This window comes from Spirillospora sp. NPDC047279 (assembly GCF_040643285.1).
Taxonomy (GTDB): Bacteria; Actinomycetota; Actinomycetes; order Streptosporangiales; family Streptosporangiaceae; genus Spirillospora.
In genome coordinates this window covers 243697-355004 of sequence record NZ_JBEYUA010000010.1, presented here as the reverse complement: position 1 = coordinate 355004, position 111308 = coordinate 243697, and the positions used below count along the sequence as shown (strand labels likewise).

Annotated in this window: 113 protein-coding genes, 2 tRNA genes and 1 riboswitch (2 of these 116 only partly in view); of the genes, 43 read left to right on the top strand and 72 right to left on the bottom strand. The window is 71.3% G+C overall.

Annotated elements, in window-relative coordinates:
* From ABZ810_RS26890 to ABZ810_RS26870, 5 genes are all read right to left on the bottom strand, one after another.
* A protein-coding gene (locus ABZ810_RS26890; RefSeq protein ID WP_358407764.1) for an oxygenase MpaB family protein crosses the window boundary here: on the bottom strand, nucleotides 1-622 show its 5' portion. 641 nt of this gene lie to the left of the window's left edge; 622 of the gene's 1263 nt are visible here — the first part of the coding sequence; its start codon is at nucleotides 620-622; its stop codon lies off the left edge, out of view.
* Complete coding sequence (locus ABZ810_RS26885; protein ID WP_358407762.1) at nucleotides 612-746, bottom strand: hypothetical protein; 135 nt, start codon at nucleotides 744-746, stop codon at nucleotides 612-614. The genes ABZ810_RS26890 and ABZ810_RS26885 overlap by 11 nt, the downstream gene beginning before the upstream one ends.
* 19 nt (nucleotides 747-765) lie before the next feature.
* Nucleotides 766-1761 carry a hypothetical protein gene (locus ABZ810_RS26880; RefSeq protein ID WP_358407760.1) on the bottom strand — a complete coding sequence of 332 codons (996 nt, stop codon included), beginning with the start codon at nucleotides 1759-1761 and terminating at the stop codon, nucleotides 766-768.
* Between the two features lie 146 nt (nucleotides 1762-1907).
* The gene (locus ABZ810_RS26875; protein WP_358407758.1) at nucleotides 1908-3785 is read right to left on the bottom strand and encodes an FAD-dependent oxidoreductase; all 1878 of its coding nucleotides are present in this window, start codon (nucleotides 3783-3785) and stop codon (nucleotides 1908-1910) included.
* A gap of 158 nt (nucleotides 3786-3943) precedes the next feature.
* Nucleotides 3944-4528: a TetR/AcrR family transcriptional regulator gene (locus ABZ810_RS26870; protein ID WP_358407757.1), complete on the bottom strand. Its 585-nt coding sequence runs from the start codon at nucleotides 4526-4528 to the stop codon at nucleotides 3944-3946.
* A 240-nt stretch (nucleotides 4529-4768) separates the two neighbouring features.
* On the opposite strand from ABZ810_RS26870, the gene ABZ810_RS26865 reads away from it, so the two are divergent.
* The gene (locus tag ABZ810_RS26865; RefSeq protein ID WP_358407755.1) at nucleotides 4769-6259 is read left to right on the top strand and encodes an NAD(P)/FAD-dependent oxidoreductase; all 1491 of its coding nucleotides are present in this window, start codon (nucleotides 4769-4771) and stop codon (nucleotides 6257-6259) included.
* Between the two features lie 38 nt (nucleotides 6260-6297).
* Here the strand turns inward: ABZ810_RS26865 and ABZ810_RS26860 are convergent, their stop codons facing one another.
* Nucleotides 6298-7398 carry an SGNH/GDSL hydrolase family protein gene (locus ABZ810_RS26860; protein ID WP_358407754.1) on the bottom strand — a complete coding sequence of 367 codons (1101 nt, stop codon included), beginning with the start codon at nucleotides 7396-7398 and terminating at the stop codon, nucleotides 6298-6300.
* A 336-nt stretch (nucleotides 7399-7734) separates the two neighbouring features.
* Between ABZ810_RS26860 and ABZ810_RS26855 the strand changes: the two genes are divergently transcribed.
* Nucleotides 7735-8061 (top strand): STAS domain-containing protein, encoded by a 327-nt coding sequence (locus ABZ810_RS26855; RefSeq protein ID WP_358407751.1) that lies wholly within the window; start codon nucleotides 7735-7737, stop codon nucleotides 8059-8061.
* A gap of 106 nt (nucleotides 8062-8167) precedes the next feature.
* On the opposite strand, the gene ABZ810_RS26850 is transcribed toward ABZ810_RS26855, so the two are convergent.
* Nucleotides 8168-9163: a sensor histidine kinase gene (locus ABZ810_RS26850; RefSeq protein ID WP_358407748.1), complete on the bottom strand. Its 996-nt coding sequence runs from the start codon at nucleotides 9161-9163 to the stop codon at nucleotides 8168-8170.
* 114 nt (nucleotides 9164-9277) lie between these two features.
* The gene (locus ABZ810_RS26845) at nucleotides 9278-10198 is read right to left on the bottom strand and encodes a LysR family transcriptional regulator (RefSeq protein ID WP_358407746.1); all 921 of its coding nucleotides are present in this window, start codon (nucleotides 10196-10198) and stop codon (nucleotides 9278-9280) included.
* 93 nt (nucleotides 10199-10291) lie between these two features.
* Between ABZ810_RS26845 and ABZ810_RS26840 the strand changes: the two genes are divergently transcribed.
* Nucleotides 10292-11416, top strand: a complete 1125-nt coding sequence (locus ABZ810_RS26840) for a TDT family transporter (RefSeq protein ID WP_358407744.1) — start codon at nucleotides 10292-10294, stop codon at nucleotides 11414-11416.
* A gap of 72 nt (nucleotides 11417-11488) precedes the next feature.
* Here the strand turns inward: ABZ810_RS26840 and ABZ810_RS26835 are convergent, their stop codons facing one another.
* Nucleotides 11489-12544, bottom strand: coding sequence for an adenylate/guanylate cyclase domain-containing protein (locus ABZ810_RS26835; RefSeq protein ID WP_358407742.1), 1056 nt, complete (start codon nucleotides 12542-12544; stop codon nucleotides 11489-11491).
* Between the two features lie 126 nt (nucleotides 12545-12670).
* Between ABZ810_RS26835 and ABZ810_RS26830 the strand changes: the two genes are divergently transcribed.
* Nucleotides 12671-13447 carry a MerR family transcriptional regulator gene (locus tag ABZ810_RS26830; protein ID WP_358407741.1) on the top strand — a complete coding sequence of 259 codons (777 nt, stop codon included), beginning with the start codon at nucleotides 12671-12673 and terminating at the stop codon, nucleotides 13445-13447.
* A 46-nt stretch (nucleotides 13448-13493) separates the two neighbouring features.
* On the opposite strand, the gene ABZ810_RS26825 is transcribed toward ABZ810_RS26830, so the two are convergent.
* From ABZ810_RS26825 to ABZ810_RS26815, 3 genes are all read right to left on the bottom strand, one after another.
* Nucleotides 13494-15563 carry a sigma-70 family RNA polymerase sigma factor gene (locus ABZ810_RS26825; RefSeq protein WP_358407740.1) on the bottom strand — a complete coding sequence of 690 codons (2070 nt, stop codon included), beginning with the start codon at nucleotides 15561-15563 and terminating at the stop codon, nucleotides 13494-13496.
* 283 nt (nucleotides 15564-15846) lie between these two features.
* Entirely contained in the window at nucleotides 15847-17469 is a 1623-nt protein-coding gene (locus ABZ810_RS26820; RefSeq protein WP_358407738.1) for a long-chain fatty acid--CoA ligase, read from the bottom strand.
* An 86-nt stretch (nucleotides 17470-17555) separates the two neighbouring features.
* Nucleotides 17556-18077, bottom strand: coding sequence for a SigE family RNA polymerase sigma factor (locus ABZ810_RS26815; protein WP_358407736.1), 522 nt, complete (start codon nucleotides 18075-18077; stop codon nucleotides 17556-17558).
* A 341-nt stretch (nucleotides 18078-18418) separates the two neighbouring features.
* On the opposite strand from ABZ810_RS26815, the gene ABZ810_RS26810 reads away from it, so the two are divergent.
* On the top strand, nucleotides 18419-19420 hold the full coding sequence (locus tag ABZ810_RS26810; protein WP_358407733.1) for a hypothetical protein: 1002 nt from the start codon (nucleotides 18419-18421) through the stop codon (nucleotides 19418-19420).
* 3 nt (nucleotides 19421-19423) lie between these two features.
* Complete coding sequence (locus ABZ810_RS26805) at nucleotides 19424-21016, top strand: MauE/DoxX family redox-associated membrane protein (RefSeq protein WP_358407730.1); 1593 nt, start codon at nucleotides 19424-19426, stop codon at nucleotides 21014-21016.
* Nucleotides 21017-21213: 197 nt separating this feature from the next.
* Here the strand turns inward: ABZ810_RS26805 and ABZ810_RS26800 are convergent, their stop codons facing one another.
* The 3 genes from ABZ810_RS26800 to ABZ810_RS26790 form a co-directional block, all read right to left on the bottom strand.
* Complete coding sequence (locus ABZ810_RS26800; RefSeq protein WP_358407729.1) at nucleotides 21214-22407, bottom strand: ATP-binding protein; 1194 nt, start codon at nucleotides 22405-22407, stop codon at nucleotides 21214-21216.
* Between the two features lie 359 nt (nucleotides 22408-22766).
* Entirely contained in the window at nucleotides 22767-23402 is a 636-nt protein-coding gene (wrbA, locus tag ABZ810_RS26795; RefSeq protein ID WP_358407727.1) for an NAD(P)H:quinone oxidoreductase, read from the bottom strand.
* A 114-nt stretch (nucleotides 23403-23516) separates the two neighbouring features.
* The gene (locus tag ABZ810_RS26790; protein ID WP_358407724.1) at nucleotides 23517-24527 is read right to left on the bottom strand and encodes a pirin family protein; all 1011 of its coding nucleotides are present in this window, start codon (nucleotides 24525-24527) and stop codon (nucleotides 23517-23519) included.
* 150 nt (nucleotides 24528-24677) lie between these two features.
* Between ABZ810_RS26790 and ABZ810_RS26785 the strand changes: the two genes are divergently transcribed.
* On the top strand, nucleotides 24678-25139 hold the full coding sequence (locus tag ABZ810_RS26785; protein WP_358407722.1) for a MarR family transcriptional regulator: 462 nt from the start codon (nucleotides 24678-24680) through the stop codon (nucleotides 25137-25139).
* Between the two features lie 6 nt (nucleotides 25140-25145).
* Here the strand turns inward: ABZ810_RS26785 and ABZ810_RS26780 are convergent, their stop codons facing one another.
* Nucleotides 25146-25541, bottom strand: a complete 396-nt coding sequence (locus ABZ810_RS26780; protein WP_358407720.1) for a hypothetical protein — start codon at nucleotides 25539-25541, stop codon at nucleotides 25146-25148.
* A 187-nt stretch (nucleotides 25542-25728) separates the two neighbouring features.
* Here ABZ810_RS26780 and ABZ810_RS26775 point away from each other — a divergent pair, with 187 nt between their 5' ends.
* Nucleotides 25729-26469, top strand: a complete 741-nt coding sequence (locus tag ABZ810_RS26775) for a M15 family metallopeptidase (protein ID WP_358407717.1) — start codon at nucleotides 25729-25731, stop codon at nucleotides 26467-26469.
* Between the two features lie 65 nt (nucleotides 26470-26534).
* Here ABZ810_RS26775 and ABZ810_RS26770 read toward each other — a convergent pair whose 3' ends face one another.
* The 6 genes from ABZ810_RS26770 to ABZ810_RS26745 all read right to left on the bottom strand — a co-directional run bounded on the left by ABZ810_RS26770 (nucleotide 26535) and on the right by ABZ810_RS26745 (nucleotide 30944).
* A complete protein-coding gene (locus ABZ810_RS26770) occupies nucleotides 26535-26708 on the bottom strand; it encodes a hypothetical protein (RefSeq protein ID WP_358407715.1) in 174 nt (57 codons plus the stop codon).
* A 52-nt stretch (nucleotides 26709-26760) separates the two neighbouring features.
* Nucleotides 26761-27591 carry a metal-dependent hydrolase gene (locus ABZ810_RS26765; RefSeq protein ID WP_358407712.1) on the bottom strand — a complete coding sequence of 277 codons (831 nt, stop codon included), beginning with the start codon at nucleotides 27589-27591 and terminating at the stop codon, nucleotides 26761-26763.
* A 146-nt stretch (nucleotides 27592-27737) separates the two neighbouring features.
* Nucleotides 27738-27826: transfer RNA gene (locus ABZ810_RS26760), tRNA-Ser, on the bottom strand.
* A 191-nt stretch (nucleotides 27827-28017) separates the two neighbouring features.
* On the bottom strand, nucleotides 28018-28383 hold the full coding sequence (locus ABZ810_RS26755) for a signal peptidase I (protein ID WP_358407861.1): 366 nt from the start codon (nucleotides 28381-28383) through the stop codon (nucleotides 28018-28020).
* A gap of 14 nt (nucleotides 28384-28397) precedes the next feature.
* Entirely contained in the window at nucleotides 28398-28769 is a 372-nt protein-coding gene (locus ABZ810_RS26750) for a hypothetical protein (protein WP_358407710.1), read from the bottom strand.
* 90 nt (nucleotides 28770-28859) lie between these two features.
* A complete protein-coding gene (locus ABZ810_RS26745; RefSeq protein ID WP_358407708.1) occupies nucleotides 28860-30944 on the bottom strand; it encodes an AAA family ATPase in 2085 nt (694 codons plus the stop codon).
* Between the two features lie 646 nt (nucleotides 30945-31590).
* Between ABZ810_RS26745 and ABZ810_RS26740 the strand changes: the two genes are divergently transcribed.
* Both ABZ810_RS26740 and ABZ810_RS26735 read left to right on the top strand, forming a co-directional pair.
* Nucleotides 31591-32547 (top strand): NAD(P)H-quinone oxidoreductase, encoded by a 957-nt coding sequence (locus tag ABZ810_RS26740; RefSeq protein WP_358407707.1) that lies wholly within the window; start codon nucleotides 31591-31593, stop codon nucleotides 32545-32547.
* A gap of 13 nt (nucleotides 32548-32560) precedes the next feature.
* Complete coding sequence (locus tag ABZ810_RS26735; RefSeq protein ID WP_358407705.1) at nucleotides 32561-33097, top strand: bacterial proteasome activator family protein; 537 nt, start codon at nucleotides 32561-32563, stop codon at nucleotides 33095-33097.
* Between the two features lie 29 nt (nucleotides 33098-33126).
* On the opposite strand, the gene ABZ810_RS26730 is transcribed toward ABZ810_RS26735, so the two are convergent.
* A complete protein-coding gene (locus tag ABZ810_RS26730) occupies nucleotides 33127-33942 on the bottom strand; it encodes a Cof-type HAD-IIB family hydrolase (protein WP_358407703.1) in 816 nt (271 codons plus the stop codon).
* A gap of 241 nt (nucleotides 33943-34183) precedes the next feature.
* Nucleotides 34184-35443, bottom strand: coding sequence for a serine--tRNA ligase (gene serS / locus ABZ810_RS26725; protein ID WP_358407701.1), 1260 nt, complete (start codon nucleotides 35441-35443; stop codon nucleotides 34184-34186).
* Between the two features lie 104 nt (nucleotides 35444-35547).
* On the opposite strand from serS, the gene ABZ810_RS26720 reads away from it, so the two are divergent.
* Nucleotides 35548-36327 (top strand): inositol monophosphatase family protein, encoded by a 780-nt coding sequence (locus ABZ810_RS26720; protein ID WP_358407699.1) that lies wholly within the window; start codon nucleotides 35548-35550, stop codon nucleotides 36325-36327.
* A 30-nt stretch (nucleotides 36328-36357) separates the two neighbouring features.
* Here ABZ810_RS26720 and ABZ810_RS26715 read toward each other — a convergent pair whose 3' ends face one another.
* A complete protein-coding gene (locus ABZ810_RS26715; protein ID WP_358407696.1) occupies nucleotides 36358-37161 on the bottom strand; it encodes a class I SAM-dependent methyltransferase in 804 nt (267 codons plus the stop codon).
* A 54-nt stretch (nucleotides 37162-37215) separates the two neighbouring features.
* Here ABZ810_RS26715 and ABZ810_RS26710 point away from each other — a divergent pair, with 54 nt between their 5' ends.
* Complete coding sequence (locus ABZ810_RS26710; RefSeq protein WP_358407694.1) at nucleotides 37216-37647, top strand: SMI1/KNR4 family protein; 432 nt, start codon at nucleotides 37216-37218, stop codon at nucleotides 37645-37647.
* Here the strand turns inward: ABZ810_RS26710 and ABZ810_RS26705 are convergent.
* The 4 genes from ABZ810_RS26705 to ABZ810_RS26690 all read right to left on the bottom strand — a co-directional run bounded on the left by ABZ810_RS26705 (nucleotide 37644) and on the right by ABZ810_RS26690 (nucleotide 41835).
* On the bottom strand, nucleotides 37644-38726 hold the full coding sequence (locus ABZ810_RS26705; protein ID WP_358407693.1) for a hypothetical protein: 1083 nt from the start codon (nucleotides 38724-38726) through the stop codon (nucleotides 37644-37646). The genes ABZ810_RS26710 and ABZ810_RS26705 overlap by 4 nt on opposite strands.
* Nucleotides 38727-38836: 110 nt before the next feature.
* On the bottom strand, nucleotides 38837-39760 hold the full coding sequence (gene pheA / locus ABZ810_RS26700; RefSeq protein ID WP_358407691.1) for a prephenate dehydratase: 924 nt from the start codon (nucleotides 39758-39760) through the stop codon (nucleotides 38837-38839).
* A 78-nt stretch (nucleotides 39761-39838) separates the two neighbouring features.
* A complete protein-coding gene (locus ABZ810_RS26695) occupies nucleotides 39839-40294 on the bottom strand; it encodes a DUF4446 family protein (RefSeq protein WP_358407859.1) in 456 nt (151 codons plus the stop codon).
* Nucleotides 40294-41835: a glycosyltransferase 87 family protein gene (locus ABZ810_RS26690; protein ID WP_358407689.1), complete on the bottom strand. Its 1542-nt coding sequence runs from the start codon at nucleotides 41833-41835 to the stop codon at nucleotides 40294-40296. Before ABZ810_RS26690 ends, ABZ810_RS26695 begins: the two co-directional genes overlap by 1 nt.
* Nucleotides 41836-41901: 66 nt before the next feature.
* Here ABZ810_RS26690 and ABZ810_RS26685 point away from each other — a divergent pair, with 66 nt between their 5' ends.
* Nucleotides 41902-44163: a hypothetical protein gene (locus ABZ810_RS26685; RefSeq protein ID WP_358407687.1), complete on the top strand. Its 2262-nt coding sequence runs from the start codon at nucleotides 41902-41904 to the stop codon at nucleotides 44161-44163.
* Here ABZ810_RS26685 and ABZ810_RS26680 read toward each other — a convergent pair.
* From ABZ810_RS26680 to ABZ810_RS26670, 3 genes are all read right to left on the bottom strand, one after another.
* On the bottom strand, nucleotides 44045-45583 hold the full coding sequence (locus ABZ810_RS26680; protein ID WP_358407685.1) for a hypothetical protein: 1539 nt from the start codon (nucleotides 45581-45583) through the stop codon (nucleotides 44045-44047). The genes ABZ810_RS26685 and ABZ810_RS26680 overlap by 119 nt on opposite strands.
* Nucleotides 45580-46293 (bottom strand): glycosyltransferase family 2 protein, encoded by a 714-nt coding sequence (locus tag ABZ810_RS26675; RefSeq protein WP_358407683.1) that lies wholly within the window; start codon nucleotides 46291-46293, stop codon nucleotides 45580-45582. The genes ABZ810_RS26680 and ABZ810_RS26675 overlap by 4 nt, the downstream gene beginning before the upstream one ends.
* A 135-nt stretch (nucleotides 46294-46428) precedes the next feature.
* Nucleotides 46429-46764 carry an STAS domain-containing protein gene (locus tag ABZ810_RS26670; RefSeq protein WP_358407681.1) on the bottom strand — a complete coding sequence of 112 codons (336 nt, stop codon included), beginning with the start codon at nucleotides 46762-46764 and terminating at the stop codon, nucleotides 46429-46431.
* A gap of 306 nt (nucleotides 46765-47070) precedes the next feature.
* Between ABZ810_RS26670 and ABZ810_RS26665 the strand changes: the two genes are divergently transcribed.
* Nucleotides 47071-47430, top strand: coding sequence for a hypothetical protein (locus tag ABZ810_RS26665; RefSeq protein WP_358407680.1), 360 nt, complete (start codon nucleotides 47071-47073; stop codon nucleotides 47428-47430).
* Nucleotides 47431-47470: 40 nt separating this feature from the next.
* Here ABZ810_RS26665 and ABZ810_RS26660 read toward each other — a convergent pair whose 3' ends face one another.
* The 3 genes from ABZ810_RS26660 to ABZ810_RS26650 form a co-directional block, all read right to left on the bottom strand.
* Nucleotides 47471-47893, bottom strand: coding sequence for a hypothetical protein (locus ABZ810_RS26660; RefSeq protein ID WP_358407678.1), 423 nt, complete (start codon nucleotides 47891-47893; stop codon nucleotides 47471-47473).
* 304 nt (nucleotides 47894-48197) lie between these two features.
* The gene (locus ABZ810_RS26655) at nucleotides 48198-49313 is read right to left on the bottom strand and encodes an ATP-binding protein (protein WP_358407677.1); all 1116 of its coding nucleotides are present in this window, start codon (nucleotides 49311-49313) and stop codon (nucleotides 48198-48200) included.
* The gene (locus ABZ810_RS26650) at nucleotides 49310-50023 is read right to left on the bottom strand and encodes a response regulator transcription factor (RefSeq protein WP_358407675.1); all 714 of its coding nucleotides are present in this window, start codon (nucleotides 50021-50023) and stop codon (nucleotides 49310-49312) included. Before ABZ810_RS26650 ends, ABZ810_RS26655 begins: the two co-directional genes overlap by 4 nt.
* Nucleotides 50024-50223: 200 nt before the next feature.
* On the opposite strand from ABZ810_RS26650, the gene ABZ810_RS26645 reads away from it, so the two are divergent.
* The 3 genes from ABZ810_RS26645 to ABZ810_RS26635 all read left to right on the top strand — a co-directional run bounded on the left by ABZ810_RS26645 (nucleotide 50224) and on the right by ABZ810_RS26635 (nucleotide 53286).
* Nucleotides 50224-51318, top strand: coding sequence for a hypothetical protein (locus ABZ810_RS26645; protein WP_358407673.1), 1095 nt, complete (start codon nucleotides 50224-50226; stop codon nucleotides 51316-51318).
* A gap of 123 nt (nucleotides 51319-51441) precedes the next feature.
* The gene (locus tag ABZ810_RS26640) at nucleotides 51442-51612 is read left to right on the top strand and encodes a hypothetical protein (protein WP_358407670.1); all 171 of its coding nucleotides are present in this window, start codon (nucleotides 51442-51444) and stop codon (nucleotides 51610-51612) included.
* 111 nt (nucleotides 51613-51723) lie between these two features.
* The gene (locus ABZ810_RS26635) at nucleotides 51724-53286 is read left to right on the top strand and encodes a long-chain-fatty-acid--CoA ligase (protein ID WP_358407667.1); all 1563 of its coding nucleotides are present in this window, start codon (nucleotides 51724-51726) and stop codon (nucleotides 53284-53286) included.
* Nucleotides 53287-53489: 203 nt separating this feature from the next.
* Here the strand turns inward: ABZ810_RS26635 and ABZ810_RS26630 are convergent, their stop codons facing one another.
* From ABZ810_RS26630 to ABZ810_RS26610, 5 genes are all read right to left on the bottom strand, one after another.
* Nucleotides 53490-54401, bottom strand: a complete 912-nt coding sequence (locus ABZ810_RS26630; RefSeq protein ID WP_358407664.1) for an endonuclease/exonuclease/phosphatase family protein — start codon at nucleotides 54399-54401, stop codon at nucleotides 53490-53492.
* Between the two features lie 274 nt (nucleotides 54402-54675).
* Entirely contained in the window at nucleotides 54676-55860 is a 1185-nt protein-coding gene (tuf, locus tag ABZ810_RS26625) for an elongation factor Tu (protein WP_358407662.1), read from the bottom strand.
* Nucleotides 55861-55996: 136 nt separating this feature from the next.
* Nucleotides 55997-56119, bottom strand: a complete 123-nt coding sequence (locus ABZ810_RS26620) for a hypothetical protein (protein ID WP_358407661.1) — start codon at nucleotides 56117-56119, stop codon at nucleotides 55997-55999.
* A 553-nt stretch (nucleotides 56120-56672) separates the two neighbouring features.
* Nucleotides 56673-57683 (bottom strand): NBR1-Ig-like domain-containing protein, encoded by a 1011-nt coding sequence (locus ABZ810_RS26615; protein ID WP_358407660.1) that lies wholly within the window; start codon nucleotides 57681-57683, stop codon nucleotides 56673-56675.
* A 117-nt stretch (nucleotides 57684-57800) separates the two neighbouring features.
* Nucleotides 57801-59087 (bottom strand): MFS transporter, encoded by a 1287-nt coding sequence (locus ABZ810_RS26610; protein ID WP_358407658.1) that lies wholly within the window; start codon nucleotides 59085-59087, stop codon nucleotides 57801-57803.
* Nucleotides 59088-59146: 59 nt separating this feature from the next.
* On the opposite strand from ABZ810_RS26610, the gene ABZ810_RS26605 reads away from it, so the two are divergent.
* Entirely contained in the window at nucleotides 59147-60358 is a 1212-nt protein-coding gene (locus ABZ810_RS26605) for an arginine deiminase (protein WP_358407657.1), read from the top strand.
* Between the two features lie 196 nt (nucleotides 60359-60554).
* On the opposite strand, the gene ABZ810_RS26600 is transcribed toward ABZ810_RS26605, so the two are convergent.
* From ABZ810_RS26600 to ABZ810_RS26585, 4 genes are all read right to left on the bottom strand, one after another.
* The gene (locus tag ABZ810_RS26600; RefSeq protein WP_358407655.1) at nucleotides 60555-61079 is read right to left on the bottom strand and encodes an ATP-binding protein; all 525 of its coding nucleotides are present in this window, start codon (nucleotides 61077-61079) and stop codon (nucleotides 60555-60557) included.
* 471 nt (nucleotides 61080-61550) lie between these two features.
* The gene (locus ABZ810_RS26595) at nucleotides 61551-63422 is read right to left on the bottom strand and encodes a PAS domain S-box protein (RefSeq protein WP_358407653.1); all 1872 of its coding nucleotides are present in this window, start codon (nucleotides 63420-63422) and stop codon (nucleotides 61551-61553) included.
* 115 nt (nucleotides 63423-63537) lie between these two features.
* On the bottom strand, nucleotides 63538-64995 hold the full coding sequence (locus ABZ810_RS26590) for a cytosine permease (protein WP_358407652.1): 1458 nt from the start codon (nucleotides 64993-64995) through the stop codon (nucleotides 63538-63540).
* Nucleotides 64987-65117, bottom strand: a riboswitch (TPP riboswitch). It overlaps the preceding gene by 9 nt.
* 44 nt (nucleotides 65118-65161) lie before the next feature.
* Nucleotides 65162-65494, bottom strand: a complete 333-nt coding sequence (locus tag ABZ810_RS26585; RefSeq protein ID WP_358407857.1) for a rhodanese-like domain-containing protein — start codon at nucleotides 65492-65494, stop codon at nucleotides 65162-65164.
* A gap of 73 nt (nucleotides 65495-65567) precedes the next feature.
* On the opposite strand from ABZ810_RS26585, the gene ABZ810_RS26580 reads away from it, so the two are divergent.
* On the top strand, nucleotides 65568-65993 hold the full coding sequence (locus ABZ810_RS26580; RefSeq protein WP_358407649.1) for an SSI family serine proteinase inhibitor: 426 nt from the start codon (nucleotides 65568-65570) through the stop codon (nucleotides 65991-65993).
* A 104-nt stretch (nucleotides 65994-66097) separates the two neighbouring features.
* Here the strand turns inward: ABZ810_RS26580 and ABZ810_RS26575 are convergent, their stop codons facing one another.
* Nucleotides 66098-66961, bottom strand: coding sequence for a DNA-formamidopyrimidine glycosylase family protein (locus ABZ810_RS26575; RefSeq protein WP_358407647.1), 864 nt, complete (start codon nucleotides 66959-66961; stop codon nucleotides 66098-66100).
* A gap of 381 nt (nucleotides 66962-67342) precedes the next feature.
* Between ABZ810_RS26575 and ABZ810_RS26570 the strand changes: the two genes are divergently transcribed.
* Genes ABZ810_RS26570 through ABZ810_RS26560 form a run of 3 tightly spaced genes read left to right on the top strand, consistent with a single transcriptional unit; the run spans nucleotide 67343 to nucleotide 70899 of the window.
* Complete coding sequence (locus tag ABZ810_RS26570; RefSeq protein WP_358407645.1) at nucleotides 67343-67549, top strand: heavy-metal-associated domain-containing protein; 207 nt, start codon at nucleotides 67343-67345, stop codon at nucleotides 67547-67549.
* Nucleotides 67550-67556: 7 nt separating this feature from the next.
* On the top strand, nucleotides 67557-68558 hold the full coding sequence (locus ABZ810_RS26565) for a hypothetical protein (RefSeq protein ID WP_358407644.1): 1002 nt from the start codon (nucleotides 67557-67559) through the stop codon (nucleotides 68556-68558).
* 28 nt (nucleotides 68559-68586) lie between these two features.
* Nucleotides 68587-70899, top strand: a complete 2313-nt coding sequence (locus ABZ810_RS26560) for a heavy metal translocating P-type ATPase (protein WP_358407642.1) — start codon at nucleotides 68587-68589, stop codon at nucleotides 70897-70899.
* Between the two features lie 99 nt (nucleotides 70900-70998).
* Here ABZ810_RS26560 and ABZ810_RS26555 read toward each other — a convergent pair whose 3' ends face one another.
* The 4 genes from ABZ810_RS26555 to ABZ810_RS26540 all read right to left on the bottom strand — a co-directional run bounded on the left by ABZ810_RS26555 (nucleotide 70999) and on the right by ABZ810_RS26540 (nucleotide 74254).
* Nucleotides 70999-71247 carry a hypothetical protein gene (locus tag ABZ810_RS26555; protein ID WP_358407639.1) on the bottom strand — a complete coding sequence of 83 codons (249 nt, stop codon included), beginning with the start codon at nucleotides 71245-71247 and terminating at the stop codon, nucleotides 70999-71001.
* Nucleotides 71248-71325: 78 nt separating this feature from the next.
* Nucleotides 71326-71766 carry a hypothetical protein gene (locus tag ABZ810_RS26550; RefSeq protein WP_358407638.1) on the bottom strand — a complete coding sequence of 147 codons (441 nt, stop codon included), beginning with the start codon at nucleotides 71764-71766 and terminating at the stop codon, nucleotides 71326-71328.
* Between the two features lie 277 nt (nucleotides 71767-72043).
* Nucleotides 72044-73540: a M28 family metallopeptidase gene (locus ABZ810_RS26545; RefSeq protein WP_358407636.1), complete on the bottom strand. Its 1497-nt coding sequence runs from the start codon at nucleotides 73538-73540 to the stop codon at nucleotides 72044-72046.
* A gap of 291 nt (nucleotides 73541-73831) precedes the next feature.
* Nucleotides 73832-74254 carry a MarR family transcriptional regulator gene (locus ABZ810_RS26540; protein WP_358407635.1) on the bottom strand — a complete coding sequence of 141 codons (423 nt, stop codon included), beginning with the start codon at nucleotides 74252-74254 and terminating at the stop codon, nucleotides 73832-73834.
* 109 nt (nucleotides 74255-74363) lie between these two features.
* On the opposite strand from ABZ810_RS26540, the gene ABZ810_RS26535 reads away from it, so the two are divergent.
* Together ABZ810_RS26535 and ABZ810_RS26530 are read left to right on the top strand one after the other, a co-directional pair.
* Complete coding sequence (locus ABZ810_RS26535; RefSeq protein WP_358407633.1) at nucleotides 74364-74750, top strand: RidA family protein; 387 nt, start codon at nucleotides 74364-74366, stop codon at nucleotides 74748-74750.
* 48 nt (nucleotides 74751-74798) lie between these two features.
* Entirely contained in the window at nucleotides 74799-75884 is a 1086-nt protein-coding gene (locus ABZ810_RS26530) for an alkene reductase (protein ID WP_358407631.1), read from the top strand.
* Between the two features lie 18 nt (nucleotides 75885-75902).
* Here the strand turns inward: ABZ810_RS26530 and ABZ810_RS26525 are convergent, their stop codons facing one another.
* A complete protein-coding gene (locus ABZ810_RS26525) occupies nucleotides 75903-76517 on the bottom strand; it encodes a TenA family protein (protein ID WP_358407630.1) in 615 nt (204 codons plus the stop codon).
* 309 nt (nucleotides 76518-76826) lie between these two features.
* Here ABZ810_RS26525 and ABZ810_RS26520 point away from each other — a divergent pair, with 309 nt between their 5' ends.
* Nucleotides 76827-77738 carry a glutamate ABC transporter substrate-binding protein gene (locus ABZ810_RS26520; protein ID WP_358407628.1) on the top strand — a complete coding sequence of 304 codons (912 nt, stop codon included), beginning with the start codon at nucleotides 76827-76829 and terminating at the stop codon, nucleotides 77736-77738.
* A 23-nt stretch (nucleotides 77739-77761) separates the two neighbouring features.
* Here ABZ810_RS26520 and ABZ810_RS26515 read toward each other — a convergent pair whose 3' ends face one another.
* The 4 genes from ABZ810_RS26515 to ABZ810_RS26500 are packed head-to-tail and all read right to left on the bottom strand — an operon-like array spanning nucleotide 77762 to nucleotide 80162.
* Entirely contained in the window at nucleotides 77762-78310 is a 549-nt protein-coding gene (locus ABZ810_RS26515) for a carboxymuconolactone decarboxylase family protein (RefSeq protein WP_358407627.1), read from the bottom strand.
* Entirely contained in the window at nucleotides 78303-79163 is an 861-nt protein-coding gene (locus tag ABZ810_RS26510) for an SDR family oxidoreductase (protein WP_358407626.1), read from the bottom strand. The genes ABZ810_RS26515 and ABZ810_RS26510 overlap by 8 nt, the downstream gene beginning before the upstream one ends.
* 53 nt (nucleotides 79164-79216) lie before the next feature.
* Nucleotides 79217-79852, bottom strand: coding sequence for a helix-turn-helix domain-containing protein (locus ABZ810_RS26505; protein ID WP_358407624.1), 636 nt, complete (start codon nucleotides 79850-79852; stop codon nucleotides 79217-79219).
* Nucleotides 79853-79892: 40 nt separating this feature from the next.
* On the bottom strand, nucleotides 79893-80162 hold the full coding sequence (locus ABZ810_RS26500; RefSeq protein WP_358407621.1) for a helix-hairpin-helix domain-containing protein: 270 nt from the start codon (nucleotides 80160-80162) through the stop codon (nucleotides 79893-79895).
* Between the two features lie 90 nt (nucleotides 80163-80252).
* On the opposite strand from ABZ810_RS26500, the gene ABZ810_RS26495 reads away from it, so the two are divergent.
* From ABZ810_RS26495 to ABZ810_RS26485, 3 genes are all read left to right on the top strand, one after another.
* Nucleotides 80253-81014: an ankyrin repeat domain-containing protein gene (locus tag ABZ810_RS26495; RefSeq protein WP_358407619.1), complete on the top strand. Its 762-nt coding sequence runs from the start codon at nucleotides 80253-80255 to the stop codon at nucleotides 81012-81014.
* A gap of 396 nt (nucleotides 81015-81410) precedes the next feature.
* Complete coding sequence (locus tag ABZ810_RS26490) at nucleotides 81411-81683, top strand: hypothetical protein (protein WP_358407617.1); 273 nt, start codon at nucleotides 81411-81413, stop codon at nucleotides 81681-81683.
* Nucleotides 81680-82057, top strand: coding sequence for an ATP-binding protein (locus ABZ810_RS26485; protein WP_358407615.1), 378 nt, complete (start codon nucleotides 81680-81682; stop codon nucleotides 82055-82057). Before ABZ810_RS26490 ends, ABZ810_RS26485 begins: the two co-directional genes overlap by 4 nt.
* Here the strand turns inward: ABZ810_RS26485 and ABZ810_RS26480 are convergent.
* Nucleotides 82054-82485: a nuclear transport factor 2 family protein gene (locus tag ABZ810_RS26480; RefSeq protein ID WP_358407612.1), complete on the bottom strand. Its 432-nt coding sequence runs from the start codon at nucleotides 82483-82485 to the stop codon at nucleotides 82054-82056. The two genes, ABZ810_RS26485 and ABZ810_RS26480, sit on opposite strands and share 4 nt — an antisense overlap.
* A gap of 861 nt (nucleotides 82486-83346) precedes the next feature.
* On the opposite strand from ABZ810_RS26480, the gene ABZ810_RS26475 reads away from it, so the two are divergent.
* The 3 genes from ABZ810_RS26475 (at nucleotide 83347) to ABZ810_RS26465 (ending at nucleotide 86018) form a co-directional block, all read left to right on the top strand.
* A complete protein-coding gene (locus ABZ810_RS26475) occupies nucleotides 83347-84234 on the top strand; it encodes a glycerophosphodiester phosphodiesterase family protein (protein WP_358407611.1) in 888 nt (295 codons plus the stop codon).
* A gap of 93 nt (nucleotides 84235-84327) precedes the next feature.
* Nucleotides 84328-84801 (top strand): pyridoxamine 5'-phosphate oxidase family protein, encoded by a 474-nt coding sequence (locus tag ABZ810_RS26470; RefSeq protein WP_358407609.1) that lies wholly within the window; start codon nucleotides 84328-84330, stop codon nucleotides 84799-84801.
* Between the two features lie 155 nt (nucleotides 84802-84956).
* Nucleotides 84957-86018, top strand: a complete 1062-nt coding sequence (locus ABZ810_RS26465) for a DUF2332 domain-containing protein (RefSeq protein WP_358407606.1) — start codon at nucleotides 84957-84959, stop codon at nucleotides 86016-86018.
* Between the two features lie 123 nt (nucleotides 86019-86141).
* On the opposite strand, the gene ABZ810_RS26460 is transcribed toward ABZ810_RS26465, so the two are convergent.
* Together ABZ810_RS26460 and ABZ810_RS26455 are read right to left on the bottom strand one after the other, a co-directional pair.
* Entirely contained in the window at nucleotides 86142-86291 is a 150-nt protein-coding gene (locus tag ABZ810_RS26460; RefSeq protein ID WP_358407604.1) for a hypothetical protein, read from the bottom strand.
* Nucleotides 86292-86366: 75 nt separating this feature from the next.
* Complete coding sequence (locus ABZ810_RS26455) at nucleotides 86367-86774, bottom strand: nuclear transport factor 2 family protein (RefSeq protein ID WP_358407603.1); 408 nt, start codon at nucleotides 86772-86774, stop codon at nucleotides 86367-86369.
* A gap of 93 nt (nucleotides 86775-86867) precedes the next feature.
* On the opposite strand from ABZ810_RS26455, the gene ABZ810_RS26450 reads away from it, so the two are divergent.
* Entirely contained in the window at nucleotides 86868-87407 is a 540-nt protein-coding gene (locus ABZ810_RS26450) for a helix-turn-helix domain-containing protein (RefSeq protein ID WP_358407600.1), read from the top strand.
* Between the two features lie 23 nt (nucleotides 87408-87430).
* Here the strand turns inward: ABZ810_RS26450 and ABZ810_RS26445 are convergent, their stop codons facing one another.
* The 3 genes from ABZ810_RS26445 to ABZ810_RS26435 form a co-directional block, all read right to left on the bottom strand.
* A complete protein-coding gene (locus tag ABZ810_RS26445) occupies nucleotides 87431-87982 on the bottom strand; it encodes a VOC family protein (protein ID WP_358407598.1) in 552 nt (183 codons plus the stop codon).
* 99 nt (nucleotides 87983-88081) lie between these two features.
* Nucleotides 88082-88663 (bottom strand): TMEM165/GDT1 family protein, encoded by a 582-nt coding sequence (locus ABZ810_RS26440; RefSeq protein ID WP_358407596.1) that lies wholly within the window; start codon nucleotides 88661-88663, stop codon nucleotides 88082-88084.
* Nucleotides 88664-89115: 452 nt separating this feature from the next.
* Nucleotides 89116-89198, bottom strand: a tRNA-Leu gene (locus ABZ810_RS26435).
* 134 nt (nucleotides 89199-89332) lie between these two features.
* Here ABZ810_RS26435 and ABZ810_RS26430 point away from each other — a divergent pair.
* The 7 genes from ABZ810_RS26430 (at nucleotide 89333) to pknB (ending at nucleotide 98537) form a co-directional block, all read left to right on the top strand.
* The gene (locus tag ABZ810_RS26430) at nucleotides 89333-90085 is read left to right on the top strand and encodes a DUF3662 and FHA domain-containing protein (protein WP_358407594.1); all 753 of its coding nucleotides are present in this window, start codon (nucleotides 89333-89335) and stop codon (nucleotides 90083-90085) included.
* Between the two features lie 11 nt (nucleotides 90086-90096).
* Nucleotides 90097-90573 carry an FHA domain-containing protein gene (locus ABZ810_RS26425; RefSeq protein ID WP_358407593.1) on the top strand — a complete coding sequence of 159 codons (477 nt, stop codon included), beginning with the start codon at nucleotides 90097-90099 and terminating at the stop codon, nucleotides 90571-90573.
* Entirely contained in the window at nucleotides 90570-92156 is a 1587-nt protein-coding gene (locus ABZ810_RS26420; RefSeq protein WP_358407591.1) for a Stp1/IreP family PP2C-type Ser/Thr phosphatase, read from the top strand. Before ABZ810_RS26425 ends, ABZ810_RS26420 begins: the two co-directional genes overlap by 4 nt.
* A gap of 3 nt (nucleotides 92157-92159) precedes the next feature.
* On the top strand, nucleotides 92160-93743 hold the full coding sequence (locus tag ABZ810_RS26415; RefSeq protein WP_358407589.1) for an FtsW/RodA/SpoVE family cell cycle protein: 1584 nt from the start codon (nucleotides 92160-92162) through the stop codon (nucleotides 93741-93743).
* A gap of 58 nt (nucleotides 93744-93801) precedes the next feature.
* Nucleotides 93802-95268: a penicillin-binding transpeptidase domain-containing protein gene (locus tag ABZ810_RS26410; RefSeq protein WP_358407586.1), complete on the top strand. Its 1467-nt coding sequence runs from the start codon at nucleotides 93802-93804 to the stop codon at nucleotides 95266-95268.
* A 73-nt stretch (nucleotides 95269-95341) separates the two neighbouring features.
* A complete protein-coding gene (locus ABZ810_RS26405; RefSeq protein ID WP_358407585.1) occupies nucleotides 95342-96712 on the top strand; it encodes a serine/threonine-protein kinase in 1371 nt (456 codons plus the stop codon).
* Between the two features lie 22 nt (nucleotides 96713-96734).
* The gene (gene pknB / locus ABZ810_RS26400) at nucleotides 96735-98537 is read left to right on the top strand and encodes a Stk1 family PASTA domain-containing Ser/Thr kinase (RefSeq protein WP_358407583.1); all 1803 of its coding nucleotides are present in this window, start codon (nucleotides 96735-96737) and stop codon (nucleotides 98535-98537) included.
* A gap of 248 nt (nucleotides 98538-98785) precedes the next feature.
* On the opposite strand, the gene ABZ810_RS26395 is transcribed toward pknB, so the two are convergent.
* Genes ABZ810_RS26395 through ABZ810_RS26380 form a run of 4 tightly spaced genes read right to left on the bottom strand, consistent with a single transcriptional unit; the run spans nucleotide 98786 to nucleotide 100871 of the window.
* Nucleotides 98786-99364 carry a gamma-glutamyl-gamma-aminobutyrate hydrolase family protein gene (locus ABZ810_RS26395; RefSeq protein ID WP_358407581.1) on the bottom strand — a complete coding sequence of 193 codons (579 nt, stop codon included), beginning with the start codon at nucleotides 99362-99364 and terminating at the stop codon, nucleotides 98786-98788.
* Nucleotides 99365-99377: 13 nt separating this feature from the next.
* Nucleotides 99378-99563, bottom strand: coding sequence for a hypothetical protein (locus ABZ810_RS26390; RefSeq protein ID WP_358407578.1), 186 nt, complete (start codon nucleotides 99561-99563; stop codon nucleotides 99378-99380).
* 7 nt (nucleotides 99564-99570) lie between these two features.
* Nucleotides 99571-100188 (bottom strand): class E sortase, encoded by a 618-nt coding sequence (locus tag ABZ810_RS26385; protein WP_358407575.1) that lies wholly within the window; start codon nucleotides 100186-100188, stop codon nucleotides 99571-99573.
* A gap of 14 nt (nucleotides 100189-100202) precedes the next feature.
* On the bottom strand, nucleotides 100203-100871 hold the full coding sequence (locus tag ABZ810_RS26380; RefSeq protein WP_358407573.1) for a DUF881 domain-containing protein: 669 nt from the start codon (nucleotides 100869-100871) through the stop codon (nucleotides 100203-100205).
* 147 nt (nucleotides 100872-101018) lie between these two features.
* Between ABZ810_RS26380 and ABZ810_RS26375 the strand changes: the two genes are divergently transcribed.
* Nucleotides 101019-101276: a cell division protein CrgA gene (locus ABZ810_RS26375; protein ID WP_358407570.1), complete on the top strand. Its 258-nt coding sequence runs from the start codon at nucleotides 101019-101021 to the stop codon at nucleotides 101274-101276.
* Nucleotides 101277-101677: 401 nt separating this feature from the next.
* On the opposite strand, the gene ABZ810_RS26370 is transcribed toward ABZ810_RS26375, so the two are convergent.
* Entirely contained in the window at nucleotides 101678-102592 is a 915-nt protein-coding gene (locus tag ABZ810_RS26370; protein WP_358407568.1) for a rhomboid family intramembrane serine protease, read from the bottom strand.
* 43 nt (nucleotides 102593-102635) lie between these two features.
* Nucleotides 102636-103202, bottom strand: coding sequence for a peptidylprolyl isomerase (locus tag ABZ810_RS26365; protein ID WP_358407566.1), 567 nt, complete (start codon nucleotides 103200-103202; stop codon nucleotides 102636-102638).
* 130 nt (nucleotides 103203-103332) lie between these two features.
* Between ABZ810_RS26365 and ABZ810_RS26360 the strand changes: the two genes are divergently transcribed.
* Together ABZ810_RS26360 and ABZ810_RS26355 are read left to right on the top strand one after the other, a co-directional pair.
* Nucleotides 103333-103806 (top strand): hypothetical protein, encoded by a 474-nt coding sequence (locus tag ABZ810_RS26360; RefSeq protein WP_358407564.1) that lies wholly within the window; start codon nucleotides 103333-103335, stop codon nucleotides 103804-103806.
* Nucleotides 103807-103941: 135 nt separating this feature from the next.
* Complete coding sequence (locus ABZ810_RS26355) at nucleotides 103942-104724, top strand: acyltransferase (protein WP_358407561.1); 783 nt, start codon at nucleotides 103942-103944, stop codon at nucleotides 104722-104724.
* Between the two features lie 173 nt (nucleotides 104725-104897).
* Here the strand turns inward: ABZ810_RS26355 and ABZ810_RS26350 are convergent, their stop codons facing one another.
* Both ABZ810_RS26350 and ABZ810_RS26345 read right to left on the bottom strand, forming a co-directional pair.
* Nucleotides 104898-106541, bottom strand: a complete 1644-nt coding sequence (locus ABZ810_RS26350; RefSeq protein WP_358407559.1) for a DEAD/DEAH box helicase — start codon at nucleotides 106539-106541, stop codon at nucleotides 104898-104900.
* A 284-nt stretch (nucleotides 106542-106825) separates the two neighbouring features.
* Complete coding sequence (locus ABZ810_RS26345) at nucleotides 106826-107347, bottom strand: rhodanese-like domain-containing protein (protein ID WP_358407556.1); 522 nt, start codon at nucleotides 107345-107347, stop codon at nucleotides 106826-106828.
* A 109-nt stretch (nucleotides 107348-107456) separates the two neighbouring features.
* On the opposite strand from ABZ810_RS26345, the gene ABZ810_RS26340 reads away from it, so the two are divergent.
* A complete protein-coding gene (locus tag ABZ810_RS26340) occupies nucleotides 107457-108437 on the top strand; it encodes a helix-turn-helix domain-containing protein (RefSeq protein WP_358407555.1) in 981 nt (326 codons plus the stop codon).
* Between the two features lie 18 nt (nucleotides 108438-108455).
* On the opposite strand, the gene ABZ810_RS26335 is transcribed toward ABZ810_RS26340, so the two are convergent.
* The 4 genes from ABZ810_RS26335 to ABZ810_RS26320 all read right to left on the bottom strand — a co-directional run.
* Nucleotides 108456-109091, bottom strand: a complete 636-nt coding sequence (locus ABZ810_RS26335) for a hypothetical protein (RefSeq protein WP_358407552.1) — start codon at nucleotides 109089-109091, stop codon at nucleotides 108456-108458.
* 148 nt (nucleotides 109092-109239) lie between these two features.
* Nucleotides 109240-109893 (bottom strand): response regulator transcription factor, encoded by a 654-nt coding sequence (locus ABZ810_RS26330; protein ID WP_358407549.1) that lies wholly within the window; start codon nucleotides 109891-109893, stop codon nucleotides 109240-109242.
* Nucleotides 109890-111020, bottom strand: a complete 1131-nt coding sequence (locus ABZ810_RS26325; RefSeq protein ID WP_358407546.1) for a histidine kinase — start codon at nucleotides 111018-111020, stop codon at nucleotides 109890-109892. The genes ABZ810_RS26330 and ABZ810_RS26325 overlap by 4 nt, the downstream gene beginning before the upstream one ends.
* A gap of 252 nt (nucleotides 111021-111272) precedes the next feature.
* A protein-coding gene (locus tag ABZ810_RS26320) for a DUF1707 domain-containing protein (protein ID WP_358407543.1) crosses the window boundary here: on the bottom strand, nucleotides 111273-111308 show its final stretch. It continues 588 nt past the right edge of the window; 36 of the gene's 624 nt are visible here — the last part of the coding sequence; its start codon lies beyond the right edge, outside the window; the stop codon is at nucleotides 111273-111275.

The following is a 111308-nucleotide window of genomic DNA, read 5'->3' as shown; positions in this document are numbered from 1 at the left end:
CGTCGTGGTCCCAGTCGTCGCGCTCGTTCATCGCCGCCCTGACCTGGGCGTGCATGATGCGGACGCGCAGGGTGTTCTTGAAACCGGCGCCGGAACGGCCCATGCCGCCCGGCGAGGTGACGTCCACCCACCAACTCGCGGTCTCCGCCAGCCGGCGCGGCGCCATGGTGCTCAGGTCACCGGTGCGCACCAGGGTCTTGTTCGCGCGCGACGCCAGATAGCCGCCGTAGAGGGACGCGCACGGCATGACCATGGTGAGCCCGAACAGGCCCGTGCGGCTGACGACCCGGGCGCCGCGATCGAGCAGGTCGAGGTCCACCCAGTACGGCACGGCATCCACTTCGGTGAACAGGTCCAGCAGTTCCCGCGGCGGGTCGTCGAGCGAGTCGATCCCTCCTTGCAGGGCACGCTCGAACAGCCGGCGCCCGCTCTGGCCGGGCATCCGGGCGATCATCTCGGCCACCCCGGCGGCGAGCGGGTCGCCCGCGTGGGCGAACGAGCGGAAGGCCGCCAGCTGCGACGGCGTCGCCCGGATGTCGCCGGGCGCGAAGAGCCGCAACGTGAGGTCCCACGGCGGCTTGGTCATCCAGTCGGGGTGGGACAGGCGTTCGTCACGGGGCATGCTCGTCTCCAAGGTGGTCGTACCGCAGTTGCCGGGCGTGCAGGGCCATGAAGTCGGGTCGCCGCGTGGCCGTGTAGCCCGTCGCGGCGGAGTGCCCGAGCCGGTCGACGTAGGCCAGGCTCACCCGACAGTGCGTGGAGGGCTCAGCGCTCATGGGCACCGGTGCCGGTCGGCGCGTCGGTGAGAGCGCGCGGGCGGCGGAGGGCGGGGGCCTCGTGGTGCGGCACGGCGGCGATCGCCAGGACCGACAACACCAGCGCCGCCATGATGTGCGCGCGGTGCTCGTCCGGCCAGGGCTGCCGGTACAGAAGGGTGGCCAGCAGGAAGAGGTACGTCTTGGCGGTGGCGGTGGCGACCAGCCCGATGATGACCAGGCGGCTGCGCTGCAACGCGATCTGGAGCTGGCCGAGCGCCAGCGGCGTGGTGATCGCGAAGATGTAGAGGTAGGGGGCGGCGAGCAGCGCGCGCGGGTCGTCGAGGAGACCGGCCGCGCCGTCCAGCATGAGCTCGGCGGTGCCGGTGAGCAGGCCGACGTTCACGGCCAGCGCGACGCCGGTCAGCGGCTTGGCGTGGGTGCCCTTGCGCGACAGGTCGGACGCCAGGAACGCCGCGAACGGGACCAGGAGCGACGGCAGCGCGACGGCGACGATCAGTGCCGCCGGCACGGCGGAGCCCACCTCGGCCATGGGCGCGGTGGAGGTGGCCGAGGTGAGTTCCGCCGTGCCGCCGGCGGGTCGTGCGGCTTCGGCGGTTCCGGTGCCGAAGACGTTGATGTCGGATTCCGCGAAGAGGACGGCCGCGACCGCCAGGAGCATGACGCATCCCCATTCGCGCGGGGTGAGCCGTTCGCCCATGACCGGGATGGCCAGGACGAGCAACATCGCCAGGCCGGCCAGGAACATCGGCTGGGCCTGGAGCGGCGAGAGGCCGGTCAGCGCGACGGTCTGGACGCCGGCCCCGACCGCCAGGACCCCGGCTCCGGCGATCCAGGTGCGGTTGCCCAGCAACGTGCGCGCCAGCTGCCACGGCCGGTTCCCGGCCAGCGCGGGCATCTCCGCGGTGGCGAGCTTGAAGTAGACCTGCCCGGCGAAATAGGTGGCGGTCGACAAGACGGCGATGGCCTGGAACTGCAGCGACATGGCGAGGCCTTCCGGCCGTCCGCGATCCGTGGCCGGTCGCGGGGACGGGCCACGGACCGCGGGCGGCGGCCTGGAGACGGAGCCTGCGGGCGCGGAATCCGGCGAACGAGGGGGTGGGGCTCTTCGACGCGGGGCGATCAGGTGGATCAGGTGGGCTTGACCGGGTCCCAGAGGTCGAAGATGTTGGCCTCCTTGCGGTCGAACCGGCGGTCGTCCTCCTCGTAGAAGCCCTTGAACTCGTTGGGGAGGTAGAGCTTCTTGAGGGTGGCGGGCGTGCCGCCCACGCCGGAGGCGTCGAGGATGGCGTTGGCCGCCTTGCGCCCCGCCTCGTTGGCACCTTCCATGGTGGCCAGGTTGATGTCGGCGCGGACGTAGTCGGAGGCCAGGAACAGGTTGGGCAGCGCGGTGGTCGCCTCAGGACGGTAGTTCCACGACTTGGGCCTGTTGATCAGCAGTGGTTCGGCGTTGGCGACCTGCGGGGTGCCGTTGCCGGTGATGGCCGGGTCGAGGAAGTAGGAGTGGATGTTGGCGTCGTTCAGCACGATCGGCCCCCACGGGATGGCCTTGCGCAGCTGGGCGACGACCTCCTTGAAGATCTCCTCGGTGGTGCACTCGCGGGCGGGCTTGCGGTACAGGATGCCGGGCACGTCCCACGCCGAGATGCAGATCGACAGGCACTCGTTGACGTCGCCCTTGCCGTAGGTCGTGCCGAACTTGTTCTTCCAGAACTGGGCCTGGCTGATCGAGGTGAGCGCCCACGGCTGGGCGGCGTAGGCGACGTGCCCGCGAGCCAGGTTGATCGGCTGGCGCAGGTAGATCATCAGGCCGTTCATCCAGTCGGTCGTCAGCTCGCGCAGCGACAGGAGCGACGGGTCGACGGCCAGGATCGAGTCGTTGAGCAGCGGAACGGCCCGTTCCACCGGCACCGCGAGGACGTAGTAGTCGGCCTCCACGGTCGTGGTCTGCCCGCTCGCGCCGGTGACCTGGGCGCCGGTGATGCGCTTGTCGGCGACCGTGAATCCGGCGAGGGTGGCGTCGATCTGGAGGGTGACGCCGAGGGACCGCAGGTGGTCCATCCACGGGCCGATGAGCGCCTCGTTGGTGGGGCCGTTCAGGAGGCGGTCGGGGGCCTTGTAGCCGCCGAGGCCGAGGGTGCTGTAGACCCAGGCTTCGGCCATCAGGCCCATGGTGTGGGCGTTGGCCTTGTCGGGCTTGGCCGCCACCAGCGTGCCGGTGAACATGTCCACCAGCAGCTCGCGGTAGGGCTTGGACATCTTGTCGGAGTTCACGAACTGGGCGAAGCTCAGGTCCTCCCACTGCTTGAGGCGCCGCTTCGGCCCGCTCGTGACGAACGCGATCATCTTCTGCAGGAAGTAGCCGACCTCCCAGGCCGGAACGTTTCCGACGACGCTGATCGCGGTGTTGAGGAAGGCCAGCAGCGACTCGGGGCTGAGCGTGCCCTCGATGCTCCCGGCGGCCGGAAGGACGAGCTTGGTGCCGTTGTAGAACGCGACGACCTCCTTGCCCGCCACCAGGTTGCCGGCCGCGTTGCCACCGGGGACCGGGATGCGGCTCATCGTGTCGGGCAGGTTCTGGTAGAAGCCGGGGAAGAAACGGAAGCCGTGCTCGCCGGGCAGGTCCTGGCGGCCGCCCGAGCCGGTGCCGGGCACCGGCATGCTGCGGGACTTGCCGCCCCAGGTCTTGCGCTCGTACACGGTCACCTGGAATCCGCGTTCGGCGAGCTCGTGGGCGACGGTGAAGCCGCCCATGCCGCCGCCGAAGACCGCCACCCGGCGGCCGGCGGCGAACCGGCGGGTGCGCGGGGCGCCGTGCGCCTTGGCGGACGCCGCCGCGGAGGCGGACGGGGTTCCGCCGATGGCCGCGGCGGCGGCGATCGCTCCGGCCGTGCCGATCGCGCCGGTGACGAACTTGCGACGGTCCAGTCCTGGGGCGCCCTCCGGCGTGCCGTTCTGGGCGGCGGGGTCAGGATGCGGGGTGGTGCCTTCCGGGGTTGCGTCGTCCACGGGGACTCCTCAACGAGGGGGGTGGCCTAACCGACACTTGTGTCGGTTGAGTGGCCCCAACTATGAGGAAACCGCCGCCGGGCGTCAAGCCCCGACGGCGGTTCGATTCGCGAGATATTCGCCGCCGGATGCGCGCATACGCACCCGGACCGGCGGTTTTATCGTTGGCTCCCCAATCCTGACCACAACAGCCGCATGGCGCCTTCGACCAGCATCGGCTTCGGCATATCGGGATGGCGTTCCCACCATTGGGCGACGCCGTCCAGGCCATTGATGATCAGCTCGACCATCGCCTCGGCGATGGGCTCGTGCGGCTCGACGCCCACCGACCTGATGTCCCCGGCGAGCAGCGCCATGGCCGCCTGCGTCCGCGACTCGCGGATGCCCTGGCGCACCGTGCGGATCTCCGGATCATCCTCCGCGAAGTGGTCGAACAGCAGCTTGCGGGCGTCCGGGCGACTCTGGGCGAAGCTGAAGTAGGCGTCGATCGTGGATCTCATGCGCTCCTCGGGCGAGCCCGAGCCGGCGATGCGGGAGCCGATGTACTCCACCAGCGACGCGTTCTCCTCCTGCATGACCGCCAGCAGCAGAACCCGTTTGGAAGGGAAGTGGTCGTACAGCACCGTGCGCGCGACGCCGGCCGCGGTGGCGATGTCGCCCAGAGAAGTGCCGTGATAGCCCTTCTCCGCGAAAACCTTGAGCGCGGTCGCCGTGATGACGGCCTTACGGGCCGGACCGCGCATCCGCGACTTCGGCGGATTTGCACCCACAGGCTTGACTCCCTTCCTCGGTTGCCCTCACCCTAGCCGACAGATGTGTCGGTTAGCGGGAGTGAACGGGCGCCGGGACGACCGGCGTCCGCTCGCGCCATCGTCGACGCCCGCCTCCGTGTCCGCAACTCACCGTGTCCGCAACTCACCCGTATCCGCGACTCACCCGTATCCGCGACTCACCCCACCCCTCCACCCGCACCGGGAGCGCGCATGCCGCACAGGGAGACGCACCAGACGCCCAGGAGACTCTCGATCGCCATCGTCGGAAGCGGCTTCAGCGGCATCGGACTGGCCATCGGGCTCAAGAAGGCCGGCTTCACCGACCTGACGATCTACGAGAAGGGCGACGACCTCGGCGGGGTCTGGCGGGACAACACCTACCCGGGCGCGGCCTGCGACGCGCCGTCCCACCTCTACTCGTTCTCGTTCGAGCCCAAGCCCGACTGGACGCGCCGCTTCGCCGAGCAGCCCGAGATCCTGGACTACCTGCGGCACTGCGCGACCAAGTACGGGCTGGAACGGCACGTCCGCCTCGGCACCGAGGTCACCGACGCCGCGTTCGACGCCACCACCGGACGCTGGCAGGTCCACACCGGCAACGGCGGCGTCCACGAACACGACCTGCTCGTCGCCGCCTGCGGCCAGCTCAGCAACCCGGCCGTGCCCGCCCTGCCCGGCCTGGACGAGTTCGCGGGCACCGTCTTCCACTCCGCCCGCTGGAACCACGAACACGAGCTCGCCCGCGCCCGCGTCGCGGTCGTCGGCAACGGCGCCAGCGCGGTCCAGTTCGTCCCGCTCATCGCGCCGGGCGTCGAGGCCCTCACCGTCTTCCAGCTGGAATCGCACTGGATCAGCCGCAAGCCCGACCGGGTCTACTCGCGCTGGCGGCAGGCCCTCAACCGGCGCGTCCCCGCCGTCCAGCGGCTGTCCCGGCTCGGGATCTTCCTGTGGTTCGAGGTGCTGCTGAACCCGAGCCTGATCTCACCGCGCGGGCGCCGCGCGCTGTCGGCACCGGTCCGCGCGCTCTGCCGGTTCGCGCTGCGCTCCGTGGGCGACCGCGGCCTGCGCGAACGCCTCACCCCCGGCTACGAGCCCGGCTGCAAGCGCATCCTCACCTCGAGCGACTACTATCCCGCCCTCAACCGGCCGAACGTGCGCGTCGTCGACCGGCCCATCGCCGAGGTCACCCGGCACGGCGTCCGCACCGCCGACGGCGACCACTACACCGTCGACACCATCATCTGGGCGACGGGCTTCCGTTCCCAGGACTTCGTCGCCCCCATGCGCGTGACCGGTTCGCACGGCACCGAGCTCAACGCCGCGTGGAAGGAGGGCGCCCGCGCCTACCTCGGGCTGGCCGTGCCCGGCTTCCCCAACTTCTTCCTGATGTACGGGCCCAACACCAACGTCGGGTCCGGCTCGATCGTGCACATGCTGGAGAGCCAGATCGCCTACATCGTCCAGGCCGCCCGGTTGCTGGCCTCGGGCGTCGTCCACATGGACGTGCGCCAGGACGTGCTCGAACGGTTCGACGCCGCGGCCCAGCGGCGCCTGTCCACGTCCGTCTGGAACCAGGGCGGCTGCGACAGCTGGTACCTGGACACCGAACGGCGCAACACCAACAACTGGCCGGGCTCCATGACCGGCTACCGCCGCCGTACCCGCCGCCTCGCCCCCTCCGACTACCACCTCGAGGTCTAGGTCCAGGTCCAGGTAGAGGTCTAGGCCCAGGTAGAGGTCTAGGCCGTGCACCGGAGCGCGGCCTCGGTCATCGTCGCGGTGTAGACGAGCCGTCCGGTCATGTTGAGGTGCAGGTCGTCGGAGCTGAACCACGGCGCCGCGTCGTCCCGGCGGTGCGTCCCGGCGCGCGCGCCGAAGTCGACCAGCTCGAACGCGTCGGTGGCGTTGGCCGCGGCGATCCAGCGCAGCACGTTGTTGAGCTCCAGCGCCGCGGCGGCGTAGTGGGCGGGGCTGTAGACGTTGGCGTGCTCGGGCGCGGTGACGGCGACCAGGCAGCCGGTGCGCGCGGACATCTCCTGCACGATGCCGATCAGTGCGTTCCGGACCTCGGCGAGGCGGGTGGCCCGTTCGGCGTCGCTGGGCGCGGTGGCGACGTAGAGCGCGTCGTTGGCGCCCAGTGCCACCACGAAGCCGTCGGCGTCGTGGGCGAGCAGCCCGCGGAACTCGTCCAGCAGGTAGGTGTCGGCCCTGGCCAGACCGGTGGTGTCCCGGTTCGGGGTCCAGCGGCGGCCGCCCTGGCCTTCGACCTCGGTGCGGATCCCGGCGTCGTTGAGGTTGCCCTCGACGTAGCCCTGGATCGCGTTCTGGTTGTAGGCGTTGTCGTTGAGCGACTGGAGCAGGCTGTCGCCCAGCACCGGCACGCGCGGCGAGGTCGCGGTGCCGCGCCGGTTGGCGAACGGGGCGACGTAGACCTGGCAGGACCCGTCCGGCGCCACGAGCCGCGGCGACAGGTAGATCGCCACCGGCTGCGCGGTGAGCCGGGTGAGGTTCCCGGTCAGCATGCGATGCGGCCCGAGCAGGGACGAGTCGCCGGGGGCGGGCCAGTCGCCGGGAACGTTCTCCCAGCGCAGCTCCCAGTCCCGCGTTCCGGCGTCGGTCTCGCCCGACGCATCGATCCTCTTGAGCCCGGTCACCCGCACCAGCGTTCCGTAGGGCGAGTCCGCGGTGCTGTAGTCGGCGCGCCAGGTGACGCCGCCCTCGGTGCAGGCGGCGGACCCGGTCGCGGCGTTCGCGGCGTTCGGCACGCCGGCGAGCAGGCCGCAGAGGACGATCAGGAGGGTGGCCGCGGCGAGCACGGGCCGGGGCGTGGACGTCCGCATGGGAGGCCTCCGGGGGCGCCATCGCGTGGCAGGCGAGATGGACGTCTGACAACGCCAGTCTCGACTGGCGTTGTCGAACCCGGAAGACGACGCCGCCCGCCTGACCGCATCCGGCCTGCCCGCCCGCCATTCGTGAATTTGTCGCGACATGAAGCAGGGGCCGCTCGCCGGGAACGCCGGGCGTACGGGAGATCAGGCGTTGCCCCTGATGGAGCAACTGTTGGCGACCCTGAGCGATTAGCCGTGACCGGCCCCGGGAAAACCATCGACCAAGCCAAAGGGGGTAGCGCCGAAATGCGCCGAGATGCGTTCCATGCCAGTCCCACCACCGCGACGGTGACCGTTCCGGACCCGAGGTCGGTGACGGTGCCGGACCCGGGGTCGTGGAAGGTGGTCGAGGTCTCCGGAGAGCTCGACTGCGCGCAGGCGGGAAGCCTGCGGCGCACGATCGACCGCACGTTGTCGCAGCAGAGTCCGCCCCGGCTGGCCCTGGACCTGGCGAACGTCACGTTCTGCGATTCGTACGGCCTGTCGGTCCTGGTGTACGCGGCCAAGAAGGTCCGCGAACGCGGTGGCATCGTCGTCCTGGCCGACACGTCCCGCCAGGTGCGCTCGCTCATCAAACGGTGCGGCCTGGAGGCGCTCCTGCCCCTCGCCTCCTGACCCGCCGGCCGGGCTGAGCCCGGCCGCTCGGGCGCGGCGACGCCCGGCACGCACGTCGGCGCGTTCACGGCGGCGCGTTCACGGCAGCGCGTTCACGGCAGCGCGTTCACGGAAGCGGCGTCGGGCCGCCCATGCGGAGCCGCACCAGCGAGCCTCCGCCGCCGGTACGGATGTCCACCTGGTCGCAGAGCCGCCGCGCGAGCCACAGGCCGAGCCCGCTCGTCGCCTCGGAGGACGGCGGCAGGTGCCCGGCCGCGTGATGGTCCCAGGGCCCGCCCCGGTCGGCGATGTCGCAGACGAGGTCGGCGCCGTCAGCCCACACGCTGACCGTCCCGTGGCCCCCGCCGTGCTTCACCACGTTCGTCGCGATCTCCTGAACGGAGATCAGGAGATCCTCCAGCCGTTCGCCGGCCAGCCCGAGCGAGGCCGCCTCCACCATGACGAACCGCCGCACCTCCCCCAGCTCGACGGGGCGGATACGGCGGCGGGCGACCGGCTCCCTGGCGGACGGCAGCGGCCGGCCGTCGACCTCGGCGGAGAACGCGACGGGATCGAGGTAGCTCCCGCTCGTGCCCTCGCCGACGCGGCCGACGAGCTCGGGATGCGTGCGCCTGGCCCCCTCGACGACCTCGCGCGGAACGCGGCGGGTGTCGTACGGGCACAGGATCGTCGCCGGCGCCCCGGAGAGCGTCAGGTTGACCACCGACTCGTACCGCTGCCAGGCGGCCACCTGGAGCGGGGTCCGGCCGGCCCAGCGCGGCTCGCCGATCACCCGGAGCCGGCTCGCCCCGGCGTGCTCGCCGACGTAGCGGACGTACTTGGTCAGCGTCCGGCCGGGCGTGCTGTACCAGGCGGCCGAGTCGACGTAGTGCACGCCCGCGCCCAAGTGCCCCGACCTGGGCACCGCCTCGCGGAGCAGCCCGAGGTTGTGCGAGGTGACGGCGACGAAGGCGGACTCGCCGCGGGCCAGCCCCTCGCACAGGAACGCGGCGGCGACGTCGGTGAACTCCTGATCGGAGTCGTACAGGAAGGCTTGATGAAGCAGCCGGGCAGTGGGATCGGGGTGACCATCCGCCTCGGGGAGCTCTGACGAGACGTCCATGACATGTCCTCGCGCGGTCGACGACGACCACGTTCCGCAGTCTAGAACCACCACGGCCATCCGTCGAGGCGCCTGTCCAACGTCGTGACCAGGCACGATGGACGCCATCCCTGGTCACGACGGGGGGTGACGGCGGGGTCTGCGGGTCAGCGAGAGGAGGTCCCGGGCAGGGCCCGCGGGGCGCTGCCCGGCGGGCCAGACGGCCCGCAGCGGACGGCTGAGATCGAGCTCCGGCACCGGGACGACGGTCAGGCGGCCGCCGGCCAGTTCCTCGGCGACGGCGAGTTCGCTGACGACCGCCGGGCCGGCGCCCGAGACGGCGGCGGCCTTGAGCGCGGTGGTCGAGCCGAGTTGCAGCAGGGGCCGGGCCGTTCCGCCGTACGAGGCGAGCGCGCGGTCGATCACCTCGCGCGTGCCGGAGCCCTCCTCGCGCAGCAGCAGCGGGGCGGCGGCCAGTTCGGCCGCCGGCACTCCGGAACGCCGCCGCGCCCAGGGATGGGCGGGGGAGACCACCACCAGCAGCCGGTCCGTGGTCACCACCGTGCCGCCGAGGCCCTCGGGGGCCGTCGCCCCCTCCACGAAGCCGAGGTCGGCCTCGCCCGCCGTCACCTGCGCGGCCACGGCCGCCGAGTTGGCCGCGCGCAGGGTGACCGCGGTGTCGGGGCGGGCCTGGCGGAGGGCCAGCAACCAGCCCGGGATCAGGTACTCCGCGATGGTCATGCTCGCCGCCACGCGCAGATGGCCGTCGCGCGTCTCGCGCAGCGCCGCCACCCCGGCGTCCAGCGCGTGCGCCGCGTCGACCACCTGCTGCGCCCACTCGGCGACGACCGAGCCCGCCTTGGTCGGCCGCGAACCGCGCGGCGAACGTTCCAGCAGGGCGACGCCGAGCTGCCGTTCCATCGACTTGATCCGGCCGCTGGCGGCGGGCTGGGTGATGCCGAGCTCGTCCGCGGCGCGGCCGAGGCTGCCCAGCCGGACGACGGCCAGCAGGAGTTCGAGGGCGCCCAGCTCCGGAACACGATGCGACAGAGCCATGCCTCCAGCTTATGCCCGGCCATAAGGCGAGCTTATGTACCCATAGGCCGGTGACCTCTGGTGATGCCGCGTCGGCCGCGCGAGAGTCGGATCATGGCCATCACCGCTCCCCCGGCACCGCCCGCCGTCCGCGCCGCGGCGGCGCCCCTCCGGCTGGAGCGTCTCCGGACCCTGGGGCCCAACTGGTACGCGTGCGTGATGGGCACGGCGATCGTCGCCAACGGCGCCGCGGCGCTGCCGGTGCCGGTGCCGGGACTGCGCGCGTTCGGGCTCGCGGTCTGGGCGTCGTCGTTCCTGCTGCTGCTCGTGGTCGCGGCCGCCCGGCTCGCGCACCTGGTCGTCCATCGCGACGAGGCGCGCGTGCGGCTCCTCGACGACCCGGCCACCGCCGTGTTCTACGGCTGCCCGCCGATGGCGATGCTCGCGGTCGGCCACGGCACGCTCCTCTACGGGCCGGACGTGATCGGGACGACGGCCGCGGTGTGGACGGACCTGGTGCTCTGGACGGCCGGGACGTTCACCTCGCTGGCCGTCGCGTTCGGCATCCCGTACCTGATGATCACCAGGCACGCGGTCCGCCGGGACGGCGCCGACCCGACCTGGCTCCTGCCGGTCGTCGCGCCGATGGTGGCGGCGGCGACCGGCCCGGCCCTGATCCCGCACCTGCCGACGGGGGAGCCGCGCGAGCTGATGGTGTACGCCTGCTACGCGATGTTCGGCGGCAGCCTGCTGGCCACGCTGACCGTCCTGCCCGGCGTGTGGTCCCGGCTGGTCGGCGGCCGGCCGCTCGCGCCCGCCCTCGCCCCCACGCTGTTCCTGGTGCTCGGCCCGCTCGGGCAGTCGACCACGGCGGTGAACCAGCTGGCCGCCGCCGCCCCGGCCGCGACGCCCGGGCACGCGGCCGCCATGGAGGCGTTCGCCGTCCTCTACGGCGTCCCGGTCATGGGCTTCGCCCTCCTCTGGCTGGCCATCGCGGCCGCGGTGTCCCTGCGGGCCCTGCGCGGCGGCATGCCGTTCGCGATGACCTGGTGGGCGTACACCTTCCCGACCGGCACCTGCGTGACCGGCGCCGCCGCGCTCGCCGGGCGCCTGCACCTCGGCGCCCTGACCGTGACGGCCGTCGCCCTCTACGTCCTGCTGGTCACCGCCTGGGCGGTCGCCGCGACCCGCACCCTGCGCGGCGTCGCCTCCGGAAGCCTGCTCCCGTCCCCCGCCTGACGGCGTGCGGGTTTCAAGGCCGGCGCCCGCGGCAGGACGGTCGGCTCTGAGCCACGCCCGGGCCTCGCACGATCATCGGGCGGGCGGGATGTGCTTGGGGAGGACGGCGCGGACGGCGCCGCCGCGGCGGGAACGGCCGTCGCGGGAGTGGTTGCGGTGAGCCTCGCTCGGCGCGGGGCGGGTCAGGAGGCGGGGACGGACCCGCCCCAGGCCCTGGAGGGGGCGGGAGCGCAGGGAGGTGATCTCGTACTCGTCCCCGAGCTCGGCGGCGAGGGTGCCGTCGACGAGGACCGAGCCCGGGTAGGCGGTCGCGGTGAGGCGCGCGGACAGGTTGACCGGCGTGCCGAAGACGTCGCCGAGGCGGAGCAGGATCTCGCCGTACGCCATGCCGACGCGCACGCGCGGGAAGTCGGGGTCCTCCTCGCACCGTTCGGCGATCCGCAGGCCGATCTCGGCGGCGGCGGACGGGTCGGTCGCGACGAACAGCACCTCGTCGCCGAGGGTCTTGACCACGCGGCCGCCCAGCTCGGCGACGATCTCGGTGGCGACCGTCTCGAACCGCACGACGAAGGCGGCGAGGGAGTCGCCGTCCATGCGGCGGCTCATCCGGGTGAACGAGACGACGTCGGCGAACCCGACCGCGAGGTTGGCGACGCCGGCGACCGGGTCGGCGCTGGCGGCGGCCGTGCTCGCCGCGGCGCGCAGGCCGGCGGCGGTCAGCTGGCGGCGCCAGCCGTGCAGCATGAGGCGTTCGAACGGGGCGCGCAGCTCCTCGGTGGCGGCGAGGGCGGCGACGACGGCCTCCGGGGTGACCTGCTCGTCCGCCGGGAAATGTTCGCTGAGGCGTTGCAGCCAGACGTCGCCGAGCCAGCTGGCCAGCCGTCCCATGGTCTGGCCGACCGCGCGCGCCAGCTGGAGCACGAGGTCCTCGTCGACCAGGTCGTTGCGGAGCAGGTCCTTGATCTCGCGGAGGGCATCGACGTCCCCGTCGGTGAAGGCGATCTCGTCGTCCGGGGGAGTGGGGAAGCCCAGCGCCTGCCAGATGCGGCGGGCGTACTCCTCGTCGACGCCGGCGCGGTCCTCCACTTCCTTGCGGGTGTAGCGAAGCGGCCCCCCGAGCAGGGTCACTTCGAGATCCGCGGGAAGTTTGGGATCCACCATAGGACCGCCTTCTTATGTGTCATTGACCGATGTCACAATCGTGGCGCGTAAGATCGGGGCGGTCAAGGGTGGACGAGTTCCGGCGGGCGGGGCATGGCCGAGTACCGAATCGACGAACTGGCGCACGCGGCGGGCAGCACGGTGCGCAACATCCGTGCCTACCAGGACCGCGGGCTACTGCCGCCACCTCGGCTGGAGGGCCGGGTCGGCATCTACGACGACACGCACCTGGCCCGGCTGCGCCTCATCGGCAAGCTGCTCGCCCGGGGCTACACGTTCGCGATCATCAAGGACCTCATCTCCGCCTGGGAGACCGGCAAGGACGTGAGCGAGGTCCTCGGGCTGGAGAAGGTCCTCACCGACCCCTGGTCGGACGAGATCCCCGGCGCCGCCGCGGTCGACGACCTCATCGCGACGTTCACCCCGGGACTGCCGGACGACGAGGTCGCGCGCGTGCTCGAGCGCACCGTCGAGCTCGGCCTGATCGAGCCCGAGGGCGACCACTACAAGGTGCCGAGCCCGCGCCTGCTGCACGTCGGCGCCGAGTTGGTCGCCGCCGGGATCCCGATCGACTCGGTGCTCGACATCGCCGCGCAGATCCGCGACGACTGCGACGTCATCGCCGGCCGCTTCGTCAACCTGGTGTACGACCACGTCTTCACCCCCCTGCACAGCGAGGCGCACCCGACCACCGACGAGGTCTCGGAGATCGCCGCCGTCGTCCGCCGGATGCGGCCCCTGGTCAAGATGGTCGTCGACCCGTTCATCGCCCGTGCGATGGAGGTCCGGGTCCAGGCCGCGCTGGGCACCCAGCTGGAGCTCATCCGCGACCACATGGCCGGTGAGCCCCGCACCGCCGCCGAGGGCTGACACCGCGGCGGGACGGCGGGACGGCGGGCGGGCGGGCGGCGGGCGGTCAGAGCAGGGAGATGCCCCAGACGACGGTGACCTCCTGGCGCTTGCCTTCGAGGTCGGTGAACGTGACCGTGCTCGTGCCGGGCAGGCCGACGAGGGCGGTGCGCAGCGTGAGCGTCAGCTCGGCGGACCGGCCCTTGGCCAGGACGCCCTGGGACGGCGTGACGATGACCTGCCCGCTCCCCGACGCCGACGTCCAGGTGACCGGGCCCTTGTGCGCGGTGAGCACGACCCGGGCGGTCTTGGTCCCGTAGAACTCGACCCGGGCCGGCGCGGCGGACAGGACGCCCGGCACCTTCGGCTCGGCGGAGGGCGGCCGGACGGGCACCGGCGACGGGACCGTCTCGCGATCGCCGTCCAACTGCGGCGAGTTGGGCGAACCCGCGCCTCCCGTGCCGTTGCCGGGCTGGCCGCTCTGCCCGGGCCGCGATCCCCCGTTCCCGGCGCCGCCGTCCGGTGGCCGCTGCTCGGTGACCGCGGGCTGCGGGCCCGCGCCCAGCGGCGGCCAGTTGATGATCGACTTGCCCGGACCCATCAGCAGCGCGACGACCACCGCCGTGGCGAGGGCCCCGGCCATGCCTCCCCCGGAGAACAACCACCGGCGGCAGACCGGCGAGGGCACGTCCGGCTGGCTGGGCAGGCCGTCCGGGGTCAGGCCGCCGCCGCGGGCCGCGATGTCGGTGCGGTAGCCCGCGAGCTCGGGGTCGGTGCCGGTGTGGATGACCCGATGGCGCAGCGCCGCGGGCAGCACGGGGGAGGGCGCCATGACGATGAGCGCGGCCGGGGTGAGCCGCCGCCGCGCGCTGCACTCGGCGCAGTCCGCGGCGTGCCGTTCCAGCGCCGCCTCGTCGGGCGCGGTCGTGGGGGAGAACAGCCGGTCGGTGAGCGACGCCGCCCGTACGACCTGCCCTCCGATGGGCGTGTGCGCATCCCGCATCGCCCACGCACCACCCGCGTCCCGGCCCTCGCCGGTCACAGCCGCGACCCGGTCGACCTGACCGTCCCGACCCGCTGGGGCTGCTCGGCCTGCCAGGTCATTCCGACCCGCTGGGTCTGGGCGGCCCGCCGATTCTGTCCGGCCCGCCGGGCCTGCTCCGCCCGCCGGGTCTGCTCTGTCGGCCAAGGCTGCTTGGTCCGGGCGGTCCGTCCGGTCCGGCTCGACGGCGTGATCGTCGTGTTCGACCTCGTCGAGGCGGTGGTCAGAGGCTTCGAACTCGGCCTCGGCGGGCTCGGCGGGCTCGGCGGGCTCGCGTTCTGGGGGCGATGCGGGCGGGGCTTCGGCCGACGTGGCGGCAGCGGCCGAGGCGGCGGGCTCGGCGGAACGGGCGGCGCGGCGGGTCGAGCCGGTAAGCCGGGCGGCGGGGTGGGCCGCCGCCACGACCACGGCGGCGGCGCGGCGCGGTGTGCCCGTCCCGCCACCCGGCCGCTTGCTCCGGGGTTCACCTGCCGGGAGGTCGAGGGCCTCGGCGTGCCCGATCAGCTCACGTTCGGCGTCCTCCGCCTGGAGCGCACGGACCGGGCGGCCGCCGTCCGCGCACCGCTGCTCGAGGACGACCAGTTCGGCGTCGATGGCCGTTCTGAGGCGAGCCTGGGCCCGGCTCAGCCGGCCGGCCGCGCGCCGGGACGAATTGCCGAGGGCCGCGCCGAGCTCGGGCGAGCGCAGTCCGTGCCGCAACGCCAGCAGCAGCACCTCCTGGTCGGGAAAGGTCAGCCGGGTCAACGCCGCGTCGAGCAGCCCGCGCAGCGTGTCATCGGCGAATTCGGCGTCCTTCTCCCAGGTCAATCCCCTGACCCGGCCGCGCTGGAGACAACGCCGCCGGGCCGCCGCGTACAACCAGGGCCGCAGCCTGATGCGATCGCGCATTCGCGGCGCCCGCCGAAATGCGTCGATGAAGGTGTCGTGAACGACGTCGGCGGCGGTCTTGTGCTCGCCGGTCATTGTCAGGCAGTAGTCGTAGAGGCGCTCTGCGTACGCGTCGTACAGCGCGCCGAGAGCCGCCTCGTCACCTTCGTTCAGCCGCTGGACCAACCTGCGGTCGGCCGCGACGTCGAAGGAGGACCACCTCGGCATGTGAGCTCCCGGCACCGACGGGCGAACGCGCTCCCGTCACGGGCCAACTGGACAATCGGCCCACCTTGCATACACCCACTCACCCCACTTGCACCACATGATCCCCAGAAATGGCGACGAAGGGTGACTGCCGGGTGAGCAGTGTGTTGCCTGTGGCGTTTCAGCGACCAATGACGGAATACGACGTGTCGACAACGAAATGTGATGATGCCGATGCCGAACGTGATCAGTCAACTCCCTCGCGCCAATGGGTCAACCCAGGCGGCGAAAAGACCCTCCGGTATCAGTCCACTCGGGTGATGTCGATCTCGCCGTCGGCGTAGCGGCGGCGCAGCACCTTCTTGTCGAACTTGCCGACGCTGGTCTTGGGGATCTCGGTGATGAACGCCCAGCGCTCCGGCAGCTGCCACTTGGCGATCCGGTCGCTCATGAACTCCTTGAGCTGGTCGGCGCCGACCTCCGCGCCCTCACGGACGACGACCGACGCCAGCGGGCGCTCCTGCCAGCGGTCGTCCGGGACGCCGACCACCGCGGCCTCGATGACGTCCGGGTGGGCCATGAGGTGGTTCTCCAGCTCGACGGAGGAGATCCACTCGCCGCCCGACTTGATGACGTCCTTGGCCCGGTCGGTGAGCACCAGGTAGCCGTCCGTCGAGATCGTCCCGACGTCGCCGGTGCGGAGCCAGCCGTCGTGGAACTTCGCCGGGTCCTCGTCCAGGTGGTACGCGCCCGTGATCCACGGTCCGCGGATCTCGACCTCGCCGACCGCGGTGCCGTCGTTCGGCAGGACGGTGTCGTCGTCGCCGACGATGCGCATCTCCAGCCCGGCGAGGACGCGCCCCTGGGTGACGCGGGCGCGCCAGGCGTCGTCCCCTTCCGCGCCGGCGGGCGCGTGCGCCACGGTCGCCACCGGCGAGGTCTCGGTCATCCCCCACGCCTGGACGATCCGCACGCCGATCTCGTCGAAGCCCCGCATCAGCGCCTCCGGCACGGCCGAGCCGCCGCACGGCACGAGCCGCAGCGAGGTGAGGTCCGAACCGTTCTCGGTCACGTACCGCAGCACGTCCGACCAGATGGTCGGCACCGCCCCGGCGACCGTGGGCCGTTCGGCCTCGATCAGGCGGACGAGCGGCTCACCTTGGAGGAACCGGTCCGGCATGATCAGGTTCGCGCCCGCCATGACGGCCGCGTACGGCAGGCCCCAGGCGTTCGCGTGGAACATCGGCACGACCGGCAGCACCGTGTCGGCCTCGTTCAGGCCCATCGAGTTCCCCGTGCAGACCGCCATGGAGTGCAGGTAGGCCGACCGGTGCGAGTAGACGACGCCCTTCGGGTTGCCGGTGGTGCCGCTGGTGTAGCACATGGCCGCGGCCTGGCGTTCGTCGATCTCGGGCCAGTCGAACGTGGCGGGCGCGGCGGCGAGCAGGTCCTCGTACGAGTGGAGTTCCTTGCCCGCCGGCTCCAGCGGAGCGGTGTCGCCCGCACCGACCACGATCACGTGCTTGACCGTCGTGAGCTGCGGCAGGTTGGGGGCCAGGAGCGGGATGAGCGAGCCGTCCACGATGACGATCTCGTCCTCGGCGTGGTTGGCGATGTAGACGAGCTGGTCGGGGAAGAGCCTCAGGTTGAGCGTGTGCAGCACCGCGCCCATGGAGGGGACGGCCAGGTAGGCCTCGAGGTGCTCGGTGTTGTTCCACATGAACGTGGCGACGCGCTGGTCGCCGTCGATCCCGAGGGAGCGCAGCGCCCCGGCCAGCCGTGCGGCGCGTTCGCCGACCTCCGCGTACGTCCGGCGGCGGGCGCCGTCACCGGTCCAGGTCGCCACCTCGCCCGCCCCGAACACACCGGTGCCGTAGCGCATGATCGAGGTGATGGTCAGCGGGAAGTCCTGCATCGTGCTCCACACGGCGCGCCTCCAGCAGCTCTGCGGGGTCCGGAATGGGATTCTTGCCGGAAAGGGCCCGGATTGTCAGTACCCCGGGCGACCTTGGTTCACGGCCGCTGCGTGGCGACGCCGGGGAAGTCGTTGCCCAGGCCGGCGTCGTCGCGGAGCTTGGCCATCGCCCTGGAAACCGTGCTCTTGACCGTGCCGACGCTGACTCCGAGCACTTCGGCGACCTCCGATTCGGGCATGTCCTCGTAATAGCGGAGCATCACCGCGAGCCGTTGGCGCGCAGGAAGCCGATCAAGGGCACGGCCCAGCGCGTCGTGCAGCTCGGTGCGCCGCGTGTGATCATCGATCGGCTGGTCGGGAAGTTCGTCGGTCGGATAGATCTCCAGTTTGCGGCGGCGCCACCACGAGATCTGCGTATTGGCCATGGCGCGGCGGACGTACCCGTCCACGGCGGCACGGTCGTTGATGCGATCCCAGGCGAGGTAGGTCTTGGCCAGCGCCGCCTGGAGGAGATCCTCGGCCTCGGCCCTGTCGCTGGTCAGCTGCATCGCCTGGCGCAGCAGCACGGGACCCCGGGCCGCGACGTACTCACGGAACTCCTCGTGCCGCGTCTTGTTCAAATCACCACCGAGCCAGGGGTTACGGGGATGGGATCGGGCCGCCGATATTGTGATCTTGGGTACGCAAGATCCCGTTGCTCATGACGATGGCACGAAGATCGTAATTCTGGGCCAACAAAAAAGACATATTCGGGTCAACCAGTGTAGGAATACATCCCCGCGGTGCGTAAATCTCAACCCGCCGGATGACTTATCGGATAAATCCGTCGACAGGCGGGTGACGGCGCGTGACTCTTGACTCACTGTCCTAACAGGTGTGGCCACGAGTGAAGATTCGACGCCGGAGTTCCGCCATGCAGCTTCCCCGCCATGGAGCAAGGCGTCGCAGTCAGCAGGAGGCCGTGCTCGGAGTGCCTCGGCACACCGCTCCCGCTGACTCGACCCCTGCCCAGCCGGGTCCCCTCACGGGGACCGTCCTCGACGCGAGCCCGCACCTCCTGGTGCTGCGCACCGCCGCCGGGGAGGTCCGGCTGCCGATGACCGAGGCGACCACGGTCTGGCACGGCGGGCGCGGGGGCCCCGCCGCGCTGCGTCCGGGCCGCGACGTGATCGTGCGGCCCTCGGCGGACGGCCTCCGGGCCGACCGGATCTGGGTGGAGATCGGCCGTGTGGCCGGCACCATCCTGGCGTGCGGGAGGGACACCGTGGAGGTGGACATGGGTCCTCACCGGGGACGGGCCCATGTGGTGATCCCTCCGCACGCCCTCGGCCGGGTGCTGGTACGCCACCCCCGGCTCGAGCCGGGCTACCTCATCGACGTCATCTGCGTCCGTTCTCCGGACGGCCCGCAGGCGACGCGGCCCGGCACGTCCCAGCCCGGCTACCGCGCCGACGACCTCGCCGCGCCCGAGCCCGGCGCCCCCGTGAACGACCCCGTCCACGGCACCGCCACCTGGTTCGGCGGGGCGATCTCCGAACGGCGTCACCGCCGCCCGGCGCCCACCACGCTCGCCGCCTCGTACGAGCACCTCGGCCGGGCGGGCGTCGACCACACCAGGCACCTCGGCATCGACGACGCCTACACCGCCGTCGGCGCGGCCTACCCGGCGGTAGACGCCGAGGGGGACGCGGGCGGCTGCGCCGACGCGCCGTCCGGCTGCGCCGCGCTCCCCTACCTGTCGCTCGGGAGCACGCTGTCGCTCCACAACGAATGCTCGGGGCGCACGGTGGCCGTCCCGGTCATCGAGTGCGGCTGCGCCGCCGCCCGCTTCTGCGACCGCTGCGTCGAATGCGGCACCTCGCCTCGCGGCCGGCTCGTCGAGCTGACGCCGGCCGCCTTCGTGGCCTTGGGCGGCGATCTCGACGCCGGTTGTTTCAACGCGATTCTGCGGACAGGGGGTTGAACGGTGGTCACGGTCGTCCTGAACACCCAGGTGCTGATCCTCGCCGCGGTGCTCCTCGCCGCGTGCCTGGCCAAGCTGACGATCCGCGAACCGGCGGAGACGGCGCCCGACCACGTGCACGGCGTGCCGGTGCCCGCCAAGCTGAGCCGCGCGACCGCGCTGCGGCAGAGCCGCCAGGTGAACGTGGGCCTGGGCCTCACCGAGGGCCTGCTCGCCCTGGGCCTCCTGGTGACCTCGCACTTCTCGGTGCGCCTCGCCACGACGGTCACGTTCGCCGCGGCCACCTGGGTCGTCGGTGAGCTCCGCGTGCACCGCCCGGACGCCGGATGCGGCTGCTTCGGCGGGCTGAGCACCAAGCGCGTGGGCCGCCGCAGCGTCATCCGAGCGGTCCTCTTCACCGCCGCCGCCGTGGCCTCGCTGGGCGCCCCGCACGCGGGCCTGACGGTCCTGGCCGGCGTCGAGGCCCAGGTCATCCTCGTCCTGGCCGTCGAGCTCGCCCTCTTCGCCGCGCTCTCCCCGGAGCTGTCCGCCCTGCTCGAACGCCGCGGCCTGCGCCACCGCCCGGCCGAACCCTGCGAACGCCGCCGCAGCCCCATGACCGAGACCCTCTCCAGGCTCCGCGACAGCGCCGACTGGCTCCGCTACGAGGACTCCCTGGTCAGCGCCACCCCCCTGGACGTCTGGCGCGAACGTTGCTGGCGCTTCCTCACCTACTCCGCCCGCATCGACGACCAGCACGTAGAGATCGTCTTCGCCGTCTCCACCGCCGCCCGAGACCACACCGTCCGCTCAGCGATGACACCCCCGGCCGGGGACACGGCCGCCACCGAGGCCCCGGCCTCCGGCACACCTGCCCTGCGCGGGCTCAACGAACCTGGACCGAGCAAGCACGTGTGCGACCGTCCGGCCACCCCCAGCACTTCCACGGAACGTTCGGCGTCCGGCACCACCGGCACCCACGCACGTACAACTGCCCAGCATCCCCTCCCCCCACGGACCGCCACCCCGCAGGCACCCACCCTGCAAGCGCCCGATGTGCCCGGCCATCAGGTCTCAGCCCCCGGCACGACGGTCGGCAGGCATCCGTCGCACACCCATACGACCGACGCACTCACATCCGATGCACATTCGCCCAAGGCCCAGCCCACCACCGCGCAGGCGAACAACAGACACGCAAGCGGCAAGCACCAGCCAGCCGCCCAGGCAAGCGACAGGCACCAGCCACACGCGCAAGCGGACCGCGCCCAGGCGAGCGGCGGGCACCAGCCTGATGCGCAGGCGGGCGGCGGGGGGCTGCCAGATGCGCAGGCGGGCGGCGCGCGGCTGCCGGGCGGGGGACGGGGGGCCGAGGTGCGGGCGGGGGACGGGCGGAAGGCTTTGCGGGGTGGCGGGAAGTGGGGTTGGGGTGGGCGGGTGCGGAAGGAGGAGGCGGGTGCCTGGGAGGTCGTCGATGTGGACGTGACGGTGCCCGACCTGGGTGTCTGCGTGGGGGCCGTGTGCGAGTCGGGGCCGGAGAGCGTGGACGTGACGGCTCCGGATCTGGGCGATGTGGACATCACGGCGCCCGATACGCGGGTGCTGGGGTGGCCTCTCTGAAGGTCTATTGGCGTTTCTAGCGCAGGGTCGATAGACCGCTAGAGAACGACAGAAAGCATCGCTCGGAGAATCTACGGCTTTCTAGGTGAGGAACTAGAAAGCCATAGATTCTTGTGAGGAGAGGTCTCGATGCAGGCTTATATGAGCTTCTAGCATTGACGCTAGAGAGCGGTATATGCGTGTAGCGGGTCGTCGGGCTAGGCGGGCTGGGCTCTCAGGAACTTGCCGAAGTGGGGCACGGTGAACGCCACCAGGCCGCGTTCGGCGCTGTAGATGAGGCCCTTCTTGATGAGACCGTCGCGGGCCGGCGAGAGGCTGGACGGCTTGCGCCCGAGCTCGTCGGCCACGGCGGAGGTGGGCACGGGTTCGTCGCCGAGGACGGCCATCGCGCGCATGTAGTCGCGTTCGGCCGGGGTGGCGCGGTCGTAGCGGCTGCCGAAGAACCCGACGGCCAGCTCGCTCTCGGCCTCGGGGGCGGCGACCTTGATGTCGTCGGCGGTGATCGGGGTGTCGGGCGCGACGTCCCACACGACCTTCGCGTACGCCTGGACGAAGTAGGGGTAGCCGTCGGCCGCGCCGTAGAGGGCGTCGAGGGCCTCTTCGGTGAAGGTGACCTCTTCGCGCCGGGCCGGGGCCAGCAGGGCGAAGTCGGCGGACTCGCGGTCGAGCCGGTCGATGCGGGCGTAGCGGAAGAGGCGCTCGGAGTAGGACTTGCTCGCCGACAACACGGCGGGCAGGTGCGGCAGGCCGGCGCCGACCACGATCAGCGGGCCGCCGTTCTGCGAGAGCTCGTGGCAGGCGGCGCAGAGCGCGGAGACGTCATCGGCCGGGATGTCCTGCATCTCGTCCACGAACAGCGCGATGCCGACGCCGACGTCGGTGGCGACGGACGCGGCGTCCACGAAGAGCTCGGTGAGGTCGATCTCCAGGTCGCCGGAGTCGGCGCGGCCGCGGGTGGCGGGGACGTCGATGCCGGGCTGCCAGCGGTGCGCGCGGGCCTTGCCCTTGCCCGCGGGCTCCTCGCCGGCCTGCGCGAACGCCTTGAGCACGCCGAGGAACTCCTCGATGCGGTCGGGCGCGCGGTGCCGCGGGGCCAGCTCGCGGATCGCCATGTGCAGGGCGGACGCGACCGGGCGGCGGATCGACTGGTCGGGCCGGGCCTCGATCTTGCCGGTGCCCCACAGGCGCTGGATCGCCATCGAGCGGAACGCGTTGAGCAGCACCGTCTTGCCGACGCCGCGCAGCCCGGTGATGATCATGCTGCGTTCGGGGCGGCCGCGGGCCACCCGTTCGAGCACGACCTCGAACTGCTGGAGCTCACGATCACGGCCGGCCAGCTCCGGAGGGCGCTGCCCGGCCCCGGGGGCGTAGGGATTGCGCACGGGGTCCACGGTCTCGGACTCTATGAGGCGATATAGCTGTGGCCGTAGATTTGCGTAGAAACTCGTACGGCGTGTCGCGTTCGGTCGCACCGGCCTGCAGCGCGTGGCGCCGTCCGCGGCGAGGCCCCCGTGCCTCTCGACGTCGCGGTGACCAGTGCCGGTCGCCGCGGATACCGTCGCCTCCATGCCGCCTCCCCAGGCGAGCGTTCGAATCAGTCGAATTTTTGTTCGACTGTTCGAACACACTAGCGCATGAGATCGCGACGCGTCACGCGGGTCTCGCTAATACGTTCGAAGACGTTACCTGCCGCGGAGGAACGCGGCGGACCGGCGGCACCGAGCCTCTGGCGCCACCGGCCCACCGCGGGTCAGGAACCGTCCGCGGCGGCCAGGCCGCGCTTGAACGCCGAGGCCACCTCGACGAGCCGGGTCGCCTGGAACTCCATCGCGGCCAGCTCGACGTCGCCGGGCGGGATCTCGCCGTTGGCCGAGACGTGGCTGGTGCCGTACGGGTTGCCCATCTGGAACTGGATCGGGTCGGCGTAGCCGGGCGGGACGATGATCGAGCCCCAGTGGTAGAAGGTGTTGTTGAGCGCGAGGATCGTCGACTCCTGGCCGCCGTGCGGCGTGGCCGAGGCGGTGAACGACGACGCCACCTTGTTGACCAGGCGGCCCTCGCCCCAGAGCGGTCCGGTCGTGTCGAGGAACTGCTTCAGCTGCGCCGCCGGCATGCCGTACCGGGTGGGCGCGCCCAGCAGGAACGCGTCGGCCCAGTCGAGGTCGTCCAGGGTCGCCTCGACGACGTGCTGGGTGGCGGCGGCGTTGTCCGACCAGCCCTGGTTCGAGGCGATCGCCTCCTCCGGGGCCAGCTCCTTGACCTTGCGCAGCCGGACCTCGGCACCGGCCTTCTCGGCCGCCGTGGCGGCGGCCTTGGCCAGCCGGAAGATCGTTCCGGTGGCCGAGTAGTAGATGACGGAGACCTTGAGCGGAGTGTCGAAGGCCATGGCTCCCCCTTGAGCAGCTGTGTCGGTTGTCCGTCCCCCGGCCGCGGGCAGGCTCGCGCCCGACCGTGGCCAGGGGGATCGTCGGATCCGCGGGTCCGTCCGGGGCGGGCCCGGTCAGCCGAGCGACTCGTCCGCGGCGGAGAGGTGCGGAACCTTCTCAGCCGGGATCGTTCCCATCCGTCCGGCCTGGAAGTCCTCGAACGCCTGAATGATCTCGTCCCGGGTGTTCATGACGAACGGGCCGTACCGCGCGATCGGCTCGCGGATCGGCAGACCCCCGAGCACGAGGATCTCCCAGCCGTTCTTGCTGGCCGGCGGCTGGCTCTCGGCCGCCTGGACGACCAGGCCGTCCGCGTCCCCCTTGTGGTGCGAGCCGCCGAAGACGGCCAGCTGCCCGTCGCCGACCGCGGTCTGCTCGACGCCGGCGGTCCCGCGTCCGGAGAGCGAGTAGACCAGCGCGTTGAACTCCCGCGGCCAGGGCAGCGTGAGCCGCGCGCCGGGCGCGACGGTCGCGTGCAGGTACGTGATCGGCGTGTAGGTGGAGCCGGGGCCGTCGTGGCCCGCGACCGAGCCGGCGATCACCCGGACGAGCGAGGCGCCGTCGTCGGCGGCCAGCAGCTTGACGTCGCGCGCCTCGATGTCCTGGTAGCGCGGCTTCACCCACTTCTGGGCGCGCGGCAGGTTGACCCACAGCTGCACGCCGTGGAACAGCCCGCCCCGGGTGACGAGCTCGGGCGGCGGCTGCTCGATGTGCTGGATCCCGGCGCCGGCGGTCATCCACTGCGTGGCGCCGTCGGTGATCAGGCCACCGCCGCCGGTGGTGTCCTGGTGGGCGAACGTGCCGTCGATCATGTACGTCACGGTCTCGAAGCCGCGGTGCGGGTGCCAGGGCGTGCCCTTGGCCTCGCCCGGCGCGTACTCGACCTCGCCCATCTGGTCCAGGAGCAGGAACGGGTCGGCGAGGGAGAGGTCGACGCCCGGGAAGGGGCGCCGCACCTGGAAGCCCTCGCCCTCCAGATGACGCTGGGCGGTGACGACCTTGGCGACGCGCCGCCAGCCCGTGGTCTCCTCGGGCAGGCGCGGCAGGCGGGGCAGGGTCAGGGGATCGGCCATCACGGCGGGCATCTCGTCTCCTCCTCTAGGGCCGGATCTGATGCCGGTGGAACCTAGTTGAAAGATAAACTATTCCCTCGCACGGAGATTCGTTCCGCGCCTGGTAGATCCCACGTTAACACGATTGGTTGAATCTTCAACATGTGCTCTATACTTCCGGTCATGAGCGAACCACGCTGGCTCGATGCCGATCAACAGCGAGACTGGCGGGCGTTCGTGGACGGCAGCGTCCGGCTGACCGAGCTCCTCGACCGTGACCTCAAGTCCAAGCACGGTCTGTCGGTGTCGGAGTACGAGATCCTGGTACGGCTGTCCGAAGCCCCCGAGCGCCGCCTGCGCATGGCTGAGCTGGCCGAACACGCAAGCCAGTCGCGCAGCCGCCTGTCCCACACGTGCAGCCGCCTGGAGTCCAAGGGCCTGGTGTTCCGCGGCGGATGCCCCAACGACAAGCGGGGCGTCTACGCGCACCTGACCGACGAGGGGTTCGCCGCCCTCGACCGCGCCGCCCGCGACCATGTCGAGACCGTCCGCGACTTCTTCGTCGACGTGATCGACCCGTCCGACCTGGCCGCCATCGGCCGTGCCTTCACCGCCGTCAACAAGCGGATCGCCGAAGCCGGCTGACCGGGGTCAGAGGCTCAGCCCGGTGAGGAAGCCCACGGAGATCAGGGTCAGGAAGACCCAGGCCAGCATCATGCCCATGCCGAACGGGCGCCAGTTGCCGCCGACCTTCCAGATCAGCAGGCTGCCGAGCCCGAAGGCGAGCACCAGCAACGTCACCATCTGCGGCAGCAGGCTCGGGCGCCGGCTCATCATCAGCGGCGCCCACATCATGATCGCGTCCACGAAAACGAACGTGCCGAAGCCCGCGCCGACGAACGACAGGAAACGCCCGCCGGGGATCCGGACCCTGTCCAGGGGCACGCTGATGAGCGGAGTCGAGGCCGTCGCGTCCTCGACCTCGACTCTCGAGGCCACCGAGAAGATCTCGTCCTCGAGACTCGGGAGTTCGTCGGGTTGGGCCATGCCGGCTCCCTCAGCCCGGGGGACATGCCCGGGAACCATGCCCGGTGGGGGGTCGGTGAAACTACGTGGCCCATCCGCCCCCGTCCCCTGTCGACGGATGTGCTCACAGACGCACCGTAGCGAACCCGAGGTCCAACACGAAGGCGGGCGGGCGTGCGATCCTGCTGAAATGCCAGGCAGAAGGCTCTTGCACTCCGCAGCGTTCATGGCCGCCTTCGTCTCCGTGACGGCGGGGACGACCGGATGCGGCAACGGTTCCGAATCCGGGTCGGGCTCCTCCGCCTCGGCCACGCCGCCCACGGCCTCGGGGTCCGCCCCGGCCACGACGTCCGCGGCGCCCTCGGCGAGCGAGACGGCGCAGCGGTTCCGCTCCCAGATCAAGCGGGTCACGGCAGCGGACCTGAAGTACTCGTGGCGCTCGGGCTGCCCGGTGAGCCCGTCCGGCCTGCGGATGATCGAGATGTCGTACTGGGGCATGGACGGCAAGCACCACGACGGCGGCAAGCTCGTCGTCAACGCCAAGGCCGCGAACGACCTGGTCGGCGTCTTCCGGACGTTGTACGACAAGCGCTATCCGATCCGGCGCATGGAGCCGGTGGACGTCTACAAGGGCAGCGACTTCGACTCGATCGAGGCCGACAACACCTCGGCGTTCAACTGCCGCAACGCGACGGGCTCGGGGAACTGGTCGCAACACGCGTACGGGCTCGCGGTGGACGTCAACCCCTGCGAGAACCCTTACGTCACCGCGAGCGGCTCGGTCGCCCACAAGGACTGCGTCAAGTACAGGAACCGTGACAACCGCGACCCGGGAGTCATCCACCGGCGCGACAAGGTGGTCCGGGCGTTCGCCTCGATCGGCTGGGGCTGGGGCGGCGAGTGGAGCGGCACCAAGGACTACCAGCACTTCTCGAGCAGCGGCCGCTGAGGCGCGCCCGCCGGCGGGGTTCCACGCGCCCGGTTGCGTGGCCGGCGGGCCTGAGCGTCAGTACGTCAGCCGAGTGCGACGAAGGCGATCACCAGGATCGCGACGAGGGCCACCACGGCGCCGATGCCGATGATGAAACCGAGGCTCGGGCCGCCCGACGACTTCTCGGGCTGTCCCTGCTGTTGGAAACGCTGGAACTGCTGGGTCGTTCCAGCCGGATCTTGCGGGTTCTGAGACATGGTCCGACAGGGTAACGGATGGTTTAGGCGATTTTCATGACTGATGGCGTTATCAGCCTGCCGCTTCCGTCGTCGTCTCGGCGACCAGCTCGTCCCCTCCCGGAGACGCCTCGAGCCGCACCGTGACCGACGACAGCTCCCCCAGCCGCCTCAGGTGTGTTCCTCCGCACGGGATCTCGACGACCGCCTCGGGAAGCTCGCACCGCCACAGGCGCCGGGCGGTCAGCTCCGGTGACGGGACGACGACGCGGACCGCCGCGTCCGCGGCCACCCACCGCCGCAGCGTCCCGTTGATCTCATCGGTGATCTCGGGCAGCCCGGCGGTCAGGCCTTCGGCGGTGAAGCCCTTCTTCCGGAGCGACTTGCCGATCCGGTAGACGTCCCGGCTCCCGCCCGGCACGATCCGCGACGAGGTGATCGCCAGCGCGTCGAAGTCGGGGTGGCCGAGCCCGTCCACCCGGACGCCGTCCTTGCGCCAGCGCGACGCCAGCGCCGCGTTCAGCGCCAGGGCCATCAGATGGCACGCGGTGTGGCCCGCCGAGAGCGCCCGGCGGCGGCCTTCGTCGACCGTCAGCCCGGCCTCTTCACCGTCCGGCACCCGGCGTTCGACCACGTGGACGACCAGCCACTCCCAGCCCTCGTCGCCCCGCCGCGCCGGAATGTCGGGCCCGAGCAGCAACGACCCCGCCCCGCCGGGGCGGGTCTCGACCGCGCCGGGGCGGGTCTCGACCGCGCCGGTCATGCAGTCGACGACGCGCTGCTCCATGTCGTCCACACGGAGCAGGCCGGTGTCGGCGGGCTGGTCGGGCCAGGTGTGGTCGAGCGGGTGGAACGGAGTCTCCGCCGTGACGACGCCGAAGCCGCCGCCGCTCAGCGGCACCACGGCGGTCACTCTCGACCGGCCCGTCACGGCCCCGGCCGGGAACGTCACGTGAGTCGATCCCCCGATGCCCCTCACGTTCACCGACGGTATCAGCCCGGATACGGAGCGCCCCCGGCGGCGTGGTGCCGACGGGGGCGGACGCCCTGCGGAGAGTGTGGGATTCGAACCCACGACGACTGTCCCCAGCCGTGGTCGCTTTCAAGGCGACTGCACTAGTCCACTATGCGAACTCTCCTGGCCGCAGACCACGATAGCGGTCGGGAACCGGTGGCATCGACTTCATCAGCGTGGACGGCGTCACCGCAGGGCAGCGGTCCGGCTAACGCGTCCTGACCTGGGCGGCGGCCGCGAGAATCAGGGCCGGGTCGTCGACCGGCGGATGGATCAGGCCCAGGATCGTCCGCCGTCGTCATCCCGGCCTCCGTCTCAGGTCGTCGGGACCTGGTAGCCGGGGATCGACGGCCAGCGCACCGTCATCACCACCGACTCCTCCTCCGCGCACCACGAATGGTCGACGCCGCGTTCCCACACCACGTAGTCACCCTGCCTGGACAGCACCACGTCGCCCTCAGGAAATTCCATCCGGAACCGTCCGCTGATGAGGACGAGCAGCGCCGTCCGCTTCTCGCCCCTGGCCCACTGGGCCCGGCGCTCCCCCTTCGGGTGCACGCCCCACTTGATCTCGACGTCGTCGCTGTGCCGTAGGTCGCCTTCGGGCTTGAAGTGCCCGAGCAGCCAGCCATGGTCCGCCGCGGCGTCGGCCGCGGCCCTTCCCGCGTACACCCCGTCCATCACGAGCGCAGACGCTAGCCCATCCGGCGGTGGGCGTCCGCCATGGGGTGCGGGGCGCGGCGCGCTCCGCGGGTGACCAGGCGCAGCAGCCACGTCTGGACGATCCCGCAGCCGATCGTGATCGCGTAGAAGGCGAACGGCCCGGGGACCTCACCGACGCGGGCCTCCACGAACTCCAGCCCCTGCAGCCCGGCGAACGACAGCGGCAGGGTCACCAGGATGAGCCAGACCCCGGCGAAGCTCGGATCGCCGGAGTCGTTGAAGAGGTCGTCGGCGACGACGAACAGGGCCGCGGCGACCACCAGCGCCGCGTACGCCGCGGGGACGATGATGCCGAACCAGCCGGTCGAACGTACGGCGGCGGCCGCGGAGAGGCGTCTGAACATGCCTCTCATGATTCTCGCCCACGCCGCGCCTCGCCTGAGTACGCGTACTCAGGCGAGGATGCGCGTTTCACCCGTCCGCGCGGCGGCGGCTCACTCGTCCGGGCGCTGGAAGGCGAAACCGTCGCCGACCACGGCGGCCAGGTTGAGGTAGGCCTCGCGGGTGCCCGGAGCGAGCTGCTCCAGATCGACCTCGGCGCCCTCCTCGAGGTGGTCGTCGTAGGGGATCCGCACGACGGCGCGGCAGCGGCTCTCGAAGTGCGCCTGGAGTTTGTCGAGGTCGACCTGGCTGCGGGTGCGGTTGCGGACCATCGACAACACGACCACGCCGTTGCGGACGAGGTGGCCGTGGTCGTGCGCCTCCAGCCAGTCGAGCGTCGCGCTCGCCGACCGCGCGCCGTCGACCGACGGCGAGCTGACGAGGACGAGCTGGTCGGCCAGCGCCAAAACGCCCGCCATCGCCGAGTGCAGCAGGCCGGTGCCGCAGTCGGTGATGCAGATCGAGTAGTACTGCTCCAGGACGACCGCGACCGCGGAGTAGTCCTCGGCGCTGAACGCCTCGCTGACCGCCGGGTCGCGGTCGGACGCCAGCACCTCCAGGCGCGCCTCGTTCTGCGAGGTGAACGCGCGCACGTCGGCGTAGCGGCTGATCTTGTCGCGGTTGTTGAGCAGGTCGCGGACGGTCGCCGCCGTCTCCAGCTTGACCTTGTCGGAGAGCGTGCCGCGGTCCGGGTTGGCGTCGACCGCGATCACCCGGTCACCGCGGATGGACGACAACATCGCACCCAGGCCGGTCGTCGTGGTGGTCTTGCCCACGCCGCCCTTGAGCGACATGACCGCGACGCGGTGGTGGCCGCCGGCCACGTTGGTGCGCGCCCGCGCCACCAGGTCCTTGCGGCGCAGCTCGGCCTGCGACTCACCGGGGTGGATGTTGCCCGCGGTGGCCTTGTAGACGGCGCGGCGCCAGCCCTGCGAGGGCGCGATGCGCTTTTCGCCGAGCAGGTTTTCCGAGCTCAGGCTCTCGGGGCCCTGCGGCTCCTGCTGCTGCGGGTAGCCGTGCGGGGACTGCGGGCCGTAGCCGGGCGGCGGGCCCTGGGGCGGGCCGTACGGCTGGCCGGGATGCGGATAACCGGGCGGCGGACCCTGCACGTACCCCTCGGCGGGCGGACCCTGCGGGTAGCCCTCCGGACCGGCACCCGGATACCCCTCCGGACCGACTCCCGGATACCCCTCCGGACCGGCACCGGGGTATCCCTCGGGACCCGCACCGGGATAGCCCTCAGGACCAGCGCCCAGGTAACCAGGCGCACCGGGAGCACCTGGCGCTCCAGGGGCTCCGGGGGCGCCCGGGGCGTAGCCGGGCATCGGGTTGTAGGGCGCCATGCCGGGAGCGCCGCCCTCACCGGGCGGCGGGCCCGGCGGCTGCGGGGGCTGGGGCTGGGGCGGCTGCTGCGCGTCGGCGCCCGGGTAGGCGTACGGGGGCTGCTGCGGTTGCTGCTGCTGCGGGTCCGGAGCGCCGAACTGCTCCGGCGGGTAGGGAGAGACCTGGTCGTGCGGGGGACCGGGCGGCGCGCCAGCGCCCTCGGGGAGCGGCGGGGCTCCCGGACCGTCGAACGGCGGTTGAGGAGGCCCGCCGTCAAAGGTCGGCGGGGGAGGAACGGACGCACCGTCGAAGGTCGGCGGCGGAGGCACCGGCGCACCCTCGAAGGGCGGCTGACCGGCGTCGTAAGGCGGCTGCGGTCCCGGCTGCTGCGGCCCCGGCTGCTGAGCGCCGGGCCCACCCCCGTACGGGCCCTGCGGTCCGGGCCCGCCCTCATAGGGGCCCTGCGGCCCCGGGCCAACCTCGTACAGGCCTTGCGGGCCGGGGCTGCCACCATCGTAGGGAGCCTGCGAGCCGGTGCCACCCTCGTACGGAGGCTGCGGGCCCGGGCCGCCTTCATAGGGACCTTGCGGGCCGGGGCCACCCTCGTACGAGGGCTGCGGGCCGGGGCCGCCCTCGTAGGGAGGCTGCGGCGCGCCCTCGTAAGGCGGCATCTGGGACGGATCGTGCTGCGGGAGCCCACCGTAGGGAGGGGGCAGCATGCCACCGTCGAACGGCTGCGGCATGGGGCTGCCGTCATAGGGCGGCGGCGCGGGGAGCTCGCCGTAGGGCGGGTAACCCGGAGGCGGCGGGGGCATCCCCGCGGGCTCGCCGCCGGGCGGACCAGGCGGACCAGGCGGGCCGGGCTGACCGAGCGGCGGAGGCGCCTGGGCGAAACCGCCCTGGCCGGAAGGATCCTGGTAGGGCGGAGGCGCCGCCAGCCAAGGGTTGAGCTCCTCGTCCGAGGGTGCCGGGGTGTGCGGCTTCGGCGGGGGCTGCGTCGTCTCCAGGCCCCCCGTGTCGGAGTCGGCGTCCGGCCCCGAAGGCCCTGTCGGCCCGGGAGACCCGGTACCCGGCCCGGAATCCGACGAGGCGGGCTCGGACGGCGAAGGCTGGGACGAACGCTTGACGACCGTGGTGGGGGTGGGCTCGTCCTCATCGGAATCGGAAGAGGGCGGCACGGCGGCAGTCGGACCTGTGGCCTCACTGTTCATGGCGTCCAGGGAGGCCAGGCGCTCTTCCAGCGAGCGCCCTTCCTGATCGTTCTTTGCCACCGAATATCTCCCCTCGGCCATGCCCTTGCCAGATCATTTAGCGGAGTTGGTCGGCAATAGCCTCACGGCAGGATACCCGTGGTCCAATACCACGCATCCCCGGACGTACGGCCGTTTCCCCCCTGTTCGCCATCCATCCTCGCCTGTCGCGGTCACCACCGACCCCACCCTCCCCGGTAGCGTGAACGGTATGCACGCGATCGTGATCCGTGAGCCCGGAGAACCCGACGTCCTGGAGTGGACGGAGGTTCCCGACCCGCAGCCCGCGGCAGGCGAGATCCTCATCGACGTGGCGGCGAGCGCGGTCAACCGCGCCGACGTCATGCAGCGCATGGGCTTCTATCCGCCGCCGTCCGGCGCGTCCGAGTACCCCGGCCTGGAGGCTTCCGGCCGTATCTCGGCCCTCGGCGAGGGCGTCACCGGCTGGCGGGTCGGCGACGAGGTCTGCGCCCTGCTGGCGGGCGGCGGCTACGCCGAACGGGTGGCCGTCCCGGCAGGGCAGGTGCTGCCCGTGCCGAAGGGCGTGAGCCTGGTGGAGGCCGCCGCGCTGCCCGAGGTCGTGTGCACGGTGTGGTCGAACGTCTTCATGCTGGGCGGGCTCGGCGCGGGAGAGACGTTCCTGGTGCACGGGGGCGGCAGCGGCATCGGCACGATGGCGATCCAGCTCGCCCGCGCCAACGGCGCCACCGTGGCGTGCACCGTGGGCAGCGCGGAGAAGGCCGCCCGGGTCCGCGAGCTCGGCGCCGAGATCGTCGTCAACTACCGGGACGAGGACTTCGTCGCGTCCGGCCCGTTCGACGTGATCCTCGACAACATGGGCGCCAAGTACCTCGCGCGCAACGTCGAGGCCCTCGCCCCGGACGGCCGGCTGATGGTCATCGGGCTGCAGGGCGGCACCAGGGCCGAGCTCGACATGGGCGCCCTCCTCGGCAAACGTGCCAGGATCCACGGCACCGGGCTGCGTTCCCGTCCGTTGGACCAGAAGAGCGAGATCGTGGCCGCCGTGCGCGAGCACGTGTGGCCGCTGATCGAGTCGGGGGACGTGCGGCCGGTGGTGGATCGCACGCTGCCGGTGGCCGAGGCGGCGGAGGCCCATCGCGTCCTGGAGAGCAGCGGCCACATCGGCAAGATTCTGCTGACCATGTGACACTGGAGACATCATGAACGAGCCTTCGAACAACCAGTCTGAGCAGGAACCTCAGGTCCTCGTGGTCGGCCCGAACGGCATCGCGCTGGAGGGCCCGGGCGGGGACGACAACGACGAAAAGTCGATCACCGACATGGTGGAGCAGCCCGCCAAGGTGATGCGGATCGGCGGCATGATCCGGCAGTTGCTGGAGGAGGTGAAGGCCGCTCCCCTGGACGAGGCCAGCCGTGCCCGGCTGCGCGAGATCCACAAGTCGTCGATAAAGGAGCTCGAGGACGGCCTGGCGCCGGAGCTGGTCGAGGAGCTGGAGCGCCTCTCCCTGCCGTTCACCGAGGGCACCGTCCCGAGCGAGTCGGAGCTGCGCATCGCCCAGGCCCAGCTGGTCGGCTGGCTCGAGGGGCTCTTCCACGGCATCCAGACCACGCTGTTCGCCCAGCAGATGGCGGCCCGCGCGCAGCTGGAGCAGATGCGCCGCGCCCTGCCGGCCGGCATGGTCCCGCCCGAGGCCGGCGGCGAGCAGAACCCGCGCCACACCGGCCCCTACCTGTAGACCGGGGCGCTTACCTGTAGGCCGGGGGCCTACCTGTAGACGGGGAAGAGGCCTTCCAGCACTTGGGCGACGCCGTCGTCGTCGTTGCGCGCCGTGGTGCGGGTGACGGCGGCGATGACGTCCGGGTGGGCGTTGGCGACGCCGTACGAGGTGCCGGCCCAGGTGAGCATCGGCAGGTCGTTGGGCATGTCGCCGAAGGCCACGACCTCGGCGGCGGTGATCTGGTGCTCGGCGCACAACTCGGCGAGCGCGCTGGCCTTGGTGACGCCCTGGGCGCTCATCTCCAGCAGCCCGCGCCCGGACGAGTGGGTGACGGTCACCAGGTCGCCGACCGCCTTCTCGGCCTTCTCGGCCAGGTGGTCGGGGTCGGCGCTGGGATGGAACGCCAGGAGCTTGGTGCCGCCGCGGCTGACCAGCGTCTCGCCGTCGACGGGCCGGCCGCCGAGCGCCTCGGCGTCCCAGCGGCCCAAGTTGTAGCGTGCCTCGAAGACGAAGCCGGTGGGGTATTCGACCGCGAAGCGGAACTCGGGGACGGCGGCCCGCAGCCGCTCGACCGCCTTGGCGATCACGTCGGGCTCGATCATGTGCGCGCGGACGACGGACTCGGTGTGCAGGTCGTAGATCACCGCGCCGTTCGCGCAGATGGCGATGCCATGGTGGTCCACCGCGTTCGCGATCTCGTGCATCCAGCGCGGCGGGCGTCCGGTGACCATGACGAACATCGCCCCGGCTCGCTCGACCCGCGCGAGGGCGGCCACGGTGCGCGCCGAGATCGTGCCGTCGGAGCGCACGATCGTGCCGTCGAGATCCGTGGCGACCAGGCGCGGCGGGGTGGGATCGGACATGACACCTACCAGTCTCGCCGCATACTGATCATCCCCGCATCCCCTCGGCGGAAATCGTCCGCAGCGACAACCCACCCTAGGCGATCGCCCCATGGTTCTCATCCGGCTCGTTCTTCGCTCCCGCGCGGTGGCCAGGGCCGACGCCGAACGCCGGACTTCGCGGAAATGGCACTGAAAAGGCGCGAACGGCGAACGCCCCGCGATCCCTCTCCCGGGGCGCGGGGCGTTCGTCGTTTCAGGCTCAGCGCTTGACGGGCTCCAGGACCTCCAGGCCCAGGTAACGCTGCAGGCCCTTGGGCACCCGCACCGACCCGTCGGCCTGCTGGTGGTTCTCCAGGATGGCGACGATCCACCGGGTCGTGGCCAGCGTGCCGTTGAGCGTCGCGACCGGCTGCGTCCTGCCGTTGCCGTCGCGGTGCCGGACGGCCAGCCGCCGCGCCTGGAACTCGGTGCAGTTGGACGTCGAGGTGACCTCGCGGTAGGCCTCCTGCGTCGGGACCCAGGCCTCGCAGTCGTACTTGCGGGCCGCGCTCGAACCCAGGTCGCCCGCCGCCACGTCGATCACCCGGTAGGGCAGCTCGACCTTGGCGAGCATCTCCTTCTCCCACTCGAGCAGGCGCAGGTGCTCCTCGTGCGCGTCCGCCGGGTCGCAGTAGGAGAACATCTCGACCTTGTCGAACTGGTGCACGCGGATGATGCCGCGGGTGTCCTTGCCGTACGAGCCGGCCTCGCGCCGGAAGCAGGACGACCAGCCGACGTAGCGCCGCGGCAGCTCATCGATGATCTCGTTCATGTGGTAGGCGGCCAGCGGCACCTCGGAGGTGCCCACCAGGTAGAGGTCGTCCTGCGGCAGCTGGTAGACCTCCGCCGCGTGCGCGCCCAGGAACCCGGTGCCCTCCATCGCGTCGGGCTTGACCAGCACCGGCGGGTACATCGGCACGAACCCCGACTCGATCGCCTGGTCCATCGCCATGTTGAGCAGCGCCAGCTGGAGCCGCGCGCCCACCCCGGTGAGGTAGTAGAAGCGCGCGCCCGACACCTTGGCGCCGCGTTCCATGTCGATCGCGCCGAGCCCCTCGCCCAGCGCCAGGTGGTCCTTGGGCTCGAAGTCGAACGTCGGGACGGCGCCCACGTGCTCGATCGTGACGAAGTCCTGCTCGCCACCGGCCGGGGCGTCGTCCTCGATGACGTTGGGCACGACCCGCAGCACCGAGTCGAGCTCGGCCGCGAGCCGGTCGGCCTCCGACTCGGCCTCCTTGACCTGCTGGGCCAGCTCCTTGGCGCGGGCCAGCAGCGCCTGCCGCTCGTCGCCCTGCGCCTTGGAGACGGACTTGCCGAAACTCTTCTGCTCCGCGCGCAGCGACTCGAACCTGGTCAGCGCGGAACGGCGCCGCTCGTCCAGGTCGAGCAGCGTGCCGACGACGGTCTCATCCTCGCCGCGGGCGCGCTGGGACGCGCGCAGCCGCTCGGGATCCTCTCGAAGAGCTCGCAGGTCAATCACAACCCCGAGGCTACCGCTGCGGACCCCCCGTCCGCGCGCGACTATCGGCCAATCGGAGATCATCGCGGCTCCGCCCGGCGGCCCCGATCGGGGATCATCGGAGCATGGACCTGGACGACCTCGCGCTCGCCCGCATGCTCGCCGACCACGCCGACGAGATCACGATGAGCCGGTTCCAGCGGTCCGACCTGGCCGTCCACGCCAAGCCGGACCGTTCGCTCGTCACCGAGGCCGACACCGCGGCCGAGGCGGAGCTGCGCCGGCTGATCGCCGCCCACCGTCCGGGCGACGCCGTCCTGGGCGAGGAGGAGGGCGGCGAGACGTCAGCGGCCGGTCAGCGCTGGATCCTGGACCCGCTCGACCACACCGGCAACTTCGTGCGGGGCGTCCCGGTGTGGGCGACGCTCATCGCCCTCGAACAGGACGGCGAGATCACCGTCGGCGTGGTCTCGGCGCCCGCGATGGGACGCCGCTGGTGGGCCGCCCGCGGCCGCGGCGCCCACACGGCCTCCGGTGACGGCGCCCCGCGCCGCATCACCGTGTCGGAGATCGACGACCTCGCCGAGGCGCACGTCACGTACGCCTCGCTGGACCGCTGGGAGAGGCGCGGCCTGGTCGGCGCGATCACCGGCATCGTCCGGACGGCGCGCTTCGACTGGGGATCGGGCGGCTTCTGGGGCCACATGCTCGTCGCCGAAGGCCGGATGGACGCGTCGCTCGACCCGTGGGGCGAGGTGTGGGACCTGGCCGCGCCCAAGGTGATCGTCGAGGAGGCCGGCGGCCGCCTCACCGACCTGTCGGGGGAGGCCCGCATCGACCGCGACTGCGCCATCGTCACCAACGCCCGCCTGCACGCCCAGATCCTGACCCGCCTCGCCACCTAGCCTTCGGGCCGCTGCGCGGCGAGCCGATGCTCACCGCGTCCCGGACGCCAGCAGCGCGAACGCGGGCAGCCTGACCGTCCCGTCCCCCGCCGCGTACCGGCCGATGATCTCGTCGTACCGTGCCTTCACCTCGGCGACGACCTCCGGGCCCTGCCGCGCGAGGATCACCCCGTTGGAGCCGACCCTGGCCAGCGCTCCCGACTCCCACCACTCCTCCGGGTCGGCGGCGTGCTCCCAGGTGACCTCCTCCACCCCCGCGTCCTCGAACCCGGCCGCCGCGACGAGCCGCCCGAACGCCGCCGGCTCCCCGTACTCCATGAACGGCGACACCGGGACGTCGTCCGGCCACGCGACACCGGCCTCGTCCATCGCCTCCCGCACGATGCCCAGCGCGCCGCTCCCCGGCATCCGCCAGCAGGTCACCGCGAGCCGTCCGCCCGGCCTGAGCACCCGCCGCAACTCCTCGAGCGCCACCTCGGGCTCCCCCACGTGATTGATCACGAAGTTGCCCACGACCCCGTCGAACGTCCCGTCCGCGAACGGCACGCCGGGCAGCACCGCGACCCTGGCGTCCAGCCCCGGCACGTTACGCCGAGCCGTCTCGACCATGCCCGGCTCCGCGTCGATCGCCGACACCTCGGCACCCCGCGACACCGCCCCCGCCGCCACGAATCCCGGCCCCGTCCCCACGTCCAGCACCCGGGAACCGGCCCCAACCCCCGCCGCATCCAGCAGCGGATCGACGGTGTACCTGGTCAGCTGTGCGAAACCGCGCTCGTACGCCGGCGCACGCCCATCCCAGAGGTCCCGCTCGTACGCGTCGAAGTCCTTCATGCGCAGCAGGCTACGGCTCGACAACAACGATCACCCGGGTGCACCATCGGTCGGATGTGGCGAGCCCTGATCGAACGACACCACCCCGAGGCGTCCCTCAACGCCCCCGCCTCCGAGGACGCGCTCCGCCGGGCCGGACGTTCGCTCGGCCACCCGCTCCCGGCCGACCTGGCCCGCCTCCTCGGCGAGAGCGACGGCGTCACCGACGACTACGGCAACCACCTGGTGATGCCGGTCGAGGAGCTCGTCGCCCGCAACCGCGAGCACCGCACCGACGAGTCGTTCAAGCGGCTCTACATGTCGTTCGACCAGCTGCTCTTCTTCTCCGACGCGCCCGGCGACGGCAGCCTCTTCGCGTTCGCCGTCGTCCCCGAGGACCGCCCCGACGTCTTCCTCTGGGAGCACGAGACCGACAGCCGCCGGTGGGCCGCCCCGTCCCTGACCGCCTTCCTCGAACGGGGCCCCGACGGCCTCGACCTCATCTAACGCACGTCGACGTAGTCCGTCGGAAGGTCCGACGTCAGGTACGTGGCCCCGCCCCAGTACCGAGCCCCCCACGTCCCGTCACGCGAAGCCTTGAACCCCTTCTTGAACCACCCGCCGCCGTCCGTCTTCACCACGGCCATCCGCGTCCACGTAGAGGACCCGCTAGGCCTGAAGTACAGCGACACCGAAGCCCCCGGCCCCGGCTTCCACCCGCCCATGTACCGGTTGAGCTTCCCGCCGACGGTGACCGTGGCCCCCTTCTTCACCGGCTCCGGCGAAGCGTTGAACGACGTGAACGCCGTCCGGTACCGCACGTCCACATAGTCGGAGCCGCTGTACGACGCGTCATCACCGGTGATGTCGGACATGTTGCCGGAGGGGCCCCCGTAGAAGGCTCGCCAGTATCCGTCTTGGGCGGCGGTGGCCGTCAGGGCGAAGCGGCCCTGCACGTCGGTCCAGCCGTACGTGGGGACGGACCAGTTGCGGCCGTTGGTGGAGAACATCACGGTGACGTTGCCCCTGGCGACGAACGCGCGGGAGCTGGTCGCCCTCGGCCTGAGGACCTGACCGCGAACGGTGACCTTGCTGCCCGCTCCGACCGGCTCAGGGCCCGCGTCGAAGCCCTTGACGACCGTTGGTTGGAGCACATGGCGGAACGAGGTGATCTCAGCCGCGTACGCGTAGCCCGGTTCGTAGACCGACGTGTGATCACGGCGGTAGTTGAACCTGGCCTCCCACTGACCGCTGCTGGGGACGGTGACCTGGACGGCGTAGCGGCCGTCGGCGGCGCTGCGGGTGGTGGCGACCAGCCACTCGTTGGGGTCCCTCCTGTCCCGCGCCGCTTCGGTGTCGTTGAAGTAGATCTCGACGGGCCGGTTCGGGAGCGGATGCCACGTTCCGTCACCGGCCTGGGTCTCGAGACGGCCTGAGATGGTGGCCTTGTCCCCCACCAGACGGGCGGGCACCGAGTCCGTCACGGTGATTCGGGTGAGCTGAACGGGCTCGGCCAGCGCCTGGCCTGCGGGCAGCGTCGCGAAGGCGACGATGAGCGTCGCCGAGGCAGCCAGGAGTTTGCGCACAGGTCCTCCGTACTTGATCAGTACGGAGAAGACGTTCTTCGTGGGCAGGGCGTTTACCGGTGGCGGGCCGAAAATGATCACGGTTCGGTCAGCGGGGTGACCGGGGCGGTCTAGGGTTCGGCGTGGCCGGCTCGGATGGCGGAGAGCCAGGCGGAGGCCTCGGTGAAGTCGGCGTCGTGGGTGCCACGGCGGATCTCCGGGCGGACCTGGTCGGCGCGGCGGTAGGAGCCGAGGAAGCGCACGTCGGCGACGACGCGGCGCAGGCCCATCAGGGCCTCGCCGACGCGGGCGTCCTCCACGTGGCCCTCGAAGTCCATCCAGAAGAGGTAGGAGCCCAGGCCGGCGCCGGTCGGGCGGGACTGGATGAGGGTCAGGTTGATGCCGCGCATCGCGAACTCGTTGAGGATCTCCAGCAGGGCGCCGGGGTGGTCCTCTCCTATGAAGGCGGCCACCGTGGTGCGGTCGGTGCCGGTGGGCGCGGACGGCGCGCAGGGGCGGCGAATCTCGACGAAGCGGGTGACGGCGTCGGCGACGTCGTGGATGTCCTCGGCGAGGATCGACAGGCCGTAGCGGGCGGCGGCGAACGAGCCGGCGAGGGCGGCGTCGTAGTGGCCGTCGGCGACGTGCTGGGCGGCCTCGGCGTTGGAGGTCGCGGCCCGCCACTCGGCGTCGGGCACGTGCTCGGCGAGCCAGTGGCGGCACTGCGGCTGAGCGTGCGGGTGCGAGGCGACCGTCTTGATGCCGGCGAAGTCGGTGCCGGGACGCACGAGCAGGGCGAACGAGACCGGCAGGTGGATCTCGGAGACGATCTGCAGCGGGTCGCCCATGGCGAGCTCGTCGAGGGTGGTCGGGACCGAGCCCTCGACGGAGTTCTCCAGGGCGACGACGGCGGAGTCGACGTCGTGGCGGCGCAGCGCGTCGAGGGCCGCGGGCACGGTGGCGTAGGGGACGTGCTCGGCGCCGGCCGCGTCCGGGAGGGAGCGCAGCGCGGCCTCCGTGAAGGTGCCCTGGGGCCCGAGGTACGCGTATCGCATAGACGTCTACTCCTCCGCCGGTGTGACGCACCGGCGGGTGTGAGGCGGGGATCGTGTCGAGATCGACGATTCTACGTGTCAGGCACGTGCGGACGACGCCCGGCTGCCGCCGAAGTCGGGCAGCGGGTCGTCCATGGTGACGACCGGGCCCTTGCCGAGCCGGGCCGCGCGCAGCGCCTGGTTCTCCTCGGGCGACAACGTCTCGATCGCGTGCCCGTCCCGGACGACCTTGGCGTAGGTCCGGGTCTCGGTACGGCCGTTGATCGAGCTGATCACCACCCCGTCACCGGTGGCGTTGATCAGGGCGAGGGAGAACGATCGGTGCCCCGACATCTCCTTGAGGGCGTCGTAGTGCACGATGGCTAGGTCGCGCAGCGCCTGGTCGTCGACCGAGCCGTTCGCGACCTGCAACTGGCGTCGGAGCACTTCGGCGCACTCCTCGACGACCTGGTTGACCCTGTTGTGGGCCACCACCGCGATGGACAGTCCGGCCACCCCGGCAACCAAACCGGCGACGGCCACCGCGACAAGCATCACGGGGCGAGCGTACCGACAGGAGGCTCCGAGCGAGAAGGATCCGGCCGATCCTTGGCCGCAACCAGCCGATTGACCAGCCATATCCCCAGAACCATGATCATGGTCACAGCCGCCAGACCGAACGCGTCCTGGACGACGCGGCCGAAGAAACGCGTGATGGGGCGGTGGTCGGAGCCCGACATCGCGGCGCCGTACCAGGGGAGCGGGAACAGGAAACCGATCCAGACCGCGACGGCGACGAGACATCGTCGCGCGTCTCGCCCGTCGCCGATCAAAGCGCCCAGCACGGCGATCATCCACACCAGGTGGTGCATCCAGCCGACCGGGGACAGCAGGACCGACAGCAGGCCGGTGATCGCGATGCCGCCGAGCAGCAGGCTGTAGGCGTCCGGGCCGGCGGCCCGGTCGGCCGGGCCCATGAGGTCGGTGCCCTTGAGCGGGCCGGACGGGCGGAACGCCGTGGCCCGTTCGAGCGGGCGTGAGGTGGCGGCGAGCCGCTCCCAGCCGGCGGCGGCGATCCGCCGTACGGAGCCGGCCGGGCGGTGCAGCGCCGCGGGGACGCGGAAGAGGTCGCGGGCGCGGAGCGCGGGGGTGGAGCCCGGCCCGTGCAGCGCGAGGTCGTCGGCGGCGAGGGTCGAGCGGCGGGCGAGCCGGAAACCCCCGTACGCCACGGCGAGCAGGAAGATCAGCCAGACCAGCGACCGCACCGGCCCCTCGGGGATGACGCGCGCCAGCATGCCGTTGAGCGCCTGGTTGGTGGTGGCGGTGATCGCCCCGGTGCGTTCGCCGCCCTCCAGCAGGGCGCCGAACCAGTAGTCCACCGAGTCGGACGGCAGCAGCGCGAACGTGGCGAGGGTGGCGACGACGGCGGTCAGCACCGCGTTGCGCAGCGCCTCCCAGCGCCCGGTGATCAGGAAGTAGATCAGGAAGACGCCCGGCACCAGCTTGATCGCGATGGCCAGGCCGACCAGCGCGCCGCGCGGCCAGCGGGCGGACCGGGCGGCGCAGTCGGCCAGGCAGAGCGCCATCAGGAAGAAGCCGACCTGCCCGAAGCGCATCTGGTCGTACGAGGGCCACATCCACGCGGTCGCCCCCACCAGGGCGCCGGTCGCGACGGGGGCCCAGCGTCCGGCACGCCTGATCAGGTCGCGGAACGCGTAGCAGACGGTGATCGTCAGCGCCGCGTACATGCAGATCGTCCAGGTCCACTGCGCGGCGTTCCACGGCATGAGCGTGAACGGGACGGCCAGCAGCCCGGCGAACGGCGGGTAGGTGAACGGCAGGAACTGCGGCGGCTGGGTGAGCACCTCGTAGAGGGGGGCGCCGCGCAGCAGGGCGGCCCCTCCGTCGCGGTAGACCTCCAGGTCGACCATCCGCTGGTCAGGCGGGTTGGTCAGCCAGTGCGCCACGATCGGCGAGATCGCGGCCACCGCGACGACGACGCCGGCCAGCAGGATCCCGAGATCCGCCGCGGCGACCCGCGGCCTGGCCGTCCGCGGGGGTCTGGGGCCCCCGCGGGTGCCGTTGCCTGCACGCATGTTCCCATCCTGGCGTAAGCCGCCCACTACCCTTGACGCATGTTGCGACGGGGGGCGGAATTCGGCATGTACAGAGCCTCCGTGGTCAGGAGCCTGGTCGCCCTGGTCGCGATGGCCGGGCTGGGCCTGCTGATCGTTCTCCAGACGACACCCTCGCACGCCGCCGCCCCGGGCGCCGCCGACACGACGGACATGGCAGGCAAGTCCGGCGCCGCGGCGACCGCCGCCACCTCCCCGACCGTGATCATCGGGATCCCCGGGTTGCGGTGGAACGACATCACCGAGACCGGCACCCCGGCGTTGTGGGCCCTCACCGGCAAGGGCGGCGCGGGCGCGCTGAGCGTGCGCACGACCCGGCCCAACACCTGCCCGATGGACGGCTGGCTGACGTTGTCGGCGGGTCAGCGGGCGCGGCTGGCGAACGCCGACTGCGCGCTGCCGGCCGTTCCGGTGGTCTCCGGGCAGACCTCCGGCGGGGTCTCGCCCCCCGAGGGCGGCGCCATGGCGCCGGGCTGGGCGTCGATCGCGCAGGACAACCTCGACAGCCCCTACCACGCCCAGGTCGGCCTGCTCGGCGACGCGGCGCGCAAGGGTGGCGTGTGCACGACGGCCGTCGGCCCGGGCGCCGTCTTCGGGCTCGCCGACGGCTCCGGCAAGGTCGACCACTACGTGGCCTCGGCCGACAAGGCCACCGCCGCCGACTGGGCGAGGTGCCCGCTGACCGCGGTCGACGTCGACGAACTGTTCCGGACCTTCATCTCCGCCGGGGTCGACTCCGACGGCGAGCAGGTCCCGGTGCCGGCCGCCGAACGTTCCGCCGCGGCGACCGCCGCCGACCGGCAGGTCGCCAAGGTGACGGCGGGGCTGCCCGCGAACGCCACCGTGCTGATCGCCGGGCTCGCCGACGTCGGTCCGGAGGCGCATCTGCGGGTCGCCATCGCCACCGGCCCCGGCTACCGGCCGGGCTACCTGATCTCACCGGCCACCCGGCAGGCCTCGCTGGTCACGCTCACCGACCTCACCGCCACCACGCTCGGGCTCCTCGGGCTGCCCAAGCCGCAGGCCGCGGTCGGCGCCGTCTGGGAGGACTCGCCCAGCGACGACGACACCGCCGAGAAGGTCGACTCGCTCACCGAGCAGGACGTCGCCGCGCAGGCCATCCGCAACGTCCAGGGGTCGTACTTCTGGGTGCTCGGCGGCACCCAGCTGATCGTCTACGCGGTCGCGGCGCTGGCCCTGCGGCGCAGTCGGCAGAACCCCGGCTCCCGCGCCAAGATCCTCAGCCGGACGCGGGTGATCGCGGTGATCGGGGGCGCGGTGCCGTGCGCCGCGTTCCTCTCCGGGCTGATCCCCTGGTGGAAGGCGCCCCATCCGTCCCCCGTGCTCGTGCTCACCGTCATCGCGTTCAGCGCTCTGCTGACGGGGCTGGCGCTCGGCGGGCCGTGGCGGCGTTCGGTGACCGCCCCCAGCCTGATCATCGCGGCGGCGACGGCGCTCGTGCTGGCGCTGGACGTGATGAGCGGCTCGCGGCTCCAGATGGACACGCTGATGGGTTACACGGCGACCGTGGCGGGGCGGTTCTACGGCTTTGGCAACCAGGCGTTCTCGCTGTTCGCGGTGGCCTCGATCCTGACGGCGGCATGGCTGGCGGAGTACCCGCTGCGGGCCGGGCGCCGGCTCGCGGCGGTCGTGCTCGTCGCGGTGATCGGCGTCGTCGCGGTGGCGGTGGACGGGCTGCCCGCGTGGGGGGCCGACTTCGGCGGAGTGCTGGCGATGGTGCCCTCGTTCGCACTGCTCGGCCTCATGGTCTCCGGCCGCCGCGTCTCGGCGCTCAAGCTGGCCCTGTTCGGCCTGGCGGGCGTGGCGCTGGTCCTGCTCATCTCGTTCGTGAACGCGCGGAGCGCCAACCCGACGCACCTCGGCCGGTTCTGGCAGGACCTGATGAACGGCGACGCCTGGGACATCGTCGTCCGCAAGTTCACGTCCATGGTCGGCAGCATCGAGCGCCTGCCCTACACGATCGCGGTGGCGATCGCCGTCGGCTTCCTGTTCTTCGTGCTGATCCGGCCGACGAGCCGGCAGGCCTCGCTGATGGAGCGGACGTACGCGCGCAGCGAGACGATGCGGCCCGCGCTGATCTGCTCGCTGGCGGTCGGCGTGATCGGCACGCTGGTGAACGACTCCGGCGTGGTGATCATCGCGGTGGCGTTCAGCCTCGCGATCCCGCTGATGCTCGCGGCGAGCATCCGGGCGCTGGAACTGGACGGGCCGACCGACGACACTCCAGGACGAGCGCGACCAGAACCCCGGTCAGCACCAGCGGGATGACCACCGGCCGGACGACCGTGAACAACCACGACAGGCCGTCCGGCAACCTGATCAGCTTGGGGTCGCGCGCGGGCAGGTAGGCGAGGCTGAGCGCGCCAGTGTGGGCGAGCAGGATCAGGTCGAAGCGCGACCAGGGCAACAACGCGAGCACCGCCCAGCCGAACCCGTCGTACCAGGGGAGCTCGTAGGGCGCGGCGAACAGCCAGGCCAGCACGAGCGCCGCCGCGATCCGCCGGCTCTCGGCCGCGTCGTCGCCGAGCGCTCTCCCGTCCACCTCGGCGGTGAAGCGCGGCAGGCCCCTGGCCAGCAACCAGACCAGGACGATCGTGAGCAGCACGAACCCGATCTTGATGAGGGTGCGCTGGCCGCCCCGGCCCAGCAGCGTGTCCACCAGATGCCAGGGCGTGGCGAACGACACCATGTTGCTGGCCTTCTGGACCTGGTCGAACGCGTGCCAGCCCGCCAGGGCGTACGCCGTCAGCGCCACCACGGCCGACGCGGCGACCAGCACGGCCAGGCCCGCCATCGCACGGCGGTCGCGCGAGCCGTACGCGCGGCGCAGCAGCACCCAGGCCGGTCCGCCGCCGACCAGCGCCGCCGGCATCTTGGCCGCGGCGCCGACGCCGACCAGCGCCCCGGTGACCAGGGACGTCACCACCACCCCGGCCCGCCGCCGGGCGGAGAAGAAGGCGACCGCGGCGACCATCGGCGCGATCGCGAGCACGTCGTTGTGCGCGCCCGCCACCAGATGGAAGAGCAGGAGCGGGTTGCAGGTCCACATGAGCACGCCGCGCAGCCGCCCCTGCGGTCCGCCGGCGCACCGGTAGAGGATCAGGGCGGTCAGCACGAACGCCAGCCCGTTGGTGAGCGACAACCAGAAGACCGTGAGCCGCATCGACCCGCCGCCGAGCCACGACGCGAACGCCTCCTGGGCCGTGGTGATCGGGCCGTACACCGACGGCGTGCCCCGCCACTCCTCCACCGCGCCGATCACCGGGTCGTCCGGCACGTCCAGCGCCCGGGTGGTGTACGGGTCGTGCTCGGTGACCGCCATCCGGCCGTACGCGGCGTAGTTGAGGTGGTCGCTCGATCCGATCGGCGGCATCAGGACGAACGCCGCCGTCACCGTCAGCCCCGCGACCAGCAGCGGGAAGGGGCGGCACCGCCACCCTCCCCGTACGGCGGCGAAGCAGAGCGCGAGCCCCGCCACGCCGGCCGCCACCCCCGCGACGACCAGCCCGATCACCAGGTAGGGCGACGGATCGGCGGTGAGCGAGTATGGCGGCTGACCGGGCTCGCCGGGCAGCGCGGGCTGCATCGCCGAGGGTCCGAGGAACGCCGCGAGCAGGAAACAGCCGGCACTCGCCCCGAGGGCGGCCAGCCCGCCGGGGCCGCGGCGGTCCCGGACGGCGGAACTCACGGCCGGCGGCCGCGCAGGCGTCCCACGGCAGGGTCGCGGAGCGCCAGCGCCCGCGCCACGTCACGGAACTGCCGGGCGCGGTGCACCTGGGCGTGCCAGTCGGTGCCCGTCGCGCGGTGCGCGAGCGGCACCTCCACCTCGGTCACCTGGAACCCCTTGCGGAGCAGGTCGATCGTGAGCGCGGTCTCGACGCCGAACCCGGCGGCCAGCGGCCGCGCCGCCTCGAACGCCGCCCGCGTGAGGCAGCGCTGCCCGTTCAGCGGCTGCGTCGCCGTCCACCCGGTGGCCCGCTTGATCCCGTCCCGCGACAGCCGGACGACGAACCCGTGCCCGCCCAGCTTCACCGTGGACGAGAACACCGCGATCGTCATGTCCGCCTCGCCGGCGCGCACCGGCTCGACCAGGGGAGCGGCGTCCCGCGCGGTCTCGGCGAGGTCCGCGTCGAGGAACAGCAGATGGCGAGGCTCGCCCTCGTCCAGCAGCCGGACCGCCTCGGCCCCGCTCTCCATCGCCGCGCCCTTGCCGCGGTTGCGGCTGTGCCGGACGACCCGCGCCCCCGCCTGCTCGGCCACCCGGCCGGTGTCGTCGGACGATCCGTCGTCCACGACCACGACGAGGTCGGCACCGGGCAGTTCGAGCGCGGCCTTGACGGTGGCCGCGATGCGCTCCGACTCGTCCTTGGCCGGGATGATCACCGCTACATCCTGCATCCGCCGATCGTAGCGACGCGGTTCGCGCCGACGCAGACTTAACGGCGCGCCCGGCGGCGCGGCGAATGCCGACGGCCCGCGGGGGAGACTCCCCCACGGGCCGTGGATCGTTGGATGGACGGACGGATCGGAAGGTCAGCCTGCATCCATGGCGGGCACCGCGTCGGTCACGTTGAAGACCGTGTCCAGCCCGGTGACCTGCAGGATCCGCTTGACCGCGGGACGCGGTGCGGCGAGCTCGAGCGTGCCGTTCTGCTCCTTGAGCCGCTTCATGGCGGCCAGCAGCACGTTCATGCCGGTCGAGTCACAGAACTCGACACCACTCAGGTCGACCACGATGCGGTCGACCTGATCGCGCAGCAACCCCGCCAGCGCTGTCTGCAGCCGCGGCGCGGTGTACAGGTCCAGTTCGCCGCTCGCTGTAACGACGGCGTGACCTCCCTGAGACGAAGTCGAGACGTTTAGCTCCACGCCCGGCACACTATCGGGCCGACGGCCACCGAGCCAGGGAGTTGGCCAACTCCCGTGTGGCGCGTTCCCTCGCATCCCAGTCAGGACGGGCGAACACCCGCCCGTTTCGCGGATTACACGCCTTTTTGCCCGCCGAACCCCCGGATCCGTCGCTCCCCTACGTGCACCGAACAGGATTCGCTCATTCGACACTTGACCCTCACCAGGCCTGCGGACTACGGGATTCACCCCGCATGACAGCGCAGAGTGAGGGAGGCTGACAAGGTGAAAGACGCACGCGGCCGTGCACCGGGGGGTGTGCCGCAGATGAAGACCGATCCACGCGAGGTCAGGCTCCGCGAGCGACTGGAGGCGATCCGCGCCCGGTCGGAAAAGTCCAACTCGTGGCGTTCGTCCACCCAGTACCTCTCCCGCCTGATCAACAGGACGGGCTTCGTCCCCATCCGCACGCGCCTGTCCCGCGAGGACCTCAACTTCCTCGCGGGCGCACGCGACGAGGTCATCGCCTTCGCCGAGCTCGGCCTGCGCCTGCTGGAGCTCCACCAGCCCCAGGACGCGGGCGGCATCACCAGCGACCCCGACAGCCCCATCCGCCGCTGCCGCGCCTGCATGTGGCGCTGGCCCTGCCCCACCTTCCGAGCCATAGACGACGCCATCGACCGCTGATCCCTCCGCACACGCCGTCCGGTCGGGGGCCGGCCGGGTGTCAGTGGGGCAGGAGGGTGCCCAGGTGGGCGTTCCTGGCCTGGACGCCGAGGGTGCGGGCGTTGGCGGCCATGGCGCCGGAGGCGGTGAGGCCGGTGGCGGCGCCGCGGACAAGGGTGATCGCGCCGAGCCCGGCACCGAAGCGGTCGCCCGCCTCGGCGGCGCCCGGAACTCCAGGGCTGTTCTGGCTGATGACCTTCGTGCGGCCGGTGGCCAGTCCCGAACGCGAGCCGGGGACGACGCTGACGAAGCCCGCCGCCCGCTTGCCCGCGACCGTCCCGTCCGGGCTGCCGGCCACCAGGTCGCGGTGGCCGTCGCCGTCGAAGTCGTAGGGCCGCGCGGTGGTCGCCGCCACCGCCGGAGCCGGCGTCACCATTCCCGCCAGAACGGCGGTCGCCAGGGCGCCCGCGATCCGAGAACGCACAGAGATTCCTCCAGCTGACGGCGGCCGGTATGGCACACCACGTCCAATACCTGGCGGAACGTTACCGTGAGTAAGCAATCCCTTATGAGGGGTGACGTGGCCCACAGAGGGCGCGTGCCGCGACCCTCACTGGCGCGAGTAATGCCTGGTCAATGACCAAGCCAGCACTGGCCCAGGGCGTGGCGCGCCGCCCGTCGCGGGGCTTCGCGCACTCAGGACGATGATCCAGATCACCGATGAGGCGCTGATCACAGGCGGCCCGGCTCCCACGGGTGAGTGACGTCGATTTGTCGACAAATCGACGTCACCCCAGCGGCAGGCGGACGACGAAACGGCATCCGGCACCGGCGTTCACCACCCCGATCTCCCCCGCGTGCGCCTCGACGATGCCCCGCGCGATCGCCAGCCCCAGCCCCGCGCCGCCACCGGGAGTACGGGCGGCCTCGCCGCGGAAGGCCACGTCGAAGACCCGCGGCAGGTCCGCCTCCGGAATGCCGCCGCACGCGTCGGCCACGGTCACGCAGGCCGCGCCGTCGCGCTCCGCCGCGATGATCTCGATCGTCCCGTCGTCGGGCGTGTGCCGGATGGCGTTCACGACCAGGTTGCGCAGGGCCCGGCCCAGCTCGCCCGCGTCCGCCTCGACCGGCAGTCCGGACTGGACGTCCCCGCGCAGCCGTATCCCCTTGGCGCGGGCCAGCGCCTCCGTGCCCGCGACCGCCTCCGCGACCAGGTCGGACAGCCCGATCCGGCGGCGGGACAACCGCAGCGCCCCGGCATGGATGCGGGACAGCTCGAAGAGATCGTCGACCATCTCCGTCAGCCGGTCGGACTCGACCCGGATCCGCCGGTGGTAGCGGCTCACCGTCGCGGGGTCGTCGACCACCTCGTCCTCCAGAGCCTCGGCCATCGCGCGCAGCCCGGCGAGGGGGGTGCGCAGGTCGTGGCTCACCCAGGCGACCAGCTCGCGGCGGCTGGCCTCCAGCGCCTGCTCGCGGTCGTGCGCGGCGGCCAGGCGGCGGTACGCGGCGTCCAGCTCGCGCGACAGCTCGGCCAGCTCGGCGGGCAGCCGGGTCGCCGGGATCCGGTACGCGTCGGACCGCACGGCGTCCACCAGCACCCGGTTGGCCGCCACCAGCCGCCGGCCCAGCAGCAGCGAGACGGCCACGGAGACCACCCCGGCCGCGGTCACCACGGCGAACACCACCGCGCGGTCATGCTCGTTGATCAGCATCATCAGCGAGATGACCACGATTCCGGAGATCGTCGCGAGGACGGTCGAAAGGCCGACGACGACCAGCTGGACCGCCACCGAACGTTCGCGCAGCACGTGCAGGACGGCCAGGCCGAGGGCCGCGACCACGGCCGCCGCCAGCGCCGCGTACCAGGCGACCCAGAGCAGATCCTCCAGCGGGATCCTCATCCGGCCGTCCCGGGCTCGTAGCGGTAGCCGACGCCCCAGACGGTGACGATCCGGCGCGGCGCGGTCGGATCGTCCTCGACCTTCTCCCGCAGCCGCCGGACGTGCACCGTCACGGTCGAGGAGTCGCCGAACGTCCACCCCCACACCTGCCGGAGCAGCCGGTCCCGGTCGAACGCCTGCCGCGGATGCCGCATCAGGAACGCGAGCAGGTCGAACTCGCGCGCCGTCAGCGACAACGCGGCGCCGCCCAGGTGCGCCTCGTGCGCGCTCACGTCGAGCACGAGATCGCCGTCCCGCAGCACCTCCGTGCCCGCCGGGGCGTGCGCGCCCTGGGCCCGCCGGAGCACAGAACGGACGCGCAGCGCGAGCTCGCGCGGGCTGAACGGCTTGGTCACGTAGTCGTCGGCGCCGGTCTCCAGGCCGGCCAGCCGGTCGGTTTCCTCGCCCAGCGCGGTGAGCATGACGACGGGCACGGCGGACGTCTCGCGGAGCCGCCGGCACACTTCGAGGCCGTCCATCCCGGGCAGCATGAGGTCGAGGACCACCAGGTCGGGCGGGGCGCCCTCGGCGCGGCGCAGGGCCTCGAGGCCGTCGGCCACGCATTCGACCTGGTGACCGTCGCGGACGAGGTAGCGCGACACGACCTCGGCCACGGTCGGATCGTCGTCCACGACGAGGATCCGACCGATGACGTCGCCGGTGTGCACCATGGGAACCTCACGAGTTCGTCGAGCCGAGGCCGGTGTCATCACGTTCTCACGTTACGTCTGACCTGGGTGGATCCGGCGGGCTCGTCATCACTCCGTAAGGGTTGGCCATCGGCTCCCCGAACGGCCGGGACGCCGGGAAGTCCGAAGGTCGCCACGAAGCTGACGATCACAGGGAGAGAGAAGCCCTGTTTAATGGCGGAATGGCTCAGCCCCCTCGCCGCGCGCCCTCGCCGATCGCCCCGTTCATCGCCCTGCTGATCGGTGGTGCCGCCGCCACCGTCGTCTCGTTCTTCATGACCTTCGTCAGCGTCTATGACACCGACCTCCTCGCCGGCTTCCGTGGCTCGGGTTTCTACTACCTCATCCAGGCCCTGCTGGTGGGCCTGGTGACCGGCGCCGGCGTGCTGGTCACCAAGACCCGCCTGTTCTTCATCCCGATCCTGGCGGCGGTGGCGGCGTTGGTCGCGCTCCACGTCGGCATCAGGTTCGGCCTCTGGATCTACCTCAACCAGATGCGCGGCCTGGGGTTCGTCAAGCTCTTCGACATCGCCTTCAACATCAAGGACCTCGCGGCGATGGTGGCCGCCGCCGCGGTCACCGGACTGCGCGTCCTGATGTCGAACGGCCAGAAGACACCGCGTTCCGCTCCCGTTCCCGGACCTTGGAACGCGCCACAGCCCGGCGCGGCCCCCTACGCCCCGGGTCAGCCCTACCCGGGCCAGCCCGGCGCCCCAGGCCAGCCCGCGCCCGGGCAGCCCTACCCCGGCCAGCCCGGCACCCCCGGCCAGTACGCCCCCGCCCAGCCCGGCGTCGTCCCCGGTCAGCCCGGCGTCCCCGGTCAGCCCGTCTATGGCCAGCCCGACGCCTCCGGCCAGCCCGGCTACGCACCCCCCGGCCAGCCCGTCTACGGTCCACCCGACGCTCCCGGACAGCCTGGCGCGCCTGGCCAGTTCGGTGCCCCCGGCCAGCCCGCTTTCGGCCCACCTGACGCCTCTGGCCAGCCAGGTGCCCCCGGCTACGCACCTCCCGGCCAGCCGGTCTACGGCCAACCCGCTTTCGGTCAGGCTGACGCTTCCGGCCCGCCTGCTTTCGGCCAGCCCGGCGCTCCTGACCAGCCGGGCCAGTACGCTCCCGGTCAGGCTGGTGCTCCCGGCCACGCGCCTCCGGGTCAGCCTGACGCCCACAGCCGGCCGGACCCCGGTCAGCCGGCCCCGGACCAGCCCGGGCAGGCGTCCCCCGATCAGCCCGGCACGCCCGGTCAGACTCCGCCGCCGTCCTCCGGTCAGTCCGGCTAGATCGCCCCGGACTCCCCTGACAGAACTCAGGGTCAGCGCGCGTCCGGGGCCGGGGACACGTCGGGGGAGGATCGTCCCCGAGGGTGATGACGCCCTTCATGACCGGCGCGTACGGTGTGGGGCATGGGTCGGACAATCCTGACAATCGTCGGCGTCATCCTCGCCATCTGGCTGCTCATGACGGTCATCGGCGCCGTCCTGTCGATGCTGAAGCTGTTCTTCTTCATCGCGTTCGTCGCGGTGCTGGTCGTGCTCGCGGTGACCGTCGTCTCCAAGACGGGCCGCAAGGGTTAGCGAAAGCATCGGTAACGAACGGGGCGAGCCCCTTGCCGGGCGCCGCCGGTCAATCGCATGATGCCTGGACAACCAGCATAAGCAGGCGGTTACCGGCGAAAGGGGCCCTCCGTGCCAGGCCTGACCGAAGTGCTGCGCGACCGCGCGCTACAGCACCCCGACCGCGTCGCCTTCACCTCGGGCGAAACAAACATCACCTATCGGGACTTCGACCGCCGGGCCGACCAGGCCGCGGCCGCGCTGGCCGCCGCCGGCGTGGGTCATGACGACCGGGTCGCCGTCCTCGACAAGAACTCGATCGAGTACGTCGAGCAGCTCTTCGGCGCGGCCCGGATCGGGGCCGTCCAGGTGCCGGTCAACTACCGCCTGTCGCCCGACGAGGTCGCCTACATCGTCAACAACGCGCGGGCGAAGGTCTTCATCGTGGGGCCGGACTTCGTGCCGGTGCTCGACGCCATCGCGGGCAAGCTGGAGCACACCACCCACATCGTCGTCATCGGCGGCGAGGGCGGCGCGCACCTCGACTACGCGGCCTGGATGGGCGAGCACGAGGGCGCGCCCGCGCTGGACGACGCCGCGATCCCGACGGCCAACACCTTCGTCCAGCTCTACTCCTCGGGCACCACCGGCCTGCCCAAGGGCGTGATGCTGAGCCACGACAACCTCAACTCGGTCCTGCCGCTGACCAACGAGATCTGGGACATCGGCGGGGACGCCGTGCTGATGGTCGCGATGCCGATGTACCACGTGGCGGGCAGCGCGCTCGCGGTCTGCGTGATCTTCGACGGCATCAGCGGCGTGATCATGCGGGACCCCGACCCGGTCGGCATCGCCAGGGAGATCGAGCGCAACCGGGTCACGCACGTCTTCCTCGTCCCGGTGCTGCTGCAGTTCATGCAGCTGATGCCGGAGGTGGCGGAGGCGGACATGTCCAGCCTCAAGCTGCTCCTGTACGGCGCGTCACCGATCAGCGAGGACGTGCTGCGCGGGGCGATGAAGATGTTGCCGAGCGCGCAGTTCATGCAGGTGTACGGCCTGACCGAGACGACGGGGGCCATCACGTCGCTCCCGGCCGAGGACCACGTCCCCGGCGGGCCCAACCCGCACCGCCTGCGCAGCGCGGGCATCCCCAACCCCGAGTGCAACCTGAAGATCGTCGACCCGGCCACGATGGAGGAGGTCCCGGTCGGGCAGGTCGGCGAGATCGTCTGCCAGACCCCGCAGAACATGCGGGGCTACTGGAACATGCCCGAGGCCACCGCCTCCGCGCTGCTCGAGGACAACTGGTTCCGTACGGGCGACGCGGGCTACCTCGACGAGGACGGCTACCTCTACATCCACGACCGGGTCAAGGACATGATCATCTCGGGTGGGGAGAACATCTACCCGGCCGAGGTGGAGAACGTGGTCATGAGCCACCCGGCGGTCACCGACTGCGCGGTGATCGGCGTGCCCGACGTCAAGTGGGGTGAGACGCCGAAGGCCGTCGTGGTGGTGTCCGAGGACGTCTCCGAGAAGGACCTCATCGAGTTCTGCCGCGAGCGCCTCGCCCACTACAAGTGCCCGACCTCGGTCGACCTCGTCGACGCCATCCCGCGCAACCCGACCGGCAAGATCCTCAAGCGTGAGCTCAGGGCCCCGTACTGGGAGGGCCAGGACCGCGCCGTCCACTGACCCCGGCACCCACGTTCGGCAGGCCGCCCGGCCACGGATCCCCCTCCTACCCGGGCGGCTTGGCCGTCTCCGCCCCATGGGCCGGCCAACGCCTGATCTCCCGCCCTCTCGGACCCCGAAGCCACTCACACACCGGCCTGCTCGAGCGCCAGGCCGGACGGGCGGCGGGGGCGAGGGGTTTCCGCGTGGGCGGGGGCCGGGTGTCAGGGGAGGGTGACGACGGCGGCGACGGGGCGGTGATCGGAGGCGCGGACGGGCTGTCCGGGGACCTCGCAGGCGATCCGGGCGGTCTTGGTGGCGAAGACGTAGTCGATCTTCTCGGTGGTACGGCCGCGCGTGTCCTGGGTGGTGTTCTCCCCCGCGCGGGCGCCGCCGGGACCCTGGTCGCACTCGGTGTAGGCGGCGTAGAGCCCGTCGAGGGACGGCTTCTGGGGCTGGTCGTTGAAGTCGCCGCCGACCACCACACGTCCGGTGCCGGCCATCGTGGCCAGCTGCCGGGTCTGCTTGAGGCGCCACGCGCCGGTGGTGTCATCGCCCGTGAGCCTGGAGCTCAGGTGCGTCGTGCAGAGCCTGGTCTTCCAGGCCGCGACATCGCCGCACACGGCCACCCGGCCTTCGAAAGCGGGTGACGGCAGGTTGACCTTCTGGACGCCGCTCAGCCGCTGCTGGGCGCCCAGCGCGACGCCGAACTGGCCCTGCCCGTTGCCGCAGGCCACGGGCTTGCCGTCGGCCTCGCGGGCGGGCGCGAACGCCCAGCTCCACGAGCGCAGCGCCGCGGCCCGGGCGAGCGTCTTGACCTGCCCGGCGCAGACCTCCTGGAGGAAGATCGCGTTCGCCTTGAAGGGGCGTCCGGCGACCGCGCCGCCCTTCATGTGGGAGGCGATCCGTTGCACGAGCTCGGCGGGCTCGGCGCCGAGCGGGCAGTGTGAATAGTTGTTGCCGCAAACGTTCCAGTTCAGGACGCTGACGGTGGCGGCCGGCACGGGCGCGGGGTCGGCCAGGGCGGGGGCCGAGGCCGGGCCTCGCTGGATGGCCGCTCCGGCACCCGCGGTGACGACCACGGCGGTCGCCGCGGCCACGGCGAGCAAGGGAATCAGGGCGCGGGGGGCTCGCACACAGGCTCCATCGATGGATCAAGCGGGGAAGATCACGACGAATCTCACCACATAACGGTGCCCCGCGCCAGGCGAACGTAAGGTCCCGTATCGGAAAATCTCACGTTCCGTCGACCCAAGGTGATCACTCCGTACCCGTGGGAACGTTCCGGGCCCGTTCGGAACGTTCCGAGCAGCCGGGAGAGCACTCCGTGGCCGCCCCGGAACGTTCCACATTCGCCCGAGGGAGTGTTCCGTGCCCGCCGGAGAGTCCGGCGGGCACGGAACGTGCCTCCTAGTCGAGCAGGCCGGTGACGGTGCCCGCGCCGACCGTGCGGCCACCCTCACGGATGGCGAAGCCGAGGCCCTCGGCCATGGCGACCGGCTTGCCCAGGTCGACCGTCATCTCGACGGAGTCGCCGGGCAGGGCCATGCCGCCCTCGCCACCGAGATCCACCCCGCCGACCACGTCGGTCGTGCGGAAGTGGAACTGCGGCCGGTAGCCGTGGAAGAACGGCCTGCTCCGGCCGCCCTCGTCCGCGGTGAGCACCCGCACCTGGGCCCGGAACCGGCTGTGCGGCCGGATCGAGCCCGGGGCGGCGATGACCTGGCCGCGCCGGATCTCGTCGCGCCGGACGCCGCGCAGCAACATCGCCGTGTTGTCGCCGGCCTCGGCGCGGTCCATGGACTGCCCGAACGTCTCCAGCCCGGTCGCGACCGAGCCGAAGGTGTCCCCGAGGCCGACCACCTCGACGTGGTCGCCGACGCGGATCGTGCCCTGCGCCACGACGCCGGTCACGACGGTGCCGCGGCCGGTGATGGTGAGCACGTTCTCCACCGGCATCAGGAACGGCTCGTCCAGGATGCGCGGCGGCACCGGCACGTACGCGTCGATCGCGTCGAGCAGGTCGACGATCCGCGCGGTCCAGTACGGGTCGCCCTCCAGCGCCTTCAGCCCGGACACCCGGACCACCGGCACCTCGTCACCGGGGAAGCCGTACTCGGAGAGCAGCTCGCGGAGCTCGAGCTCGACGAGGTCGAGCAGCTCGGCGTCCTCCACCGTGTCCGCCTTGTTGAGCGCCACCACGATGTGGCGGACGCCCACCTGGTGGGCGAGCACGATGTGCTCCCGGGTCTGCGGCATCGCACCGTCCTGCGCCGAGACCACCAGGACCGCGCCGTCGATCTGCGCGGCACCCGTGATCATGTTCTTCACGTAGTCGGCGTGGCCCGGCATGTCCACGTGGGCGTAGTGCCGGGTCGCCGTCTCGTAGTGAACGTGCGCGATGTTGATGGTGATGCCGCGGTCGCGCTCCTCCGGCGCTCGGTCGATGCCGTCGAACGGCACGGCGGACGCCAGCCCGCGCTCGGCGAGCACCTTGGTGATCGCCGCGGTCAGGGTGGTCTTGCCGTGGTCGACGTGCCCCATCGTGCCGATGTTGAGATGCGGCTTGCTGCGCTCGTACAGCTGCTTGGCCATCGGAATTTCCGTCCTCACGTACGAAGAAGAGACGCGAGAACCCTCAGGGCGCACCACCGTTCGCCGGACGGAGGCCGTGCCCATGAGCCTGAGACACCCCCCTCCGCTGGTTCTCCGGAGGTGGGACGGAGAGGGGTCAGCTTCGCGCGCCGTCGACGACGACCGCGCCTGCTGCCGATGCCGCTGCCAGGAAGGCAGCCGGCACCGCGCTCAGCAGACCGAGGTCTGCGAGCGTGCGGGTGCCGGCTGCGAGGAACATGGCTCTGACCGTACGGACGTTCTCGTCCCGTGTCGAACGGTTTTCGCGTTCGTCCGGACATCCCGGGACAAGGCGAGGCGCGGCGCACCTGGTCGTCCGCGCCGGACGATCGGATGCGCCGCGCCTCAGGGGGATAACGGCGGTCCCGCATCCCTCTCGGGAGGAGACATTGTTGCCGGTGATATTCGGCTGATCGAATCAGCCATCTATGTGTTTCCCGCGCTCAGCGCGAGTGGCCTGTTGACGCCGGCCCGGCGGTGGAACGTGACCTTTTCATCGACGCCGCCGAGCCGCTCGGCGGTGTCGCCCGACCGTGTCCGCCGCGGTCACCGGTCAATGGCGGAGGCAGGCACAGAGGACCGATTCCTTCCGTTGCTCGGGTGAACACTGTGCGATTCGTTCACACAGGGCCCGAGCGGGAACGAAGGGGGCCCTGAGCGGGAGAGCGACCGGCCGGTTGCTGTGGTGACAACGTTGGCACGCGGCGCCGGGCTCCACCAAGGGAACTTCGTCCAGGACGCGTACAGCTGTCACTGGACAAATGAACCGCAGGTCAGGGGCCTACGACCTGGACGTCCAGGAAGATCGGGCGCTTGGCGGGCATGAGCACGCGCCCGGTCGCGTCGGCCATCTTCCAGTAGATCTTGCAGCGGCCCGGGCTCTCGGCCGCCCGCACCCGCACCCGGACGTCGACGAGATGGCCGGGCGGGGTCGACGGGATGGGCACGCTCCTGGGGGCGGGGCACCGGCCCGCACCGAGGCGGAGCATCCGGCGGTCCTTCCAGTGCACCGTTCCCGAATTGCGGAGCCGCCAGACTTTCTCGAACGTGGTGCCGGCCTTGACGCGCGTCCCGTCCGGGTAGGTGATGTCGCCGATAAACTGCGAGTCGTCGAGCGGCGTGGTGACCGGTGACATCTGCTTCGGTTTCCCGGACTCCTGCGGATTCGCCGCCGCGCCCTCGGAGGGCCAGGCGAGGTAGGCGATGCCGCTCACGGCGATCAGTGCCACCGCGGCCGCGATCGCCAGCACCCCGAGGGGGAAACGCTGGGCGGGCGGCGGGAAACCGGTGCCCAGGTGGAGGATCCGGGCGGGCGCGCCGGTGAGGTCGTGGACCTGGTGCGGGTAGTCCAGGTCCTGGCTGGACACGATCATCTCGGCGGTGGTGCGGGTCGGCGAACGTCCGGAGGAGGGCTCCTCGGCGGCGCCGGACCGGCCGAACTCCTCGGCGTCCTCGGCGGCCGTCACCGCGTCGCGCGCCTGCTGCCAGTGCACGCGCCACTCGCGTTCGACCTCTTCGGCGTCGCGGCCCAGCCGGTCGACCGCCAGGACACGGACGAACTCCCACGTCGTACCCCAGGTCGGCAGATTCCGCCCCTGCGCGGCCGCCGCGAGCGACGATTTCGAGGCGGCGGCCCCGAGCGCGGCCATCTCCGCGTACGAGGGGTCGCCCGCCTCCTGCTTCAGCCGCCACAACCGCTCGGCGAGCGCCGCCGCGGGCCCCGTCGCGGGGTCAGGCCGACGAGACTTGCGTCCTCGCCGGCCGCCGTCGTGTCCTTGATCCACCGCTGAACTCACCCTCGTTGCCTCTCAAGCCTCAAGCTGCCCACAAGCCCCGCAGGATCACGACGACGATACCTGTCGAAATCAACATGGATAGGTAGAGACAGAACACTCACTCGGTTATGGACGTGAACGGCCGTCCTTCCGTTTCGTGGAGAGCAGCACGAATCCCACGACGACCCCCGCGAACTGGCAGGCGGCGATGGCGAGCACCAGTCCGACGGGCCCGATTTTGGCCGCGAACGTGCCCGTCAGCGCCGCCCCGATCGCCGAGGCGCCGATCTTGAGGCTTCCCCCCGTGGTGTTGACCTGGCCGAGCCGGTCCGGCGGCGACTCGCGCTGCCGGAGCATGAGCGTGGACGCGAACACCGGGCCCTCGCAGATCCCCGCCACGAAGAAGCAGAGCATCGCCCACGACAACGAGGGCGCCACGGCGGGCCCGGCCAGCGCCAGCCCGAAGCCCGCCAGGCCGGCCAGCATCACCCGCTCGGCGTGCCGCACGCCGAGCCACCGCGCGCAGGCCAGCGACCCGGCCAGCGACCCGATCGCCATGGCCACCAGCAGCTGACCGCCGGCGCTGGGATCCGCGCCGAGCCGTTCGGCCAGCAGGACGGCCGTGACGGCGACGCCGCCGAACCCGAGCCAGGCCAGCGTCGTCGCCGCCGTCAGCGCCCGCAGCACCCGGTTCGACGCCAGGACGAGCAACCCTCCCGTCACCACGTCCGCCAAGGCCCCCGCCTCCCGCCCCACACCCGACCCGGCAGGCGCAGCGGGGTCAGAGGGTGCCCCGGAGTCCGCAGGCGGGTCGGCGGGCGCGGTGAGTGTGGTGGGCGAAGGGCGGGTGAGGCCGGGGAGGGGGAGCAGGGGGAGGGCCAGGAGGCCGAGGACGGCGCACAGGACGATGGGGATGCCGGAGGAGGCGCCGCCCGCCCAGGCGGCCATGCCGGCGGCCAGACCGGGGCCGACGATGGCGGCGGCGTTGTAGCTGGAGGCCTCGAGCCCGTACGCCCGCGTCAGCCGGTCGGGGGGCACGAACCGCGGGACGAGGCTGGTGATCCCGACGACGATCGGTTCGGTGCAGCCGATGACCAGGGCGACGACGATGGCGAGCATCAGCGGGGACTCCCCGGCGATGAGCAGCAGCAGCCCGGCCGCCACCGCGTACCCGAGCGCCAGGGCGACCACCAGGCGCCGTGGCCGGGCCGCCTGGTCCAGCTTGTGGCCGACCACCGGGCCGCTGAGGATGTACGGGAGCGTCAGCGCCGTCTGCAGGAACCCGGCCGTCGCCGCGTTCCCCGTGCGCGCCTGGACCGTCAGGACCAGCGCCGTGGCCAGTCCCTCGGCCGAGACCCGTAACAGGGTGGCGGCCGACAGGTAGAGCGGGAGCGCGGTTTTCCGGGTGGTCATCCTGTGATCGTCACACGTCGCTCAAGGGGTGCGAAAACGGAATATCTAGACTGCTGAACGTGGCAAAACCATACGAGCACCGAGTCACCAGCGAGGTCGGGCGGCTGCGCACCGTGCTGCTGCACCGTCCGGGAGCCGAGCTCAAGCGCCTCACCCCGCGCAACAGCGACAAGCTCCTGTTCGACGCCATCCCGTGGGTGGGACGGGCGCAGGAGGAGCACGACGCGTTCGCGCAGGCGCTGCGCGACCGCGACGTCGAGGTCCTGTACGTGACCGAACTGCTGCAGGACGCGCTGGAGTACGAGTCCGCCCGCGACCGGGCCGTCAGGGACGTCCTCGACGATCCGCGCCTGGGCGACCAGTTGCGCCGCGTCGTCGAGGGGTACCTGCGCGACCTGGACCCGGAGGACCTCTCCCACGTCCTCATCGACGGTCTCGCGCACGAGGAGCTCAAGACCGGCCACGGCATGGTCTACCGGCTGATGGACAGGCTCGACTTCATCATCGATCCGCTGCCCGGCCTGCTCTTCACCCGCGACAACAGCGCCTGGGTCGGCGACCGGGTGGCGGTGACGAGCCTGGCCATGCCGGCCCGCCGCCGCGAGTCCGCGCTCACCGGGCTGATCTACGCGTTCCATCCGCGGTTCTCCGGCGTGGAGCCGGTCTACGACCCGAGCCTGGAGCACGTGGAGGGCGGCGACATCCTGCTGCTCTCCCCCGGCGTGGTCGCCGTCGGGACGGGTGAACGCACCACTCCGGCGGGCGTTGAACGGCTCGCCCGGCAGGTCTTCGCCGCCGGGCTGGCGCACACCGTGCTGGCGGTGCCGATCGAGCAGCAGCGGGCGACCATGCACCTCGACACCGTCTGCACGATGGTCGACGTCGACACCGTGGTCATGTACCCGCCGGTCGCCCACTCGCTGACCGCGTTCACCGTCACCGCGGCCAACGGCGACCTGCGCGTCTCGGAGCCGCGTCCGTTCCTGGAGGCCGCCGCGGCGGCGATGGGCCTGGACCGGCTCAAGGTCATCGACACCGGCCTCGACCCCGTGACCGCCGAACGTGAGCAGTGGGACGACGGCAACAACACCCTGGCGGTGGCCCCGCGCCTCGCCGTCGCCTACGAACGCAACATCGAGACCAACGCCCAGCTGGAGACGGCGGGCATCGAGGTCATCCGGATCAGCGGCAGCGAGCTGGGCAGCGGCCGGGGAGGCCCGCGCTGCATGTCCTGCCCGATCCTGCGCGATCCGCCGCCCGCCACCGGCTGACGGCGGAGGGCGGACGGCCCGCAACGTGAAAGCCCCGGAGGCACTGAGCCTCCGGGGCTTTCATCGACGTTGGACGCTCGGGCGGTGTCGACGGGGGCACGACAGCGCCCGAGCTTGAAGAGGACCCTACAAGGTGGGGGAAAGGTCCGGCTAGCCGGGGTATGCCCCGGCGTGTCCCGCGACCTGAGGGCGAGCCCTAGGCGGGGAAGGCGCGGCGGGTCGCGGCGCCGTTGAAGAACTTGCGTCCTTGCACGTCAGGCTGCTCGCCGAAGTCGGGCAGGACGGCATGCGCGGCGTGCCGCGGGACGGCGTTGCCGTTGGCGGCGGAATGCGGGGCGCGGATGCGGGCCCAGACCGTGGTGGCCCCGTCTTCGTGGCGGACGCCCCAGCCCTCGGAGAGCGCCTCGACGATGCCGAGGCCGCGGCCTCCCAGCGACGAGAGCGTGCCCGGCCCGCGGCGGGGCTCGGTGGTGGCGCCGCCGTCGCTGACGGCCACTTCGAGAAGGTCGCCTTTGCAGCTCCAGGTGACCCTGAGCTGCCCGGACGGCAGCGGGCGGGCGTGCCGCAGCGCGTTGCTGAGAAGCTCGCTGATGATCACACTGGCGTCGTCCACGACGGCTTCGAAGACGCCCGTGGCCACCAGGTCAGAGCTGAGGCGCTTGCGCGCGATCGCGACACTGGACGGCGCATGTGGCAGCAGTACGACGCTCGACGTCCTCACCTCCCCGTTGACCTCTCCAGTCCCACGTCCACCGTTCCGGTACGACCGAAATGCCCAGATGACATTGTCTGGAAACCTGCCCGGAGGGGACCACCACTCGCACAACGAGCGACTGACCATCCGGTCACGGCCCTCACCCCCGGCACTGGCGCCGATTGGAACCTCGTCCCCAACGAAACACCAACTAAAGATCTATCCACCCCACGGCGGATTACTCCTCGCACGCGCGTTTCGTCCGTCACACAGCCGCCACACTGCACTTTCCCGCAGGTGCGGAGGGTGCGCCGTCAAGATCACAGAAAGACTCCGTCAAAACAGACGTCGGCACCCTCCCTGACCGTTATCGGCCCCGCGATCATGGCCGAGCACTTTGTGATTTCAATCACATGACCGCCCCGCCGGGCCCGCCGATCACCGTCAGCCACCACCGTCAGCCACCACTTACGGCCATCACGGGTTCACCTACGGCCATCAGGGGGTGGTGGGGGCGGTTTTGAGGACGAGGCGCATCCGGGTGCCGGACGCCGGGGCCGGGTGGGCGGAGATCTCGCCGCCCTGGGCCTCGGTGAGACGCCGGACGATGTAGAGGCCCAGGCCGATGCCGCCGAAACGGCGCCGGTCGCCGGCCTCGCCCTGGACGAAGCGTTCGAAGATCCGCTCGTGGTCGCCGGGAGCGATGCCGATGCCCTCGTCCTCGACCGTGACCACCACGTCCGGGCCGTCCGCCCAGGCGCGGACCGTGACCGCGCCGCCGTCGGGCGAGTACTTGACGGCGTTCTCCAGGAGCTGCCCCAGGACGATGTCGGTGGCCATCGCGTCACCGCTCGCCCGCGGCAGCCCGGGTGCGACGTGCAGCTCGACCCGGTGCAGGCTCGACAACGACCGGAAGCCGGCCACCACGCCCTCCAGCACCCGGGCGAGGTCGAACGACTCGATCGTCACCTTGAGCTCGTCGGCGCCGGCGCGCGAGCCGAGGAGCAGGTGCTCGACGAGGCGGCCGAGGGACTGGGCACGTTCGGCGATGGTCGCGACGGCCGACCGCCGGTCGGCGTCGGTCATCTCGTCCCACCGGTTGACCAGCGTGCTGGCGAAGCCCTGCACGACCGTGATCGGGGTGCGCAGCTCGTGGCTGGTGGTGGCCAGGAAGAGGTCCTTGGCCTCCTCCAGAGCCTTGGCCTCGGACACGTCGCGGAAGTCGACCACCAGCTCGCCCGTCTCCACGATCTCGGCGGAGAGCACGTTGAGCCAGACGCCCGACTCCAGCGGGAACGTCAGCATCTCGCCGGGCGCGGGCTTGTCGAACGGCAGCTCGCGGCCGATGATCTCCTTGGCCGGGACGCCGGTGAGCACGTGGGCGGCGGGGTTCCACTGGCGGACGATGCCGTCGCGGTCGAGCACCGCGATGCCGTCGGCGCTGGAGTCGATCACGGCCCGCTCGTGCGCGCGCTGCCGGACGACCTCGGCGTAGGCCACCGCGTTGCCGACCGCGACCCCGGCGTGCCCGGCCAGCAGCTCCAGCAGCTCCAGCTCGGTGTGGCCGATCTTGCGGCCGGAGAAGAGCGCGTAGAGCGCGCCGTACGGCTTGTTCTGCAGGAACGACAGGCCGAGCGCGATCGTGTGCAGGCCGGGCAGCTCGGACCAGACCAGGTCGCCCAGCCGACGCTCGCCGGTGGCCAGCATGACGGTCTTGCCCGAGCGCAGCAGCTCGCCGACCAGGCTGGACCGCAGGTCGGCGGAGGCGCCCCGCATGTGGTCGGGCAGCCCGTACATGCTCACCAGCCGCAGCCGGTCGTCCTCGATGCGGACGAAGCCGCCGGCGTCGGCGCCGGTCAGCTCGATCAGCGCGGCGGTGATCCGGTCGAGGACCACGGCCAGGTCGAGCTCGGCGTTGAGGTCGGCGACGATGTCGTTCAGCCGCCGGACGAGGCGGGCACGCTCGGCCATGTGGTGCTGGGCGACCTCGTCCTCCTCGACCGGGTGGTAGACGCCGACCCAGCCGAGCAGCGTGCCGTCGCGGTCCTGGAGGGCGCTGGTGTCGATGCGGACGTCGATCAGGTGGCCGTCGCGGTGGAAGCGGCGGGTGGCGATCGAGATCTGCGCGCCGTCGCCCTCGCCCGCGCGCCGGGTGAGCAGGCGTTCCTGGACGGCGTTGTGCTCGGCCTTCAGCTCGTCCGGCACGATCGGCGGCACCCGGCCGAGCATCTCCTCGGCACTCCAGCCGAACATGCGCTCGGCCGCCGGATTCCACACCGTCACCCGGAACGAGCGGTCCACGGCAACGATCGCATCCGCCGCGCACTCGATGACCGCGCGGAGGATCGGGTCGTGAACCGAAAGCTGCACGTGTGTATCGTGCCACCGGATCTTGCGGTGCCGCCGGGCATCCAGTGCCGAAACGTTTCCACCGGCGACCGCGTTCTCCCGCAAACCTTCGCCGTCGGGATCGTTCACCGGCCGTTCACGCGGCGGCAGAGTCGATCTTGCCGTCGTTCCGGCCGCCGCCCCCGCCGCCGCCGAGCCCGGCGACCCGGCCGACCAGCAGCGTCGCGATTCCGGCCACCAGGAACGACAGCAGCGAGGCGCTCATCCAGCTCTGCGCGGTGAACCCGATCGCCTCCTGGACGTCCTGCCAGAAGCCGGCCCACCAGCTCACCGTGCCGGGGTTGATCAGCTGGTACGTGACGAAGCCCACCGCCCAGGCGGCGATCATGCCCCAGCGGGACGGTGCCGTGACCGAGGTGTTCCAGTCGCCCCGCCGGCCGCTCTGCCCGAGGGGGGACGACCCCCCACGCCCCCCGTCCGGCGTGGTGGGCTTCGCCCGTGAAAGCCGTCCCCGCCCCAGGAAGAAGTCCGCGGCGAGCACGCCCAGCATGGGCACGAAGACCGAGCCGATCAGTGACAGGAAGCTCGCGTAGTCGCCGATGTCGAGGATCAGCGCCAGCCCGGTGATCAGCGCGCCGAGCGCGACGGTCAGGACCCGGCGGTCGGCGCGCGGCACCAGGTTCTGGATGGAGACGGCGGTGGAGTAGACGTTGGCGAACGACTGGTCGGCCTCGCGCAGCACGAACACGGCGAAGAAGAGCGTGCCCAGTGTCACGCCCAGGAACGGGTCGAAGATCTTGGTGGAGTCGCCCGCGACCAGCGCCAGGGCCAGCAGGCCGAGGACGTAGGCGATGATCTGGGTGGCCGAGTAGCCGACCGCCGCGGCGCCGAACGCGCTGCGGGCACTGCGGGCGTGCCGCGTGTAGTCGGCGGCCACCGGCACCCAGGAGATCGACACGGCGAGCGCCGCGTCGGCGCCGATCCAGAACCCGCCCCACGAGCCCTCGGTGAGGTCGGGCAGCGGCTCGCGCAGCAGCTGGACGTAGAAGTAGACGAGCGCGATCATCACCGCGACCGTCACGTACCTGCGCAACATCCGGACCGAGCCCAGCGGCCAGATGGTCAGGACCGTGGTGAGCACGCCCGCCGCGATCACGTACCCCCAGCGCGGCACGCCGTCCCAGAGCGCCCGCGCCGCGTCCGCGATCACGATCAGCTCGAACGTGCCCCAGCCGATGAGCTGGGCGATGTTGAGCACGGTCGGCACGTACGACAGGCGCGCGCCGAACAGCCCGCGCAGCAGCACCATCGCGGGCTTCCCGGTGATCGCGCCGGGCGCCGCCGACAGGCCCAGCATCAGCCCGCCGATGGCGGTGCCGACGGCCATGGCGACGATGCCGGCCACGATCGACAGGGTCGGCACGCCGTTCGCGTCCGGCGCGAGCACGGTGTACGCGCCGGAGAAGGCGAACAGGCTGACCCCGAGGTTGGCCCAGAAGGCGCCCTGGTCCCAGAAGCTGAGGACCTTGGGCGCCGGTTCGTCGAGGGTGTACGGCACCTCGTCACGAGGGCGTTCACGCAGGCTGGACGTCATCGAGCACGCTCCCTACGCCGGCATTACCCGGACAGGTTCATGCGGTCGGCGACGCCCTTGCCGTCCGTGGACGACCAGTCGCCCTCTCAGCCCGGTCGGCCCGAGCTCCCGCGGTGGGGTGAGGCTGTGAACGGGACGAATCGTACATCGTCCCCGCCGGATCGTGTCAGGCCACGTAGGGCGGCCCCGCCGCGTCGCCCTCCATCGGCCGTCCGGCCTCGGCCCAGCGCTTCATGCCCCCGTCGACGTTCTTGGCCAGCCATCCGGCCTGGTTGAGCGCGACCGTCACCTGCGCCGACCGGGCGCCGGACCGGCAGATCACGTAGACGTCCTGATCGCGCGGGATCTCCCCGGCACGATCGCTCAGCTCGGCCATCGAGATGTGCGCGGCCCCGGGCGCGTGCCCGGCGTCCCACTCATGTTGCTCACGGACGTCGAGAAGGTAGGCGCCCTCCGGAACCTCGGCCGCGTCCACGGCCGGGACGTCGTCCCCGAAAATCATCACTCCTCCATGGAACCGCGCGGAACCCTCCCGCGTCGAATCACGCATGCGGTATCGGACGCTCCTTTACATGACGCCCGGCATAGCCATGATCATGTCACTGGCCGCCTGCGGCGAGGAACCGGCCTCCAGCTCCCCCGGCAACACGACCGCACCGACGTCCGTCTCGCCCTCCGCCTCCAAGGACGCCCTGACCGTGCAGGTCAAGGCCTCAGAGCAGGCGGCGGCCAAGGACTGGACGCTCAACTGCGAACCCGTGGGAGGCGATCATCCCGACGCGGCGAAGGCCTGCGCGGCCCTGACCAAGGCCCAGGACCCGTTCAAGGCCCCGCCCGCCGACCAGATGTGCACGAAGATCTACGGTGGCCCCCAGGTCGCCACCGTCAAGGGCACCTGGCAGGGTAAGCCCGTGGACGCGAAGTTCACCCGCGGCGACGGCTGCGAGATGAGCCGCTGGCAGAAGCTCTCGCCTCTGTTCGGCGGCGTCCCCCGGTAGACCGCTGACGAGTCCACCCCGTTCGGACTCGGTCAGCTGGAGAAGGCCCCGGTCGGCGCGCGACCGGGGCCTTCTCATGTCGGCGGCCTTCCTTCAGGGTCTTCTCACTTCAGGAGCCGGGACATGCGGCGGTCGGCGAGCGGCTTGCCGCCCGTCTGGCAGGTGGGGCAGTACTGCAGGGACGAGTCGGCGAACGACACCTCGCGGATCGTGTCGCCGCAGATCGGGCACTTCTGGCCCGTCCGGCCGTGCACGCGCAGGCCGGTCTTCTTCTCGCCCTTGAGGTCCTGCGCCTCCAGCCCGCGCGACCGCTCCACCGCGTCGTTGAGGGTGGTCACGATCGCCTCGTGCAGGGTCGCGATGTCGTCGTCGGTGAGCGAGGAGGCCATCTTGAACGGCGACATCCTGGCGACGTGCAGCACCTCGTCGGAGTAGGCGTTGCCGATGCCGGCGATCACCTTCTGGTCGCGGAGCAGGCCCTTGATCTGCGTCCGCCGCCCCTGGACGATCCCGGCCAGCCGTTCGGTGGTGAACGACCCGTCGAGCGGATCGGGCCCCAGCGAGGCCACCCCGGGCACCTCGGCGGGGTCGCGCACGAGGTAGACGGCCAGGCCCTTCTTGGTGCCGGCCTCGGTCAGGTCGAAGCCGGACCCGTCGTCGAGGTGCACCCGCAGGGCCAGCGGATTCTTACCCCCCGGGCGTACCGGTTTGGTGGGCACCTCGTCCCGCCAGCGCAACCATCCGGCCCTGGCCAGGTGAACGACCAGGTGCAGGCCGTCGATGTCGAAGTCGAGGAACTTGCCGTGCCGGGCGACACCGGTGACGGTCAGACCGCCGAGCGAAGTGATCGGCGGGTCGTACGTCTTGAGCGCGGAGATGGCGAGAACATCGACTCGGGCGACCGCGTGGCCGGTCGCGCGCTCTCGCAGGAAGGTGGCGAGCGCCTCCACCTCAGGTAGCTCGGGCATGCTCAACAGTATCCGTGACATCCGATGTCCACAGCCCTGTGGATACCTGTGGACAACCCTGTGAGAAACTCGCGATCGCCTGCGGTGTGGGCAGATCGGGACCGGCAATACCTCAATGAATGCCCACAAAAGCCGCCACGCGCCTGGTCCGGAAGGGCTAGTCAACGTTGTGGATAACCACCCCCTGCCGACGGACCTCCACCCCCTGCGGACGGGGCGGACGGCCGGCGGGTCACCGTCCGGTGGCCGCCGGGCGACCGGCACCGTGGAATAACCCCTAGGGGGTAGGGGTTGCGACCCCTGTCGGGTTGTGGCACCATGAAGTCCACGAAATACCCCCCAGGGGTACGAAATGACGAAGGGCCTGAGGAGATGAGCGCGATGAGCACCACCACCTACACCGTCGTCGGGATGACCTGCGGCCACTGCGTCGGCTCGGTCAAGGAGGAGGTCGGCCAGGTCTCCGGCGTCGGCTCCGTCGAGGTCGATCTCCAGAGCGGCCGGCTGACCGTCACCAGTGAGCAGCCCGTGGACGAGGCCCTGATCGCGGCCGCCGTCGACGAGGCCGGATACGAACTGAAGGCGTGAGGACCTGATGAACACCGCGACCAAGCTGGGGGCGTTCGCCCTGGGCCTGGCCGCCGTCTTCGGAGGGGCCGCCGGGGTCGGCTCGATCGTCGGCCCCGTCGGAGCCACCGCGGAGACCGGCGGCGAGGGCGGCGAGCAGGGTGGGCACTCCGCCCACGGCACCGGGGCCGAAGGCGGGACGGAGGGCGGGACGGCCAAGGCCGCGGCGCCCCCGATCCCCGGCGGCCTCCAGATCTCGCAGGACGGCTACACGCTCGTCCCGCGCACCACCACGATCACGCCGGGCGAGCCCACCGACTTCCGCTTCACGGTCAACGGGCCGGACGGCAAGCCGGTCGGCGCCTACGAGACGCTGCACGGCAAGAAGATCCACTTCATCCTGGCGCGCCGCGACCTGTCCGGCTTCCAGCACCTCCACCCCACCGAGGCGGGCGGCGGCGTCTGGTCCGTACGGCTGAACGTGCCGAAGTCCGGCGCCTACCGTTTCTTCACCGACGTGAAGCCCGCGGGGGCCAAGGAGCAGCTGACCCTCGGCGCCGACCTGACCGCGCCGGGCGACTACACGCCCGCGGCGCTGCCGGAGCCGGTGCGGACGGCCAAGGTCGACGACTACGAGGTCACGCTCGACGGCACGCTCGTTCCGGGCAAGACCAGCAAGCTCACCCTGACGGTGAGCAAGGCCGGCCGCCCGGTCACCGACCTCCAGCCGTACCTCGAGGCGTACGGGCACCTGGTGGCGCTGCGCTCCGGCGACCTCGCCTACCTGCACGTGCACCCCGACGGCGAGCCCGGCGACGGCAAGACCAGGCCCGGCCCGCAGATCACGTTCTACGCCGAGGTGCCGAGCGCCGGAGCGTACCGTCTCTATCTGGACTTCCAGCACGGAGGCACGGTGCGCACCGCCGAGTTCACCGCGGTGGCGGGTGGCGCCGCCGTGCCGGCGGCACCGAGCCAGGAGCCCGCCCCCGAGCAGGGCGGCCACGACGACGACGGCCACACCCACGGCTGAGCCGCGAGAGGTTCGAAGGAGGAGAGCGATGACTTCCCGTGCGACGCCCGGGCGGATCGAGCTGGAGATCGGCGGAATGACCTGCGCGTCGTGCGCGGCCCGCATCGAGAAGCGGCTCAACAAGATCGAAGGCGTGACCGCGTCGGTCAACTACGCCACCGAGAAGGCCAAGGTCGAGTTCACCGAGGGCGTGACCCCGGACGAGCTGATCGCGTCCGTGGAGAAGGCGGGCTACTCCGCCGCGCTGCCTGCGCCGCCCCAGGAGGAAGGCGCCGCCGAGGACGGCGGCTCCGGCGGCGACGCCGAGCTGCTGCCGCTGCGCCAGCGCCTGATCACCGCGGTCGTGTTGTCGGTGCCGGTCATCGCGATGGCGATGATCCCCAAGCTCCAGTTCGAGAACTGGCAGTGGTTGTCGCTGACGCTGGCCGCGCCCGTGGTGGTGTACGCGGGCTGGCCGTTCCACAAGGCCGCCTGGACCAACCTCCGGCACGGCACCGCGACGATGGACACCCTGGTCTCGGTCGGCACGCTGGCCGCGTTCGGCTGGTCGCTCTGGGCGTTGTTCTTCGGCTCGGCGGGCGAGCCCGGCATGCGGCACGGGTTCGAGTTCTCGATGACCCGGTCCGACGGCTCGATGAACATCTACTTCGAGGCCGCCGCGGGCGTGATCGCGTTCATCCTCGCCGGGCGCTACTTCGAGGCCCGGTCCAAGCGCCGCGCCGGCGCCGCCCTCAAGGCGCTGCTGGAGCTGGGCGCCAAGGAGGTCTCGGTCGTACGGAACGGGCGCGAGGAGCGCATCCCCGTCGACCTGCTGACCGCCGGCGACACGTTCGTCGTCCGTCCCGGCGAGAAGATCGCCACCGACGGCGTGGTCGAGGAGGGCTCCTCCGCGGTCGACGCCTCGATGCTGACCGGCGAGTCCGTTCCGGTCGAGGTGGGCCCCGGCGACACCGTGGTCGGCGCCACCGTCAACGCCGGCGGGCGCCTGCTGGTCCGGGCCACCCGGATCGGCGCCGACACCCAGCTCGCCCAGATGGCCCGCCTGGTGGAGGAGGCGCAGACCGGCAAGGCCCAGGTGCAGCGGCTCGCCGACACCGTCTCCGGCATCTTCGTCCCGATCGTGATCGCGCTCTCCGCGGCCACGCTGGGCTTCTGGCTGGGCACCGGCGCGGGCGCCGCGGCCGCGTTCACCGCCGCGGTCGCCGTCCTGATCATCGCCTGCCCGTGCGCCCTGGGCCTGGCCACCCCGACCGCGCTCATGGTCGGCACCGGCCGTGGCGCCCAGCTGGGCATCCTGATCAAGGGCCCGGAGGTCCTGGAGTCCACCCGGACGATCGACACCGTCGTCCTCGACAAGACCGGCACCGTCACCAGCGGCAAGATGGCCCTGGTCGACGTCGTCACCGCCGACGGCGTGGACGCCGGCGAGGTGCTGCGCCTGGCCGGCGCCCTGGAGGACGCCTCCGAGCACCCGATCGCGCAGGCCATCGCCAAGGGCGCGGCCGAACGCGCCGGCACGCTGGGCACGGTCGAGGATTTCGCCAACGTCGAGGGCCTCGGCGTCCAGGGCATGGTGGACGGGCACGCCGTCCTGGTCGGCCGCCCGCAGCTCCTCGCCGAGTGGTCGCAGCACCTGACCGCCGACCTGGAGCGGGCGATGAACGAGGCGCGGGCGCTCGGCCACACCGCGGTCGCGGTGGGCTGGGACGGCGCGGCACGGGCCGTCATCACGGTCGCCGACCAGGTCAAGCCGACCTCCGCGGAGGCGATCGGGCAGCTCAAGGGGCTCGGGCTCCGCCCGGTCCTGCTGACCGGCGACAACGAGACGGTCGCCCGCACGGTGGCCGCCGAGGTCGGGATCGACGAGGTCATCGCCGACGTCCTGCCCCAGGACAAGGTGGACGTGATCAAGCGCCTGCAGGCCGAGGGACGCACGGTCGCGATGGTCGGCGACGGCGTCAACGACGCCGCCGCGCTGGCCCAGGCCGATCTGGGCCTGGCGATGGGCACCGGCACCGACGTGGCGATCGAGGCCTCCGACCTCACCCTGGTCCGCGGCGACCTGCGCGCGGCGGCGGACGCCATCCGGCTGTCGCGGCGGACGCTGACGACCATCAAGGGCAACCTGTTCTGGGCGTTCGCCTACAACGTGGCGGCGATCCCGCTGGCCGCCACCGGGCTCCTGAGCCCGATGATCGCCGGTGGGGCGATGGCCTTCTCCTCGGTCTTCGTGGTCAGCAACAGCCTCCGGCTGCGCCGCTTCAAGCCGCTGAGCACCGCCGCCGCCCCCGTGACGGCCGGCCAGGCGGCGCCCAAGCCGTCCGTCCCCGCCGCCGGCTGACCAGGTCGCACGGGCCCGCACCGCACGGGCCGATCGCACGAGAAACATCGCACGGGCCGTGTCTCTGTTCGTCAGAGGCACGGCCCGTCGTCGATCACGTCAGCGCTGGCGCGGCACGTGGGAACGGCCGTGCGGCAAAACCTTGACGTGCAGCCCGCGGCAGCCCGGGCAGGTTGGATCGATCCATGGCGGCTGGATCGCCATCCCATCCCGGCGCCAGGCGACCGCGTCGCCGCCGTGCCCGTCGTCGGCGTGCTGCGCCTCGTACGTGGTCTCGTACGGCTGAAGGCAGTCGAGGCAGTAGAAGTACCACCGCTCCGTGATGACGTGAATCTCCCGAGTACGCATGCGAAATCCCGCTCCTGGTGTACGTACGTCTGGACTGGACCGAGGCGCGTGGGCGCGAGTCGTCGGCGCCGCGGGGTCCTACGTACGGGAGATGTTCAGGGCGATGAGCAGCCGGGCGCCCGGTGACCGTCCCGAGTGCCGGGCGTGCGGGCCGGGCGTGACGTTCGTCCGGCGGGCCCCGTCCCAGAGCCGGGGCGCGTGGTAGGCCGCCGACGGGTGCTCCGCGGGGACGTGGCCGAGGTCACGGGAGGCGGCGAGCCGCCGCGCGACGGTGCGCGAACGGGCCGCCTCGTGCTCTCCGGTGTTCGCTTCGCCTTCACGTTCGCCCTGACCCTGCGCGTGGCCGGCTCCCGTGAGATGGCCGGGCGCGGCAGCGGACAGGGGGTGCCAGATCTCGGCGCCGGTGCCCGCCTCCGCCGGCGAGAGCCCGGTGAACAGGATGATCGCCGCGACCACGACCGGCCACAGCACTCCCGTCCTGCGGTCGGCCGGTACCAGCCGGCATCGACGCACTGCCACACGACAGACCTTACCTAACTCTGCGTATATCAACCTTTACAAAGAGTAATGACCCGTCTCGTCGGTCGACGGCTACGACGTCGGGATCGACGGCCGCCCGGTGCCGGGCGAGGCCCGGGCCCTCACGCTGACCGTCCGCACCGCCGCCTTCACCCTCGTGGCCACCAACGACCACCGCTGAACGACCACACCGGCCGCGCCGACCGCGCCGCGAACGCGAAGGCCGCCCGGGTCCTCGTGGTGAGGACCCGGGCGGCCTTGACCGCGTTCGGCCGGCTCAGCGGGCGCCGGTGCCCACGACCGCCGCGGGCGCCATGCGCGCGGCGGCGGTGGCGGAACGGTCGGGGATCGAACTGGTGTTGAACGCGTACCGCGCCGCCGAGTCGGCGATCGCGTCGGCGTTCACGTCCAGCGCCGTCAGGTTGACGTTGCCGATGGTGTCGCAGGCCAGGTGGTAGCAGATGTCGTACGCCACCCCGGCCTGGCCGCCGAAGAGCGCCGCTTCCTCGGGCGTCTTGATGCCCTCGGCGCCGGTGAAGATGCCACCGGACGGGATGTTCACCGCGATGAACGGCCCGTAGTCGGAGCGGCCGTCGAAGTCGGTGCCGACGTGGCCGAGGTCACGGCCGTCGAAGAAACGCTCGAGCTGCTTCTCGATCTGCGCCGATCCGGGCGGTCCGGCGGGCGAGCCGGTCGCGTCGGAGTCGTCGCCGTCGTACAGCTTGTAGGCGTAGTTCGGCGAGGCGACCATGTCGAAGTTCAGGTACAGCCGGATCCTGTCCTTCTGCGCCTGCGACAGGCTCGCCACGTACTGGTCGGAGCCCAGCAGGCCGATCTCCTCGGCCGCCCAGAACGCGAACCGCATCTTGTTCTTGACCGGGAAGTGCTTCATCTGCAGCGCGGTCTCCAGGATCGCGGCGCTGCCCGAGCCGTTGTCGTTGATGCCGGGGCCCTCGGTCACGCTGTCGAGGTGCGCGCCGATCATCACGACGTTGTCGGACCGGCCGAACTTCGACTCGGCGATGACGTTGTCGTTCTGGCCCAGCACCAGCTCGGAGTCGACCTTGAGGCGAACGGTCGCGCCGGGTGTGGAGGCGAGCTCGTTGCCGACGGCGAAGCTGGAGAACACCATCGGGATGTCGGCACGCCACTCGCCGATGTTGAGCGGGAACGGGTCGGTGCGGCCCGGCTGGCCCTCGTTGAAGATGATGATCCCGGACGCGCCGGCCGCGCCGGCGTTGAGGACCTTGGTGGCGAACGGGCAGGTGCCGCGCTGGATGAGCGCGATCCGGCCCTCGACGAACCCGGCGAAGTCGGACGTCTCGCACCCGCTCGTCGAGGTGGGCGCCGGGGTCGGCGGCAGGACCAGGTCGACGGCCTGGACCTGGGCGGTCACGTCACCGGCCGGGGACGGCTCGAAGGTGACGAAGTCGGTGCCCGGAGTGTAGGACTTGGCGTTCGGCGCCGTCTGGGCCAGCACCGCCGGGGTGTTCTCCTTCCAGCTCTCGACGAAGTTGATCGGCTGGAGGGTGACCTTGTATCCGGCGGCGCGCAGCTTCTTGGCCACGTAGTCGCGTGACGCGTTGTACCCCGGTGTCCCGGCGGCGCGGTTGCCCCCGTTCGCGGTCGCGATCGCCTGGAGCGCGTCCAGGTGCTTCTTGACGTTCTTGCCCTCGACCTTCTTCACCAGGACCTTGGCGAAGACGTCGTCGAGGGCTCCGGCTTCGGCCGGGGCTGAGACGGTGAGAGGCAGGATCAGAGCCGTGGCTGCCACGATGGCACCGACGACACGCCTGCGGCGGCGAATGCGCACGCCAACTCCTTTGTTAGGACGAATCGACGCAAACCCCCGTTGTTCTGCCCTGGAAACTAACGCCAGAAGTCAGCCGAGAGAACGGCCGTGGAGAGTCCGGACTCGGACACCGGAGGACGGCCGGAAAGCTCTACACTCTGCGCTCGCGACATCTCAGAACGCGCTCGCGCCCCTCACGTACCGGCGATTCCCGATGGCACGGTCCAGCGACGCCCACCCTGGGCGATACCCGTTCTCAGCGAATACCCGTTCTCAGGCGAGGGCCGCGGTCTTGCGGAGGGTGGCGACCAGGCCGGCCACGCGGGGGTCGGCGGCGGCTTCGCCCAAGGCGCGGTCAAGGGTGCCGGCGTACGTCGGCTGCGCTTCGGCCCAGGCGGCGCGGCCCTCTTCGGTGATCACGGTGTAGACGCCGCGGCGGTCGGCGGGGCACAGGTCGCGGCGGGTCAGGCCGGCGGACTCCAGGCGGGCGACGAGGCGGCTCACCGAGCTCTGGTTGAGGCCGATGAGGTCGGCCAGCTCCTGCATGCGCAGCTCGCCGTCGTCGGCGCGGGAGAGGCGGCACAACGCCCGGAACTCCGAGAGGCCGATGCCGTGACGGCGCTGGAGCGCCTTGGCCAGCTCGTTCTCGACGCGGGCGTGCAGCGTCACCACCTGGTCCCAGACCTGCCCGTTCATGAACGCCTCACCTTCCGGGGTTGACAGCAGACTACATGCACGGCAAATATCTGCATGTGCATGCAACTCATGTACGTACATCTAAATTTCCACGGAAGCGAGCCGAGCCATGACCATCGAGAAGATCGCCACCACCCCCGACTGGTACGCGCCGTACCGGATCTCGCAGGCCGTGCGGGCGGGCCGGTTCATCCACGTGTCCGGCCAGGCGGGCATCGACGAGAACGGCGTCACCGTGTCCGACGACTTCCTGGAGCAGGGCCGGCAGGCGTTCGCCAACATCCGCCGGGTGCTCGCCGAGGCCGGCGCCGGGCTCGGCGACGTGGTCAAGGTCGGGATCTTCGTCACCGACATGGCGGCGAACCTCGCCGACATCATCACGCTGCGCGAGGAGTTCCTCACCGAGCCCTACCCGGCCGACACCCTGCTCCAGATCTCCTCCCTCGCCCAGCCCGACTGGCAGATCGAGATCGAGGTCACCGCGCTCGCCCCCTGACCGTCCCGCCGGTCACCAGAGGCCCGCCAGTCACCAGAGAGGTACGACATGCCCGACAATCCGCTTCTGCTCCCCTACGAACGAGGCACGCTCGCCCTCCCCAACCGGATCGTCATGGCGCCGATGACCCGGGGCCGGGCCGACGACACCACCGGCGTGCCCAGCCCGCTGGCCGGGGACTACTACGCGCAGCGCACCGGCGCCGGCCTGATCGTCAGCGAGGGGATCTACGCCCACCCGCTCGGCAAGGGCGGGCCGGGCATCCCCGGGCTGGTGACGCCCGCGCAGGTGGCCGGCTGGCGGGAGGTGACCGGGGCGGTGCACGCGGCGGGCGGCCGGATCTACGCCCAGCTCTGGCACGTGGGACGGATGACGCACCCGTCCGTGCTGGACGGCGCGACGCCGGTCGCGCCGTCGGCGGTACGGATCGTGGGCGAGCAGATCTTCACGAACGAGGGCCTGGTCGACCACGTCGCCCCGCGCCCGCTCACGCTCGCCGAGATCGAGGAGACCGTCGCCGCGTTCGCCGCGGAGGCGCGCAACGCGATCGCGGCCGGGTTCGACGGCGTCGAGATCCACGGCGCGAACGGCTACCTGTTCCAGCAGTTCCACGCCGAGAACACCAACCGGCGCACGGACGGCTACGGCGGTTCCCCGTCCGGGCGGCTGCGCTTCACGGTCGAGGTCGTCGAGGCCGTCACCGCCGCGGTCGGCGCGGAACGCGTCGCCCTGCGGATCTCCCCCGACAACCCGGAGAACGAGATCGCCGAGGAGGACGCGCAGGAGACCTACCGCACCCTCGTGGACACCCTGGACCCGCTCGGCCTGGCCTACCTGCACGTGATCGAACGCGGCGCGTACGGCGCGCTCGCCGATCTGCGCCCGCGCTGGTCGGGGACGCTCGTCGCCAACTTCAACGGCCCGGAGCCGACGTCGCCGGACGCCGGCGAGAACGTCCTGGACGCCGGGCTGGCGGACCTCTTCTCGTTCGGCAGGCACTTCATCGCCAACCCCGACCTGCCCGCCCGGATCGCCTCCGGCGCGCGGCTCGACGCGCCGGGCCGCGGTCCCGTCTACGGCGGCGGCGCGGCGGGGTACGTCGACTATCCGCCTCTCGCGCAGCCGGCCATCTGACCACACGGCTCGCCCGCCTCACCCCGTGAGCGGGACGTCCCAGAAGGCGATCTCGTGGCGCATGCCCTCGAGGAAGAACGTCTCGGCGCGGGCCCGTTCCGGCCCGGCCTCGTCGATCATCTGGGCGCAGCGCCGGGTCAGCGCGGCGAACCCCGGATCGGCGTAGGTGTCGACCCAGCGCCGGAGGCGCGGCTCGGCGGGCGGGTTTTCGGCGAGCCGGGCGCCCAGCGTCGAGTAGCCCCACATGCAGGGGTAGAGCGCGGCCAGCCCCTCGCCGTACGAGGCGGCGCTGTCGAGGAGGAACCGGGTGTACGCGGTGCACGCCGGGCCCTTGGCGGCGTTGTCCAGGTCGGCCCCGAACTCGGCGGCCAGCGAACGGTGCAGCGACAGTTCCTCGTGAAACGTCGCGTGCGCGAGGTCGACGAGGTCGCCGAGGTGGGCGGCGGGCGCCTGCCAGGCGAGCCGCGAGAACACCCGGACGTAGTCGAGGAGGAACAGGTAGTCCTGCTCCAGCCAGGAGCGGAACACCGCGTCGTCCAGGTCGCCGCGGGCGATGCCCGCCACGGTCGGGTGCTTCAGCTGCTCCTCGACCAGGGGGAGGCCGAGCCGTTCCAGGTGCGCCGCCAGACTCATACCCGAAGTCTCCCATCAGGCCGGAAATGACGAAGACCCCGCCGGATCGGAATCCGGCGGGGCCCCACGTCTGGCCGATGTGTGGGGTCGCCTCTCGGCGAAAGGCACAATGCGGCTCCAGCCGGACGGTATTCCGCAAAGGCAAAAGGTGAGGCCCGGGGACACCCAGGCACACCGGCCATCATCTGTAACTACCCCGCCCCCGGGATTGTTCCCAGCCCCCGCGAAGCACCTTCGGCCACTCCAACAGTCAGCCCCTGCTCGCCTCCCGTTCACCTTCCGGCCTCCCGGGCGCGCGAGCGTGGAGGCGTGCGAACGGGGCTTGCACCAACGGGATTCACGCGGACGGGACTCACGCGGACGGGACTCACGCGGACGGGGACGACGCGGGCGACGGCGCCCAGGCGATTCCAGCGCATCGGGCCGGCGCCGGCGGCCGCGCTGCTCGTGATCGCGCTGGCGGGCTGCACCACGGCCGCCACCGCCTCCGTCGGCGAGAAGAAGACGATCGTGGTCGGGGTCAAGGCCGACCAGCCGGGGCTCGGCCTCCGGGCGAGGAACGGCGGGTTCCAGGGCTTCGAGGTGGACGTGGGCGCCTATCTCGCCCGGCGTCTCGGCGCCTCCCGCGTCACGTTCAAGGCCGTCACGTCCGACGACCGCGAGCGCAAGCTGGACGACGGCACCGTCGACCTCGTGCTGGCCTCGTACTCGATCACCGCCGAACGGGCGCAGAAGGTGACGTTCGCCGGGCCCTACTACGTCGCCCACCAGGACATCATGGTGCGCCGGGCCGACCAGCGGATCCGCGGCGTCCGCGACCTCGCGGGCCGCCGCATGTGCGAGGCGAGCGGCTCGGTCTCCTCCGAACGCGTGACCAAGGGGCTCGGCATCGCGGCCACCCTCGTCCCGGCGCCGTCCTACGGCGCCTGCTTCCAGAAGCTGGTCGCCGGCGAGGTCGACGCGGTCTCCACGGGCGACCTGGTCCTGGCGGGCTTCGCCGCCCGCGCCCGCGGCAGCGTGCGGATCACCAACACTCCCTTCACCGACGAGCGCTACGGCATCGGCCTGCGCCGCGGCGACATCGACGGGTGCGAGAGCGTCAACAAGGCGCTCACGCAGATGTACCAGGACGGCACCGCCGCCCGCCTGCTGCGCAAGTGGTTCGGCGCCTCGGGCCTGGAGGTCACCGAGTCCGTCCCCGAGTACGAGGGTTGCGCCTGACCGCGACGCCCCCCGCGGGCGGTCTAGCCGGCGCGGTGCTGGTCGGGGCGGATCCTCAGGGTGGTGATCACCGTGGCGAGCATCTCGTAGTGGGCGGCGAGCATGCACAGCTCGATGCACTCGCGCGGGGAGAGGTGGCGGCGCAGGTCCGCCCAGGCGGCGTCGTCGAGGTCGCCGGCTTCGTGCATCTGGTCGACGGCGGTGAGGACGGCGTGCTCGCGCGGGGTCCAGCCGTCGGCGGCCGGGCCGTGCTCGGTCAGGCGTGCCACGTCGCCGGGGCCGACACCGGCGCGGCGGCCCAGCCGGACGTGGTGCTCGAACTCGTAGGCGCACTCTCGCAGGTGCGCCACCCGGAGGATCACCAGTTCGGTCTCGCGGCGCGGGAGGATGCCGCGCGGCATCAGCCGGCCGCCGAAGATCCCCCAGGCGCGGAAGAGGGCCCGGTGCCGGCCGAGCGTGAGGAACAGGTTCGGGGGAGCCGTCCCGCCTACGCGGCCCGCGATCCGCGCGGCCGTCCAGTTCAGGAGCCCGACCTCGCGGAGTCCGCCGGGGGAGATGCGCGGGTCAGGCACGGGCGCCCCTCCTCGGCCGGTCGAGCACCCGTGTCATCCCGGCGCTCATCGCGCGCATGAGCAGCTCGTAGAGCACGGGGACGTAGCGCTGCACCCAGTACAGCAGCCGGATGTCGAACGAGGTGAAGACCATGTAGGCGTCGCGTTCGACGCCCCGGACGAGGGCCGCGGCCGCCTTGTCGGGCGAGACGGCGTGCTTGCGGAACATCGCGATGGCCCGCCGGGTGGCGGGGTCCTCGCGGTCGACGCCGACGATGTCGACGGTGCGCACCAGGGGAGTGTCGATGCCTCCCGGGCACACCAGGCTGACCTTGATCCGGTGCCTGCGCAGGTCGAAGCGCAGGACCTCCGACACTCCGCGCAGGCCGAACTTGCTCGCGCTGTACGCGGCGTGCCACGGCAGCCCGAACAGGCCGGCCGCCGACGACACGTTGACCAGGTGGCCGCCGCGCCCGGCCTCGATCATCGACGGCACGAACGCCTCGATGACGTTGATCGGGCCCATCAGGTTGATGTCGACCATGCGCCGCCAGTGCCGGTGTTCGAGCCGGTCGACGGTCCCCCAGGCCGACACCCCGGCCACGTTCATGATCACGTCCATGCTGCCGGCGGTGGTGTGCACCCGTTCGGCCAGCCGCGCCACGGCGTCGTGGTCGGAGACGTCGGCCACCTCGGCGAGCAGGACGGTCGCGCCGCGCCCGCGCAGCACCTCGGCCGTCCTGGCGAGGCCGCCGGCGTCGATGTCGGTGAGCACCAGATCAGCGCCGCGCGCCGCCGCGACGAGGGCCGTGCTCCGGCCCAGCCCGCTCGCCGCGCCCGTGATCAGGCACGTCCTGCCCTCTAACGTCGTCACAGAGACACCACCGTTCGGTTGGGCACAACCTAGTCTGCCATAGACACTGATGTCTATGACCGGGTGCCCATCAAACGGGCGATCAACGCGACGAAGGGCTCCCGCAACGCGGGCAACCCGGCGGTCTCCCCCGCCAGTACACGCGTCGTGACCAGCGAGATCAGCGCCCCGATGGCCGTCTCGCTCGCCAGCCGCTCCTCGGGCGCGGTGGCGCCGAAGGTTTCCGCGAGCCCGTCGATCAGCGCGGCCTGCATGCTCAGCCGGCGGCCGAGGACCTCGACGCCCGCCGCGTACGACTCGATCAGGAAGACCCGGGCCACCTCGGGCTCGGCGGCCAGCGCGGCGAGATAGGCGCCGACCACCCGGTCGACGCGTTCCATCGCCGTGCCACCCGAGCTCAGCGCGCCGTCGATGCGCGTGGCCAGGATCTCGGTGACGAGATCGTAGGCCGCGATGAAGCACGCCTCCTTGTTGGCGAAGTGCTCATAGAACGTCAGCCGCGAGACGCGCGAACGTTTGAGCACGTCGGCGACCGACGTCGCCCCGTACCCCTTCTCCGCGGCCACCTCGACCATCGCCACGAGCAGCCGGCCGCGCTGCTGGGTCGCGACCTCCTCGCGGGTCAGCCCATGCGACCCGCCCGAGAGGGGCGCGGCGGAGTAGGTGCGCAGCAGGGCCGGATCGTCCACGCGGCAATGCTAGGCCGTGTCTCGAAGTCGGCGTCCGGCTTCAGGAGCCGGAGGCCAGGAGACGCTTGCGTTCCCCGGTGTAGTCCCACCACGGGCGCGCGGGCAGCCCGTCCGCCTGATCGACGGCGGACATCACGGTGTCGAGCAGGCACGGGTCGTGCCGCACGCCGTCCGCCGCGCACATCTCCTCGAACACCTCGACCGCGTCCCGCCCGGCCAGCTCGCCGACACTCGTGATGCCGATCCGGCCGAACCTCCGCGCCACCGCCGGCCCCACGTTGACCAGCGCCGTCAGCTCTTCGTTGCTCATGCCTCCAGCAAACCCCGCCCCGCGCGCCGGGTCTTGTCGGAATCGGACACGCACCACGGCGGCTCGGCACCCGGCAGGCAGAATGCACCCATGACGTGGCCTGCCGGCTGGGAGAACGAGGGTTACGCGCCCGTGGGACCGCGCTCCCACCTGGACCGCCTCCTGGACGAGTACGGACTGACCGAGGCGGACGTCCGCGACAGGATCCTCGTCCGGGAGAACGGCGAGCACCTGATCGACGAGACGCTCCTGCGCCCGCGGGGCGCGTTCGCCTGCGCCGGGGACCAGGAGGCCCTCACGTTCTGCCAGGAGATCGCCGCCGCGATGGTGGCCGCGCACGGCATCGACCTGGCCGAGGCCGTCGGCCGTATCAACCGGCACTGGTCCGGCACCTGGATCGTCGGCCTCGACATCGCCTACCACGAGCTGCCCGAGTACTGGGCCGACCGGATCTATCGGCCCGTTCCGCCCCTGCTCATCGAGGCGGTCGAACGCGGCGACCACGACCTCGCCCGCCGCCTCCTCGACGAGGGCGCCGATCCCGACGCCCCCGACCCCCGGTGGCCGCCGCCGTTCGCCTGGATCCCCCTCACCACCGCGGCGGCCCGGGGAGACGCCGGCCTGGTCCGCCTGCTCCTGGCCCACGGCGCCGACGTGAACGTCCGTGACGGGGGCGGCGGCACGGCCCTGATCTGGGCCTGCAACGGCGGCCACCTCGAATGCGCCCGCCTGCTCCTCGAAGCGGGCGCGGACGTCGGCCTCCGCAACAACGACGGCTACACCGCCTACGGCCGAGCCCCGCTGGTCAACGAAGAGCTCCTCGCCCTGCTCCGCCACCACGGAGCCTCCTGATCCCCAGCCACGAGGACCGTGTCACACGTCCGGCTGCACGTTCCTGCCGAGGCCGAGCCGCCCGGCGACCATCCCGGGGGTGGAAGTACGAGACGGGAAACCTGCGGCCATCCGCGGTAACGGCGTTGATCACGTAACCGTTGCGGCCGTCCTCGTCGTCGTCGCGGAGTTTACGCAGCTGAGCGCCGAGCCGCCGCATGCGGAAGGTCGGGGGTCGCTTGGCCATGCACACATTGTGAACGGCCGGTCACTCACAGGAGGACGTTCTCCAAAAGCGGGAAATTCCGCTTTCCACAGGTTCCAGGGCCCCCGAATCCCCATCTCCGGTCAGGGCATTGTGCCGCTTCACCTGGCCTTTCATGCTGACTGACGACCGTCACGGAGGGAAGTGGAGCGATGACACCGGGCGAGAAGAGATTCAGCCTGCTGGCCGGCCTGGCCTGGGAACTGCGGCGGATGTCCGTCGGGTCGTACGTGACGCTGCCCGGGGTGGGCGAGACGGTCCTGTACGTCCGGTGCGCCGACGGCTCTCGGCTCTCCGTTCTCGCCGTGGAGTCGGGGCCTCGGTGGCTCCTGCCGTGGAGCGCGGGCGCCAACACGCCAGGAGATGATCTGATCCTCGCGGCCCGGCTGATCGCGTCGTCGGCGCGGGGTGAGCGCGCGGCATGAACGTACTGGGGACGATCAGTCTGCCGGGCGTCGCGCGGTCGGCTCCGCAGGCACGCACGTTCGTGCGCCGGCTCGCGGGCCTGTCCGAGCTGCCGTTCGACGACGAGACGGTGGCCGACATGCAGCTGTGCGTGGACGAGCTGGTCGCGAACGCGTGCGAGCACACCGCGTCGGGCCGGGGCGGCCGGGTCACGGTGACCGTGTCGCGGGGACGCGACCGGCTGCGGGTGAGCGTGATCGACGACGGCGGCGCGGTCACCAAACCGTGCGTGCACCACGACCTGGACGGCGAGAACGGGCGCGGGCTGCGCCTGGTCGACGCGCTCTCCGCTCGCTGGGGCGTCGAGGACACGACCGTCTGGGTGGAGTTCTAGGCGGCCGACGAGTCGAAGGGGGTGACCTCGGCCAGGGCGGCCTCCCACAGGGGAACGCCCTTCACCTGGGAGATCCTCCATCCTTGCGGGGTGCGAGCGGCGGTCAGGAGGTAGCGCTCGGCGGACAGCCTCCCCTGCCCTTCGGGCCGGCCGATGAAGACCACGAGCAGGTTGGCCTCGATCGTGGCCGTGTCACCGTCCACCTCGATGAGGGGGTTGGTGATGAAGCTCTGGGTGAGGACACCGTCCGGGCGGATCCTGCGGGCCTTCTCGACGAGGGCATCGATCCCGCGCACCGTCCCGCTGGCGGTGGCGATCAAGGCGTCCTCAGTGAAGATCGTCAATACCTCCCCGAAGCGCTTCTCGTCCAGGCAACGTCCGAGCCGGGAGACAAGATCGGTCAGCTCATGCCGGTCAGCGTGATCCACAACCCCTCCAATCAATGGGTTGTTCCAATGTTGGCTTTACCAACTATATCCCCCCAGGGGACGCCGCTGCCGCCGACCACGTCCTTCCGGTCCGGCCACCCCAGCACGCAGGACTCGGCAGCGGCACGTCTCGGACGCGTGGCTGGACCTCAGCCTCACCACATCTCTCCCCCGAGCAGCACCTCAGCGAGGCCACGCCCGTTCGCGCAACCGTTCGGCCCGCCTCGGCGGCAGAGAAACGGCGTTCCCACTCGCTGCGGCCATCTCGACGGCCTTACGCGAGTCACTGATCGTCGCCCTCAGGCACCGCCCCCACGCAGCCCACCCGATGCCACCGCGAGCGCCGTCCCCGCTCTGGCCACCCAGGCGCCCAAGCGCTCGCCCTGGCCGCTTAACCGCCAGGGCGAGCGCGCCGCCCACACTTTGGCCGCCTAAATCGTCGAGCGAGTTTCGGCGTCACTCTGGCCTCCCGGTCGTCGGACGGGTGTTGGGGTCCTCCTTTGGTGAACGTGTTCTCGGCGCGCTCATCCGTGGGGCGGCGAGACGGCTGAGCCGGTCACGTGGCGAGCTCTGCCGCAGAGCCCACGGCGCCGTTCGATGAAAGTGCCGGTCGTTCGCGTACGGGCTTGGCGTGCGGAGGGGCGGGATGGCGCTACGGCTCACGCGGGGCGGGGGATGGGCGCGGGTGTTGTCCGCCGGGGGTGTCGTGGTCGACGGCTCGGGGCCGGGGGCGCGTGCGTGGCGAAGGGGATCACCTAAAGATCATCTGGGGGTTCTGGGGGCGCCAGGTGCTGCTCGCGTGGGGGTCATGCCTGGACGACACGGTGATCGCTCCCCCGTCCGTGTCGAAAGAGGCTCCCCATGCTCCCCCTTGTCCTGCGTTCCGCGGTCGCCGCCCTGGTGGCCGTTCCGCTGTCGTTCACCGCCCACGCCAACGCCGCCACCCACGCCACCACCGCCACCACCGCCACGATGACCACCGCGACCGCCGGGCCGGACGTGATCGCGCATCGTGGTTCGTCTGGGGTGGCGCCGGAGAACACCGCGGCGGCCATCCGGGCGGCGATCAGGCAGCGCGCCGACTTCGTCGAGATCGACGTGCAGCGCAGCAAGGACGGGCGGCTCGTCAACTTCCATGACTGCACGCTGGAGCGGACCACCGATGTGCTCCAGCGGTTCCCCGGCAGGCCGTCGTACCGGGTGTCCGACTTCACCTGGGCCGAGCTGCGCACCCTGGACGCGGGGACGTGGTTCGACGCCCGTTACCGGGGCGAGCGCATCGCGACGGTGCACGACGTCGTCTCCCAGGTTCGTGGCAGGACCGGCCTGCTGGCGGAGATCAGCCCGTGCGCCCACTACCAGGGCACCGGCCTGCCCGACGACCTGGCCACCGCGCTGCGCGCCGAACGTGGTTACGTGCGGGAGGCGTCGCGCGAGGGGCGGCTCGGCGTGCAGTCGTTCGTGGTCGGGGACGCGCGGCGCTTCAAGGGCCTCATGCCCGAGGTCCCGATCGGTCTCCTGGACGCCGACCGTCCGACCGAGGCGGAGCTGGTCGCGCTGAGCGCCTGGGCGGACGACGTCAACCCGCAGCACACCGTCACCGACCAGGCCCTGGTGGACCGCGTCCACCGGCTCGGCATGGGGATCAACGTCTGGACGGTGGACGAGCCCGGGGCCATCCGCAAGATGATCGGTCTCAAGGTGGACGGGATCATCACCGACTACCCGCAGTCCATCACCCAGCGCTGACCCGCCTCACCTGGTGGTTACTTCAAAGTGCCCTCTCCCGGCGCCGCCCGATCCGGCCCATGGTTACCGAAGGGAACCGACAAGGGAGAGACCATGGCCACCAAGGTCAGCACGTTCGCCGAGGTCCGCGACGAGTTCGAGGCCTACATCGGCGACATCGTCTACGCGACGATGACCACCGTCGACAAGAAGGGCCGGCCGCGCGCCCGCGTCCTGATCCCGATCTGGGAGGAGGTCGACGGCAGGCCGGTCGGCTGGCTCGCCACGTACCGGACGCCGGTCAAAGAGGCGCACCTGGCCGGCAACCCGCACACCACGTTCTCCTACTGGACACCCCGCCAGAACGCGGTCGCCGTGGACACGGTCGCCGAATGGGTGGACGGCCCGGACGTGCGCAAGCGCGTCTGGGACCTCTACAGCAAGACCAGCCCGAAGGGCGCCGGATACGAGCTGGGACAGTTCTGGAAGGGCCCGGACGATCCCAAGCTGCACATCCTCAAACTGGAACCGTGGCGTGTCCAGGTCATCCGGGGACGCGACCTCCGCAGCAGGATCTGGCAGGAATGACCGGGCGGCCGTGTCCGGTGCCGGTTGGGGGCCGGTGTATTTCGGGCGGGGGAACGTGACTCCGTTCAGGGGAAGGTGCGGGCGGCTGGGAGGGCTCGTTCCGCTGGCTAGACTCGCCTGGATGCCAGGGTCCGACCGGAGGAAGCGCCCGATCCATGGGTAGGGCGCGCACCCTCGCGCAGGTGTACCGGCGCTTCGGCGAGGTCGACGCCGCCGGGACGTCGCCGCTGTACGAACGCGTCGCCGTCGCCCTGGCTGAATCGGACGAGGCGCTGCGGGCCATCGAGACCGCGCCGGCGCGCAGGCGGCACCCCACGGTGATCCTCGCCGCGCTGCACGACCTCGCCCTCGCCGGGCACGCCCCGGCGCTCGCCGCGGCCTATGCCGCCGCGGACGGCGACGCCGCCGGCGCGGCGATCGACACGCTGCTGCGGATGACCGACGCGGTCGTGGCCCTCGCCGTGCGCCGCCGGCCGCGGACCGACGAGACCGGACGCTGCGCCGTCCTGTATCCGGCCATCGCCGAGGCGGCGCGCCGGGTGGGCGCGGACACGGTCGGGCTGATCGACGTGGGCTGTTCGGCCGGGCTCAACCTCAACGTCGATCGTGTCGGCGTCACCTACGACGACGGGCGTTCGCTGGGCGACCCGTCGTCCCCCGTACAGATGTCGTCCTCGGTCGTGGGAGACCGGCCCGTACCGGCGTGGGCGATGCCCGAGGTCGTCGCCCGGGTGGGCGTCGACGTCGATCCGGTGGACGTGACCGACGCGGACGAGGCCCGCTGGTTGCGCGCCTGCCTGTGGCCGGATCAGCCGGAGCTCGCCGCCCGGCTCGAAGCGGAGATGGCGCTGGCGGCGACGGCCCCTCCGCTGCTGCTGCGAGGTGACGCCGTCGAGGGGCTGCCCGACGCCTTCGCCCAGGTGCCCGCGGACGTGCTGCCCGTCGTCACCACGACGTGGGCGTTGTCGCGCTTGTCGCTCGAGAGCCGCCTGCGCTTCCTGCAACGCCTCGACAAGGCGGCGACCGGGCGGGCGGTGGCGTGGGTGTCGGCTGAGGGGGTCGGAGTCGCGCCGGCGATACCGACGTTCGGCGATCGTCCGGCCTCCGGCCACAGCATCATCGGCGTCGCGTTGTTCGGTCATTCGGCCCTGCGCGCCGAGGCGGTCGGCCGCTGCTGGTCGCGGGGCCGCATGGTGTCGTGGCTGGCGGATTCCTGACGTCCCGGCGTGGGGGCCAGGCGGGCCTGGGAAACGAGGAATCCCTGCCGCTCGTGGGAGCGGCAGGGATTTCCTGGTCGGTCAGGGGTGGTGGCTTCTCGGCCGTCCGCCGGGAGCCGGCGGTCACCGCTTGCGGGACTTGGCGGCCTGGCGGTCGGCCTTCGCCTCGGCGCGCAGCCGGCGGATGCGGTCGGCGGCAAGGGCCTTGGTCACCTCGTGGTGCATCATCGCGATCTCCCAGCTCTCCGTCCGGCCGACCGTTCGGCCCGACACCTGAGAGATTCGCGCTAAGGCGCCCGGTCCCACATGGGGACAACGCCTTATCTCCATGCCTCAGATCGCCTTAGATCAGGGCTCCGAGGGGGCGGGGATCTGAGCCAGCGCCTGGAAGTCGTGGTAGTCGCGGGTGGCGACGATCTTGCCGTCGCGTACCCGGACCACCTGGATGTTGGCGGACGTGAACGTGTGGCCGGTCGTGGTGACCCGGGTCCGGTAGTCCCACTCCGCGATGACCACCTCCGGGTCGGCGGTCTCATGGACGACGACGTTGTGCGCCGACAGCTCGAAGGGCCGCCGCGACGCGACCTCGGTCCGCGCCACGAGGCCGTCCCTGCCGGTCATCGTGGTGGGGTGCGGCGGGTGCGCCATCGGCCACTCGACCACGACGTCGTCCGCGTAGAGATCTGCCAGGTCCTGCCACCGGCCCTCGGTGAAGCAGGCCAGCAGCCGTCCGAACACCTCGCGTGCCTCGTTCATGAGTGCTCCTCGCACGATAGGATCCGGAGTAATGACTCCGATTAATCGGACGATACGGAGTCGCCACTCCGCTTGTCAACGTGAGAGACCGTGATGCCCGCCAGACCCCTGCGCGCCGACGCCGCCCGCAACCGCGCGAAGATCCTCCAGACGGCCGAGGCCGTGTTCGCCGAGCTCGGCACCTCGGCCTCCACCGAGGAGATCGCCCGCCGCGCCGGTGTCGGCATCGGCACGGTGTTCCGCCATTTCCCGACCAAGGAGTCGCTGCTGGAGGCGGTGCTCGCGGAGCTGGTTCGGGGCCTCGCCGAGGAGGCGGACGCCCTGCTCGCCGCCGACGACCCGGAGGCGGCCTTCTTCACGTTCTTCACCGGGGTCGTCCAGCGTTCGACGGCCAAGAACGCCGTGATGCAGGCGCTGGCCGCCGCCGGCGTCGCCACGGCCACCGATTCGGACACCGCGGGCCGCCTCCGGGCCGCCCTGGCCACCCTTCTCGAACGTGCCCAGCACGCCGGCGCCGTCCGCGCCGACATCGGCGTCCGCGAGGTCATGGCGCTCCTGGTCGCCGCCTCGCGCGCCGTCGAGGAGGCCCCGATGTCCCTGGAGGTCATCACCTCCGGCCTGCGCCCCGCCTGAACGGGCACGACACCTGGGCCCGGTCAGCCGGCGGGCTGGACGGGGGCGCTGCTGCGGCCCTGGCGCCCGCCGCCGAGCTCGGCGTCGAGCGTCTCCTGGGCCACGCGCATGCCCTCGGCGTAGACGGGCTCCCGCAGCCGCTTCCAGATCTCGTCCTCGGGCACGTCCTCGACGTGGGCCACCACCCACCAGATGTTGCCGAAGGGGTCCTTGACCCGGCCTCCACGCTGCCCGAAGGCGTTGTCGGACAGGGCGGTGACGACCTGGCCGCCCGCTTCGAGGGCCCGGGCGAACGCCGTGTCCGCGTCCGCCACGAAGACGCGCAGCAGGCTCGGCAGCACCGGCCAGTCCGCACGCCGGTCGAACGCCAGCACGACGGTGTCGCCGACCCTGATCTCACCGTGCCCGATCGAGCCGTCCTCGGTCGCGACCCTCCCCAGCTCGACGCCGCCGAACGCCCGGGTGACGAAGTCGAGGAAGGCCCCCGTGTCGTCGGTGACGATCCAGGGCGCGACGGTCGTGTAGCCCTGCGGCGTCGCGCCGTCCTGTGACATGACGTTCTTCTTCTGGGACATCGCGGTCCTTTCCCTGGTGCCGGTCGCTCGTGGCCAGGCTAGGAACGCAATAGGCCAGTTCCCGTCCTATACGCCCCTGGGGCGTCAGATGGACGCCGGTCAGCCGGTGAACGCCTCGATGAGCGTCCAGATCGCCAGGCCCGCCATGCACAGGCCGCCGATGCGCTGCACGGTCTTCAGCGGCATCCTCTTGGCGATGAACCGGCCCGCCAGCAGGGCCAGCGCCGACACCGTCATCAGGGCCGCGGCCGAGCCGATCGCGGTGGGCAACCATCCGTTGGTGGCGGCCAGGTTGGCGGTGGTGATCTGGGTCAGGTCGCCCCACTCGCTGATGAACACGGCCATGAAGGCGGTGCCGTAGACGGGCCAGAATCCCGTCACCGTCCGTGCCGCCTCATCGTCCTGGTCGTCGTCGCCGCCCCGCAGGAGCACGAGGGCGCCGAACGCGAACAGCGCGGCCGACACCAGCTTGACGGCCATGCCGGGCAGCAGCCCGAGCAGGCTGCCTGCGCCCACGGCGATCGCGACGTGCGCGATGAACGCGGTGGAGGTGCCGAACCACACGTACAGCGGGCGCATGCGCGTGCCCATCGCGAGCGACGCGAACATCGTCTTGTCGGGAAGTTCGGCGAGGAAGATCAAGCCGAACGCGGTCAGGAGCGCCAGAGGGTCCAAGTTCATGCGGGAGAGCCTTTGCCCGGGCCGGGTCGAGAGCTCCGGCCGGCACCCGAGGCGGGGAACGGAAGGACCACTCGGCCCGGCATGACGGAACGGCCCACACGGTCGTGTGGGACGGTCATGCCGTGGCCGAAGGTCTCGTTCACCCGGCCGCTCGCGCGGCGGGCCCGATGGCCGGGACCTCACGAGAGATCCAGCATGTCGACCAGCGGTATCGCAGAACTACTCCCCTTCGCCGTCGCCCATTCTAGGCGATCTCAGGCCACCTGACCGCAACCAGCCATCGTCGGGCCACCCTCTGGAGTCGCCGGCGGGCGCGCGGAGCGGGCACTGGTGCGGGCGGGTGCGGGCGTTGACCCTTGGTAACGAGAAGAGCCCCCATCGCTTGTCGCGTGGGGGCTCGTTCCGTCACTGTGGGGGTAGGAGCAGTGTCACTACCTCTTCGAGTGTGAGAGTGGGCGAGGAGGGATTTGAACCCTCACATCCTTTCGGACACACGGACCTGAACCGTGCGCGTCTGCCGTTCCGCCACCCGCCCGGGGTGCCGCATCGGCCCCCTTCGGGGCGTGCTCGAAAAGGCTAGCACGGGCTGAGCAGTGGTTAGGTATCCACATACTTCGAGCGAACCTTCACACCGATACGATCGTCTACCAGTGGGGAAGGGAGGTGCCCGTGGGCGTCATTCAGCGCTTCGAGCGACGGCTCGAGGGCATGGTCGAAGGAGCCTTCGCCAGGGCCTTCAAGTCGGAGCTGCAGCCGGTCGAGGTGGCCAGTGCTGTGCAGCGCGAGATGGACGACCGCGCCGCGATCGTGGCTCAGGGCCGGACACTGGTTCCGAACGATTTCGTCGTCGAGATCTCCGAGCAGGACGGGCAGCGGCTGCAGGTCTATGCCGACAGCCTGAGCCAGGAGCTGGCGAATCTGGCCCGGGAGTACGCGAAGGAGCAGGGGTACTCCTTCGTCGGTCCGGTACGCGTCCGTTTCGAGAACGCCGGAGATCTGGCCACGGGCATGTTCCGCATCAGGTCGGGCGTGATCCGGGGGACGACGCTGGAGGGCGGGGAGATCCGCCAGCCTCCGAGCGACGTGCCACGGGGCCCGGCCGGCGCGTTCGGGGGTCATCCGCGACTACTGGTCACCACGGCCGTGGAGGGCGCCGACGCCACCCAGCGCACATATGAGATCAATACACCGGTGACGCTGCTCGGTCGCGGTACAGACTGCGACCTGCGTCTTGTCGATCCGGGCGTTTCCCGGCACCATGCCGAGATCCGCGTAGAAGGTCCCGAAATCGTCCTCGTGGATCTAGGGTCGACCAACGGCTCCTTCGTGAACGGGCAACCGATCCGGCGAGTGACACTCGTCGACGGCTCCCGCGTCACGATGGGCCGCACGACACTCGTGTTCCGCCGCGATAGGGAGTAACCCCGACTCCGATGTCCGAATTCACCCTCACGCTGATCAAGCTGGCGTTCCTCGCGGTGCTCTGGCTTTTCGTCATCGCCGCCGTCGGTGTGATCCGGGCCGACCTCTTCGGCTCGAAGGCGGCCACGCGGGCCGCCCAGCCCAGGCCCGCCAAGGCGGCCAAGCCGCCCAAGCAGCCGCGGGCACCGCAGCGCAGCGCCCCGACGAAGCTGGTCGTCGTCCAGGGCGAACGGGCAGGGACCGTCATAGATCTCACAGGGGTGCCCATCACCATCGGTCGGGCAAATGACGCCACGCTGGTGGTGACCGATGACTACGCTTCGAGTCGGCATGCCCGAATTTACGCGCAGGACGGTCAGTGGATCGTGGAAGATCTCGGATCGACCAATGGCACCTACCTCGGCCGCACGAAGGTGAGCCGGCCGATGCCGGTTCCCCCGGGCGTGCCGGTCCGTATCGGCAAGACCGTGATCGAGCTGCGCAAATGACTCTGGGAATCCGATACGCCGCGCGCTCCGATGTCGGCATGCTGCGCGAGGGCAACGAAGACTCGGCCTACGCGGGATCGCACCTGCTCGCGGTCGCCGACGGCATGGGCGGGCACGTGGGCGGCGAGATCGCCAGTGCCGCCGCGATCGAGGCGCTGCGCAAGCTCGACAAGGAGCTGCCCGCGACCGAGCTGCTGGCGGCGCTCGAGCACACCGTCAAGTCGGCCAACGACAACCTGCACCGCATCGTGGAGTCCGACCCCGCCCTGCAGGGCATGGGCACCACGCTGACGGCGATGTTGTGGGCGGGCAACCAGGTCGCGCTCGTCCATATAGGCGACTCGCGCGCCTACCTGCTGCGCGACGGCAGCCTGTTCCAGATCACGCACGACCACACCCTCGTCCAGTCGCTGGTCGACGAGGGCCGGATCAGCCCGGACGAGGCGGCGACGCACCCGCAGCGTTCACTGCTGCTGCGGGCGCTGGACGGGCGGGGCGAGGTCGACCCCGACCTCTCGCTGCGCGAGGGCAAGGTCGGCGACCGTTACCTGCTGTGCTCCGACGGGCTGTCCAGCGTCGTCACCGCCGAGACGATCTTCCAGGTGCTGACCGACTCCGACGAGCCCGACCAGGCCATCCGGCAGCTGATCGACCTGGCCAACCGCGGCGGCGGCCCGGACAACATCACCTGCGTGGTGGCCGACGTCGTCGAGCTCGGCCAGCAGCAGAAGCCGGGCCCGGGACACGCCGTGGGCGCCGCGGCCAACGCGGCCGCGCCCCCGGACGGCTCGGGCGGGCACAACCCCGCCGCGACGACGGCGATCGACACCCCGGCGGGCCGCGCGGCCCAGCTGCGCGACACCATGCCGCAGCCGCCGGTCGCGGTGGACGAGATGCCGCCGCCCGGACCCGGCCCCCTCAACGAGCCCATGGGCGCCGCGCCGCCCGGTGCCGTCCAGCAGCCGATGCCCCACCGGGAGTCCCGGCGGGCCGGCCGCGGCGGCGCCCGCCGCTGGACCTGGCTGATCGTGACCGCCGGCGTCGTCCTGATCGCGCTGGTCGCGGGCGGCTTCGCGACCGTCCGGTACGTGCGCAGCGGCTACTTCATCGGCGAGCAGAACGGCCAGGTGGTGCTCTTCCGTGGCACCAACCAGGAGGTTCCGGGCATCTCCCTGTCGCGGCGCGCCAACGAGCAGCCCAAGAACGCCATTCTGCTGTCCGACCTGCCGGAAGAACGGGCTCAGGACGTCCGGGAGACCTTTCCCGTCGACGGGCCCGAGGCCCTGCGCGATCTGGAGGTCGCGGTCTGCAAGTACTCCCTTCAGCAGGAGGGCGGCAAGGTCGTCATCGTCAAGGGCAAGGGCCAGCAGAGCTGCAAGCCCAGCAAGGCCCAGCCCAGCGAGATCAAGCTCCTGGACCTGCCGACCGGCGAGGCCGACGCCGTCGACAAGGGCCTGTTCTCGTTCATCGGCATGACCGCCGCCAAGAAGCGGTTCGACGAGCTCGGTGTCCACGCTCAGCAGTGCAAGGCCGACCCCGCGTCCCTGAAGGACTGTCCGAAAGCCGAAAGCCGGGGCCAGTAAGCGATGAGTTCGATCGGACGACAGATCCGCGCGCAGATTCCGTACACCAAGCGGAACGCGGCGTCACTGGCGCTGCTGATCTTCGCGATGGTGCTGACCCTCTCGGCGTTCGCCGAGGTGGGCCTCGCGCGCGACGGCCGGCTCCCCCTGGGCCTGCCGCTGTACGGGGGCGGCCTCGCGGTCCTGGCGTTCGGCGGTTACTTCGTCCAGGCCAAGTTCGCGCCGTACGCCGACCCGCTGCTGCTGCCGCTCGCGGTGGCGCTCAACGGGATCGGCCTGGCGATGATCTACCGCCTCGACCTCGACACCAGCAAGACCAAGATCGAGGCGATCGAGAAGGGCCAGAAGCTGGCGGAGGACGAGGCGTCCGCGCCCGGCCAGCTGATGTGGACGTTCGTCGCGATGGCGATGTTCGTGGTGGCCGTGATGGTCATGCGCGACACCAAGAACGGCGAGGGCCCGCTGGCCATCAGCCCCAAGACGATGCAGCGCTACACCTACATCACCGGGCTCGTCGCGATGATCCTCCTGCTGCTGCCGATCGTTCCGGGCCTCGGCGGCTCGGTCAACGGCGCCCGCGTCTGGATCTTCATCGGCCCGTTCTCGGTGCAGCCCGGCGAGTTCGCCAAGCTGCTGCTGGTCATCTTCTTCGCCGGCTATCTGGTCAACAAGCGGCAGGCGATGTCGCTGGTCGGCAAGAAGGTCGGCCCGTTCAGCCTGCCCCGGGCCCGCGACCTGGGCCCGATCATGATCATCTGGTTCTTCGCGCTGGGCGTGCTGTTCATCCAGAAGGACCTCGGTACGGCGCTGCTCTACTTCGGCCTGTTCGTGTCGATGCTCTACATCGCCACGCAGCGGGTCTCCTGGGTCATGATCGGCGTCGGGCTGCTGGCCATCGGCATCTTCATCGCGACGCTGCTGCCGTTCATGGGCCACGTCAACCAGCGCATCAGCATCTGGCAGAACCCCAAGCCCTACTTCGACGGCGGCTGCCTGGTCGACGACAGGGTCGTGCCGGTCAACCCCGACACCGATCTGTTCAAGCAGGCCAAGGCCGCGGGCAGCCAGTTCCCCGGCTTCACCGCGTGCGAGAAGCTCGGCGGCGAATACTCCGACAGCGCCCAGCTGATGAAGGGCCTCTTCGCGCTCGGCGAAGGCGGTGTGCTCGGCACCGGGCTCGGCCAGGGCGAGCCCTGGCGTACCCCCCTGTCCTTCAGCGACTTCATCTTCGACTCGCTCGGCGAGGAGCTCGGTCTCACCGGGTTGATGGTGTTGCTCCTGATATACGCGCTGATCGTGCAACGCGGCATGAAAACCGCCGTCGCGGCACGCGACCCCTTCCTGAAACTTTTCGCGGGTGGAGTCTCGTTCGTCCTTGCGTTGCAGGTGTTCGTCATCGTCGGCGGAGTGACCAAGCTCATCCCGCTCACGGGCCTCACGACGCCGTTCCTCTCCCAGGGCGGTTCCTCGCTGATGGCGAACTGGATCCTGATCGCGATGCTGGTCCGGATGAGCCACGACGCTCGCAAGCCGGCCCCGCAGGCGATCCAGGACGAGGGCATGACCCAGATCGTGAGCACCAGGTAGGGATTTCACACGTCATGAACGGCAGGCCCCCCGAACGCAGGATGTGGAGCGATCACTCATGAACATGGACAAGCCGCTGCGCCGCGTGGCGATCTTCGGCCTGTTGCTGTTCTTCGGGCTGATGGCTCAGGTCAACTACGTCCAGGGCAGCCAGGCGCAGAGCCTGCGCGAGGACCCGATCAACACGCGCAAGTACCTCAACACGTTCAACGAGCCGCGCGGCAAGATCATCGCGGGCCCGGAGATCCTGGTCACGGCCGTCGAGACCGGCAAGGCCAACCCCAAGTACGGCCGTAAGTACAAGGACGGCGAGGTCTTCGCCCCGATCACCGGCTACTTCACCGGCTCGGCCGGCGCGGGCGGGCTCGAGCGGGCCTACAACGACCTGCTGAGCGGGCAGGACAAGCGCCTCAAGAACCAGAAGTGGTTCGACACCTTCATCGGCAAGAAGGCCAAGGCCGCCGACATCCAGACCACCATCGACCCGGCCGCCCAGCGCGTCGCCTACAGCCAGCTCCAGCAGGCCAGCGGCAACCGCAAGGGCGGGGCCGTGGTGATGGACATCAAGACCGGCGCGATCAAGGTGATGGCCTCCTTCCCGTCGTACGACCCGACGACGGTCGCCCCGCAGTCCGGCGAGGCGGGCGTCAAGCGGTTCGACGAGCTCAACAACTCCCGGACCAAGCCCACCGTCGACAAGGCGATGAGCGACACCAACTTCCCGGGTTCGTCGTTCAAGACGGTCGTCGCCGCCTCGGCGCTGGACAACGGCCTCAACAAGGACAGCTCGGTGCCGGCGCCGTCGACGTTCAACCTGCCCGGCACCTCGGTCGCCCTGCCCAACAGCCACGAGGGCGGCGCCTGCGGTGGCGCCGGCCAGGCCCCGCTCATCCTGACGTTCGCCGAGTCCTGCAACACGACGTACGGCATCCTGGGGGCGGAGCAACTCGGCAAGAGCAAGGTCCTCGACACGGCGAAGAAGTTCGGGTACGACCAGGCCGTCGAAGTCGAGCCGAACATGCGCACGGCCAAGAGCTCCTTCGTCAAGCCGGACGCCGACGGCGCGCAGACCGCCCTCGCCTCGATCGGCCAGGGCAGCAACTCGGCCACCCCGCTGCACATGGCGATGGTCGCGGCGGCCGCGGCCAACAACGGCAAGATCATGAAGCCGTACCTGGTGCAGAAGGTCATCTCCGGCGACGACGGCGGCACCGTCCAGGACGCCGACCCCAAGCAGTTCGGCCAGGCGATGCCCGGTGACAACGCCGACCAGCTCGCCGACATGATGCGCGAGGTGGTGCGCAGCGGCACCGCCAAGTCGCTGGCCCAGTTCGACATCGCCGGCAAGACCGGCACCGCCGACATCGACGGCGTCGAGTTCAACAACCGGTGGTTCGTCGGATTCGCCCCCGCCGACAAGCCCCGCTACGCCTTCGCCGTGTTCACCCAGGGCGACGGCTCCGGTGGCGAGTTCGCCGGACCGGTCGCCGGACGGATCATGCAGGCGGTGCGCAAGGACTCATGAACACCCCCGCCTCCCCGCCCGCCGGCGTGTCCCCCGCGGACACGCCGGCGCTGCGTGCCGTCCGGGAGGTGGCATGAGCGGCGAACCGCTGCTGAACGACCGCTACCGCCTGCTCGAACTCCTGGCCACCGGCGGCATGGGCGAGGTCTGGCGGGCCCTGGACGAGATGCTCGCCCGCGAGGTGGCGGTCAAGCTGCTGCGCGTGGAGCTGATCGAGGACGACCGGGCGTGCGGGCGGTTCGGGGCCGAGGCGCGGTTCGCGGCCGGGCTCCGGCACGGCGGCATCGCCCAGGTCTACGACTACGGCGACCAGGACGGCCGGGCCTACCTGGTCATGGAGCTGGTGCCCGGCGAACCGCTCTCCGACATCCTCGACCGCACCGGCGCGCTCACCCCCGAGGCGGTGCTCGACCTGGTCGGGCAGGCGGCGCGGGCGCTGGCCGTCGCGCATGACCACGGCATCGTGCACCGCGACGTCAAGCCGCCCAACCTGCTGGTCACCTCCGACGGCACCGTCAAGATCACCGACTTCGGGATCGCCCGCGAGGTGCGCGCGGCGAGCACGCGCACGCAGACCGGCATGGTCATGGGCACCGCCCACTACATCTCGCCCGAGCAGGCGTCCGGCCAGGACGTCACGCCGTCGTCCGACCTCTACTCGCTGGGCGTGGTGGCCTACGAGTCCCTGACCGGCGATCCGCCGTTCGACGACGACTCCCCGGTGGCGATCGCGCTCAAGCACGTGCGCGAGGCCCCGCCCGAGCTTCCCGCCGACGTGCCCGCCGCGGTCCGGTCGCTGATCACCGAGCTGCTGGCCAAGGACCCCGGAGAACGCCCGCTGGACGCTGGCGAGGTCGCCGACCGGGCCGAGACGATCCGCCGGGCCCTCCTCGACGGCGACGGCGCGGACCTCCTGGACGGGCCGCCCGGTCGGCCCCGCCGATCATCCGACGAGCAGCGATCTTCCGAAATCTCGCGATCTTTGCGAGAGTTTGACGGCGACGGAAGGCCGGATAACCTCACGGAGGTGCCCGCGCAACGACGCACGGCACTGATGTACACCTCGGTGGCCGCCGGCGTCGTGCTGCTCGGCGTCATCGTGGTCGGCTCGCTGTGGCGGGGATTCGCCTCGGCCGGGCTCGTGGAAAACCAGCGTCCGCTGCCGACCGTACGACCTGACGGCGATCCCGCCGTCAGTACCGCACCGGCGGCACCCGCCGTACGCCCGCGACAGACCGATGGACGGCGGCCGATCGTTCCCGGACCGACGTCAACGATCTCGCCGCCCCGGACGTCCCACAAGAAGCCCACCAGGAAACCGACCAAGGAAACTCCCACCGCCCCAACACCCACACCGACGGGGAGCACCACGACTCCGTCAACTCCGAGCCCGGTTCCCTCACCCACGGTCAGCGGGGAGCTAGGTTCGGAGGACAAGGTGTAGACGTACGAGGGAAAGTACACATATGAGTCAACCTCGGCTGCTCGGCGGCCGCTACGAGCTCGATGGCGTCATCGGGCGCGGCGGCATGGCCGAGGTCTACCGTGCCCGAGACCTGCGCCTCGATCGGGTGGTCGCCGTCAAGACCCTCCGGTCCGACCTCGCGCGCGACCCCACGTTCCAGGCCCGGTTCCGCCGCGAGGCCCAGTCGGCCGCGTCGCTCAACCACCCGTCGGTCATCGCCGTCTACGACACCGGCGAAGACATGATCGGCGACACCTCCATCCCGTACATCGTCATGGAGTACGTGGACGGCAGCACGCTGCGCGACCTCCTCCGGGAAAACCGCGCGCTGCTGCCGGAGAAGGCGCTCGAGATCACCGACGGCATCCTCCGCGCGCTGGACTACAGCCACCGCGGCCAGATCGTGCACCGCGACATCAAGCCGGCCAACGTGATGCTCACCCGCAATCACGAGGTCAAGGTCATGGACTTCGGCATCGCCCGGGCCATGCACGACGCGGCGTCCACGATGACCCAGACCGCCCAGGTGATCGGTACGGCTCAGTACCTCTCCCCGGAGCAGGCCCGCGGTGAGCGCGTCGACGCGCGCAGCGACATCTACTCGACCGGTTGCGTCCTGTACGAGCTGCTGACCGGCAAGCCGCCGTTCACCGGCGACTCCCCGGTGGCGATCGCCTACCAGCACGTCCGCGAGGAGCCGATCCCGCCGTCGCAGGTCGACCCGGAGATCCCCCAGTGGGCGGACGCGATCGTCCTCAAGGCGATGGCCAAGGACGCCGACCACCGCTACCAGAACGCCACCGAGTTCCGCCAGGAGATCCAGCGCGCCCTGCACGGCCAGCCGGTGGCGTCCACCGCGGCCTCGACCATGCTCATGGGCGCCCAGGGGCACCCGCAGGGCACCCAGGTCATGGGCGGGATGGGCCCGCGGACGCAGATGCAGCGGCCGGTCGGCACCGGCTACGACCTGCCCCCGGTGCACTACGACGACGCCAACGACTTCGACCGGCGCGGCGGCAACGGCAAGAAGGCCGCCATCTGGATCGCGCTGGCCGTGCTGTTCGTCGGCGGCGCCGCCCTGATCGCCATCCTGCTGTCCGGCGGCGACGGCGACGGCGGCAACGAGCAGACGCAGGTGGCCGTCCCGGCCAACATCGTCGGCCAGTCCAAGGACGACGCCGTCGCCGAGCTCCAGAAGGTCGGCCTGAAGGTGGGCAACACGACCGAGGAGTTCAGCGACGACGTCAAGGAGGGCGCGGTCATCAGCTCCGACCCGGCGGCGGGCCAGGAGGTGCCCAAGGACTCCGCGGTCAACCTGGTCGTCTCCAAGGGCAAGAAGCCGGCCGAGACGTTCGAGGTGCCCAACGTCAAGGGCAAGTCGTACACCGAGGCCAGAGGCATCCTGGCGGCCAAGGGGTTCCGGGTCGAACGCAGGACCGAGACCAACGACTCGGTGCCGCGGCTGACCGTCATCCGGACCGACCCCAGCGCCGGCGAGAAGCGTCCGAGGAAGTCGACGATCACCGTCTACGTCTCGACCGGCCCGAGCCAGGTCGACGTCCCGGACCTCACCAACAGCAGCCAGCGGTCGGCCTGTGCCCGGCTCGAGCAGCTGGGGCTGAAGTGCAACCCGCAGGTGGTCGCTCCGCCCGTGGGCCAGACCGTCCAGCCGGGCTTCGTCTACGGGCAGATGCCGACCCCGGGCTCCAAGATGGCTCCGGGCGAGTCGGTGACCATCATGGTCGCGCCGAAGCAGACGCAGCAGCCGTCGCCGACGATCCCGACACCTCCCGGTAGCGGCTGACCGGCCGGTGGCGGCTGAGGTTGATCAGCCGTCCGAACGAACGAAGGGCCCCTCTCCCGGCTGCGGGAGAGGGGCCCTTCGGCTGTCTGCGGGGCCGGCGTCGGCTCCCGGGCATAAAAGGAGGGCTTCCGCCACTCGGGGGCAATGGCGGAAGCCCTCGTACGGTCTTCGGATCAAGCGGGCTCGGTGTTACAGATTTCTCCCGAAAACTTCTCCCGAGATGACCGAACGGCTCGCGGGAGCGGCGCTCATACGCTAGATGCGCAGGTCGCGAGCCAGTTGCGGAGCAGGTCGTGACCATGGGCGGACAACACCGATTCGGGATGAAATTGCACACCCTCGATCGCACGGCCGCGATGGCGCAGGCCCATGACGACCCCGTCCGGCGTCCGGGCCGTGATCTCCAGATCGTCGGGCACCGTCGCGGGCTCGACGGCCAGCGAGTGGTAGCGGGTGGCCTCCAGCGGATCGGGGAGGCCGGCGAAGACTCCGCGCCCGTCATGGCGGATCGGGCTGGTGTAGCCGTGCACGATCTCCGGGGCCCGGGAGACCGTCGCCCCGTACACCTGGGCGATCACCTGGAGGCCGAGGCACACCCCCAGCAGGGGAACGTGGCGGTCGTGGGCGTCCCGGACCAGGTCGAGGCAGATCTCGGCGTCCGCGGGGTGGCCGGGGCCCGGGCTCAGCAGGACGCCGTCCACGGCCTCGGCGTCGGCGAGCGTCACGTCCGAACGGTCCTCGACGACGCAGTCCACCCCGAGCTCGAGGAGGTACTGGACGATGTTGAAGACGAAACTGTCGTGGTTGTCGACCACCAGGACGCGCACGTCCCCCAGTGTGTCAGCGGCCGTCCGTCGCGGGGGCGCTGGGGGTGGTCACGACGCCGTGGTCGAACTGGACCTTGGGCTCCAGCCACGGGAACACCACGTACCAGAGCAGGAGGGCGGCCGCGAGGAGGAGGCCGACGGCGACGGCGGTCTTGGTCTGCCACTGGCCGGGCAGATGGCGCCAGATCCAGGCGTACATGGTTCTCCTAGGCGCGGCGGGGCAGTTCGCCGGTCAGCTCACCGAAGATGATCAGGCGCTGGGCGGCGGAGTACTTGGGGTGGCACGTGGTGAGGGTGATCAGCTTCTTGCTCGGCTTGTCCTTGGGCTTGAACGGTACGGGGGCGGTGACCTCGACCGCGGAGGGCTTCACGATCTTCTTGCCGGTCACCTCGTAGACGTACTGCTTCTGCCGGGTGTCGATGAGGATCTTGTCACCGGTGCGCAGCTCGGCGGTGCGGTTGAACGGGGCGGAGTAGGTCGTGCGGTGGCCGGAGACCACGAAGTTGCCGACCTCGCCGGGGAGCGCGCTGCCCGGGTAGTGGCCCGGCCCCTTGCGCAGATCGGCCAGCTCGACGCCCTCGACGACGACGAAGCGGTACTGCACGCCGAACCGCGGGATCCTGATCATCGCCAGGCCCTTGCCCAGCTTCACCCGCTCGGTGGTGACCTTGCCCTTCCAGTCGTTCAGGAGCTCCTTGCCGAGGAGGTCCTGCTGGGCGCGGGTGTAGCGGCCGGTACCCCAGAGCGAGTACGTGACGAACAGGAGCAAAACCAGACCGGCGGTGATGCACAGCTCACCGAGGCTACGGATCAGAATCCGCACCGTCGCGTCTCCTCCTAGGACCCTTCGGGCACCGTCGCGTGGTTCATCGTCACATTGCCGGTGTACGCGGGCAGCGTGACCCGGTCCACGGACTTCACCGAGTAACCGAGCCCGTACTCGCGTACGTACCGCCGGTAGACCGCGATCTCCGGCGAGGCGTCGAGCGCCTGCCGCAACCGGCGGGGTTCGCCGACCGCGGTGATCGTGAACGGCGGCGAGTAAACGACTCCTTGCAGGATCAGCGTATTGCCCACGCACCGCACCGCGCTCGTGGAGATCACACGTTGGTCCATAATTTGCATTCCGGCCGCGCCGCCCGCCCACAACGCGTTCACCACGGCCTGAACGTCCGCCTGGTGCACGACAAGATCATCAGGGCTGACGTCGCGGCCGAAATCCCGCTGCGGCGCGTCGTCCAGCGTCACGCGCACCGCCGAGCCGGGCAACGTGGTGAAGCCGGCCCGGACCGCGAGCCCGTCGGCCCGCGCCTGAGCCTCCTTGACCCGCGCGTCCCGCCGCCCGTGCTGTCGGGAGATCCCGTCGACCTCACGGCGAAGCCGCTGGTAGTCGTCCCGCTCCCGATGCGTCCGGCGCTGCTCGGCCGTGATCAGCTCGGTGATCCGGGTGCGCCCGCCCTCGCGCAGGTCGGTACCGCGGGCCGTGCTCGCGCTCGCCGCGAACAAAGTTCCCGCCACAAGCGTGAGGCCTGGAATGATGCTTCCCCACGTTCGACGCCGTACGCTGCTCACCAGCGACTACGCTAACCGACAAAACACCCATGCGCGGACCGGCGCTCCGGCCGTCGCCCGCCCGAGGAGATCGATCCCACCGTGGCCAAGTCCAAAGTGCGCAAGAAGGCCGTCTACACCCCGCCGCAGAAGTCGAAGGCACCCGAGGTCAGCCCCCGTTGGCTGGTCCCGACGATGATCACTCTGTGGTTGGTCGGGCTGGCCTGGATCGCGGTCTTCTACGTGACCGCGAGCACGGGAACCGACGTCCCGCTCATGACAGACCTGGGGAACTGGAACCTCGGGATCGGCTTCACCGCGATCATCCTCGGCGTCATCCTCTCCACCCGCTGGCGCTGAACCGATTTCTTCAGCGGTTCGGCGACGCGTCCCGGGCGGGCGCGCCGCCGGACCGCCGAAGCACCGGACGCGACACCGCTCCGCGATCTCCCGAGAAGCCTCGCTGCATCCCCACACCCCCGCCAACGCGTTCACGCACGCCCAGGTCCGGTCACTCTCAGTGACCGACCGAGGGTCCTCATCTCTGGCGTCCGCCTGAGCCGGGGACGAGCTGGGGTGGCAATCGCCAGGGTTTTCTTACTGCTTGGTAAGCGCTGGGGGTCCGGGTCCGGGCGGAGGGCTGTGGATAACTTGTGCATGGGGATGGCCGGGGAGGGTGTACAACGTGGGCCGCGCAATCCCCAGGCTGTGGATAACTCTGGTGGATTACGCGGCCCTCGTCGTGGGTAAGGCCGGTCGTCCTAGACGGTGCCCGAGGTGAGCTGGGACGTCTTGACCACCACGAGGGCCGCGAACACGACCAGGATGATGACCGGTGCGGCGACGTTGACGATCTTGCGCCGGGCCTCGGGAGCGTAGGCGTAGGCGACCGCCAGCAGCGCGCCGGCGACCAGGCCGCCGATGTGGGCCTGCCACGAGATCTTCGAGGTCCAGGAGAACGTGATCACCAGGTTGAGGACCAGGATGAACAGGATCGGGCCGACCTCACCGCCCAGCTTGCGGCCGATCACGAAGAACGCGGCGAACAGGCCGAAGATCGCGCCGGAGGCGCCCACGCCCACCTGGTCGGGAGCGACCAGGTACGTCAGCACCGAGCCGCCCAGGCCACCGGCCATGTAGAGGGCCAGGAACCTGACCCGGCCGAGCTCCCGCTCCAGGGGCGGGCCGAGGAGCCACAGGGCCCACATGTTGAACAGGATGTGGGTCAGCGCGAACCCGCCCGCGCTCAGCGGCTCGTGGAGGAACGTCCCGGTGACCAGCCGGTACCACTCGCCGCCCGCGACCCCCGCGTCCGGGACGAGCACGTCGAAGCGGCCCACGCCGCCCCACATCGCGAACTCGCTGATCATCCTGGCAGGCCAGACGATCTCCGCCAGGTAGACCAGGACGCACAGGCCGACCAGCGAGTACGTGACCACGGGGGTCGCGTCCCGCCTGTCGCGCGCCCCCAGGCGCGTACGGGTCTGCCTGACGGACTTGTTGCCCTCCGCCACGCACTCGACGCACTGATGCCCCACCGCCGCGTCCCGCATGCACTCGGGGCAGATGTAACGGTCGCACCGGGTGCAGCGGACGTAGGTCTCGCGTCCCGGATGCCGGTAGCAGGTCGGCACCGGGGTGTCCGACCCGGACGACGGGGTGGGGTCTGTGCTCATCGGGTGGCTCCGTGGGGCCGGCGCAGGGGTTTCTCTCTATGTACTACGACTGACGGCGGTCGATCGTCACCGACTCGATGACGACGTCGGTCAGGGGCTTGTCCCCCCGGCCGGTCGGGGTGCGGACGATGGCGTCGACGACGTCGGTGCCCTCGACGACCTTGCCGAAGATCGTGTGGCGTCCGGTCAGGTGCTGGACCTGGCCGATGTTGTCGGTGGTGATGAAGAACTGGGAGCCGTTGGTGCCGGGCCCGGCGTTGGCCATGGCCAGCAGGTACGGCTTGTTGAACTTCAGGTCCGGGTGGAACTCGTCCTTGAACTCGTAGCCCGGCCCGCCGACGCCCTTGCCGAGGGGGTCGCCGCCCTGGACCATGAAGCCCTCGATGACCCGGTGGAAGATCGTCCCGTTGTAGAGCGGGGTCCCGGTCTTCCGCTCGCCGGTCTCGGGGTGCCGCCACTCCTGGGTGCCCTCGGCGAGGCCGACGAAGTTGCCGACCGTCACCGGCGCCTGCGCCGGGTAGAGCTGGATGACGATCTTGCCAAGGGTGGTGTTGAGCGTCGCAAAGATTTCTTCAGCCACGGATGGCCGCCTCCTCGTCGAGATGGGCATATGCGGTTTCGGACGTACCTCACCTGCCTACTGTGCGTGACCGCATGATCTCGCGCACAGGGTTTACCTTCCCCCGGAAGGGAAGGCTGCTTGGCAGGACCTCGCAAACAGGGAGGTTAGCGTGTCCCTAATGATTAGTATCCGCCGCAAGCCGCAGGACGAGGTGCTCTCGCGGCTCGGGCGTGTACGCGAAGCCTGCAGGAGCGGCGCGGAGTCGTGCCGGCAGGGCGCGTCCCACGCGGCGGAGCGGATGGGCCCCACGGCCCAGCGTACGCGCACCGTCGCCGCCGACCGCGTCATGGACGCTCGCGGCTGGAGTGCTCCTCGCATCGAGGACGCGGCCCGGTATGTGGAGTCCGGGATCGCTCCTCGGGTGAGCTCGTTCCTGTCCGGCGTCGCCGACCGGGTCGAGCCACCCAAGCCGAGCCATCGTGGTCGCAACATCACGTTGGCGATGCTGGCCGCGGTCGCGGCCGTGGGTGTCGCGGGAGCGGTGATGACCAAGCGGAACTCCATGCAGGCGCTGATGGAAGACACGACCGAGCCGGAGCGCGAGAGCACCCCGGCCACGTCGGATGTTCACGACCACGTGCACACGCCGTAGTCCAGCAGCAGAGGAAGGCCCGGCCACCGGCCGGGCCTTCGTCATGCCGGTGGAGGGAGGGGGTTCCCGCGCCGGTGCTACCACCCGGTACCTTGACTTCCGCGCGTGCTCACAGACGAAAGCCAGGTACTCCGCATGCCACCGACAGCCCGCTCGATCCGGCAGCTACTGGCGGCCAAGGCCCGCCAGGGCGTGCACACGGCCGTGCATCGCGGCTGGGAATGGGTGCAGCGGCAGGGCGAGATCACGCCGCACACGCCGGGCCGCCGCCGGTTCGCCCATCTGGGCGAGGGGGCGTGCATCGGCTTCCCGGTGGGGGCGATCTACGGGGAGCCGTGGATCTCCATCGGCGACCACACCCTGGTAGGCACGCACGTCACGATCTCCGCGGGGTTCGTGCCGGGACTGGACCTGGGGCCGGACGTCATCGTGACGATCGGCTCGAGCTGCTCGCTCGGGCGCGGCACCCACATCGTCGGCCACCAGTCGATCGAGATCGGCGACGACGTGTTCACCGGGCCGAACGTCTACATCACCGACCAGAACCACAGCTATGGCGATCTCGACACCCCCATCGGACGGCAGTGGCCCGAGAACAACCCCGTGATCATCGGGGACGGCTGCTGGATCGGGACCGGGGCGATCATCCTGCCCGGCACGAAGCTCGGCCGGAACGTGGCCGTGGCGGGCGGCGCCGTCGTCCGGGGCGAGTTCCCCGACCACGCGGTCATCGGCGGCGTGCCCGCCAAGGTGCTGCGGAGCCACGACCCCGAGCAGGGCTGGCAGCCGCCGCTCCGCAACCGGCCGCTGATCTCGCTCGACGAGCTCGCCGCCCTGTCCGTGGACGGGCTCGAGGGCCTGCAGATCCTCCAGGACAAGCTCCGCGAAGAGGACACGCTCCGCGAGGAGGCCGGCTAGCCGAGGAGCATGCTGACGAGGACGAACGAGGCCACGGCCACGAGGACCGCCAGCAAGATCTTCAAGAGGGTCTGAGCCTGCATGCGGGTCCGACGTGGCCGCCGGTCCGCCCGTTCCGGAACGGGCGAAGCCCCGCCCGGACGTGGCCGGGCGGGGCTTCGAGCGAACTTTCGTCAGTTGGTGCGGGCCGGGCGGCGGTCGCCGCCGTCACGGTGCGGACCACCACGGCGCTTGCCGTGCGGGGCACCGCCGCCGCGGTTGGGACGGTCGCCGTAGGAGCCGCGCTCACCGCCGCGGTTGGGTCGGTCGCCGTACGAGGAGCCACGCTCGCCGTACGAGCCACGCTCGCCGCCACCGCCGCGAGCCGGCCGGTCGCCGTAGGAGCCGCGCTCGCCGTACGAGCCGCCCTCCCGGCGGTCGCCGTACGAACCCCGGCGCTCGCCGTAGGAACCGCCCTCACGGCGGTCACCGCGCGGGCCGTCCTGGCGGGACCGGCCGTTGAAGCCGCGGCCGCCGCCACGACGGCCGCCGCCGCCCGGACGGCCGCCACGCCCCTCGCGCTTGGGGCGCTCGGGGATGATCGGGCCCTCGATCGGGATACCGGACGGGATCCGGGCGCCGGTCACCCTGTTGAGGGCGTCGTCACCGGACACGACCCGGGTGCGGGGGGCGTTGATGCCCGCCCGGCGGGTCATCGCCTGGGTGGCGCGCACCTGGTGCGGCAGGACGAGGGTCACGACGGTGCCGCGCTCCCCGGCCCGTGCCGTACGGCCGGCGCGGTGCATGTAGTCCTTGTGGTCGGCCGGCGGGTCGACGTGCAGGACCAGGCTGATGTCGTCGACGTGGATGCCGCGCGCGGCGACGTCGGTGGCGACCAGGACGTCGAACGAGCCCTCGGTGAACTCGGCCAGCGTGCGGGTGCGCAGCCCCTGGCTCTTGCCGCCGTGCAGGCCCGCCGCGCGGACGCCCGCCTGGGCGAGCTGCTTGGCCAGCCGGTCGACGCCGTGCTTGGTACGGGCGAAGAGGATCGTCTTGCCCTCGCGGTTGGCGATCTCGGCGGTGATCGCGGCCTTCTCCTTGGGCGCCACCAGCAGGAGGTGGTGGTCCATGGTGTCGACCGACTCGTCCACCTGGCCGATGGCGTGGGTGACCGGGTCGCTCAGGTAACGCTTGACGAGGACGTCCACGTCCTTGTCGAGCGTGGCCGAGAACAACATCCGCTGGCCGCCGACCTTGGCCTGGTCGAGGATGTCGGTGACGTCGGGCAGGAAGCCCATGTCGGCCATGTGGTCGGCCTCGTCGAGCACGACGATGCGGACGTCGCCCAGGTCGCACGCGCCCTGGCGCATGAGGTCCTTGAGACGGCCGGGCGTGGCGACCAGCACCTCGACGCCGCGGCGCAGCGCGTCGATCTGCTTGAACATGGAGGTCTGGCCGATGACGGTCTTGAAGCGCAGGCCGAGGGTCCGGCCGAGCGGCTCGAGGTTGTTCTGCACCTGCTGCGCGAGCTCGCGGGTGGGGACGAGGATCAGGCCGAGCGGGCGCTTGGGCGCGGCCTTCTGGCCGGCCAGGCGGGCCAGCATCGGCAGGCCGAAGGCCAGGGTCTTGCCGGACCCGGTCTTTCCCCGGCCGAGGACGTCGTGGCCGGCCAGCACATCGGGGATGGCGGCGGCCTGGATGGGGAACGGTGCCTCGATGCCCTGGCGGGCCAGCGCCGACACCAGAGCCTCGGGCAGACCGAGCTCGGCGAAGGTGGGGACCGCAGGAGAGTCCTGAGCGGACTCGGGCAGGGCAGAACCAGCAGGCAGGGTTGTCACGCATTACCTTCCGAGAGGGGGGCACGTCTCGGGAGGCACCACGTACTGGTCTGTGGCCTGCAAGGACGAGCCTGACGCGTTGGGCGTCGAAGAGTGATTTGTTCAGTCTAACGTCGCCCGGGCACCTCCTTATGCCCCGACCCCGTTCAGGACCTCCTTCTCCAGCGTCCCAGGACCTCTATTTATGCCCACGCCACCACCCTCGACCATCACAATCTTCCGATCCGGCGGGGCGTGGGACGGGGTGCTCAAGATCACGGTGCGGCCCGGGCGCGTCCGCTGAATCAGCAGGCGCAGGCGATGCCGGAGACGGGAGCGGTGAGCGGATCGGCGTCACGCCGGGTGACCAGCCCCGCCCCGTTCTCGACCGGAAACCCCTCGCGCGCCCAATATTCGAACCCGCCGATCATTTCCTTGACGGCATAGCCGAGCCGGGCGAACTCCAGTGCCGCCTTCTGCGCGCCGTTGCACCCCGGGCCCCAGCAGTAGACGACGACCAGCGCGTCCCGTTCGACCAGGTCGGCCGCCCGTTCGGCGATCTCGGCGGTGGGCAGGTGGACGGCCCCTTCGACGTGCCCCTGGTCCCAGCTGTCGGCGTTGCGCGAGTCGATCACCACGACCCCGGGAACGCCCGCCGCCAGATCGGCCGCGACATCGGACACATCCGTCTCGAACGCCAGCCGGGCCGCGAAGTGCGCCACCGCCGCGGCCGCCTCCGCCGCGGCGACCCTCCCCACCGCCGATCCCACGACACCCCCAGGGGCGGAGACCGCGACGGGCTGGGTGGCGACAGTGATCTTTGACATGCGTTCGGCTCCTTGACCTGGCTCTTCTTCCTGCGGACACCTCAATGTTCGCGGCCGGCCCGGGGGAGCCAGAAGTGGCACGAACGCCGCATAGCGCTAATATCTCGCCATGCGGCTCGCACCTCCCGCCAGGCGGCACACGGTCTCGGTCCTGGCCTTCGACGGCATGGCCCCGTTCGAGCTGGGCTCGGTCGTCGAGGTCTTCGGGCTGCACCGGCCCGAGCTCGACGTGCCCTGGTACGACCTGCGGGTCTGCGCCCTCGAACGGGGGCCGATGCGGGCGGTCGGCGGGTTCACCATGACCACCGAGCACGACCTGGACGTCTTCGCGGCGGCGGACACGGTGATGGTCGTGGCCGTTCCCGACGTGCGCGGCGACGTGGCCCCCGAGGTGGTGGCCGCTCTGCGGGCCGCACACGAGCGCGGCGCGCGGATCGTGTCGATCTGCTCGGGAGCGTTCGCGCTGGCCGCGGCCGGCCTCCTGGACGGGCGCGAGGCCACCACGCACTGGCAGTACGCGGCGCTGCTCCAGCGGCGCCACCCGATGATCCACGTGAATCCGGACGTGCTCTACGTCGACGGGGACGACATCCTCACCAGCGCGGGCAGCGCCGCCGGGCTCGACCTGTGCCTCCACCTGATCCGCAAGGACCACGGAGCCCGGATCGCCAACGCGGTCGCCCGCCGGCTGGTCGTCCCGCCGCATCGCGACGGCGGGCAGGCGCAGTTCGTCGAGGCCGCGGTGGCCGGGCCCGCGACGGACGACGCGGTGGCGCGGGCCATGTCCTGGGCGCTGGACCACCTGGCCGAACCGATCACGATCGCCGCGCTGGCCCGGCAGGCGCACCTCGCGCCCCGCACGTTCATCCGCCATTTCAACCGGCAGACCGGCACCAGCCCGCTGCGCTGGGTCATCACGCAGCGGGTCATGGCCAGCCTGCCGTTGCTCGAAGGAGGGGCCATGGCGATCGAGGAGATCGGCACCGCGGTCGGCTTCGAGAGCCCGGCCACCTTCCGCCACCACTTCACCCGCGCCATGAAGACCTCCCCCTCCGCCTACCGCCGAACCTTCCGCCCCACCGCGTCCTGACCCGGCTCGTCCCGGGGGTCAGAGGGCGGCGGCGGGTTGGGGATCGGCGGGGCGGGGAGCCTCCGGGTGGTTTCGGGTGAAGGGGATGAGGGCCAGCCAGATCAGGGCGGCGCCGGCGGGGAGGAGGTCCAGGTTGGCCGTGATGGCGACGAAGCCCAGGACGACGAGGACGGGGCTGAGGGCGGCCACCGGCTTGCGTCCGGGGGTGATGAACGCGAACTGCACGAGGAGGGCCAGGAGGCCGATCATGAAGAACGCCGGGCCGATGTCGTAGATCGCCTGGGGGAGTACGGCCGGGTCGTCCGCGTACCGGTCGGCCAGCGTGCTCTTCTCCGCGCCGTCCGCCGCCTGGAGTCCGACGACGATGTCGACGATCGCGACCCGGATGAAGGTGATCAGCCCGAAGGCGGCGACCGCGGTCACGGCGCCCGCCGTGACGCGGCGGGCCGTTCCGGCGCCGGGCACGCCGTGCCGGATGCGGCGGTACAGCCCCGCGATCACCGCTCCGTAGAGGAGGAGCGACCCCAGGAAGAGCAGATGGCCCCACGTCCAGGCGGGCCCGGGGCCGTGACTGCCGTCGCGGCCGTCGATGAGGCGGACCACGCCGTACGCGAGCATGAGGGCGGGGGCGAGATGGAAGGCGAATCTGGTCATGGACGGTACTCCCGGAGATCGAGACCTGCGTTCTTACGTTCTCGATCTTCGGGAAACCGGCGGCCGGAGGGATCGCCGTCGCGGGCGGTCTTCGGGCATCGGTCGCGCGGGGGAGAAGCGGGCCACGACTCCCCCGCACGACCCATGATCAGGACGGCTCGATCAGCCGGGACTCGTAGGCGACGATCACTGCCTGGACGCGGTCGCGGATGCCGAGCTTGGACAGGACGTTGCTGACGTGCGTCTTCACGGTGTGCTCGCTGACGACCATCGCCGCGGCGATCTCGGCGTTCGACAGGCCGCGGCCCAGCAGCCGCAGGGTCTCGCGTTCGCGCTCGGTCAGGACGGCCAGGCGTTCCGAGACCGTCGTGCCGGCGCGGGGGCGGTTGCGGGTGATGTCGGAGATCAGCCGCCGGGTGATCACGGGCGCGAGCAGTGACTCCCCCGCCGCCACCACCCGGACGGCGTGCACGAGGTCGTCGCGGCGCACGTCCTTCAGCAGGAAGCCGCTCGCCCCGGCGTACAGCGCGTCGTAGACGTAGTCGTCCTGGTCGAACGTGGTCAGCATGATCGCGCGGGTCCCGGTCTCGGCGCACACGACCTTCGCGGCCTCGATGCCGTCCATGCCCGGCATGCGGATGTCGAGCAGGACGACGTCGGGGTCGTGCTCGCGCACGGCGGCGATCGCGGCGGCGCCGTCGCCGGCCTCGGCCACCACCTGGACGTCGGGCTGCGCGTCGAGGATCATCGCGAAGCCGCTGCGGACGAGTTCCTGGTCGTCGGCCAGCACGACGCGGATCACGCGACCACCGCCGCCGCGCAGGGGAGCCGGGCGAACACCCGGAAGCCGCCACCGGGCAGGGGACCGGCCTCGGCCGTTCCGCCGCAGGAGACGGCACGTTCGCGGATGCCGATGAGGCCGTCGCCGCCGCGCCGCCAGCCCGCGTCGTCCTCGTGGCCCCGTCCGTCGTCGGTCACCGTGATCTCCAGTTCGTCGTCCGTCCAGCGGAGCCGTACGTGCGCCGACCGCGCGCCGGCGTGCTTCACCGTGTTGGTGAGCGCCTCCTGGACGATGCGGTAGGCCGCCAGGTCGGCGTCGGCGGGCAGGTCACGGCGGGTGCCGTCGACGGTGAGCCGTACCTGGACGCGGGTCCGGTCGACGTGCTCGACGAGCTCGGGGAGCGCGTCGACGGTCGGGCGCGGCGCGCGGACGCCGTAGTCCTGCTCCTCCTTGAGCACGCCCAGCATGCGGCGCAGCTGGGCCATCGCGTCCCGGCCCGCGTCGGCGATCGCGTCGAAGGCACGTTCGGCCTGGTCGGGATCGCTGCGGACCACGACCGGACCGGCCTCCGCCTGCACGACCATGATGCTCACCGCGTGGGCGAGCACGTCGTGCATGTCGCGGGCGATCCGGGACCGTTCCTCCGCCGCCGCCCGCGCCGCCTCGGCCTCACGTTCGCGTTCGAGGGCCTCACGTTCCCGTTCGAGCTGGACGGAACGTTGCAGCAGCGCGTCCGACCGTTCGCGCGCGGTGCGCGCCAGCATGCCCAGCAGGAACGCCGACACGGGCAGGAGCAGCGTGAACATGAACTCGCCCGCGTCGTTCTTCTTGATCAGCAGCGCGCCGGGCGGCGTGGTCGCCACGAGCGCCCCGATGAAGCCCCAGCGCTGCCAGCGGTGCCGTCCCAGGTCGGCCAGCGTGTAGATCGCCACCAGCGCGCCGTACTGCAACATCTGCCCCGGCCGGTGGTGCAGCGACGTCCCCATCGCGAAGAACGCCACGACCAGCGCGATCGCGAACGGTGCGCGGCGCCGCCAGATCAGCGGGACGACCGTGCCGAGGTTCAGGAACACGCCCAGCAGCGTCACCTCGGGAGCGGTGGGGAACGGCACGAACACCGGCACGGCGACCGCAGCAGCGATCAACACGTCCACAAGCCGCCCGTCACCGTCCTCGCGCCCCCGCCCCACGGACTGAAGACGCCTCGGTACGGGGATGCGGCGGAGGGCGCTGAGACGAGAGGGGCGGAGGCGGGTCAGGGCTGGGGCAGCCCGTCCGGCGGGGGCGGGCCGCCCGGGGGATCGTTCGGGCATCTGTCCAGTATCGGGCGGTGCTCACCGCTTCCGCCTCGCTCGCGCGAGGGATTCGGCCACGGCCGCTCAGGCCCGGTCGCGCGGTGCTCAGGCGGTGCGTTTGAGGGGGGCGTGTTCCAGGGG

Coding starts and splice junctions, on each gene's coding strand:
- ABZ810_RS26465 (WP_358407606.1), top strand. CDS start 84,957: ATGGGTAGGGCGCGCACCCTCGCGCAGGTGTACCGGCGCTTCGGCGAG.
- ABZ810_RS26485 (WP_358407615.1), top strand. CDS start 81,680: ATGAACGTACTGGGGACGATCAGTCTGCCGGGCGTCGCGCGGTCGGCT.
- ABZ810_RS26525 (WP_358407630.1), bottom strand. CDS start 76,517: ATGAGTCTGGCGGCGCACCTGGAACGGCTCGGCCTCCCCCTGGTCGAG.
- ABZ810_RS26655 (WP_358407677.1), bottom strand. CDS start 49,313: ATGAGGATCCCGCTGGAGGATCTGCTCTGGGTCGCCTGGTACGCGGCG.
- ABZ810_RS26675 (WP_358407683.1), bottom strand. CDS start 46,293: ATGCAGGATGTAGCGGTGATCATCCCGGCCAAGGACGAGTCGGAGCGC.
- ABZ810_RS26785 (WP_358407722.1), top strand. CDS start 24,678: ATGAGCGAACCACGCTGGCTCGATGCCGATCAACAGCGAGACTGGCGG.
- ABZ810_RS26880 (WP_358407760.1), bottom strand. CDS start 1,761: ATGTCGCTGCAGTTCCAGGCCATCGCCGTCTTGTCGACCGCCACCTAT.
- ABZ810_RS26365 (WP_358407566.1), bottom strand. CDS start 103,202: ATGCCCATCTCGACGAGGAGGCGGCCATCCGTGGCTGAAGAAATCTTT.
- tuf (WP_358407662.1), bottom strand. CDS start 55,860: ATGGCCAAGCAGCTGTACGAGCGCAGCAAGCCGCATCTCAACATCGGC.
- ABZ810_RS26565 (WP_358407644.1), top strand. CDS start 67,557: ATGAACACCGCGACCAAGCTGGGGGCGTTCGCCCTGGGCCTGGCCGCC.
- ABZ810_RS26555 (WP_358407639.1), bottom strand. CDS start 71,247: ATGCGTACTCGGGAGATTCACGTCATCACGGAGCGGTGGTACTTCTAC.
- ABZ810_RS26535 (WP_358407633.1), top strand. CDS start 74,364: ATGACCATCGAGAAGATCGCCACCACCCCCGACTGGTACGCGCCGTAC.
- ABZ810_RS26865 (WP_358407755.1), top strand. CDS start 4,769: ATGCCGCACAGGGAGACGCACCAGACGCCCAGGAGACTCTCGATCGCC.
- ABZ810_RS26750 (WP_358407710.1), bottom strand. CDS start 28,769: ATGTTCAGACGCCTCTCCGCGGCCGCCGCCGTACGTTCGACCGGCTGG.
- ABZ810_RS26730 (WP_358407703.1), bottom strand. CDS start 33,942: ATGTCCGATCCCACCCCGCCGCGCCTGGTCGCCACGGATCTCGACGGC.
- ABZ810_RS26475 (WP_358407611.1), top strand. CDS start 83,347: ATGCTCCCCCTTGTCCTGCGTTCCGCGGTCGCCGCCCTGGTGGCCGTT.
- ABZ810_RS26360 (WP_358407564.1), top strand. CDS start 103,333: ATGATTAGTATCCGCCGCAAGCCGCAGGACGAGGTGCTCTCGCGGCTC.
- ABZ810_RS26425 (WP_358407593.1), top strand. CDS start 90,097: ATGTCCGAATTCACCCTCACGCTGATCAAGCTGGCGTTCCTCGCGGTG.
- ABZ810_RS26710 (WP_358407694.1), top strand. CDS start 37,216: ATGTGGCGAGCCCTGATCGAACGACACCACCCCGAGGCGTCCCTCAAC.
- ABZ810_RS26690 (WP_358407689.1), bottom strand. CDS start 41,835: ATGCGTGCAGGCAACGGCACCCGCGGGGGCCCCAGACCCCCGCGGACG.
- wrbA (WP_358407727.1), bottom strand. CDS start 23,402: ATGGCCTTCGACACTCCGCTCAAGGTCTCCGTCATCTACTACTCGGCC.
- ABZ810_RS26355 (WP_358407561.1), top strand. CDS start 103,942: ATGCCACCGACAGCCCGCTCGATCCGGCAGCTACTGGCGGCCAAGGCC.
- ABZ810_RS26410 (WP_358407586.1), top strand. CDS start 93,802: ATGAACATGGACAAGCCGCTGCGCCGCGTGGCGATCTTCGGCCTGTTG.
- ABZ810_RS26405 (WP_358407585.1), top strand. CDS start 95,342: ATGAGCGGCGAACCGCTGCTGAACGACCGCTACCGCCTGCTCGAACTC.
- pheA (WP_358407691.1), bottom strand. CDS start 39,760: ATGCGATACGCGTACCTCGGGCCCCAGGGCACCTTCACGGAGGCCGCG.
- ABZ810_RS26345 (WP_358407556.1), bottom strand. CDS start 107,347: ATGTCAAAGATCACTGTCGCCACCCAGCCCGTCGCGGTCTCCGCCCCT.
- ABZ810_RS26470 (WP_358407609.1), top strand. CDS start 84,328: ATGGCCACCAAGGTCAGCACGTTCGCCGAGGTCCGCGACGAGTTCGAG.
- ABZ810_RS26490 (WP_358407617.1), top strand. CDS start 81,411: ATGACACCGGGCGAGAAGAGATTCAGCCTGCTGGCCGGCCTGGCCTGG.
- ABZ810_RS26685 (WP_358407687.1), top strand. CDS start 41,902: ATGTACAGAGCCTCCGTGGTCAGGAGCCTGGTCGCCCTGGTCGCGATG.
- ABZ810_RS26370 (WP_358407568.1), bottom strand. CDS start 102,592: ATGAGCACAGACCCCACCCCGTCGTCCGGGTCGGACACCCCGGTGCCG.
- ABZ810_RS26340 (WP_358407555.1), top strand. CDS start 107,457: ATGCGGCTCGCACCTCCCGCCAGGCGGCACACGGTCTCGGTCCTGGCC.
- ABZ810_RS26610 (WP_358407658.1), bottom strand. CDS start 59,087: ATGACCACCCGGAAAACCGCGCTCCCGCTCTACCTGTCGGCCGCCACC.
- ABZ810_RS26575 (WP_358407647.1), bottom strand. CDS start 66,961: ATGCCCGAGCTACCTGAGGTGGAGGCGCTCGCCACCTTCCTGCGAGAG.
- ABZ810_RS26650 (WP_358407675.1), bottom strand. CDS start 50,023: ATGGTGCACACCGGCGACGTCATCGGTCGGATCCTCGTCGTGGACGAC.
- ABZ810_RS26825 (WP_358407740.1), bottom strand. CDS start 15,563: ATGCCGAGGTGGTCCTCCTTCGACGTCGCGGCCGACCGCAGGTTGGTC.
- pknB (WP_358407583.1), top strand. CDS start 96,735: ATGAGTCAACCTCGGCTGCTCGGCGGCCGCTACGAGCTCGATGGCGTC.
- ABZ810_RS26770 (WP_358407715.1), bottom strand. CDS start 26,708: ATGTCTCAGAACCCGCAAGATCCGGCTGGAACGACCCAGCAGTTCCAG.
- ABZ810_RS26790 (WP_358407724.1), bottom strand. CDS start 24,527: ATGCCCGCCGTGATGGCCGATCCCCTGACCCTGCCCCGCCTGCCGCGC.
- ABZ810_RS26415 (WP_358407589.1), top strand. CDS start 92,160: ATGAGTTCGATCGGACGACAGATCCGCGCGCAGATTCCGTACACCAAG.
- ABZ810_RS26590 (WP_358407652.1), bottom strand. CDS start 64,995: ATGACGTCCAGCCTGCGTGAACGCCCTCGTGACGAGGTGCCGTACACC.
- ABZ810_RS26665 (WP_358407680.1), top strand. CDS start 47,071: ATGAAGACCGATCCACGCGAGGTCAGGCTCCGCGAGCGACTGGAGGCG.
- ABZ810_RS26845 (WP_358407746.1), bottom strand. CDS start 10,198: ATGGCTCTGTCGCATCGTGTTCCGGAGCTGGGCGCCCTCGAACTCCTG.
- ABZ810_RS26450 (WP_358407600.1), top strand. CDS start 86,868: ATGCCCGCCAGACCCCTGCGCGCCGACGCCGCCCGCAACCGCGCGAAG.
- ABZ810_RS26860 (WP_358407754.1), bottom strand. CDS start 7,398: ATGCGGACGTCCACGCCCCGGCCCGTGCTCGCCGCGGCCACCCTCCTG.
- ABZ810_RS26440 (WP_358407596.1), bottom strand. CDS start 88,663: ATGAACTTGGACCCTCTGGCGCTCCTGACCGCGTTCGGCTTGATCTTC.
- ABZ810_RS26580 (WP_358407649.1), top strand. CDS start 65,568: ATGACGCCCGGCATAGCCATGATCATGTCACTGGCCGCCTGCGGCGAG.
- ABZ810_RS26455 (WP_358407603.1), bottom strand. CDS start 86,774: ATGAACGAGGCACGCGAGGTGTTCGGACGGCTGCTGGCCTGCTTCACC.
- ABZ810_RS26850 (WP_358407748.1), bottom strand. CDS start 9,163: ATGGACGTCTCGTCAGAGCTCCCCGAGGCGGATGGTCACCCCGATCCC.
- ABZ810_RS26495 (WP_358407619.1), top strand. CDS start 80,253: ATGACGTGGCCTGCCGGCTGGGAGAACGAGGGTTACGCGCCCGTGGGA.
- ABZ810_RS26620 (WP_358407661.1), bottom strand. CDS start 56,119: ATGTTCCTCGCAGCCGGCACCCGCACGCTCGCAGACCTCGGTCTGCTG.
- ABZ810_RS26420 (WP_358407591.1), top strand. CDS start 90,570: ATGACTCTGGGAATCCGATACGCCGCGCGCTCCGATGTCGGCATGCTG.
- ABZ810_RS26715 (WP_358407696.1), bottom strand. CDS start 37,161: ATGAAGGACTTCGACGCGTACGAGCGGGACCTCTGGGATGGGCGTGCG.
- ABZ810_RS26500 (WP_358407621.1), bottom strand. CDS start 80,162: ATGAGCAACGAAGAGCTGACGGCGCTGGTCAACGTGGGGCCGGCGGTG.
- ABZ810_RS26390 (WP_358407578.1), bottom strand. CDS start 99,563: ATGTACGCCTGGATCTGGCGCCATCTGCCCGGCCAGTGGCAGACCAAG.
- ABZ810_RS26570 (WP_358407645.1), top strand. CDS start 67,343: ATGAGCACCACCACCTACACCGTCGTCGGGATGACCTGCGGCCACTGC.
- ABZ810_RS26870 (WP_358407757.1), bottom strand. CDS start 4,528: ATGCGCGGTCCGGCCCGTAAGGCCGTCATCACGGCGACCGCGCTCAAG.
- ABZ810_RS26695 (WP_358407859.1), bottom strand. CDS start 40,294: ATGCTTGTCGCGGTGGCCGTCGCCGGTTTGGTTGCCGGGGTGGCCGGA.
- ABZ810_RS26755 (WP_358407861.1), bottom strand. CDS start 28,383: ATGGACGGGGTGTACGCGGGAAGGGCCGCGGCCGACGCCGCGGCGGAC.
- ABZ810_RS26720 (WP_358407699.1), top strand. CDS start 35,548: ATGGACCTGGACGACCTCGCGCTCGCCCGCATGCTCGCCGACCACGCC.
- ABZ810_RS26645 (WP_358407673.1), top strand. CDS start 50,224: ATGGCTCAGCCCCCTCGCCGCGCGCCCTCGCCGATCGCCCCGTTCATC.
- ABZ810_RS26830 (WP_358407741.1), top strand. CDS start 12,671: ATGGCCGAGTACCGAATCGACGAACTGGCGCACGCGGCGGGCAGCACG.
- ABZ810_RS26540 (WP_358407635.1), bottom strand. CDS start 74,254: ATGAACGGGCAGGTCTGGGACCAGGTGGTGACGCTGCACGCCCGCGTC.
- ABZ810_RS26640 (WP_358407670.1), top strand. CDS start 51,442: ATGGGTCGGACAATCCTGACAATCGTCGGCGTCATCCTCGCCATCTGG.
- ABZ810_RS26840 (WP_358407744.1), top strand. CDS start 10,292: ATGGCCATCACCGCTCCCCCGGCACCGCCCGCCGTCCGCGCCGCGGCG.
- ABZ810_RS26745 (WP_358407708.1), bottom strand. CDS start 30,944: ATGCCCCCGCCGCCTCCGGGTTACCCGCCCTACGGCGAGCTCCCCGCG.
- ABZ810_RS26335 (WP_358407552.1), bottom strand. CDS start 109,091: ATGACCAGATTCGCCTTCCATCTCGCCCCCGCCCTCATGCTCGCGTAC.
- ABZ810_RS26530 (WP_358407631.1), top strand. CDS start 74,799: ATGCCCGACAATCCGCTTCTGCTCCCCTACGAACGAGGCACGCTCGCC.
- ABZ810_RS26735 (WP_358407705.1), top strand. CDS start 32,561: ATGAACGAGCCTTCGAACAACCAGTCTGAGCAGGAACCTCAGGTCCTC.
- ABZ810_RS26560 (WP_358407642.1), top strand. CDS start 68,587: ATGACTTCCCGTGCGACGCCCGGGCGGATCGAGCTGGAGATCGGCGGA.
- ABZ810_RS26445 (WP_358407598.1), bottom strand. CDS start 87,982: ATGTCCCAGAAGAAGAACGTCATGTCACAGGACGGCGCGACGCCGCAG.
- ABZ810_RS26740 (WP_358407707.1), top strand. CDS start 31,591: ATGCACGCGATCGTGATCCGTGAGCCCGGAGAACCCGACGTCCTGGAG.
- ABZ810_RS26780 (WP_358407720.1), bottom strand. CDS start 25,541: ATGGCCCAACCCGACGAACTCCCGAGTCTCGAGGACGAGATCTTCTCG.